The following is a 115,343-nucleotide window of genomic DNA, read 5'->3' as shown; positions in this document are numbered from 1 at the left end:
TTGATATAAAAAAAGCACCAGGAAGTTTAATTCCTTGGTGCTTCGCATTTATTTCGTTATTACATCAATGGTAACTTAAATTTCTTTGGTTGATAGTATTCGACCATCACATTTTTTCAATTAAATCAACCATTCTCATTCCATTCATCCTTTACGCTCTAATTTTACATTTTCTAAAAAACTAGTCCCGAAATTCGGCATCGTGACAGCAAAATTTTCTGCAATCGTCGCTCCAATATCTGCAAATGTTTCTCGTACTGGTAACTCACGACCACTTTCCATTCCTTTAGCGTAAACGAGAAGCGGAACGTATTCACGTGTATGATCTGTACCGGAATGAGTGGGGTCATTTCCATGATCTGCTGTAATGATGAGCAAATCGTCCTCACCCATTTTCGTTAATACTTCGTCTAATCGAACATCAAATTCTTCAAGTGCTTTTCCGTACCCAATTGGATCACGTCGATGACCAAATAACGCATCAAAATCGACAAGGTTGACAAAACTCAAACCCGTAAAATCCATCTCAAAAGTTTCCAGTAGCTTATCCATTCCATCCATATTGGAAACCGTTCTTAATGATTGGGTGACACCTTCCCCATCATAAATATCATTTATTTTCCCAATGGCAATAACATCCAAACCTTCATCCTTTAATTCATTCATAACGGTACGGCTAAACGGCTTTAAGGCATAATCATGGCGATTAGGTGTTCGTTTAAAATGACCAGGTTCACCCACAAACGGTCTTGCGATAATTCGCCCTACCATATATTTTTCATCAAGCGTTAATTCGCGGGCAATTTCGCATATTTGGTACAACTCTTTAAGCGGAACCACTCCTTCATGTGCTGCTATTTGTAACACAGAATCAGCCGACGTATAGACAATTAGTGCACCTGACTCTATATGTTCTTCACCAAGTTCAACAAGAATCTCAGTTCCACTTGCCGGTTTGTTGCCAATGATTTTTCGCCCCGTTCTCGCTTCTAATTCATCTAACAATTCAGCAGGGAAACCATCTGGGAATACTCGAAATGGAGTATCAATATACAAACCCATTATTTCCCAATGACCTGTCATCGTATCTTTACCGATTGATGCTTCTTTCATTTTTGTATAATAGGCTAATGGAGCTTCTTCCTTTTCAATTCCCTGTATTTCTTCAATATAGCTGAGACCAAGTTTCCCAATGTTTGGCATCTTCAATCCATTCATCGCTTCTGCGATATGACCAAGTGTATGCGCACCTTTATCACCAAATTCTTCTGCATCAGGTGCTTCACCAATCCCTACTGAATCCATCACAATGAGAAATATTCGTTTATATGGTAATGAAGTCGAAGTCATAACTGTCTCCTCCGTTTATTTTTATTTTTACATGATCTTTTTTAATTCCTTATTTTTAATATCAATCATCATTAACTTTAGGATACCCTTTTTTAGAAACCCTATAGTCGAATTTGCAGTATACGAAAAAAGCCACCATTTTCTTTTGGTAGCCTTTTGAAATACAAAGCAATCTCTCAGTCTATTAAGCACGTGGGTGGAACTGACTGTAAACGTCCTTCAGCCTTGTTTTAGTAACATGTGTATAAATTTGGGTTGTTGATATGTCCGCATGACCAAGCATTTCCTGTACGGCCCTTATATCTGCTCCATTTTCCAATAGATGAGTAGCAAAGGAATGTCTTAACGTGTGCGGTGTCAATTCTTTTTCAATACCTGCTTCACGAGCAAGCTTTTTTAAAATTTTCCAAAATCCTTGTCTTGTTAATTGCTTACCATGATGATTTAAAAACAAGGCATCATCGTGGTTTTTTTTTGAGACAAAAGCAGGTCGACCATTTGCTAAATACTTTTCAAGAGCAACAACTGCTGTTTTCCCAATCGGAATGATTCTTTCCTTATTCCCTTTTCCAATACAACGCACAAAACCCATCGTCACATGTACATCACCGATTTGTAATCCGATTAACTCGCTCACACGGATCCCTGTGGCATACAATAATTCCAACATAGCTTTATCGCGAATACCGTAATGATCGTTTGCATTTGGGGAATCCAATAAAGTCTCCACTTCTTCCAAATTTAAGACTTTCGGAAGTGATCGTTCTAGATGCGGTGTTTCAATATGTACAGAAGGATCATGATCTGTTGCTTTTTCACGAAGCAAAAACTGATGCAATGCCCTAATAGATGCAATATGTCTGGCCAATGTTCGCGAAGATTTCCCTTGTTCCTTCAAATGCCCTAGAAAATGGACAATATGAATACGCTGGATATCATTAAAGCTCTGCAGTTGTTCCACCTTTTGTACATATTTCATGTAACTCTTTAAATCTCTTTCATATGAAACAATCGTATTTTGCGCTAATCCTTTTTCAACAATTAAAAAATGGGTAAAATCTTTCAATTCATCTTCCATTTATTCATTACTCCCCATTTAAATAAAACAATAGTAACCGATCAAACCAGTTCGAATCATAATCATCTTCTACTGTCGTCACTTTTATAGCGGAACCCTGTGGCTCATCATAACGATGAGAGTCTATATATTCCTCATTTAACCACATAATACCATAATAAAATAGAATTGTGCATCCTGTAAACAGGATAAATACTTTCATCGTTTTTATCATCATTTTAAACCATGATCTCATCGTCTTTCCTCCGGCACACATATTTCCTTATTCATACATATGCCAAGTTGGACAGGTTTTATACATATAAAAACAAAAAACCTCCTCTATTATCTTAAAATAGAAAAGGTTTCACCATTATTTATTTTGCTCTTTGTCTTTATCCTGACAACGATAGCAAATCCCATGAAATGTAAGGCGATGATCTTTAATCTTAAATTTCCAATCACGCTCAACTAGTTCTTCCACATCATCCAACAGATCTTGCTGAATTTCATCAACCGCACCGCATTCAATACATACTAGATGATGATGAAAATGTGCTGCTCCCTCTGTTCGAAGATCATAACGAGATACACCATCTCCAAAGTTAATTTTATCTACTATTTTTAATTCTGTTAGTAATTCTAACGTTCGATAAACCGTTGCTAAACCAATCTCAGGCGACTTTTCTTTTACTAGGAGGTAAACATCTTCAGCGCTTAAGTGGTCTTCTTCATGCTCCAATAAAACACAAACGGTTGCTTCGCGTTGTGGTGTTAATTTATAGCTTGATGAATGCAACTGCTTCTTTATTCTTTCTATTCTTGTTTCCATAAAAGTCCCTCCTCGCCGCTTCCATTCTCATTATAGCAGATGAGGATATAGAATCAAACTAAAATTATTACAATCTATAATTGAAATTAATTATTATATTATATTTAATCTAAATATTTTGCTTAATAGACGGAGTTAATGACCACTTTCATTAATGATGGTGATAAATAAGCTTCAATCGCTGCTGCAAAAGCAAGAAATAAACCAGCTATAAGAAATAACACCATATATTTTCCAAGCATCGGCAAGATCGGTTCACTTATTTTTTTCATAAATTGGCGTCGAATCATCTTCAATGAAATACTTACAGCCACTGTTGCTGTTACGATAAATATAGGAATAATAATTAAATTTTGCGGAAGAACCGATACAAAGGAAAGAAGAAAACCATTCCAACCCATTTGATTAACGAGAAAGCCTACCGTAAAACCAACAACCATTCCTTTCATAAATAACAAAATTAAGATCACAGGCAACCCGATAATGGATATCCCTAAAATCCCCATCAAACCAATAAATTTGCTATTATGAAAAAAACTCTGGATCAATAAATCACTTGATGTTGCCACTTTTCCATTAGAAACTTGTCCAAAAAATTGAGATAAATAGTAAAATAAATCTTCCTTTTGGCTAAAGCTTAAACTGTTAACGACCACAGCACCGAAAATAACCCCCATTAAAAATAAGACGATCACGAATAAATAGATTGAGGAATGCTCGCGAAAATGTGTGGCTACAATGTTCTGGTACATTTTTTTCTTCATTGCTTTTCCTCCTGCCAATCAATTACTACATTGTATGAGAGGAGATTCTAATCTATGACCGATATTCTAGTAGAATTTAGTAGATTACATCATTCTTAGCTGTTTGTTCTGCCAATTTCCATAGAAAGGACTGTCCCATAAGATTGTCTGATATTCACAAAACCACCTTCATTTAGAATCATATTCAACGTGACTCAACTAGATAGTGTATTGTGATGTCTAATACCTTTTCTTCTGGACAGAACCTTCTTTCCTGCGTATCTAGATCACTCTTCCATATTTTCCAGCACCACCTGCTGAAAGCTTCAGTTTACCCGTGCGAGCTGCAACGATCCTTTCAGCCATTTTAACGGGAACAACTTCCTTTAGATGATCAAAGGATACTTCGTGTAAGATCGTCATTTCCGTACCAAAATGATCTAATAATTTTCCTCTTAACTTTGGTCCAAGTCCTGGAATGAACTCTAGTGGAATTTGATGAATATAGGGTGGACGATGTGGACTTTTTTCAGAAACCGTTGATAGCTCTGAAATACGATCCGCCACTCCTTTTACATATTTTTGATGTCCACAGCTTTCACACTTTGCTTCTTTTAGGTTGAAGGGATGTTGACATTTTTCACAGGCGGTTTGATGATATTTTCCTAGTAATGGATCTAATCCAAAGTTTGCAATAATTTCTCGACCATGTTCATGAGAAAGTGCTTTTTTCAATTCATTAAAAGTAGGCTCTTTCATCGCAATCGTTTGGTATTCACGGGCAATTTTCCCCAGTGAATGTGCATCTGAATTGGACAAAAAGGTATATGCATGTAACTCTTTAATACCATCAGCCATATATGTATCGGAGCTTAATCCAAGTTCAATTCCATCAATAGATTTAGGATCAAAAACCTCTGCTAACGAAGCTTTTACACCTTTTCCATACAAGCTTTTAAATGGAGTGAATACATGCGCAGGAATAAACAGCCCGTTTAGCTCTTTTACCTTTTGCTGTAGCTCTTTTCCACTTGCATAAATTCGCTGCGAACTAAGATGGATATTTTTTAAATAGCCAGAAAGCCAATTAGAGAAGCTTTTCAACGTATGAACATTCGAGAAGTAACAGAGTACATGAATAGGACCATGACAGCTTTCATCATAAATTTCTAATTCAGACCCTGGAATGATGGTTAATCCTCCATAGCTGAGTCCCCCGTCCTGTAATTCTACTAATTCCCCTCTTTCCATAAGCTCTTCCATTTCAATAATCACTTCTGGTGAATGGCAGTCGATAATCCCGATCATATTCAGCCCCTTTTCATCTCTTGCATGGGCAATGATATTGGAAAACGTTAATGTTTTTGATCCCGTAATTTTAACTGCTCTGCCGCTTTTCGTCCGACCGATATGAATATGAAGATCCGTATAATATTGGTTCATTTATTATTTCAACGCCTCTTGAAGTTGTAAGTACTGAACAGCAAAAACCGTTTTGGCATCACAAATTCGGTTGTCTATTGTAGCTTGGAGAGCCTCATCAAGGGTCAATTCGATGAGATTCACAAATTCATCCTCATCAAGGCCAGCCGCATTTTCCTTTTTCGATAACCCTTTTGCAACATATACATGCACAATTTCATTGGCAAACCCTGGTGAAGTGTAGAAAGAATTTAATAATTTAAGACTTTCACATTCATAACTTGTTTCTTCTTCCAATTCACGTTTAGCACACACAGCGGGATCTTCATCTTTTTCAAGCTTCCCAGCAGGAATTTCAATAATGATTTGTTCAAGCGCCTTTCGATATTGCTCCACCATGATAATTTTATTTTCATCCGTAATGGCAATGATCGCAACTGCCCCAGGATGCTTGATCAGTTCACGCTTGGCTGTTTTCCCATTGGGTAATTCGACTTCATCTACTTGAAGGCTAATGACCCTTCCACTAAAAATTTTTTCTGACGATAACGTTTTTTCTTCAAGGAGACTCATTTTTTTAAAACACTCCTGTTCTAATCCAAATTTATTTGCTTATACATTTTATCATACTCTAATTGGAGGAAAATAAAATGAAAATATATGTACATGATAAAGGGGTTACCTTATCCGGAAAGGCTTGGGAGATTAAGCAAAAGTTAAAGGAATATAGAAAAGACTATCGACTTGTTTCTGACTTGGTTAAAAATAATAAGAAGAACCTTGCTTCTCAACCTCCTAATAGATCCCTATTTATTTTTAATAAAAAGTAATCATTCATGTTTGTCTTTTCAGTGAGGACAGTTTTGGGAGAATGTCTTTTAATGGTGCCTGACACCGGTGGAATGGTATAAATAGAGTTGGAGGTGTTACAATTTGCAGAAAAGGCGATTAGGAAAATCTGATTTATTTGTTTCGGAGCTTGGTTTAGGTTGCATGTCTTTAGGAATGGAGCAAAAAAAAGCAGAAAGCATCCTTAAGTCAGCTTTAGATGAAGGAATTAATTATTTTGATACTGCTGATTTATATAACTATGGTGAAAACGAAAAAATTATCGGTACTACATTCAAACAGAATCGAGACAAGGTGATTATTGCTACAAAGGTTGGTAACCGTTGGAATGAGCAGAAGGATAGTTGGTGTTGGGATCCCTCGAAAGCCTACATAAAAGAAGCTGTCAAAGCAAGTTTAAAAAGATTGAATACAGATTATCTTGATTTGTATCAACTTCACGGTGGCACTCTTGATGATCCAATAGAAGAAACGATTGAAGCATTTGAAGAATTAAAAGAAGAAGGATTAATCCGTTATTATGGAATCTCCTCGATTCGACCAAATGTCATTCGTGAATATACGACGAAAGCTAATATTGTATCTGTTATGATGCAATACAGTATGTTGGACAGAAGGCCAGAGGAAGAAGCACTTCCCTTATTACATGAGCATAACATTAGTGTTGTCACTCGCGGCTCGCTTGCAAAGGGGCTTCTAAGTGATAAAATGCTAGCAAAGGTATCGTCATCCATTCGAGAAAAAGGCTATTTGGACTATTCCTTTTCTGAATTAACGAATGTATTAACAAAATTAAAAGCTAACTTTGACCGTCCAATGGGTGAAGTCGCTCTTCAATATAATCTCACACATCCGGCTGTTGCTTCAGTCATAGTCGGTGCTAGCTCAGTGGAACAGTTGAAAGAAAATTCACGTGCTGCTAACAGCAAAATGCTAACAGACGATGAAGTGAACCTCATCCGTTCTTGTACAAAAGAAAATCGTTTTGCTGAACACCGTTGAAAAGCACGAAGCTAGGTTTTTCTGAAATAGCTCTTTGAGGAAATTTATTTTACAAATAGAAAAGGGCAGACCTCAAGTTTGCCCTTTTTTATTTTTTAATCCCTATTCTATTATTTGAATTCTTTCCAGTTAACATCACTTTCGTTCAGAAGTTCTTCAAACGATTTATTTTTCTCTTTTAATCTACGCTCTTCACGTTTTCTTTCCTCTTCTGCTACCCGTTTTTGTTCATCTTGATTTTGCAACTCTTTTTTCTTTTCTTTTAGCTCATGAACAAGGTCAGCATTCAGAAGATCACCGAGGGTAGCTGGTTTTTCTTGTACCTTTTTGACTTGTTTGTTTTGTCTTTTTTTCATAGTAAAATCCCTCTTTTTTAAGATGATGAATCTATTATATCATTTCTTGATTGAGAAGAAACGACAAAAACTTGAGAAGTTAAAAGGGGGATTTAAAACAACAATGCTAAAAATAATAGCTAGTGGTTCCATTTGATTAAATTCTCTATTTCGTTAATACGCATCTGTTACGACTGAATCATCCACCATTAATTTTGGCTCAGTCGATTGAATAATATCTTGAACCGTAAATCCTTCCGCCACTTCGACTAACTTTAATCCCGAAGACAGAACATCAATAACTGCCCGATCGGTAATAATCCGATTGACCACTTTTTGACCAGTCAAAGGCAGACTGCATTCTTTTAAAATTTTTGCTTCTCCCTTTTTATTTGTATGCTCCATGATCACAATAATTCTTTTCGCACCATGTACAAGATCCATTGCACCACCCATACCTTTAATCATTTTCCCAGGAATCATCCAGTTAGCAAGATCCCCCGTTTCTGATACTTCCATACCGCCAAGTATTGCAAGATCAACATGACCACCCCGAATCATCGCAAAGGATTCGGCACTGTCAAAGTAAACCGCTCCTCGTATTGCTGTTACCGTCTCTTTCCCTGCGTTGATTAAATCTGCATCTACTTCTTTTTCTGTTGGATAGGGGCCAATTCCGAGAAGACCATTTTCTGATTGCAAAACTACTTGTTTATGTTCTGTGATAAAATTTGCCACTAGAGTGGGCATTCCAATCCCTAAATTCACATAGAAACCGCTTTCGATTTCTTTTTCAGCTCGTCTAGCAATTTTTTCACGTACATTGGCTTTGCCATTTGTCATATTTTTCTCCTCTCGCTCTTTCTTAAAGGCTTTGTTAAACAATACCCTTCAACCATTCTCACAAAAAGAAGCACATTATTTTTTCACAGTTAAACGTTCTATCCGTTTTTTTTGCTCACCTAAAACTATGGCCTGTACATAAATACCAGGTGTATGAATCTGATCTGCCTCTAGTTCACCTATTTCAACGATGTGTTCCACTTCAGCAATCGTTACCTTACCGGCTGCTGCCATGATTGGATTGAAATTTCGTGCTGTTTTATGATAGACAAGGTTGCCCATTTTATCTCCTTTCCATGCCCGTACAATACTAAAATCAGCTGTTAACGCTTCTTCAAGTAAATATTCTTTTCCATTAAAAGAACGAACTTCTTTCCCGTTTGAAATTTGTGTTCCAACACCCGCTGGCGTATAAAAAGCAGGAATCCCTGCTCCACCCACTCTAATTTTTTCCGCCAGTGTTCCTTGCGGTAGTAGTTCCACTTCAAGCTCACCAGCAAGCACTTGCCTTTCAAACTCTTTATTTTCTCCCACATACGAACCAATCATTTTTTTGATTTGACGATTTTTCAAAAGAAGTCCTAAACCCCAATCATCCACCCCGCAATTATTAGAGATGACCGTTAAATTTTTTGCCCCTTTTTCAACTAACGCCAAAATAAGATTTTCGGGAATCCCACATAGTCCAAACCCACCGACCATTAATGTAGAGCCGTTGTTAATATTTGAAACCGCTTCCTTAAATGACTTGCTGATTCGCTTCATTTCCTTCACCTCCGCAAAGCTTCGTCTCACAAATGCTCTTTCTCATGCATTCTATTCTTTTTTATTCATAGTAATGAAAGTAACGATCATGTTCAGTTTCTCCGTATTTATTGATGCAAAATAATGCCTTCTAAAATGAGAGTATGATGAGGAGAGAAAAAAATGACACTTCATTTACCAAAAGAAGTAACAATTATTGAAGTTGGTCCTCGCGATGGTCTGCAAAATGAAAATAACTTTATTCCTACAACAGTTAAAATAGATTTTATTAAAAAGTTAAAAAATGCAGGGATCCGTGAAATAGAGCTAACCTCCTTTGTTTCTCCAAAATGGATTCCACAAATGCGTGATGCAGTCGACATTGTTTCCTCCTGTCTCGATGCGAAAACACGAAATATCGTCCTCATTCCTAATCGAAAGGGCATGGAGCGAATGAGGAAGACTCATGCCTGTGCTATTGCAGTTTTTATCGGTGTGAGCAACACATTTAACGTGAAAAACATTAACAAAACAACAACAGATAGTATGTTAGAACTAATCCCTATCATCAAAGAGCTTAAAGAAAAAGACTATTTTGTCCGTGCCTGTATTTCAACCGCTTTTTACTGTCCGTATGAAGGGAAAATAGAGAAAGAGGATACGCTCAAGCTCTGCAAACAATTTGCCGATGCTGGTGTAGATGAATTTAGTGTAGCCGATACGATCGGAATGGCTGCCCCACATGAAAGCTATTCTTTATTCTCTAAATTAATCAAAACCTTCCCTGAAATTCTTCTCACAGCCCATTTTCATGATACACGCAAAATGGCATTAGCCAATATACTTGCAGCACTACAAGCAGGGGTTCACCGTTTTGATACGTCATCTGGCGGTCTTGGCGGATGTCCCTTCGCAAAAGGAGCAACAGGAAATGTAGCAACGGAGGATGTCGTATTCATGCTTCACCAAATGGGAATCAGTACGGGAATCAATTTAGAAAAATTAGTTCAGGCAATTGACACCGTCCAACAACACCTTTCACGCCCGACTGATACCGCCTTTTATCGTCTTCGTTCCTTCACTGTATAATTTCGAACAATCTAATCCATCTTAATAGATGTAATCAATCAGACAGGAGATGAACGTATGAGTCAGAATCGTGAAAAAGGGTATAGTCAAAAAGGAAAGCCAACAGCAGATACAGTGAAGCAAACCATTGCTGCTGAAGACCTTGAAAAAGCCATTCATCCAACAAAAAGACAAAACTCACCGCAGTAAACCGCTTTTCATAAGCGGTTTTTTTGTTTTATTACCTAGTCAATGTTAAAATATAAAAGTATGGTATCTCCAAAGCAGCTTTCAAAAAATCTGGAGGAGTGAGATGAAAAAGATAAGAAAGGTATTTCGATTTCTCTTATCGTTCCTGTTTTTTCTATCATCATTTGGCCTCTACTTTACAAACCGGATTATGTATATAAAGAAAAAAGACGATCAATCTATTCTTACTCGTGAAAAAGAAGCAGGACACTTTAATCCAAATGATTTTGATCATTTGACTAAGAGAGAAATAACGATTCCTTCCCCATTCGGATACGAATTAAAAATGATTCTTGTCGAACCTCATCAAGCTGACCACTATATTATCATTTCCCACGGCGTAACAGAAAATAAAATCAATTCCGTTAAGTACATGAACCTTTTTCTCGAAAGGGGTTTTAATGCGATTATTTACGATCATCGTCGTCACGGAGAATCGGGTGGGAAGACAACAAGCTATGGCTATTATGAAAAATTCGACTTAAAGGCAGTTGTGAACTGGTTAAAAGCAGAGAAAGGTCCCGATTTGTTGTTAGGCATTCATGGTGAGTCAATGGGGGCCGCAACGATGCTCTTATATGCAGGCATGGTGGAAGATGGTGCTGATTTCTATATTTCTGATAGTCCGTTTTCTGATTTTAAAGAGCAGCTTACTTATTTACTTCAAACGAATATGAAACTGTCACCAAGGCCTTTGCTACCTGTTGCCGACTTATTCTTACGTATGCGAGAAAAATATTCGCTTCGTGATATCTCCCCTATTTCTGTCATCCAACAGATTAAAAAGCCTATTCTATTTATTCATAGCAAGAAGGACATTTATATTTTACCCTCTATGACAGAAGCTCTATATAAAAGAAAAAGAGGGCCTAAAAAGTTATTTCTTGCTGAAAACGGGGCACATGCCCAATCATTAAACGAAAATAAAGAATCGTATGAAGCCGCTGTTGATGAATTTTTGTGGGAATTTGTTTTTAAAGAACAGAAGAGTGAATCCGATGCTTATTAGCGGAATAAATAAAAGAATGATTTTTACGTTTAACCATAGGATTGTTGGATAAAAAGAAAAGTTTCGGTCAAACTTACATTATAAAGTGTGCCTAAAAACAGAACGGTAAATTTAAACGTATCATTAGAGAGGGTGAGAAAATGAAAAAGAGCCTATTTGCCGATGGAGAAAAGGTGAAAATCAAAGAATCCGGTGAGTCTGTTACAATCTTTAAAAGTCAGTATGTAAAAAACATGAAAAGATACTCATACATTGTCAATGAACATCCAAGCACTTTTTTCTTTGAAGAGGAATTGACAAAAGAATAACCATAATTCAATATATTCCTTATTATATAGAGAATATATTGATACCATAAAGAACACATAGCTCTTAATCGCCATGTGTTCTTTACTACATTTTTGATTACTTTCGTCCTTGAAAAGAACCCATTAATCAACTTCGAGCATTTCTATTTGTGCTACATATGACTATTTTGACTGCACTTGTTTCGTTTTATCAAAGAAATTCATTCTTGGATTAAGATACTGATTCGGACTTTTTAGTTGAAAGCAATATGTAGCATCATTAAAGTCTATCGTCAGCACTTCATCAAGAAAAACTTCTTTTGATTTTTCAATGTAAATGTCCCCGTTATTTGTTTCAACTTTATAGTCATCATCTTCTAAGTCGCTTACAAGCCATAAATTCGTCACGCCACACATGATACAACCACATTCTTCTGCATCATATTTAAGCTTTAACCATCCTTCTTTTCCTCTTCTATACTGGTTTATTTTCTCCGATGCCTGGTCTGTTATTGTAATTTTCATTTATATAATAACTCCCTTTCTAGAAGTAGCATATGATGATTGTAGCATGTTCTTCAGAAACTCCCCTTTGATTGATATGCCCACAGTACAGGAGAAATCCGAGCAGAAAGATTCTACCCATTTGAATAGCCTTTTTCACTTTATTCATTTGTGGTTCTTTTAAAAGGCCACCAATTTGCTTCACCACAGTTTTTTACCATAACAGGAATAAATCCATATCATAATAACCCTTTCATAACATACCTATGATAAACATTTCAAAAGATCACTATTCACAAAAAACTAGAATCTATGCTGTTTTTGCCGAGAACTGGCTATTGTATAGATCAGCATAGAAACCATTTACCTCTAAAAGTTCTGAATGCGTTCCTTGCTCAATTACTTTTCCTTGGTCCATCACAAGAATCAAATCTGCATACTTGATCGTTGAAGGGCACGGACTCCCATAAGAAGAGTCCGTTTTATAATCTATTAAATGGAGGGATTCCTAATCAAAACTTAACTTATCTCTTTATTTCCTTTTAATTGAGCATAAATCTGTCGATAAGCAACTGCCTCTTCTACCATTCCCTTATTTTGATACATTTTACTTAGCTGCCACACAGGAGAATAATCATCCGGGTGGAGTTCCATTTCCCAGGAGAAGCATTCAATGGCTTCATCATATTGTTTAAACTCTGCATAATATTGACCTAATTCCATCATGTGGTCGGGGTCTTCTAATAAGGTTGTCATTCGATTCATTTTCCGAAAAACTTTGGAATCTGGGACAGACTTTTGAATAGGTTGAAGTTTTTCATGAACTGTTTTAAGATCATAGTTTTCAAGTAATTTACCTACAAGATGTGATAACTTTTGTTCACATTGTTGATTCTCATTTTCTTGGACTAGTTGTTGAATCAGCATACTAAAACCATCTAAATGAGATACGATAAACTCGGTATCCAAATGTTCCCACAATATATTTAGAGTGTCGTTATAAGTATTTGGAAGATCCTCAATAAAATCTAATAAATATAGTGCTGCCGTTTCATAATGCTCCTCATGAAGCATCTTATCAATCACTGTTTTTGTTTGAGATAACTCTTGAAATGGATTAATTTTTAAATAACCTAAAATTAGGATCCATTGTTCCATCGTTATAAACTGTAAGGCTATATTTGTATATTTTTCAATGGAATCAGCTTTAGAGTACTTGTCGACCTTTTCCATCCAAAGCAATAGTAACTCCAAGAAACAATCTTGCTTTTTTAATATATCTTCTAGAATTTTATGTTCATCTGGGCTCATTCGGTTTTTGAAGCAGTATAATTCAACAAAAAGAGGGTCTTTACTATACACAATAGGAAGAGGAGAGGAGTTGTAAAAGTTATCATAGGAACGAAAATCTTGTGAGTTCAAATTATCTCCTGCTAAACTTAACTCAGGAGAAAAGCCTTTTAAAATATGAGTAATTTGAAATGCCTTAAAAAATTTGCCATTTCTTCGATAGTGGAAAAAGATTTTATCTATAATCTTTATTAGCTGATCTTTTGTAAAAAATGAATCAAGAGTTGTTGCTATGTAGGCAACTTCCTGAAGAGAGTATTGATTTTGAAGCTCAGAGAAAAGCTTGTTTTTATTTGGAATAAACACATTTTCATTGGGGATGATGACCGGAAGAAATGGATGATGTGATTCTAAAACAATACCTTTGGAATATGCCTTATCAATAAACGACCCCTTTTCAACGATTTCCAACTTTTCTCCATACACAAGAGAATTTTTATAGTAAACGAGATAGTAACTTTTGTTATCAGATGTTTTTATTTCTATTATTTTAGATCGTGAGGATATAACGGCTCGTATTACCTGCCCTTTTATTATTTTCTTTTTTTCTTTGATTGATATTTCAACTGATTGTACAAGTTCTTTATTCATCACTATCTCAACCCCTTATATTAAGTATACAGTACAAAAATCATTGAAAAAAACTACTGTAACATCATTATAACATAGCTCTAAACCAGAAAGGATGTTACCTAAGAACACACTGTACTCTTCTTACGTATTTCATCATCATACACTTTTAACGTTGAAGAGACTAATGAGAAGAAATCAACTTTCTTCTCATTTAGTGTGATGACCTTTTCTTAAAGTTACTACCTGAAATATCGGAAACATTCTCTATTGCTATCAAGGCTTTTGGGTCTATTTCTTGGGCAATAGTTCGTACACCGGATAACTCTATACGACTTACAATTGTATAGATGATCTTTTTTGGCTCACCTGTATAAACACCTTCACCATGAATATAAGTGATCCCACGCCCCAAATTCTTAATTAAGGCGTCCGCAATTACTTCTGGCATATCGGAAATGATCGTCACTGATTTTAACTCTTCCAAACCTTCGACCACAATATCGATCATTTTATAAGCAATAAAATAAGTGATAACCGAGTACATGGCAGTTTCCCAACTAAAAACTAAAAGTGCTGCAAGGGTAAAAATGAATAAATTGATAATCATAACCGTTTGTCCTACTGAAACAGGACGCTTCTTACTAATAAGAAGCGCAAGAACTTCTGTACCATCTAAAGCACCACCCGTTCGAAGCACTAGACCAACACCTGTTCCTAATATGACTGCACCAATAATCGTTGCTAGAAATAAATCATCTGTAAATGGCTCGAAATGATGCAAATAAGATGTAAAGATCGATAAAACAATAACTCCATATAAAGTATGTAGTGTGAATTTCTTCCCCATTTTTCGATAACCGATGAGAAGAAAAGGTAAATTTAAAAGGACAATGAATAAACTCATTTTAAAACCAGTTAATTTCGCCCCAATTATAGAAAGTCCTATTACTCCACCATCTAAAATATCATTAGGAACTAAAAATTGTTCCAATCCAATAGCAGCAATAATAGCACCTACAGTAATCATAAGGATTTGTTTCACTTCAATTAATATACGTTTTTTCTTTGACATGACGATAAAAATCAAACCTTTCTCTATATGAACTATATTTTTTTATCATACCACTATTCCCCGAAAACTTAAGAAGAATTATCATAAAAAAGTCATTATTCTTAATAAACAAAAGAACCACCAAGCCACCGCTCAATGTTTCTTTTGTTTATTTATCCGAATGCTTTCAACTCTATACTTTCTTCAGCTTTACTCCCCTACTTTGCTCTAAGCCCACTGTTGGCGGCCCTGTTTGACTTTCTTCAAGAACAATCACTGAAAATATGACCGCTACAAGTGATACAACAGCTGATTTTGGATTAAAAAGGGCATTTTTAATCCAAAATCAGCTGTGCTCCTGCAAAGGTGGCAATCATTAAACCTGCAGCTGTTCCGCCTTGGTTAATCGATTCTAAATAAGCAGGTAATATGGGAATGATAATACCAAAGCTTCCAATAGCAATAAACATATTAACCATCAAAATAATTAACTTTTTTCGTTGTTCTGCTGACATCTAAGGTGTACCTCTTTCTTCATTGAGTTTATATATGACCGTTCCAACGACCATCTTATATACTTCTAGATTCATTACTCAATATAAAATAATTTAAAAGAAAAATATAATACCATGGTAAAAAATGACGTCAATCAGAAATATCGTTTCAACATAAAGTGTTATTGTTTAAGCACCTAAAAAGGATGAGTAAGCATTGCATAACTTTTTCCTTAATAACCGGATTCGATCAGTTCGACTGGCTGCCCTATCTACATTTCTACGTATATCTAAACCATTTTTATAATCTTCGAAATCACCTTGATAAACTAACTGAAAAAGAGGTACTTGTTGAAGGTCATGTGGTGTCACATGTGAAGGGTGCTTTGAAAGTTCAATGACATGCCCCTCCTTTAATACCGTGGATACAAACTGCGAGCAAAAAAAGGCATTCTCTCTTTTTATTTCTTTATTTAAAGCAATGGCAAATAAACCAATAAAATTGTAGCGGTAAAGGTCTTTTTTCCCTTCTATTTGTTGTATAAAATGATTCATTTTCTGAAACTGACTCTCAGAAATAGTACAGCAATAGATGGCACATTTCGCCTCTTCTAATAATCCTGTGTGAATACTTTCTTTCACAAATCCTCCTACGAACGGATTTCTTGGTCTCTTTCTTCCAAAACTGTATAGTTCTGAAAAATGGGGATCAAAAGAAAGTGATACATGATTGTAAGGTTTTTTTGTATATAATTTTATCACTCTAGTAAGGAGAGACCTTGTATCAGTAAGAATTAAATAGACTTTTCTTTCCATTGTTCATAATCACCTCAATCCATAAATATCGAGTAGAATTGAATGACTTGTCCTTGGAGCAATTAGAAAAATCATTCAATAAATAGTACTGCTTTCACTTTTAATATTAACAGTTATTTCCTAACTTTATAAGAAGCCCAAGCTTTAATTTAATATCAGACTTAAGACGTAGTCAACATCGTTTTATTACCAATTTGATTTGTATTTGTTCACAATCTTATTACACGCACCAACCATAAAGAAGACTTCTATACTTATCTGTTTTTACATGCAGTAAAACAAGCTAAAAAAATAGCCTTGCCGCACTATTATCTGTACGACAAGGCTATTCGATGTGAATCTTTTCACTTAAAAAATCATTTATATTCGTTTAATAAGCTAAAGCAAACAATCCTTTAATATGTGACAAGTACCGAACATTACTTGCTTCTTTCATTAGGGATGCCGGCAGACCTTTAAGTGGAGTCGAGTTTCCTCCAATTTCAGCAACTGCATCTTTACGACCAAGACTTGCAAGTGTCCCTGAATTGACTGGAGCAAATGCTTCAAACGATTTATCTTGTAAATATGCGTATAGATTATACCCAACAAGTTCACCCATTTGCCAAGCATTTTGAGCAGTAGGTGCATATGGACGACCACCTTCTGGAGGGAATGCAACTGCACTGTCACCTACAACAAATACATCATTATGTGATGTAGATTGAAGATATTCATTAACTGTTGCTTTACCACGATCTACCTCAAGTCCAGATTGAGCAACAATTGGTAATGCTTGCACTCCACCGGTCCAAACGAAAGTATTGGCAACAATTTTACTTCCATCTTTCAAATCAATTATATTTCCTTGAACATTGGTGACAGGAAGACCTGTTAAAAATTCAACTCCGCGTGCTTCTAAACTCGAAACAGCCCGTTCAATCAAATGATCTGGTAACACTGGAAGAACTTTTGGACCTGCTTCAACAAGTTTGAGTTTTAATTCTTTAGGATTTATTCCATAGTCTTTCGCAATCTTTGGTAGGTTATCAGCAAGCTCACCTACTAACTCCATACCCGTTAAGCCGCCGCCGCCAATTAAAATCGTAGCATCTGCTTCATTTTTTGTTTCGGCATATTTGCGAATACGACCTTCAATATGCTCATAAATTTTATTTGCGTCATCAACAGATTTTAAGACCAGGCTATTCTCTTCAAGCCCTGGGATACCGAAATAAGCTGTTTTGCTTCCTAACCCCACAACAAGGGCATCATACGTTAATGTTGTACCATCTGAAAGAGAAACTTTTTTATCGTCGACAGAAAAGCTGTCAACCGTTGCAATTTTAAGATCAATATCCTTACCTTTAAGTAGCTTTTCTAAAGGAAGAGCTATAGCTTCCTCACTAGTCGTTCCGCCTGCAAGACGGTGCAGTTCAGTAATGATTTGGTGTGTTGGATATTGGTTTACGACAGTTACATACGCTTCTGCACTATTTAAATACTTACGAACGGTTAATGCAGATAAAAGTCCACCATAACCCGCCCCTAAGATGACTATATGTTTTGACATAAATGTTTCCACCATCCTTAACTTTATATAAAAATTATTTTTGATTACTTTTTTCTGATGAAACTTCAAGATACGCATGAACAAAACGGAATAATTTTTGTGCTTGTGGATCTTTGAGCATTTTTAGCAATCCGAAAAGACCAATCACTTCAGTGCTTTCTTGTGCACGATCTTTTGCTTCAATAGCAGTGACAGCAACATTTTTGACAGTAGCTGTTACAGGTTCTGCTATTTCTTTAATTGCTCCTACTGTATCATTTTTTAATACTTCATCCGTCGCCAATGATTGAGCCATGTCATAAGACTTCGTTAAAACGTTTACCATCTCCGTAAGTTTAGGAAGTTGTTCCACTAAGTTCGTCAAAGAATCTTGAACCTCAGGTGTTAATAGCTGATCAAGTACATCCTGTTGTTCTTTTCTTCTAGACAAATTTTTTAATTCATTCTCAGATCTTTCTAGAGTCGTAGTTTCCGACATATTCGATTCTCCTTTACAATGAAATAGTAATATTTTGAATTCTTTGTGTCATTTTTCACAATCCATGCATTAAAAAAACGCAATTGTGACTAAAATCATTTACTTTTTATACCCTATGCATTAGCACTTCTATATTATACATGATTTCATAATAAATTAAATTACTTTAATAAAAGTATTCTAGTATTCTAGTTATCTAAAATTTCAAATATAAACAAATAAAAATATCCCGATAGGTAGTTTAAAATCCTATCGGAATATTCCTTGAATATTATAACATCATCTCAAAGTACGATTCAAAAAGGCCTTCGTTCGATCAAACTTAGGGTTCGTAAACAACTCGTCCGGATGACCAGATTCGACAATTTCCCCGTTATCCATAAAAATGGCTCAGCTTGCCACCTCTTTGGCAAATTCCATCTCATGTGTCACGACAATCATTGTCATATGCTCTTCAGCCAAATCCTTCATTACTTGTAGAACTTCACCGGTCAATTCTGGATCTAGTGCAGAAGTAGGTTCATCAAAAAGCAAGATATCAAGATCCATCATCAGTGCACGTGCAATTGCTACTCTTTGTTTTTGACCACCTGAGAGGTTTGCTGGATAAGCATTCGCCCGACCAGTAAGTCCAATTTTCTCCATGATCGCTGCACTTCGATGCCCAATAACTGAAGGTGATTCTTTCTTCACCATTTTGGGAGCAAGTTCTAGGTTTTCTTTAACAGTAAGATGGGGAAAAGATTGAAATGTTGGAACACCATTCCCATTTTAGCTGTTATTCTTTTGAGATCTTGCGGTTTCAAATAGACTCCATTCTTTAAAGGAACGTTCTCTCCTGATCAAGTACCGCTTTTTCAAAGACAAAGTGCAGAAATATAATTTGAGAAATATTACATTTATGGTATTATTTAACAACATTCTTTTGTTAAAATTTCATTCTACAACACAGTAAAATTGACTATTTGTCCATATAATCATTATAATTATCAGGAAACGGAGTGAAGTTTATGTTAGAAACAAAAAGAGCGTTACCTATTCTTTTTGCTGTTATGTTTCTCGTCATGGTCGGCTTCGGCATCATTATCCCTGTATTACCTTTTTATGCGGAAAATATCGGTGCTTCTCCAACACAATTAGGTTTGCTCATGGCTGTGTATTCACTGATGCAACTCCTCTTTGCACCGATGTGGGGACGAATATCTGACCGAATAGGTCGAAAGCCCGTGATCATGATTGGGATATTGGGACTTTCCCTTTCTTTCTTTTTAATGGGACTATCTTCATCGCTTTGGATGCTGTTTGTCGCTAGAATTATCGGTGGCATTTTATCTTCCGCAAATATGCCAACGGTTATGGCCTATGTAGCTGATATTACATCCCCAGAAGACCGTGGAAAAGGAATGGGCATTGTCGGTGCAGCTACTGGACTAGGATTTGTATTCGGACCTGCAATTGGAGGGGTCTTTTCAAAAATAAGTTTAAGTATGCCATTTTATATTTCTGGAGTTACCTCTCTTCTTACCTTTTTACTTGTCTGGTTTTTGTTAAAGGAATCCTTAACAAAAGAGAACAAAGGCCAACAGAATAAAGAAAAAACATCCTTATGGCATGAATTGAAAGGAACACAATCAGTTCTGTTTTTTCTACAATTGTTTATTTCCTTGTCTTTATCAGGCTTAGAAGCAACCTTCGCCTACTTTGCTGCACAAAGAGCAGGATTAGGAACTGTAGAACTCGGCTACATTTTTATGATAATGGGATTAGCTGCAGCGGTTGTCCAAGGTGGATTAGTTGGAAAGATGACGAAAAAGTTTGGTGAAGGATTTGTGATTCAAATCGGTATTGCCGTTTCGGCTCTTGGCTTCGGACTTATTCTATTAGTGAATAACTTTACAACTGCAGCCATTTATTTAACCATATTTGGAATCGGTAATGGGGTTATTCGCCCAAGCGTCTCGGCGTTATTAACGAAACGCTCTACTACTGGACATGGGAGTACAACTGGCTTACTGTCTTCCTTCGATTCACTCGGAAGAATTATCGGACCTCCACTAGGTGGTTGGCTTTTTTCCATCACCATCGGTTTACCGTATATTTCAGGGATCGTCCTATCCATTATCGCTTTTGTACTATATCGTTTCTATACAGCACAGGCGAATTCGAACAAAATACTAACTAAAGAATTATAAAAGGAGACATTACTATGACCGATTCCAATCACTCACATGAAATCGCAACACCAAAGAAAAAAATAAGTCTACAAGAAGTAATGAAAAAGCAGATGGAAAATAAAAAGACCCAAGCTTCTGCCAATCATTCAAACACTAGGATGTCTCAAACAACAAAAAAAATGAAAAGCCAACAAACGAAAAAAACAAATAATCAACGAAGAAGAACAGGTGTCTAATGAACGGACAAAATCGAAAAGACCTATCACCTGGAACCTCAGTTGATATTGTCCTAAAAGCTGATCAAAGAACAGGGAAACTGACGAGTGGAATTGTAAAAGATATTCTAACAAAATCCAGTTTCCACCCACATGGAATCAAAGTAAGACTAACAGACGGACAAGTTGGTAGAGTTCAAGCCATCAAAACGAAATAAATCATATTGAATGAGGCATGGAACTTTTTTCAAAAATTCCGTGCAAATCAAAAAGGGATAACTGCCATTAGTCATCCCTTTTTGATCATTTTTCTGCTAGCTTATTTTTTATTTAATACCTGTTTACCTACCCGCTCAAAAAGACGAGGAAATAAGGCAAAGAAAATACTACCAGCATTCATCCAACGTGGTAAATTAATTTCTCTTGTCCCTGTCAGCATCCTATCAACGACTTTGCGTGCAACAAATTCCGGTTTAAGCATATATCTTTTTACACTTTTCACATAAGTTCCGGTTTCATCAGCAAGGTTGAAAAAATTCGTCTCAATTGGACCCGTATTGACAGCCGTTACCGTAATATTCAAATCTGACAATTCCATCCTCAAACTATTGGTATAGCCAAGAACAGCATGCTTTGTGGCAGAGTAAACACTTGATTTTGGCGTCGCAATTTTCCCTGCTTGTGAGGCAATATTAATAATATGACCTCTTCTCTCTTCCCTCATTAGGGGTAAGACCATACTCGTACAAGCAATCAATCCGATCACATTTACGTCAAACATTCCTTTTACATCCTCAATAGACGCTTCATGAGCGGCATGAAAGACACCGTAACCAGCATTGTTAACAAGAACATCTATCGTTCCAAGTTCATGCATCATCTTTGAAAAAACAGTTTTTACTTCATCTGTATTTGATACATCAAGTTTATACACAAAGATGGATACCGAAAAACGTTCTTGTAAATCTTTTTGAACTTCCTCTAATACATCAATTCTTCTGGCAAGAAGAACTACATTAGCCCCTCTTTCGGCACAGAGCGTAGCAATGGAAAGACCAACCCCACTCGAAGCACCCGTGATGACCACATTTTTATTTGTTAATCTTTCTATTATCAAATTTTGTCACCTTCTATTTTGTAGCAGAATACTGATAATCCTGACCATCTTTACTACTATTAATTTCCCCCAATGACTCCAAATAATCAAGCTGGGCAATCGTTTCTGAGATGGTCAATGCCAACTCACGCTTGTATACTTTAGGAAATAGCCGACGACATATTTCAAAAGCTGTGTACGAGTCTTCAGTAAGCCACTGTTTAATTTGCATCGCTCGATCGTGCTGACGATTCAACCTCTTTTTAACAAGTGCTTGTACATCATATACTTCTTCACCATGGCCGTTATACACAATGCTGATTGGATATTCAAGCATCTTTTTTAGAGAATGATTATATTGCAACTGTGATTTTTCCCGTTCTGTTTTTCCTGGTAAAGGTGGTTCGAGTATTGGGTTCGGTGAAATATGTGCAAGAAGATGATCACCGCTAATGAATACTCCATCTTTTTCACGATAAAGCCCAATATGACTTTGGGCATGCCCAAATGTCTCAACTACCTTCCAATCCGTCAGACCAAGCGGCCTATCACCTTCGAGTAACGGACCAGTAAGAGATCGATGACAGGAAAACTTAATGGATTGCTTTATTTGCTCGATCAAGGGAAAAAACTCTGAAGGTACTCCACATTCAAGATACATTTTTTGGGAAAACTCACGATATTCTTGCAAAAAACCTTCCGTGAGATCGATCCATCTTTCATTATTCGGATGCCCATACACTTCAAGTGTTGAGGAAAATCGATCTAAAAGTCCTGAATGATCGGGATGATGATGGGTTAAAATCACCTGTTCAATATCTCGTGGTTCAAGTTTTAATTCCTTCAATTGACTATTCAGCGCTTCCCATGATTCATCCGTATTTGGACCAGTGTCCACTAAGGTTAGACAGTCACCCTTAATTAGATAAACGTTCACATTTCCAACAGGAAACGGCGTCGGCAAAATAAGTTTTGCTATTCCACTTGCCCATTCAACCATATTCTTCCCCCTTACTATTTTAATTCCCCTTTTATTAAATGAAGACGCTCCTATTAGCTTTGAATTATCCTTAGTTTACCTTGTTTTTTATCAACTGAAAAGAAATAAAAGGATGGACACATTTGTCCACCCTTTCTCATTACATTAAATGATTGAATCAATAAGTACGACAATAATCACAATCGGAATCACGTAGCGCATTAAAAAGTACCAAACTTGAAACAGAAGACGATAGCCTTTTGAATTTTGAATGAGTTCACTTTTCAAGAGACCCTTTTTCATCTTGTACGAAACAAACACGGAAATAAGTAAAGCACCAATTGGCATCAACGTATTACTAACAAGAAAGTCTGCCGCGTCAAAAATACTTTTACCAAAAATAGATACATCTGACAAGATACTAAACGATAAAGCAGACGGAACCCCAACCAAAAATATGAGGACTCCCATGATCCAAGACAGACGACTTCGTCCACCCTTTCCTTTTGACACAGCTGCTACCACAATTTCTAGTAACGAAAAAGAAGATGTAAGTGTGGCAAATAGAAATAATATCAGGAATAGGATTAAAAAGATGTTACCAAAAACCATTTGCTCAAACACTGACGGCAATACGATAAAGAGTAATCCAGGTCCTTCTGTCGGTTGAAAGCCTAATGAAAAGACAGCTGGAAAAATCGCAAGTCCAGCAAAAAGAGAAATAAATAAATTCATCCCGACAACCGAGAAAGCCGGTTGAACTAAACTTCCTTTTTTCGATAAATACGAGCTGTATGTCACCATAACAGAAACCCCAACACTCAATGAGAAAAATGATTGCCCAAGAGCATACAAAACACCTTGTGAAGTTAAACTTGAGAAATCAGGCTTCAGGAAAAAAGCAACTCCCTCCATTGCATTGTCTAGGGTAAGCGAGCGGATAATCAAAATAATAAATAAGATAAATAAAGCTGGCATCATAAACTTACTGGCCTTTTCAATCCCCTGTTGTACCCCTTTAGCAACAATCACAATCGTAATGATTAAAAAGATCGCTTGTGCAATGACAGTAAAAAGTGGATTTGAAACAGACTCGTTAAAAAGAGCTCCATAATGTTCTGTGCCCCCACTCATTTGACCAGTAAGACTATAGATAATATATTGAATAATCCAGCCACCGATCACACTGTAAAAAGATAATAAAATAAAACAGGTCGTGACCCCAAGATAACCAATCCAATGCCATCTTGTCCCAGGTGCAACTTGTTTGTAAGCAGAAATCGCTTCTTTTTGTGTACTACGCCCAATGATAAATTCTCCAAGCAATAACGGAAACCCAATTAAAAGGGAAAAAACAAGAAATAACAGAATAAATGCACCGCCACCACTTATTCCTGTAACATATGGCAGCTTCCAAATTGCTCCAAGACCAATTGCTGATCCTGCTGATGCTAAAATAAAACCAATTTTTGATGACCATTGTTCCTTCTGTTCCACCTTGACGCCTCCTGAATGTTTGATCAACTGATTTTCCAATCATGCTGTCTGACTGACTTCGTCGTAGACAAATAGCTTTTGTCATCCTCTACACTTCAATTGGTGCAAAATAAAAAAAGTCACATATTTGAAAAAGGGACGTGTAAACACGCGGTACCACCCTTTTTGAAATCATTGTGACTTTCCACTCCAATTGATAATGGAAATAACCGTTTCCTCACGCTCATATACGCAATAGAAAAAGCTCCAAGCTGAAATTCACCATTATCTTTGTATCAGCTTTCACCGACCGCTGATTCTCTGACAAACAGGGAGATATGGGTTTATGAAACACTCTTCATAGCCTATAGTATATTATAAAATGAATTATAAGTGACCAAACCTAATCAAGTCAATGATCACTTTGTGAAAATATTATATTAAAATAATATAAAACAGGTGTCAGGCACTATACTAGCGGGAAATGCTGATACTTTTGAAGTCTGCCGCTATTTCTGTTGCTGGAAATATTTTACGGGCTTCTTCCACAAGTTCTTCTGAAGCATTTCGATCATAGCGCGAACTAATGTGAGTAAGACAAAGTCTTTTCACATTTGCTTGTTTGGCAACTTCTGCAGCCTGACTTGTTGTTGAATGATAATAATTGTGCGCTAATTCTTCTTCCCCATTTGCAAATGTTGATTCATGGACGAGTAAATCCGCATCCTTTGCTAAAGTTTCAGCTGCTTCACATACCCTTGTATCACCTAAGATAGTCACAATTCTTCCCTCTTGTCGTGGACCTACAAAATGCTCGGACTCTAAAACGGTTCCGTTTTCTAAGGTAATTGATTCTCCTTCTTTAATTCTTTTATAAAGGGGTCCTGGATCGACCCCTGCCTTCTGTAACTTATCAACTAATAATGTACCAGGTCGATCTTTTTCAACAATTCGAAAACCAAATGAGGCAATCCCATGATCAAGCTGACGGGCTTCTACGATAAATTGTTCATCTTCAAATAATACTCCCTCAGACACTTCAACGATCTCCAAAGGATATTTCAAATACGTTCCACTCACTTGCAAGCTTGTTTCTACAAATACCTTTACTCCTGAAGGTCCATAAACAGTCAACTTTGACTCCCCTCCCTGAAATGAACGGCTTGCGAGCAAGCCCGGTAGGCCATACAGATGATCACCATGCAAATGGGTAATAAAGATATTCTCAATTTTTGAAGGCTTGATGGATGTATGCAAAATTTGATGCTGTGTCGCTTCACCACAGTCAAACAACCAAATCGTTCCTCGTTCTTCTAGTAACTTTAAAGCAATTGATGTCACATTTCTTAATTTTGCAGGAATGCCTGCACCTGTTCCAAGAAAAAATAACTCCACTGTCAAACTCCTTTCCGAATATACTGTTATAATAATTATAGCCAAGTTATCATGAATAAGGAATGACAGCAAAAGATTATTCATCAAACTACCCCTTCTTTTAAAAAACAAAGTATTTGCTTATTGTGACAGAAACCGATAAAATTTTAACATTATATCGACATTTTTAGATTTTTAAAGTGTAAAAAAGTAAACCCTAAATAATAAATGTCAATTCCAACGAAAAGAGGTTTTATAAATCGTGAAACAGAACGAACAACCAACAGCTTTGATCATGATTTTTGGAGCGACTGGAGATTTAGCCAATAGAAAGCTATTCCCATCGCTATATAATTTATTTAAAAAAGGAAATCTTTCTAAACAGTTTTCTGTTATCGGAGTTGCGAGAAGGGCTCTTTCAAATGATCAATTTCAAGAAAACGTAAAAAATTCAATACGATTAACAAACCCTGAGGATACAGATATTGATGAGTTTGTCTCTCACTTTTATTATCATTCACATGATGTAACAGATTCAAGTTCGTATATCACGTTAAAAAACTTAGCTAATCAATTAGATCAACATTATGAAACAAAAGGCAACCGTATATTCTATTTAGCGATGGCACCTGAATTTTTTGGAACCATTGCTATACATCTTAAGGAAGACGGTCTGACAGATGTCGAAGGATTTAAACGTCTTGTCATTGAAAAGCCATTTGGACGTAATTTACAATCTGCTAAAGAATTAAATAATCAAATAAGAACAGCCTTCACAGAAGATGAAGTCTATCGAATTGATCATTATCTTGGGAAAGAAATGGTCCAAAATATCGAAGTGATTCGATTTGCTAATGCCCTATTTGAACCACTTTGGAATAATCGCTACATATCGAATATCCAAGTTACATCTAGTGAAGTATTGGGTGTGGAAGAGCGCGGACGCTATTATGAGAATAGTGGTGCACTTCGAGATATGGTACAAAACCATATGCTACAAATGGTTGCCTTGTTAGCGATGGAACCACCTATTAAGTTGAATACGGAGGAAATCCGTTCGGAAAAGGTGAAAGTACTACGAGCCATGCGTTCGATTAAAGGAGCCAAAGTTGATGAGTATTTTGTCCGCGGTCAGTATGGATCAGGAGTCGTAAATGGACAGACAGTTCCAAACTATCGTGATGAACCAATGGTGGCCCCAGAATCTTACACCGAAACATTTGTAGCAGGAAAAATCTTAATTGATAATTTCCGTTGGGCAGGTGTCCCTTTCTATATTCGAACAGGGAAACGAATGAGAGCGAAATCCACAAAAATTGTCATTCAATTTAAAGACATTCCTATGAACCTATATTATCAAACGGAACAAACACTGAATCCAAACTTACTCGTTATTCATATTCAACCTGAGGAAGGAATTACCCTCCATTTGAATGCGAAAAAAGCGGGTCAAGGTATGAATGCTACACCGATTAAATTAAGTTTTGCCAATAAAGGAATTGATAACTTCAATACACCCGAAGCCTATGAAAAACTCTTATATGATTGCATGAATGGCGATGCAACCAACTTTACTCATTGGGATGAAGTAGCTCTATCATGGAGTTTTGTTGATAATATATCACAAGTATGGGAAAATACGAACACGATCTTCCCTAATTACAACTCTGGAACAGCAGGACCGAAGGAAAGTGACATTTTACTTGCAAGAGACGGCTTCTTCTGGTGGCCGATAAGCAACTTAGAAGTAGAAGCGGACTAAGAACAAAAACAAAACAGTATGATCATTCAATCGATAAAAACCTCTTTTCTTGAGCAAAGAGGTTTTTATCGATATTCTTATTTAACTTATTCCATCCAATTCGTATGGAAAATACCTTCACGATCCGTACGTTCATACGTATGAGCACCAAAATAATCACGTTGTGCTTGCAATAAATTCGCTGGTAGTACAGCGGTGCGATAGCTATCATAATAAGATAAGGCAGCCGAGAAACACGGAACTGGAATCCCTACTTGAACAGCATTCGCAATCGTTTCTCTTAATGAATACTGATAACTTTCAATAATTTCCTTAAAGTATGGATCGAGCAGAAGATTTTTAAGGCCTGGTTCCCGGTCATAAGCATCTTTAATTTTTTGTAAGAATTGTGCCCGAATAATACATCCTCCACGGAAAATCATCGCGATCTCTCCATATTGAAGATCCCAATTATATTCTTCAGAAGCCGCTCTCATTTGTGCAAATCCTTGAGCATACGAGCAGATTTTACTCATATATAATGCTTTACGAACCGATTCAATAAATGCTTTTTTATCCCCCGTAAATGGTTTTGTTTCTGGACCATTTAATACCTTACTCGCTGCTACACGCTCTTCCTTCATAGCTGAAATAAAGCGAGCAAAGACAGATTCGGTGATGATCGGCAGTGGAATACCGAGATCAAGCGCATTTTGACTTGTCCATTTTCCTGTTCCCTTTTGTCCGGCAGTATCCAGGATCATATCGACAAGTGGCTTACCTGTTTCATCATCCGTTTTTGTAAAAATATCCGTAGTAATTTCGATTAAATAGCTATCGAGCTCGCCTTTATTCCATTCCGCAAATACTTCATGAAGTTCCTTTGCACTCAGGCCCAGTACATTTTTCAATAAGAAATAAGCTTCACAGATAAGCTGCATATCTCCATATTCGATTCCATTATGAACCATTTTTACATAATGACCCGCTCCATCAGGACCAATATAGGTTGTACAAGGATCACCATTCACTTTTGCCGAAATGTCTTTGAAAATAGGGGCAACTAAGTCATAAGCTTCCTTTTGTCCTCCAGGCATGATAGAAGGACCCTTTAGTGCGCCTTCTTCCCCACCTGAAACACCTGTACCAATAAAATGAATACCAAGCTCACTTAGTTTTTTATTGCGTCGCTGTGTATCAACAAAATATGTATTACCGCCATCAATTAAAATATCCCCTTTATCTAAATGTGGGATAAGTTGGTCAATTGTCGCATCTGTTGGCGCACCCGCTTTTACCATCAACATAATTTTTCGTGGGCTTTCAAGCGAGTGAATAAATTCTTCGATTGAATAAGTTCCCGTAATGTTAAGCCCCTTCGCTTCGGCTAGCATTTCCTCTGTTTTTTCACTTGAACGATTATAAACAGAGACCGTGTAGCCCCTTGACTCAATATTCATTGCCAGGTTTTTGCCCATTACGGCTAATCCAATAACACCAAACTGTTGTTTTGTCATCTTTTTACTTCCCTTCTTACCTAAATTGAATCACTTTACTTTAGCAAATATCCTTAGCAGTATGCAAATATTCTATCTCCACTATTAGTTTATCAAAATAATACAAATTTAACCGATCATTTATTCTTTTGGAAAGAAATCAAGAAAGTCCTTACTAAAGCTAGTTTCGGAAATCATATTCGTTTGACTATTTGATTCTGTTGTTTTTTCTGTAGCACGATCAATAATACTTTCACCATATTTATTACGCAAATGATTAAGTGTTTCCGTTAAAGGCTCTTTTTTCGCATCCTTTTCATAAGAAAATAAATCCAATTGCTTCACTGCTTGTTTTCTTTCGATCAAGTCAGATCCAGTGACACCTAGGAGACGAACAGAGTCTCCATTCCAATTCTTTAAAAAAAGGTTCTTACTCTCCTGATAAAGCTCCTCTTTCTGACTAATGGGATTAGACAGCTTTTTACTTCTTGTAATTGTTTTTCGACTTTTATAACGTATCGTGATCCCTATAGAATTTGCTAACACCTTTTTTCGTTTCATACGAACGGCCACTTTTGCAGTTAAAGATTCCAAAACATGAAAAAGCTGTTGCTGATTTGCCACATCGCTAGGCAAAGTAGTTGAATTACCAATACTTTTAAATGCATTTGCTGCTTCAGGATCAACAGGTCTCTCATCAATACCATTGGCTCTCTCTTTTAAACGAAGACCATTGATTCCAAGAATAGCCTTCAATTGGATATCATTCGCCTCTGCTAAATCATTTATTGTAAGAATTCCCATTTGGTTCAATTTTTCAGCTGACTTTTTTCCAATGCCATGCATTTCAATCACGTCAAGTGGCCACAATACCTTTTGGACATCCCGTTTCCGCAACACCATAATCCCCAGAGGTTTTTTCATATCTGACGCCATTTTAGCAAGAAACCGATTTGGTGCGACTCCAATACTACATGGTAAATCTAGTTGATCTAGAAGTTGCTTTTGAATTTTTTTTGCTATATCAAGTGGAGAACCTAGCTCAAAGCTACCTGTTATATCCACATACCCCTCATCGATCGAAACAGGTTCGACAAGATCAGAATATTGATGCAAAACCTCAAACATACCTTGGGAAGCTACCCGATAATGTTCGAAATTCGGACTCATTACAATGAGTTGTGGACAAAGCTTTTTTGCTTCCCAAATAGGCATCGTTGTTTTTACACCAAATTTTCGTGCTTCATAGCTACAAGTGACAATGATTCCTCTCCGTTCTTTAGGATTCCCAGCAATCGCTAGCGGCTTTCCTTTTAAAGTAGGATCCAATGCCATCTCAACTGATGCATAAAAGCTATTCATATCCACATGCAAAATAACTCTACCGTTTTTAGGATACATCTCTTTCATCTACCCACATCCTAAGAAAATGATACTTCTCATAATTTTATCATTTAACCACGAAAAAGACTCGCATCACTGCGAGTCAAAAAAAATTTCATTAAATTGCAACCATACTTTTTGCCATTTCTTTTGCTGCTTCTACCGCATCTGTTTTCGCTTTTTCCATGATCTCTGGAATTTGTTTAGGGAAATGATCCAATCCCTCAGCTACAATGGTATCCATTACATCCATCCCAAGAAATGTAAGCGCCTTTCTAACGTATTGATCGCCCATTTCAAAGTCAATCATCGGTCCTGTTGAATAAATTCCACCACGCGTCTGGATATGAATCGCCTTTCTTCCAGTCAATAATCCTTTTGGACCTTCTTCCGTTGTGACAAATGTCTTTTTATGAAGAAACATATTATCCATGAAATCTTTCAGGATACCTGGTGCCCCTAAGTTCCAAATTGGAGTAACAAAAACATAATAATCAGCGGCAATAAAATGGTCGGCTAGAGCGTGCATCCTTGTAAACTTTTCTCTTTCGTCAGATGAAAGTTGATCTAACGTGTACCCCATGAAAGAAGTTTTGGCACGTGCATAGAGTAAATCTGTATCAATTCGAGTGATATTCATATCATATAAATGCAGTCTTTCAACTTCAACTTCAGGACGCTCCTTTTGGAAGGTCTCTAGAAAGACTTCGCCGATTTGCGCACCTTTCGACCTGGTCACACCTTTTTTTGGATTCGCTGTTATATAAAGAAGTTTTGACATACAAGCATCCCTTTCCATTAACAAATAGTTAGCTGTCCTAATAATAACGAAAACCTTCTTGTTCAATATTGGACAAAAAGTGACATTTATGAATCTTTTGTGTCGAATATAACTAAGCTCCTATCAAAAGCAACATTCAGACGACAAAAGACCCTCTCTAGAATCAAATCAATCTAGAGAGGATCTTTCTGAAAATTAAACGTTTTAGGCTGAAACCTTGATGCTAGTTTGCTGCCACTTCTTCAATAATGGTAACCGTCATTTCTGCTAGCTTATATAGCTCTTCTACTGGCATACGTTCATTTGTTGTATGAATTTCTTCATAGCCAACGGCTAAGTTTACAGTAGGTATACCAAATCCCGCAATCACATTAGCATCACTGCCACCGCCACTATGTAATAATTCACAACTGCGGCCAATTTTGGCTGCTGCTTTTTTCGCCACTTCAACAACATGGTCTCCATCCGCAAATTTAAAGCCTGGATACATCACGTTTACCTCAATATTTGCTTTTCCACCCATATCCTTTGCAGCACTTTCAAACGCTTCTTTCATTTTCTGAACTTGAGCTTCCATTTTTTCCGGAATAAGTGAACGAGCTTCAGCTAAAATTTCAACATGATCACAAACAATATTCGTTTGTTGTCCACCTGCGAACCGACCGATATTCGCAGTGGTTTCTTCATCAATTCTACCAAGCGGCATTCTTGAAATGGCTTTTGCAGCGATAGTAATTGCAGATACTCCTTTTTCAGGCGCCACCCCAGCATGGGCTGTTTTTCCAAGAACTGTTGCCTTAATATGTGCTTGTGTCGGTGCAGCAACAATGATATTTCCAACTTTTCCATCGCTATCAAGTGCATACCCATATTTCGCTTTCACGAGCGACCGGTCAAGTGCTTTTGCACCGACTAAGCCTGATTCTTCTCCAACCGTAATAATGAATTGAATGTCTCCATGGGGAATATTTTTTTCTTTCAATATTCGAACCGTTTCTAGCATAACAGATAACCCCGTTTTATCATCCGCACCAAGAATGGTTGTTCCATCTGTTACAACATATCCATCCTTAATCGTTGGCTTAACTCCTTTTGCAGGAATGACTGTATCCATGTGGGAGGTAAAGTAAATCGTATCTACACCGTCTTTTGTACCAGGCAGTGTACAAATGAGATTACCTGCACCATGACCTGTTATAGCAGTCGTGTCATCTTCGAACACTTCAACACCTAACGCAGTAAATTTTTGTTTTAACACCTTAGCAATTTCTGTCTCATATTTTGTTTCAGAATCAACTTGAATAAGCTCTAAAAATTCATTTAATAAACGTTCCTGATTTATCATATTCTATCAAAACCTCCAAGTCCTTCATTTCTTCCTTTTCTAGTATACCTCTACGATTATTCAGCAGCAAATTAAGAAACGTACGCTTTTTTGTCTAAGAACTCATCAACAAACTATTCAAGACAGGAAAGAAGAAAGAAATCGACTCACTCCCCGATTTCCTTTTATCCTCTACTTACTACTCATCTCTAGAGTGGCATATTTCCATGTTTTTTCTTCGGCCTTGACTCTTTTTTATTTCTAAGCATATCAAGCGCTTGAATGATCTTAATCCTTGTTTCACGCGGATCGATGACATCATCCACCATTCCTTTACTAGCCGCTACATAAGGGTTCGCAAACTTTTGTCGATATTCTTCTATTTTTTGGGCCCGCGTTTCTTCAGGATTCGAACTTCGCTGAATCTCTTTTGCAAAAATGATGTTAGCTGCACCTTGTGGACCCATTACAGCTATTTCAGAATTGGGCCATGCAAACACAAGGTCAGCACCAATCGATTTGCTATTAAGGGCTACATAAGCACCGCCATAGGCCTTTCGTAAAATCACGGTTAACTTCGGAACCGTTGCTTCTGAATACGCATACAGTATTTTCGCCCCATGACGAATAATACCTCCATGCTCTTGTTTGACCCCTGGGAAAAAGCCTGTTACATCTTCGAAGGTAATAATAGGAATTTGAAAGGAATCACAAAACCGAATAAACCTTGCTGCTTTATCCGAAGAATCGATATCCAACCCACCTGCCATAGACTTCGGTTGATTACAAATGAGACCGACCACTTCTCCTTTTACACGTGCTAAACCAATGACAATATTTTTCGCAAAGTCTTGTTGAACCTCCATAAATGAGCCCTCATCTACAACAGGGTTAAGCACTTTTCTGACATCATATGGGCGTACAGCATCAAATGGAATCACATCCGTTAATTCAGGACGATAATCGTCTACTTCATCAACTTCTGTATAGGGAGGCTTTTCTTCATTATTTTGCGGAAGATAACTTAATAGCTTTCGAACTTGTTCAATGACCTTTTCTTCCGACTCCCCCCTAAAATGCGCATTTCCACTGATAGAGTTATGGACCTTTGCCCCACCTAGGTCTTCAGATGAAATTTTTTCACCTGTCACCGTTTCAATCACTTTTGGACCTGTAATAAACATCTGACTTGTTTTTTCAACCATAAAAACAAAATCTGTAATAGCCGGTGAATAGACGGCCCCTCCAGCACAAGGTCCCATGATTACAGAAATTTGTGGAATAACACCTGAATAAATGGAATTCCGATAAAAAATTTGCCCATATCCATCAAGCGAGACAACACCTTCTTGAATCCGCGCTCCTCCAGAATCGTTTAATCCAATAAAAGGGGCACCATTTTTAGCTGCGAGATCCATTACATTAGCAATTTTCTTCGCATGCATTTCGCCAAGTGCACCGCCAAAAACAGTGAAATCCTGGGCAAACAAATAAATAGGGCGCCCATTCACCTTCCCGAAACCAGTAACAACACCATCCCCAGGACTTTTTTGCCTATCAAGTCCAAAGTCATTGCAGTTATGCTCAATAAATGGGTTAAATTCAACAAAGGTTCCACGATCCACTAAGAGTTCAATTCGCTCACGAGCAGTCAATTTCCCCTTTTCATGTTGCTTATTAATCCGTTCATCTCCCCCACCAAGCTCTACTTCTCGTTTCCGGTCGTATAAGTCATGAATTTTCTTATATATATCAATCATGTTACTGACTTCCTTTCTTTTCACACAATTCATATAGGACACTTCCGGTTGACTTCGGGTGTAGAAAAGCAATAGTTGCCCCACCAGCTCCTTTTCTTGGCTGTTCATCTATCATTCTTATTCCGTTTGTTTTCAAATCATGAATCCGTTCTTCAATTGATCCAACTCCTAATGCAACATGATGAATTCCTTGTCCTCGTTTCTCAATATATTTGGCAATTGCACTTTCGTGACTTGTTGGTTCTAAAAGTTCTAGATTTGTTTCTCCCGCTTTAATAAACGCCACCTTCACTTTTTGACTTTCCACTTCTTCAATCCCAAGTAATTCTAAGTTCAATATATCTGTATAAAAAGGCAAAGTTTCCTTCAAAGATCTTACAGCAATCCCAATATGGTCCACTTTTTTAATCAAAAACTTCCCCATCCTTTTCTAAATTAACATAATTGTTTTAATATTCTGTTTTTTATCCTAATAATCCTTCTTTTGCCTAGTAGTTGTTCAAATTTATGTTTCCTAGTAAAATAAACATAAGGCAAAAATGATTTGTATCGTTACGAAATAAAGGTAATAATGAATACTTCGCTAGAGAAGAATAGAAAAAATGATGGAGGGAAAATATTTGTCTAGAAAGAAGAACAAAACAATAAAAATAGTTGTCTATCTAATGATCTTTATCATGCTAGCTTCCACATTACTTGCTGGAGTAGCCATGTTTTTTTAATACTTGAAAAGGGAGCTGTCCAAAGTGACAGTTCCCTTTCTATTTAATGGCTCCATATCGAAGGGCTAAATCCTCAAAAGATGTAGTAGTAGAGGTAATTAAAATTTTGGTTCCTAGCGGAATGATGTGATAAAGTGATTCGATTGCTTCATTTTGTAATCGAATACAGCCTTCAGAAACATAGCGACCAATGGAAGCAGGATTATTTGTACCATGTATCCCATATATTCTCCCATCTGTTCCTTTTGCATCAAAACCGATCCATCTTGTACCAAGCGGATTTTGCGGTGCACCACCTGGAATGTTTTTCTTACGATAATATGGATTCTCAGCCTTCACCGTAATTGTGAATAATCCTTCTGGTGTTAATTCCCCCGTTTTTCCAGTTGCAGCGCTTACAACTGTCTGTACTCGATTTTCATGAATAAAAGCTACTTCATTTGTTGTTTTATTAACAATCAAAAACGGATCTCCTGGCGATGGATTTATACCAAGCGGCCAAATAGGAGAAAGTGAAAAAACAAGAAACAGTGTAGAAATCAAACGAACCATTTTGGATCACCCACCTGTTTATTTTGCTTAGTTTCCTTCTCCTAGCTCCTTTTCATGCACCACTTTTTATTTTTTTATTCCTTTGAACGATCGCTTAATAAGCAAATATTGTTCCATTTCTTTTATAAAATGGAGCAGTGCTGCTCGAATTTCAAATTCTTCCCTTGTTTTAGGAAGTTCCATATTTTCAAATATCGTATTCATCTCACGCAACCGATCTAAATAAAGATCCACCGTATTACCACTATGAATATGTTCTGCTATCTCTTCAATAAAATTTGCAATCATTTTTCCTTGCTCAACAGTATGTGAAATAGATGTCACAATCGGTAAAACTCTTTCAATAATTTCAAACTGTTTTTCTCTTATTTTAAAATATGTATAATACAATTCCTCATCGTTATGGTGCAAGAATTGATTTTCCATCACTTGAAAAGAGAGTCTTTTTGCCTCCTCAATCCATTTGAACGTTTCCGGAATTTCCTTACCATCCCAATCACTATCTCCCACACGTAAATAGTGTACAATTTCCAAAAAGATTTTTTTGAAATTAACCTCTATTTTCTGTTGGTAACCTTCAATTTCTCGATCTAGACTTGGCATGTATAAATTGGCTAATAAAGCTACACCAATTCCAATCGTAATAATGGCTAATTCATTGAAAACAAAATCAAACGTGACCTGTCCTGCTGAAAAGAAGTGAAGAATAATAACGGTACTCGAAACGATTCCTTCACTGGCTTTAAACATGACGACAGTCGGGATAAAAAACAGTAGCATCAAGCCGATCACGATGGGATGATAGGCAATGGCTTCAAAAAAAAGAATGGAATAGATAATACCAATTAAACAAGCTAAAATCCGATCCCATGAAGCACGCAACGATTTCTTTTTTGTCACTTGAATACATAGAACCGTCAATATTCCAGCAGAAACGAAATTATCAAACCCCCAATATTGAGCTAACATAATGGAAACAGCCGCCCCAACAGCTGATTTTATTGTCCGGTAACCAATGCGAAATTTCATTTTTCTTCTCCTCATCATGCAATTCACTTCATTCCTTTCTAGTTTATCATTTTCACACAGCAAAATTGAATAAAAAGAAAAGATGATCGGGTATGATCATCTTTTCTCTATTATCCTTATTCTTATAGTATTTTCTCTAAAAATTCTTTTGCCCTCTCGCTTTTTGGATTTAAAAAGAATTCTTCTGGTGAAGCATCCTCTGCTACTACTCCTCCATCTAGAAAGAGAACACGGTCAGCAACCTCTCGAGCAAATCCCATTTCATGAGTCACAATTGCCATTGTCATACCGGATTCAGCCAATGTCTTCATCACATCGAGTACTTCTTTCACCATTTCTGGATCAAGTGCAGATGTTGGCTCATCAAACAACATCACTTCCGGTTCCATAGCCAAGGCACGAGCAATCGCTACCCTCTGCTTTTGCCCCCCTGATAAACGGTTTGGATATTCAGATGCTTTTTGTGCCAGCCCTACTTTTTCCAACAGATCCAACCCTTTTTTCTCTGCCTCTTTCTTGGACATTTGTTTTACCTTCATCGGGGCATAGGTTAAATTTTCCAATACTGATTTATGAGGAAATAAATGGAAGTGTTGAAAAACCATACCCACGTTTTGTCTAATTTTCATGATGTTTGTTTTTTTATCCGTTATATCGTTTCCATTGATATAAATATGGCCATCTGTAGGCTTTTCTAATAAGTTTAAGCAGCGCAGAAAAGTAGATTTTCCTGATCCAGACGGACCAATAATTGCTACAACTTCCCCTTCTTGAATCGTAGTTGAAATCCCTTTTAAAACTTCAAGATTGCCGAAATATTTCGTTAAACCTTCTACTCTAATCACCTTTTCTCAAACTCCTTTCGACAATCTTTCCCATTAATGTTAATATCATCACCATTACATAATAAATAATTCCAGCTAACAGTAATGGTTCAATAAAACGAAATGTATTTGCCCCCACTTGATAGGCACGACGCATAATGTCCATCACACCAATTGTCGTAACAATAGCCGATTCCTTCGTCAAAGTAATAAATTCATTCATTAAGGATGGTAAAATATTTTTCAAAGCTTGCGGTAACACGATATTAAGCATCATCGGACGATATGGGATACCTAAAGCCATTGCAGCCTCACTTTGCCCTTTATCAACAGCAAGAATACCACCACGGATAATTTCGGAAATATAGGCAGTTGAATTTAAAGCAAAAGATACAATGGCAGCTGTATACGGTTCAATTTGATAACCAAACAATTGTGGAGAGCCGAAATAAATGATCATTAGCTGTAATACAAGCGGTGTTCCACGAAAGATTGATGTATATGCATCTGCTAACCAATTTAATAATTTAATCTTACTAATCTTAAATAACGACAAAATAATTCCGAATACAAACCCCAATAATCCAGCAAAGAAAGCAATTTGTAAAGTCACCCAGACACCCTTCAAAATAAAAGGAAATGACGGAAGAACGGATGTAAAATCTAAATTCATGATTAAACCAACCTCTCAAAAAAATAGTATAAATAGAGAGCTAACTAAATTCAGAATAGTAATAATTTCTCAACATAAACGTACAAAAACGTTCAGAAACGATTCCTTTCTGAACGTTTTTCTCATTCCTTTATTCGAGATAACCTTGAGCAACCGTATCTTCAATGATCGCAGCATCTAAACGTCCTGCTTGAATTTCTTGAATAAGCTCAGGAATACGATTACGATTTTCCAAAGTAAAACCGATGTCTTCTGCTAGATCATTCCCTTTTTCTTCCTGAATAGATCCCATCTGTGCTCCAACCTTTTTACCTGCTAAATCTTCCTTACTTTCTATGCCGCTGTCTTTTTTAGAAATAATGAAATGTTTTGATGTATAATAAACTTCACTAAAGTCAACACTTTCTTTTCGTTCATCTGTTGCACTCATCGCAGCCATAACAAAATCAGCTTGTCCATTTTGTAAAGCAGAAATTAAACCACCAAAATCCATATCTTGAATTTCAAGTTTATAGCCAAGCTTATCTGTGATGGCCTTTGCTATATCGATATCAAGTCCAACATAATCGCCACTATTTGCTGTATCAATGTATTCAAACGGTGCATAATCAGCAGATGTTGCCATTTTTAATACTTTTTTATCTGAATCATTGCTTGCCGTTTCATTGCTTGACCCTTCATCAGACTCCGAATCAAACCATTTTTTTATAATCGTATCCATTTCACCATTATCGATCATAGCTTTTAATTCATTATTAAACTCGTCTGTTAACTCACTGTCTTTCGGAAAGGCAATCGCATAACCACCATCAGCATCTTCAATTGTAAACCCTCCGAGATCTTGATTTCCTTCCCCATCTGAACCACAAGCTGCAAGCACACCTGCAACGAGGATACTCATTAATAATAGTGAAATAACTTTCTTCATGTTGTCTCCTCCTCTGTTTCCACTAAAATATTTCTTATATTATGATCTTTTATAGTCCATATTACTATAGTAACAATGACACTAATATTTATTCATCTAAACGAATTTTAACACATCGTTTTGAATATGCAATATAAAAAATATATTTAAATAATATTCTAAAATTCTGATTTGACCCAATAAAAAAAGAAATGTCCACTTTTTAAAAAGTAAACATTTCTTTTTTAAGATTCAAGTAAATGCCTAAGCTTAATCGATTAAACTTCTTCGCAATATTGCTCAAAAGTTTGCTGTAGCTTTGTCATAACCTCCAATGGTTGATGACCCTCAATTTCATGACGTTCAACCATCTTGATGATTTTCCCATCTTTTAAGAGAGCAAAAGATGGAGAGGAAGGTGGATATCCCGTAAAGTAAGAACGAGCTTTTTCTGTTGCTTCCTTATCTTGACCCGCAAATACAGTGACTAATTGATCTGGACGCTTATCATAATTTAGCGCATGACCTGCAGCTGGGCGAGCAATTCCTCCTGCACAACCACAAATAGAATTAATCATCACAAGGGTGGTTCCCTTTTTCGTTAAAGCCCCATCCACCTCCTCTGATGTTTTTAATTCTGTATATCCAGCGTCAACAATTTCTTGACGTGCTTGACGAACGGCATCATTCATAAACAAGTTAAAATCAATATTCATGCAACCTTCTCCTTACAAACATATTTAATTACCTTTACATCATAACAATATGCTTAAGTTAAGTACAAATGAGATGCTTCTATGAAAAATTCCGATAATATTGTTCAAATAATTCTTCAACGGCTGTTGTAACGGTTTTATTCCCTGATATCACTTCATTCTCTACTTTTGGAAGAAGTTCTTTTATAACTGGATGGAGAAAAAAAAGATTCTGGAGTTGATCAATAATCATGCTTTTCATCCATTCCTTTGTCTGTAATCGTCTTCGTTCTTCAAATACACCAGTTTGTTTTGTAGTTGTTTCAAATTCTTTTATAACCTCCCATACTTCTTTTATGCCATATTCGTGGAGGGAAGAGCATGTATAGACCTTTGTTTGCCAGCCTTTTGTTGCTGGTTGCAGAAAGTGAAGAATTTGATTGTATTCCTTTTTTGTTTTTAATGCTTGTGCTTGATTTTCTCCATCGGCTTTATTAACAAGAATCGTATCTGCAAGTTCCATAATTCCTTTTTTCATGCCTTGCAACTCGTCACCCGCCCCCGTTAAGACAAGCAACATAAAAAAATCAACCATTTCCCGAATGATCACTTCACTTTGGCCAACACCAACAGTTTCAATTAAAATCACGTCAAAACCATACGCTTCACATACTAGCATGGTTTCTCGTGTTTTCCGATGGACACCACCTAGTCTCCCACCTGATGGAGAAGGTCGGATAAACGCTCGTGGATTCCGTGCCAACTGCTCCATTCGTGTCTTATCCCCTAAAATACTACCCCCACTTATACTAGAACTTGGATCAACCGCCAAAACGGCTACTTTTAACCCTAGATGGCATAAGTAAGTTCCAAACGCTTCAATAAAAGTACTCTTCCCTGCACCTGGAACACCTGTAATCCCAATTCGAATCGCTTTTCCTGTATAGGGTAAAAGTTGCTTCAGTAGCTGCTGCGCTTGATGAAAATGATGTTCCGCATTGCTTTCAATTAATGTAATCGAGCGAGCCAATAGACTTCGATCACCATGTAAGATCCCTTCCACTAATTGCTCACTGTTTAATTCAGTTTGAACCTTTCTTTTTCGAAATGTACTGTTTTTCGTGTGATCTGTTTGTTCCCCACAGGCTTCCACTCCTTTTCTAATGCCATTTTCCAGCTCGTTTGGATTCGTCCCTTCCGACCTTTCCCCCTCCACCATCTAGGCTTTCACTTCCTCGTAGCCAAGTCTTTCATAGATCACTCGGATTACCTTCTGAGCTGAAACCGGAATGATCGTTCCTGGACCAAAAATGGCAGATACACCATTGTCATATAAGAATTGATAATCTTGTGCTGGAATGACACCGCCGATGACAATGACAATATCCTCCCGACCTAGTTTCTTCAATTCAGCAACAAGCTGCGGAAGTAATGTTTTATGACCTGCTGCAAGCGAGCTCACCCCAATCACATGCACATCATTTTCAACGGCTTGTAAAGCCGTTTCTTCTGCTGTTTGAAATAGCGGACCTATGTCCACGTCAAAACCTAAATCAGCAAAAGCAGTCGAAATGACTTTCGCCCCACGATCATGGCCATCCTGTCCCATTTTCGCAATCAGAATGCGCGGGCGTCGACCTTCATTTTCAAGAAATTCATCGGTCATTTTCTTAACCATTAGAATTTCTTCTTCATTAGAAAAAGCTGAGCTATAGACGCCACTAATCGAGCGAATGGTCGCTTTATGACGTCCAACTACTTTTTCAATTGCCGATGATATTTCTCCTAGTGTTGCCCGGGCACGCGCTGCTTGAACAGCCAATTCCAATAAATTACTTTCATTTGTTTCACAAGCCTTTTCAATCTTACCTAAGGTCTCTGTTACTTTTTCCTCATTGCGTGCTGCTTTTAATGACCGTAACTTTTGGAGTTGTTTTAAACGTACAGCCGTATTATCGATATCTAAAATGTCAATTGGTTCTTCTTTGTCTAGACGGTATTGATTAACACCCACAATCGTTTCTTCTCCTGAATCAATTTGTGCTTGTCGTCTAGCTGCCGCTTCCTCAATCCTCATCTTTGGTAGGCCTGTTTCAATTGCTTTTGCCATTCCACCGAGGTTTTCGATTTCTTCAATATGTTTCCATGCTCGCTTCATTAATTGATCAGTTAATACTTCAACATAATACGACCCACCCCACGGATCGATCACCTTTGTAATCCTCGTTTCTTCTTGTAAATAAAGCTGCGTATTCCGAGCAATCCGTGCAGAGAAGTCAGTTGGCAAAGCGATGGCTTCGTCAAGAGCATTTGTATGTAGTGACTGAGTATGCCCCATCACTGCCGCATGTGCTTCAATTAATGTTCGAGTGACATTATTAAACGGATCTTGTTCCGTCAAACTCCAGCCTGACGTTTGTGAATGGGCTCTTAAAGCGAGTGATTTACTATTTTTCGACCCAAACGACTGCATCATTTTTGCCCATATATTCCGAGCAGCCCGCATTTTTGCTACTTCCATAAAATAATTCATGCCAATCCCCCAGAAAAAAGATAGCCTTGGTGCAAATAAATCGATATCAATTCCTGCTTTTAACCCTGTTCTAACATACTCAAGTCCATCTGTAAGTGTATAAGCAAGCTCAATATCAGCTGGTGCACCCGCTTCCTGCATATGGTAGCCAGAAATACTAATGCTGTTGAACTTCGGCATGTATTTGGATGTATACTCAAAAATATCAGCAATGATCTTCATCGACATCTGTGGTGGATAAATATACGTATTACGAACCATATATTCTTTTAAAATATCATTTTGAATCGTACCCGATAGCTTCTCTTGCGTTACTCCCTGCTCTTCTGCTGTTACGATAAAGAACGCCATGATCGGCAGAACGGCACCGTTCATCGTCATTGACACAGACACTTGATCCAAAGGAATCCCCTCAAAAAGTGTTTTCATGTCAGCAATCGAGTCGATCGCCACACCTGCTTTTCCAACATCCCCAACAACCCGTGGGTGATCAGAATCATAACCCCGGTGTGTAGCCAGATCAAAGGCGACTGACAACCCCTTTTGTCCCATCGCTAAGTTTCGTCGGTAAAAGGCATTGCTCTCCTCTGCAGTTGAAAACCCCGCATACTGTCGAACCGTCCAAGGTTTATTCACATACATCGTTGGGTAGGGACCTCTTGTATAGGGGGGGAGTCCTGGCATATCGTTCATATGTTGAACATTTTCAGAATCACTCTCTGTGTACACTGCTTTCGTAAGGATCCCTTCGTTTGTTTCGAATACAAGCTCATCAATGGAACGTGAAATTTCTTCTTCCACTTTCTTTTTCCAATCCTCTTCACGACTTTGATTCACCGTGGCTAGCTTCACTTTTTTAAAATTCGGTTTGCTATTCATTTTCCTTTTCCACCCCCATTTTCTTACGTAACTTTTCATAGGGCTCTGTCAGGCGTTCCGCAACGAGTTGTTTTATACTAGTTGAAAGATCATTTGATTGGTCAGAGAATCCAATTTGGAGAGGTTCCTCTTTTACATTGATATATTTATTCGTTCCAACAATGATTTGTTTGCAGGTAAGAATGTCTGTTTGCCGTTTTACTTTTATTTCATTAATTTCCGACTGGAGCCAGCCATTATTGATCCCTTTAACAATCCCGCCCATTTCATCTATTTTAAGAAATTGAGACCATGCCTGTTCAATCAATTGATCGGTTAAAGATTCAATATACCAAGAGCCACCAGCAGGATCGACAACAGAACCTAATCTCACTTCATCTTTTAAAAGCAACTGTATATTCCGAGCAATTCGTTCTGAAAACGCAGATGTCTTTCCTTCTAATTCATTATAAGGACTCACATGTAAATACTGCACACCGCCAAGCACAGCAGCAAAAGCTTCATTAGCTGCACGCAGCAAATTCACATATGGATCATAAGCGGTTTTAGTAAACCATGAAGTGTCAGCAGAAATCACCAGTTGTCCCTGCTTTTTAACACTGACACCATAGGCCTCTGTTACTTTACTCCATAAAGCCCGAGTCGCTCGTAACTTTGCGACTTCCATAAAAAAGTGACTACCAATGGAAAAATGAACAACCATTTTTTCAAGAATATCCTCTAATTCCACTCCACGCTTTCTAAGCTGTTCTATATGGTGTACAGCAGTTGCCATGCTAATGGCCAGTTCTTGAACCACATTCGCTCCACTATTATGATAGAAGGTTGTATCTACCAAAAGCGTTTTCAGTTTAGGACATGAGACGGAAGCCGCTTGGATCGTTTCATATAAACGATCATATACAGGCTCCAAATCCTCTTTCATTCCTTGTTCTTTCGCAAAAAGGGAAACAGGATCTTTTCCAACATATCCTGTTACTTCATTACTGTTCTTCATTTGAGTAAGTGTGTGTATGATTTCTTTCTGGTAGCTTGCTCCGTTTACACTGAAGAAATAGCGATGACCATAGTCTGCTAGTAGCTGAGGTAGTTCTTTCATGATCAGTAGTGATGGGGTAAAAGTAATCGCGGTCTGACCTTTTTGAATGGATGTCTTGAGATGATTTTTACATTCTTCTATCTGATTTATATCGATCCGTTGGACAATTTTCCATGGTTCTTGTATATAGCCTAAAGTGCTACTTCCTCGGCGAAAATCGCCACTTCCAGGGAATTGAGAAATAGTATTTTCTTTTAAATCACCTTTCGTATAAAGCGGTTTTAATACAATGCCTTCATACGTATTTGTTTCTAATGATTCTACACTTCTTCCGTTTAATGATTCTTGTGCCTTTTGCTTCCAATCTTCAATAGTTTGCTTTGAAAATGAATGATTGATCATCTTTTTTAGACTCATTATACGCTGCCTATACTAGCAGCATTCCCCTCCTTTTACAGAATATTTATAATAATTATAATTTTTGAAATTATCTATTTATTATTTTATTATATATATAGGGAACAATCAATCAATTACAAGCAATCGAAACATCTTATCGTTGAAACTAGAACATGTAAAAAACCGCTGCATCCTAACTGCAGCGGTTCTATTTCAAGCATTAATAGATCGTTGTGTTTTCTTTTGATGTTTTTTCAAGGATTTCTTTGATCCTATGCAGGAACTTTCCACAAATGAACCCATCAAGTACACGATGATCAAGAGAGAGACACAGATTGATCATGTCCCTGACAGCGATCATATTATTTTCCATAACAACTGGACGTTTAATAATGGACTCGACCTGTAAAATTGCTACTTGTGGATGGTTAATAATCCCCATTGATTGAACAGAACCAATTGAACCTGTATTATTCACGGTAAACGTGCCACCTTGCAGATCTTCTACCGTTAATTTTCCATTTCGCACTTTTATCGCTAAATCATTAATTTCACGAGCAATCCCTTTAATGGTTTTTTCATCTGCATGTTTAATAATGGGAGTAAATAGTTCATCCTCTGTTGCAACAGCAATCGATAAATTTACGTCATTCTTGCGAATAATTTTATCGCCAGCCCACATCGAATTCAATTGTGGATATTCCTTCAATGCTTGGGCAACAGCTTTAACAAAAAAGGCAAAAAACGTTAAGTTATAACCTTCCTGTTTCTTAAATTTATCTTTTATCGCATGGCGATAGTCAACGAGGTTTGTTACATCCACTTCTACCATCATCCAAGCATGTGGAATTTCATTTTTACTCCTAACCATTTTATCGGCGATCGCTTTCCTTACTCCATTTATAGGAATGGCGACATCCCCTTGAACAATCGGTACATTTATAACAGATTGTGCAGTTAATTGAGCTGTATGATTCGACGCATGGACAGGCACTTGAACACTCGTTTGAACAGGATTCGTTTCTGTTTTCGCCGTCTTCTGTATTTCACCATTTTCTAAGACCCGTAAAACATCTTTTCTCGTGATCCGGCCTCCTGCACCTGTCCCTTTTACTTGATTCAAGTCAATATCGTGCTCCTGTGATAATTTTAAGACAGCAGGAGAATAGCGGATCTTTTCTTTTTTATCTATTACCAATTCCTCTTTATCTTCATCTTCTTCACTACTTTTCTCTTCAACATTAACCACTGTTTGTGTTTGTTCGACCACTTGTTCTGTTTCAATCGTACACATAACCTCACCAACAGCCAATGTTTCTCCTTCACCTGCTATTAATTCTTTAATCACCCCTGTGAAAGAGGATGGAACTTCAGCATTTACTTTATCTGTCATCACTTCAGCAAGTGGATCATATTTATTAACATGCTCCCCTACACCAATCATCCATTTGGAGATCGTTCCTTCTGTGACACTTTCACCAAGTTGCGGCATAATAATTCTTTCAGTTGCCAAAAGTCAAACCGCCTTTCCCCTTAAAATTCAGCAAGCTCACGCATTGCCTTTTCTACTTTTTCTGGATTCATCATAAAGTGTTTCTCCATTGTTGGTGCATAAGGCATCGCCGGAACATCCGGACCTGCTAATCGTTTGATAGGAGCATCCAAATCAAACAAACAATGTTCAGCAATAATGGCTGCAACTTCACCGATGATACTGCCTTCTTTATTATCCTCTGTGATAAGTAAAACCTTCCCCGTTTTCTTAGCAGCCTCGATAATGGCTTCTTGGTCAAGCGGATATACTGTTCGTAAGTCTACTATATGTGAGGAAATTCCATCACTAGCTAATTTTTCAGCCGCTTGAAGGGCGAAATGAACACAAAGCCCATAAGTGATAACAGTGATGTCATCTCCCTCCCGTTTCACATCAGCCTTTCCAATTGGTAGAACATAATCAGTGTCAGGAACTTCTCCTTTAATTAACCGGTAAGCTCGTTTATGTTCGAAAAACAAAACTGGATCTTCATCACGAACCGCTGCTTTCAGCAACCCTTTCACATCATACGGAGTTGATGGCATGACAATTTTCAATCCTGGTTGATTGGCAAAAACCGCTTCTACTGATTGGGAATGGTACAGCGCACCATGAACACCGCCTCCATAAGGAGCACGAATGACAATCGGACAACTCCAGTCATTATTCGATCGATAGCGGATTTTCGCTGCTTCTGAAATAATTTGGTTCACAGCAGGCATAATAAAATCTGCAAATTGCATTTCAGCAATCGGTCTCATCCCATACATAGCAGCACCGATTCCAACACCAGCGATAGCCGATTCAGCTAACGGCGTGTCCATAACCCTTTGTTCGCCAAATTGCTCATAAAGCCCTTGCGTTGCTTTAAAAACCCCACCCTTTTTACCAACATCCTCACCTAAAATAAATACTTTATTATCTCTTTCCATTTCTTCACGCATCGCCAATGTTATGGCATCTATATAAGAAATAATCGCCATTTTTCACTCCCCCTGTTTCTCGGCATAAACGTAGTCCATCACTTGTTCAGGGGCTGCATATGGTGCTTGTTCAGCATAATCCGTTGCCTCGTTGACAAGTAATGCCACACGATCATTCATTTCTTTTTCTTTCACATCATCCAGAATACCTACTTCTTTTAAATACGATAAAAAGGTTAAAACCCCATCCTTTGTTTTGGCTTCCACTACTTCATCTTGAGTACGATAGCTTCGATCATCGTCATCCGAGGAGTGCGGTGTCAAACGATATGAGACCGTTTCAATCAAGGTTGGTCCTTCTCCTCGTCTCCCTCTATCAGCAGCTTCCTTCACGGCTTGATAGACGGCAAGCGGGTCATTACCATCAACTGTCACACCTGGCATCCCATAACCAACCGCACGATCAGAAATGTTTTCACATGCTACCTGCTTGTCAATCGGAATAGAAATTGCATATTTATTATTTTCACACATAAAAATAACTGGAAGCTTGTGTACCGCTGCAAAATTGGCTCCTTCATGAAAATCACCTTGGTTGGATGATCCTTCTCCAAATGTCACAAAAGCAACTATATTTTCCCCTTGCATTCTAGCACCAAGGGCAATCCCTACTGCATGGGGCACTTGGGTTGTTACTGGGGAAGAACCCGTGACAATCCGATTTTTCTTTTGACCAAAATGTCCTGGCATCTGACGTCCACCTGAATTTGGGTCTTCACCCTTAGCAAACCCTGAAAGCATAAGATCTTTTGCTGTCATCCCAAATGCGAGAACAACACCTAAATCACGATAGTAAGGTAAAACATAATCATGATCTCGATCAAGAGCAAACGACGCTCCTACTTGAGCAGCTTCTTGACCTTGGCAAGATACAACAAACGGAATTTTACCAGAGCGATTTAAAAGCCACATTCGTTCATCTATTCTCCGTGCTAACAGCATCATTTCATACATCTCTAACACGTTCTTATCACTTAAACCTAATGAATGATGACGATTCTCTACCATATTATAACCTCCTAAATCTTTCTCTCAATTAAACAGATTCACTCTATAATTTGTATGTGTTTTTTATTTTTCACCCATGAATGGCCCTACCTAGCGTAACAAGTGCGGCTTCTCCCATTACCTCTGAAAGACTCGGATGAGGATGAATGGTATGGGCTATTTCCCATGGAGTGGCATCAAGAACACGTGCAAGGCCTGCCTCCGATATTAAATCTGTTACATGGGGACCAATCATATGAACACCAAGTAAATCATCGGAGTCTTCATCGACAACCATTTTGATAAACCCATCTGCTTCACCGAATACAAGAGCCTTCCCAATTGCCCGAAAAGAAAATTTTCCTGTTTTTACTTTGTAACCTTTTTCTCCTGCTTCAGCTTCTGTTAGCCCAACCTTTGCTACTTCAGGACTACTGTAAATACAAGTTGGGACATGACTATAGTCAATTGGTAAAGGATTTTTGTCTGCTATATGCTCGACCGCGACAATGCCTTCATGTGAAGCAACATGGGCAAGCTGGAGACCCCCAATCACATCACCAATTGCATAAATATGTGATTCTTTTGTTTGGTAATAGTCATTCGTCTTAATCACACCTCTCTCCTGTTGGATTTCAGTATTTTCAAGACCAATCCCTTCAATATTGGCTTGTCTTCCAACTGAAAGAAGCAACTTATCAGCTTTATATTCCTTTACTTCACCTTGTACTTCAGCTGATATAGATACTGTGTCACTCTTTTGTAGTGTATCTGATAGAACCTTTGCACCTGTTACAAGCTTTATCCCCTTTTTCTTCATTACACGTTGCATTTCCTTTGAAATGTCTACATCTTCAGTTGGAATGATTCGATTCGCATATTCCAAAACGGTTACATCAACACCAAAATCAGACAGCATAGATGCCCATTCAATCCCAATGACTCCACCCCCGACAATCAGAATGGATGTTGGCAATTGTTCCATTGTTAATGCCTCATCAGATGTCAAGACGTACTGACCATCCACTTCTATTCCTGAAAGAGTTTTTGGCCGTGAACCGGTCGCGACAATGACACTTTTCGGAATCAGCATTTCATTTTCTTCTCCATTATTCATTTCAACCGAAACGGTGCCAGGTAAAGGTGAAAAAATTGATGGACCTAAAATACGTCCCATTCCTTGATAGACATCTATTTCTCCCTTTTTCATTAAGTGTTGAACCCCTTTATAGAGCTGTTCAACAACTTTTTCTTTTCGTTCCTGTACCTTTGTAAAACTAAGAGAAACGTCACTTGCTAGTACACCAAATTCTTCACTTCGCTTTACAGTGCTATACACTTCTGCACTTCTTAATAAAGCTTTGGAAGGAATACACCCTTTATGAAGACAAGTGCCACCAAGCTTTTCTTTTTCCACAATCGCTGTTTTTAAGCCAAGCTGCGCTGCACGAATGGCCGCCACATAGCCGCCTGTTCCGCCACCGAGAATGACAATATCATATTCTTGTGCCAATCTAACCTCTCCTTTATTTAGAACCATTCTTCAAGCATTTTTACTTATTCGATGCAATATTTACAGTAGTGATACAGGGATACTCCTTTGTCTCTTCTTCCCCACGCAATACACGTAGAGCTCCTTCAGCTAAGCCGAGTAGTTCATTTTCACCAGGATGAACAAATACATCCGCAATCCAATTGATCCGATCATTTATTTCCTTAACAAAATTCTTTCCGTAAGCCAAACCACCTGTTAATATAATCGCATCTACCTTTCCAGCTAGCACAACACTTGCTGCACCAATTTCTTTTGCTATTTGGTAGGCCATTGCAGCATAAACTAACTGAGCCTGTTGATCTCCTCTTGCAATTCTTTGCTCGATTTCAAAAGCATTATTCGTACCGAGATAACCGATAAGACCACCTTTCCCAACAAGCCATTTCATCATTTCTTCTTTCGAATATTCCCCTGAAAAGCATAGATCAACTAAATCACCTACTGGAACACTACCCGCCCGTTCAGGGCAAAAAGGACCTTCACCATGCAAACCGTTGTTAACATCAACAACCTTTCCGTGTTTATGGGTTCCAATCGTAATCCCGCCACCCATATGGGCAACAATTAGATTAATTTCGTCATAATGCTGATTCAGTTCCTTTGCTACTCGATGGGCAACAGCTTTTTGATTTAGTGCATGAAAAATACTCTTTCTTTCGATCATCGGAAGACCTGATATTCTAGCGACTTCATCTAACTCATCCACGACTACTGGATCCACAATATATGCAGGTATATTGAGTCCAGATGCAATTCCATGAGCCAGAATCCCCCCTAGATTGGATGCATGCTCGCCTGAAAAACCTTCCCGTAAATCTTTCAGCATGGCTTCGTTTACTCGATATGTTCCACCTTCAATCGGACGCAATAATCCGCCACGAGCACATACAGCATCAAGTCTCGATAAGTTTATTCCTTCGTTATGTAGTGTTTGAAGAATACTATTTTTACGAATGTCATATTGATCGATAATCCTTGTATAGGATTCTGTAATTTCAATGTTATGTTTTATACTTTTTTCCCATATTGAAATTTCATTTTCAAAAATAGCTACTTTTGTACATGTAGACCCTGGATTAATAATAAGAATGCGATGTTTATTGTCGTGCAAATTCTCCACCTCCAGATGGTAGCCAGATATTTATGTTATAAGGGAGGAGACTGGTCAGGATCAGCCCCTCCTTTCTTCGTTTATCGCCTACTTAATATATGGTGACCATTTTGCAGGAATTGACTGCGCGAATTTCTGAGCTTGTGAATCCTTTCTTCTGCCATCCGATCCGCTGCAACATGGGTTGGAATGTGATCCCGCTTTGAAATCGCTAGTACTTTTTCTATATTGTTGTAAATCGTTTCTACCTTTTTCAACGCGCGCTCACTATTATAGCCATACATTTCATCTGCCACATTAATGACACCGCCAGCATTAATCACATAGTCGGGTGCATAGACAATACCCATTTCGTGAATTCGATCGCCATGTTTTGGATCCTTTAACTGATTATTTGCCGATCCTGCAATGACTTTTGCTTTGAATTGTGGAATCGTGCGATCGTTTATCGTCGCTCCCAAAGCACAAGGTGCATAAATATCACACTCTACACCATATATTTCATCCGGTTGGACCACAGTAGCACAGAATTCCTCAACAGCTCTCTGAACAGCTTCTTTGTTAATATCTGTTACGACTAGCTTTGCCCCTTCATTGTGTAAGTGATGGCAAAGAGAATAGGCAACATTTCCGATTCCTTGAATGGCTATTACTTTTCCCTCAAGTGAATCCGTTCCAAAAGCTGCTTTTGCTGCGGCCTTCATTCCTCGGTACACTCCATAAGCTGTTACTGGAGAAGGATTACCTGACGAGCCATACGCAGGAGATATCCCGGTGACAAAGTTCGTTTCTTCATGGATGATATCCATATCTTCAACAGTTGTACCAACGTCTTCCGCTGTAATATACCTGCCATTTAAACCTTGAATATAACGGCCGAATGCTCGGAATAATTCTTCACTTTTATCTTTACGTGGATCTCCCATAATGACGGTTTTACCCCCACCCAGGTTTAACCCTGCGGCTGCATTTTTATAAGTCATTCCTCTTGCTAATCGGAGTGCATCTTCTACCGCTGCTTCCTCTGACTCATATGTCCACATCCGAGTACCACCTAAGGCAGGTCCTAACGTCGTATCATGGATAGCAATAATCGCTTTTAAGCCTGATTGACGATCTTGACAAAAGACAAGTTGTTCATAATCGTATGTCTCCATATATTTAAACAATTCCATGTTAATCCTCCCAAGGATGATTATTTTTCGGCTTAGAAAAAACAAAAGCCATTCAACATGTATATTGATTCAAAGCTAAACCTGCTCTTAAGGTAACTAAGTGGAATTTTCTCTTTACACGAAATGAATGATAATTAAAAAATATGCAAGAATCATGCCAACACACGCAATACGAAAACATAACATTCTTACTAGTAATAAGTGCAAAAAATTGCACAAACAGGAAAATTATTGCATGCTATTATTTGCAATTTTATATTTCTCAAGTTTATAGTACAAATTTCTAACAGATAAACCAAGAGCCTTTGCTGTTACGGTTTTATTCCCTAGATTTCTCTTCAAAGCATCAGCAATGATTTTTTTCTCAAACTCCTCAATAAGTTCTGCCAACTTTCGGTCTGATGATGCATTCTCTGACACTGTTTCTTCCATAAGAGGTGGTTTATTTATGTCGAGTAAGTGTCCTGCATCAATGAGCGACTCATTATACTGCATAAAAATAATCGCTCTACGCAGGATATTATCCAGTTCTCGAACATTCCCTGGCCAATCATAATCCATTAGTCGGGTTAAAGCACTATCTGTTAAGCCTTCTACATTTCGTCCATATTCTTGATTTATTTTTTCTATCAAGTGATTACAAAAGAGTTTAATATCCTTTTTATGCTTTCTAAGTGCAGGAATATAGATAGGCATTTGATTTAAACGATAATATAAATCCTCTCGGAACGAACCATTTGCCATCCCTTTTTCTAAATTAACGTTTGTAGCTGCAATTACCCGAACATTCAACGAGATAGGCTTCGTCCCGCCGACCCTTGTAATTTCATTTTCTTGAAGAACCCTTAGGAGTTTCACTTGCGTATTCATCGTTAATTCACCAATTTCATCTAAAAAAATACTTCCATTGTTAGCTTCTTCAAAGAGACCCCTTCTCCCACCCCTTTTAGCTCCTGTAAAGGCTCCTTCTTCATAGCCAAACAATTCGCTCTCGAGTAAGGTTTCACTCAACGCCGCACAATTCACACGAATAAATTTATTATATTTGCGGTCACTTGCATTATGGATAGCGTGAGCAAACAATTCCTTGCCTGTTCCCGATTCACCACGTAAGAGGATGGTAGCTGGTGTTTTTGCTGCTAACTTTGCTTGATCAACCGCAATTTTCATGACTTCAGATGAACCAACAATATCCTCAAAGGAGTATTTCGCTTCAAGTGTGCGAATAATTTGCCTTGCCCGGTCCAATTCTCTATTTAAACTTTTAATTTCTGAAACGTCATGAATCACAGCAACACTGCCTTTTAACTTTCCATCTACAATAATCGGAGCACAGTTCACAATGACTTCTCTTTTGCCAGGGCCTACGCTCATTGGTACACCTCTAACAGCTCTTCGAGTCTGTAGCACCTTCATATGTACACTTTCACCTTCTGCGATGTCTGTTGTCGCAGGCATTCCAATAATTTGATCTTCCCTTAATCCTGTTATTCTTGTGTAAGCAGGATTGATCATAATGCCTCGCCCATGCTCGTCTACTACAGAAATGGCTTCATCACTAGAATGAATGATTGCTTCTAACTTCGTTTGAATTTCTTTTAAATCTGTAATTTGTTCCGCAAGGTTGAGTGCCTCTGTCATATCTTTAAAAATAGCAACCGCACCTATTAAGAGTCCATTTTCATCAATAATAGGGATTCTCGTTGAGATAATTTTTAATCCATTTTCTAACACAAGTTCCTGATTTGTCTCTACTTTTCGCGTTCGCATGACACGCGGTAACATACTTGATGGAATGACATTCGTTATATACTTTCCGATTGTTTCACTTTTACTTGTGCCCATCATTTTTTCTGCACTACTATTAAGTAGAATGACCTTCTCATCAGAATCAATCACAATCATACCATCATCTGTTGAATTAAAAATCAAATTATATTTGTATGTCTCGTTCTGAATCTTCTTTATGAGTTTTTCTTTATCTTTAAAAAGCTTTACAAGCATGTAAGCTACACTCGATGGGATCAAAACCGTTTCTTTATCAGATGTGTTTCTCAGCTCTTTAAATACTTCATACTGCCCAGTTACTTCGATAATCATATCGATTTTTTTGTCCATATAAGAACGCCAATCAGAATCAGTCTTTATTCCCAATTGACGTGCCCATTTTATCCCTGGGGCTTCTGAATTTACATCAATTACCGCTTCGATGTTTAAAACAACTGAATCTTGAACAATTTTTAAGATAGACATTCCATGCTTTCCAGCTCCAACAATCATGACTGTTTGCATATAAACGTTCCTCTCTATGCAATTTTTTTCATGAAAACTCATTCTCTTTTGAAGTTTTTTTCGTACTACTATTGTAAAGCTTATCATCTTTCTTGACAAATATTCTTAATGTTTTATCATCTTTATATACTTATTTAACAAAGGGGCCTTCCGTATGATCAGAATCATAGCACTGGTAATTTTATTAATACCTGGCGTTTTTGCTGCACTGGGTGTGAAATTGATGAGAGATATGGTGTTTGGGATCTTACAAAACCCTTTTCCCTTTCTTTGGTTACAGTTTCTTACTGGATTATTGATGTTTTTAATGGGCCTTTGGTTTGTTGCTGGATTTATTTTTCATCGGGATAAAAAAAGGAAGAAAGTACAATCTCGATTTCAGACTGAGGATGAACAAGTAGAGAATGTAGAGAATATAAAATAAAGCCGACCCCAAAAAGGTGTCAGACCCCACAATAACCGCTAAAATCAAAAGGATGATTATCTCATCTTGACCGGGATTAGTTTGTAGGGTCGTAACACCTTATAGGTTAGGCTTATTTTTTTAGGATCACATTCTGTTACCGTGTATGATCTTTAAACATTCGCTCACGTAGTCGCAGTGCTCGAATAGGATCATCTGTCATAAAGGCGGTACAGCCTAGTTTAAAAGCATGAACCATATCTTTTTCACTGTTAATAGTATATGGTCTAACGGCAACCCCTTGTTCAAGTGATTGCTTTACCACTTCATCTGTGATCGCTTTGAATTTCGGATGTATTCCTTTCGCCTGAATGGCTTCTGCATACACCCATGGCATATACATTCCTTGTCCAATGAGCGGAGCCATTTCGATCTCTGAAGCAATCCGGTAACAGTGAACAATACTATAATGATTAAAAGAAGAAAGGATGATTCGATGGGATAACTCATATTCACGAATAAGTTGAACGACTTTTTCTTCCATTCCTTGATAACGAAAAACTCCATTTTTCAATTCAATATTACAAGTTATCCGATTCGTGGTCATCCATTCTAGCACCTCTCTTAACGAGGGGATCGTTTGCTTTTTAATATTCGTTTTGACGTTGTAGCCTGCGTTCAGTCTTTTGAGTTCCTTAAAAGTTAGATCTGTCACGAACCCACTTCCATTTGTCGTACGATTCACCTTTTCATCATGAATAACGACTACTTCACCATCTTTCGATAATTGAACATCGAGTTCAATTCCATCTGCCCCTGCCTCTTCTGCCTTTCTAAAAGCCAACATCGTGTTTTCTGGATAAAGAGCCGAATAACCACGGTGGGCAAAGATTAATGTCATTGTAACCACTTCCTTTAACTGAAATGGACGAAATAGAATAAAACAGTAAACAGAAGCTATCTATTTAAACCATTTTTCTTATTTATATCATATACTTATGCAGAATTTTAGAAGATTAGAAAGAAAAAGAATATGTCTTTATAGGTTTCAAACTTATCTACTCTGTTGCTCATAGGCAAATTTAATATGGAGAAGAATAGAAAAGTGGTTCTATTGAAAAACCAAAAAACGCCTCAATGGAAACTGGTTTCTTGTAATCCCTTCGGTTTTGAGGATGATTTATAGTCTTGGATGCTTCTTTATTGAGACTACGGTATATTTAACATAAGCCACATATTGACGTATATGACCTATCTTACACGTTGAACATCTTCTGCCCCATGCTCCGCTTTCAAACAGGCTAGAAATAACTTTAAAGACTGTTCGTAAGATGATAGTGTTTTGGGTGACAAGTTTTTACTTTGACAATACAATAAAAAGTCTTCAAGGTGAAACTCTAGTTCAGATAATTTCATTTTAAGCTCCCCATTCCAACAAATACAAAACCCAATAAATCAAATGATTTATCGGGTGAGATGGTAAAAGTTTATTGGCTTAAATCCGAACAAAAAGTTGGTTTTAGAGGAATTAGTTGGCTTAACAATAACCACAAACCCCCTCCACGCCTACTCTCAAGAAGCGCGATGTTCTAAACGTAATTTATCCGCTACCATGGCGATGAATTCAGAATTCGTCGGCTTTGCTTTTGACATACTCACTGTGTAGCCAAATAAGGAAGAAATAGATTCAATATTTCCCCTGCTCCATGCTACTTCAATCGCATGGCGAATCGCACGTTCAACTCGACTAGCGGTTGTGTTGAATTTTTTTGCGATATCTGGATACAGCACTTTTGTAATTGAGCCAAGCAATTCAATATCGTTGTACACCATTGAGATGGCTTCCCGTAAATACATATATCCTTTAATATGGGCAGGAACCCCGATTTCATGAATAATACTTGTAATACTTGCATCTAAATTTTTCGGTTTTGCTGCCTCTGTCTGAGAACGGTAACCTACCGTAGATTTCCTTAACACCGAACTAGATTGACCGCTTACTTGACGAATATGACTCGCTAAATGATCCATATCAAATGGTTTTAAGATAAAATAAGATGCCCCTAAATCCACTGCTTTTTTCGTTACATCTTCCTGTCCAAAGGCAGTCAACATAATCACATTTGGCATTGGCTGTTTATTCATTTCTCTTAATTTCCCCAGCACAGCAAGCCCATCTAAATGTGGCATGATAATATCAAGGACAAGAACATCAGGACTTATGTTTTCAAGCATCTCAATGCAATCTTGACCATTATGTGCCACTCCAGCCACTTCTATATCCTCTTGAGAATCTAAGAACTCCTCCAACAGTTGAACAAGTTCACGATTATCATCTACTACACATACTTTAATTTTTTTCACTATTTGTTTCCTCCTCTTCCCTAGTTCTTCCCGTTACTACATAATATTTTATTTAACTTTGTTTAACAAAGTCTTTTTCCGACGATTTTTCAATATATCTATATTATATTCTAAAGGAGAAATTCGACAATGCAACCGAAAATCCTTTTGTTTTTTTAATTTTTCTAAATAAATCAATAAAACCATTACTTTTCTCCTGTTTTCTCCTGTTTTCGACTTTTTTCTTCTTTAGGATATATATTTATATTATATTTGTCGAATAATCTTTAAGCAAGGTACTAAGGTACAATAATTTTGATCTAACCTTCCCTAACCAAGGAAAAAGACGGGTAAATGTCCCGTCTTTTCGCATGTTTCTAAGATGCCTTTTCTTGTGACTTCTCATATATATCAATCCCTGCCTCATTTAACATCCATTCTAAGTGGACACCATAGCCCGAGGTTGGATCATTTACAAATACATGTGTGACGGCTCCAATCACTTTTCCATCTTGTATGATTGGACTTCCACTCATTCCTTGAACAATTCCACCTGTCGTACCTAGTAAATCGGGATCGGTGACTTTAATGACCATTCCCTTTGTTGCTGGGAATTTTTGCGGAATTGTGCTGACAATTTCAATATCAAACAATTTCACTTCATCATCTTCAACAACAGTTAAAATTTGTGCAGGACCTTCTTTTACTTGGTGTGATAAAGCAATTGGCAGAGCCTTATCCATAACTCCATTTTGGATACCATGTTTTAACTCACCAAAGATTCCATACGGACTGTTTCGTTTTATATTTCCAATTACTTCTTTATCTGAAGAAAAACGAGCTAATTTTTCACCTGGATTTCCATTACTTCCTTTTTCAATGGATGTTACAGTTGATCTTACGATTTGACCATCATCAACTACAATTGGCTTTTTTGTATCCATATCTGAAATAACATGCCCCAATGCACCATACTTTTTCGATTGTGGATGATAAAAAGTCATTGTACCGATTCCAGCTGCAGAATCACGAATATACAATCCAAGCTTGAAATTTTCTTCATCCTTTTCTTTTTGTGGCATTAATTCAGTTTCAACCTTCCCACTTTCCCTTGTTACAATGATTTTTAGTGGCTGATTTAATTTGCCTGACTCTTGAACAAATGGAGCTACATCTGACATTTTCTCAATTTTATTTCCGTTAATTTCAGTAATAATATCGCCAATTTGAATACCGGCTAACTCACCAGGAGATACTTTTCCTTCATTTGTTGACACTTGATGGTGTCCTACTACAAGGACTCCTACTGTATTCAACTTTACCCCAATAGATTGTCCACCTGGAATCACTTTAAAATCCTTTAATACATTTACATCAACTTTTTTGACTGGAAAACCAGCAAGTTCTAAAAACATTTCATTTTTCCCTTGTTCTTTTGCATGCAGAGACACTGACTGATGATCTTGACTAAGGGCAACAATAGAATTATCTGAAGACAACGAAGCTGATGCTTGTACAACTTTAGGCATATCGATCTGTTGTCCTTCAAAAAGAGTTATATGATTGGGAATATCAAAGTATTCCTGAATTGGTTTTACAAAACATATAGCAATTAATGAAACAAGGAGAATTCCACCAATTAGTTTTCTTAAGAAGTCTTTATTCAAAACATTCACTCTCCTCGCTTCTAGTCAAACCGTCTAAATGGCTACATCTTTAATTTTGCCTGCAAGCAGCACATTTATAACTGAACCATCAATAAAAAAACTGTACACTAAGGAAATATATCGCAGTATAAAGCGAAACTTCCTTTAAACAGGGTTTTATTTCCTTTAAAAAGCATAAAAAACCTCTGAAACCCAATAAGGCTTCAGAGGTTTTTTATGCTTTACTATTATGTGCTAAATGGAGAAGTTCTTTTGCATGTTCCTTCGTTAAATCGGTTATTTCAACACCTGAAATCATACGCCCAATTTCTCCAATTTTTTCTTCTTCGGTAAGTGGTGTAACCGTTGTTTTCGTTCGACCATCTTTCGTTGCTTTTGCAATATATAAATGAGTATCTGCCATCGCAGCCACTTGTGGTAGATGCGAGATGCAAAGGACTTGGGAATCAGATGAAACTTTATGAATTTTTTCGGCAATCGCCTGTGCAACTCTTCCACTTACACCCGTATCTACTTCATCAAATATGATGGAGGTAACTTCTTGATGCTTTGAAAAAATACTCTTTAAAGCAAGCATAATTCGAGAAAGTTCACCACCTGAAGCAATTTTGGATAATGGTTTTAATGGTTCACCAGGGTTTGTCGTTATGTAAAATTCAACCATATCTAAACCGCTTTTTGAAATAAAATTTTCTCCACTATTAAAATTCACTTCAAAGACTGTTTTTTGCATATATAGCTCTTGTAATTCACTATGAATGGCATCTGTCAGCTTTTCGGCTAATTTTTTTCGTAAATTAGTGAGCTCATTTCCTTCAATCATCAAATCCTTTTTTAATGATAATAGCTCTTTTTGCAGCTGATCGATATGTGTTTCTTTATTTTGTAGCGTTTCCAACTCTTCTTCAATTTTTGCACCATATTCTACGATCTCTGGAATTGAATGTCCGTATTTACGTTTCAACTGATTGATTTCATTCAATCGATCTTCAATCTCATTTAATCTCCCAGGATTATATTCAAGATTGTCTAACTCGGTACGTAAGGATTGGGCCACATCCTCCAATAAATAATAACTATTCGAAACCGATTCTGCTAACTCTTTATAGTTTTCGCTCAACTCAGATGCACCTTCCATTTGACCCATTGCAAGACTAATCCAATCTAGCCCCTTATGTTCACCTTGAAGAGCATTATAACTAGCTTGGATGGCCTCATAAATACGTTCAAAATTAGAAAGTTGCTTTTTTTCTTCTAACAGTATCTCATCTTCATTTATTTTTAAATTTGCCTGCTGAATTTCTGAAAGTTGAAATTGAATTAAATCAAGTCTATGGGCCATTTGTTGTTCATTTTCATTTAAACTTTTTAATTTCCGCACGGTTTGTTCGTAAGCATGATAAATTTTTCTATATTCAGCTAGTGCTGTAACGATACGACTTTTCCCATACTGATCTAAAAGAGATAAATGTCTAGACTCATCCATTAATTCTTGGTGCTCATGCTGTCCATGGATATCAACAAGTGTACCTCCAATTTCTCGTAAAGTTGAAGTTGTTACAAGCTTTCCATTTATTCGGCAGACACTTTTACCACTTTTAGAAATCTCTCGTCTGAGTACAATCATTGCATCTTCAATCTCAATACCAAATTCTTTCGCTTTTGAAAATACGGGATGACTCGGTTTTTCAAGCAGAAAAAGCCCTTCAATTTCTGCCCGAGCTTCTCCATGCCGGACAAAATCTGAAGAACCTCTTCCACCAACGAGTAAATGAATAGAATCGATAATAATGGATTTCCCCGCACCAGTTTCTCCAGTTAAAACCGTTAATCCTTTCTCAAATGAAATGGAAAGAGCTTCAATGATCGCAAAGTTTTTAACCGATAATTCACTTAGCATAACTATCCACCTCTTTTTTAAAGCAATTCAAGAAAACGATTTGAAACTATTTCTGTATCCTCTTCCGTTCGACAAATGACTAAAATTGTGTCATCCCCACTAACGGTCCCTAATATATCGTCCCAATCTAAATTATCGATTAAGGCTGCAATCGCCATCGCGTTTCCTGGTAATGTTTTCATCACGAGAAGGTGTCCTGCAGCATCGATTCGAACAAAGGCGTCCATCAAATTTCTTTTCAGCTTTTGTAACGGGTTAAATCGTTGATCAGCGGGGAGACTATATTTATATCGTCCGTCTGATAAGGGTACCTTTATTAAATGGAGTTCTTTTATATCTCGTGACACGGTTGCTTGTGTTACATTGTACCCTGCATTCTTTAATGTAGATACTAAGTCATCCTGTGTCTCTATCTCATTGTTGGCTATAATGTCACGAATCTTTATATGTCGTTGACCTTTCGTCATTTTCTCACCTCATATACCCGATACCGAACAAACTATCTCTTTCTATCTTAGCCTATATTTCCACTTTTCTCAATTAGAAGAATACTTTACCTTATTCTTCTTTTTCTTTTGTTTTTAACTCCATATGGGCAGTTTGAACGATTTCTACTGGGGTTACCGTTAAGTCGTTCATCCCTTCTTCTTTTTCCTCAGCCCAAAACAAATGAATAAGAAATTCAATATTCCCTTCTCCACCTGTAATCGGTGAGAAAGACAAATTTTTCACATCATAACCCAATTGCAGTGAATAATCGATCATCGTTTCAATGACCTTTTCATGAACTTTCGGATCTCTCACAATCCCTTTTTTTCCTACCTGCTCACGACCGGCTTCAAATTGTGGCTTAATAAGTGCTACAACATCGCTACCTGGTACTAATAAGGTTTTCAATACTGGGAGAATGAGCTTCAAGGAAATAAAGGATACGTCAATGGAAGCAAAATTCGGCATTCTACCATCTAAATCACTTGGCGTTACATAGCGAAAGTTTGTCCTTTCCATGACCACGACTCGTTCATCCTGCCTAAGCTTCCATGCTAATTGATTATACCCAACATCCAGTGCATACGACATGGATGCTCCATTTTGGAGGGCACAATCTGTAAACCCTCCTGTGGAAGCCCCTATATCCAATAAAATCTTATCTTTTATATCCACGTCAAAAACGTTTAAAGCCTTTTCTAACTTAAGACCTCCCCTACTCACATAGGGAAGTGTTTTTCCCTTTACCTTGAGCATGGAATCAGAAGGAATTTTTTCTCCAGGTTTATCTAAACGAGTTTCATTACTATAAATGATTCCAGCCATAACAGCTCGCTTTGCTTTCTCTCTTGTTTCAAACAAGCCCTGCTCTACTAATAAAACATCTACGCGTTCTTTCTTACTTTTCATTTTTCATGCCCTTTTTTGTTTTTTTATGACCATTTTATTAATTTTCTTTACCACTTCTTTTGTTGTTAAACCAATTTCTTTCCATAACTCCTTAACACTTCCGTGTTCAATAAATTGATCAGGAATCCCCATACAACTAATTTCCGTATGATGGAATCCGTTACCATGAGCAAACTCTAGAACAGCACTTCCAAAACCGCCTTGAAGAACGGCTTCTTCAATAGTCAACAGCGGAATATTTAATTGGAATAATGATGTTAGTAATGCCCGATCTAATGGTTTAATAAAACGCGCATTAATTACTTTAACCGAATTACCCTGCTTTTCTAATAGTGCTGCAGCTTCCATAGCCATCGGAATCGTCGTTCCAAATGTTAAAATGGCCGCATCATGACCCTCTTTCAATACTTCCCATGTTCCAATTGGAATTTCCTTAAGTGTCTCATCTAATGGAACACCCAGTCCATTTCCACGTGGAAAACGCATAGCGATCGGACCATCATCATATTGAGTAGCGGTGTAAACCATATGCTGGCCCTCATTTTCATCCTTTGGCGTCATAATCACCATATTAGGTAGATGTCGTAAAAAGGCAATATCGAATACACCATGATGGGTTTCTCCATCTGCACCGACAAGTCCTGCCCGATCAATTCCAATAAAGACATTTAAATTTTGACGACAAATATCATGTACAACTTGATCATATGCTCGCTGTAAAAAAGTTGAATAAATAGCCAAAAATGGTTTCATTTTTTGTGTTGCAAGTCCTGCTGCTACTGTGGCTGCATGTTGTTCAGCAATCCCTACATCGTACATTCGATTAGGAAACTCACTCGCAAAGCCTTCAAGCTTCGAACCGACAGGCATAGCAGGTGTAATCGCTACAATTCGAGCATCTTCTCTTGCTAACCTTCTCACTGTTTCGCTAACAAGCTTACTCCAAGCAGGTGGCGAGTGAACAGGTTTAACAAAATCACCTGTTTCAATTTTGTAAGGTCCAGTTCCATGCCAACTACCCGTTCGGTCACTTTCAGCGGGGTCATAGCCTTTCCCTTTTTTTGTGATGACATGAAGTAAAATAGGTCCTTCTGTTTTCTTCGCATAATTTAAATTGTCAAATAAGTCTTCATAGTTATGCCCATCAACAGGTCCTAGATAAGTAAATCCCATTTCTTCAAAAAAGACTCCTGATACCAATAAGTATTTCAAACTATCTTTAACCCGTTCTGCGGTTGAAGCCAGTTTTCCACCTACAGCAGGAATCTTCTTCAATAGCATTTCTAATTCTTCCTTTGCCCACTGATACTTGCCAGCTGTACGCAATCGACCAAGGACACTATGAAGAGCACCAACATTGGGGGCAATTGACATTTCATTATCATTTAAAATCACGATCATATTTTTCTTCTCATCGCCAATATGATTTAATGCTTCCAGTGCCATTCCACCCGTAAGTGCTCCGTCCCCGATGACAGGGAGGATAAACGATTTTTCCTTCTTTAAATCTCGGGCAATCGCCATTCCCATAGCAGCAGATAAAGAGGTTGAGCTATGACCTGTCTCCCAAACATCATGCTCACTTTCAGCCATTTTTGGGAATCCACTCAATCCTTTATATTGACGCAAGGAATCAAATTCTCTTGCCCTCCCCGTCAAAATTTTATGAACATACGATTGATGGCCAACATCCCAAATGATTTTATCATTCGGACTATCAAAGCTTTTATGAAGGGCAATGGTTAACTCAACAACTCCTAGATTTGGTCCAATGTGACCTCCTGTTACAGAAAGCTTACCAATTAAAAACTGGCGAATCTCTTTACTTAGGTTCTCCAATTCATTCATGGACAGTTCTTTTAAAAACGAGGGGTCCTTAATATCTAAAAGATCCATTCGGTTGGATCACTCACTTTCATTTCTATTTATTCACAAAATACACTCTCACATCAGTGGACGATCCATTAAGAGAATGTCTAACTGTACACCCCTAAAAGGGAAAGCATTGTCACCCTTCTAGCTATTTCAACATAACTTTAGATTACCTTATCACAATGGATTTTCCAAACGCTTTCTGTTCAGCATCCTATACATTTTCTCATGTTGAAAAAAGAACCGCTAACACATAAAGCGTGATAACGGTATCTTTATCATACATAATCTATTTTCTAGATTAAACATGATTAATAATTTCTTTTTGCAACAACGTCTGTTATGTCTTCAAGTAACTCTGTACGAGCACCTGTTTTCGTGAGATGTTGTTTAGCTAACATGATATGATTCTTAAGAGCTTCCTTTGCTTCATCAATGCCTAACAGTGCTGGGTACGTTGTTTTATGATTCCCCTCATCACTTCCAACTGGTTTACCAAGTAAACTCTCATCACCGTCCACATCAAGAAGGTCATCACGAATTTGAAAAGCCAATCCTAAATGATAGGAGAATTGTTGTAAATGTCCCATCTGTTCTTCACTGACATCAGCAATAATAGCCCCAGCCATTACACTGCAAGTTAATAATTTCCCTGTTTTATGAACATGAATATACTCTAGATCATGCAAATTTAAATCCTTCTGTTCCCCAAGCATATCCGCAACCTGCCCACCAACCATTCCTTCTGGACCCGATGATTTAGCTAACAGCTGGATTAAAGCAAGCTTGGCTTTTAATGAAACGGATGGTTCTGGTGCTTCTGCCATTAGTTGAAAGCTATAGGTTAAAAGAGCATCTCCAGCCAATATGGCATTGGCTTCACCGAACACTTTATGATTTGTTGGTTTTCCCCTTCTTAAATCATCATTATCCATGCTTGGTAAATCATCGTGAATTAATGAGTATGTATGGATCATTTCAATTGCAGCTGCTGGATATAAGCCAATGACAGGATTCTTATCAAAAGCATGAAGCGTGGCAAATAACAAAAGAGGTCTAATCCGTTTCCCTCCTGCTTCAAGAGAGTACAACATCGCCTCTTTCAGAATGGCAGGAGCTTCTAATTGATCAAGACTCACTCGAAATTGTTTTTCAAGTAAATCTTTATATTCATTTGAAAAAACATCTAGTTTTGAGCTTGCCAACATTCACTCCTCCTCTGGAATGGAAAATGTTTCTGTATGACCATCAGCTGTCAATATTTGCGTCAATTGTTCTTCCACATTTTTCAATTTATCGTGACAAAGCTTTGAATATTCCATTCCCTTTTTATAGATTGAAATGGCTTCTTCTAAAGGAACATCGCCTTCTTCAAGCCGTTCTACAATGGTTTCTAACTCTTCCATTGCTTCTTCGAAGGTTACTGTTTTTTCTTCAGACATCAGCTTCACTCCTCTTTATCCGTTACTTCACATATAATTGCTCCATCAGATAGTTTGATGCGAACTGTTTCTTTTACTTGTACTTGTTTTACACTTTTTAATAATATATCATTCTCATTATAAGCAAGACTGTAGCCTCGTTCCATTATTTTCAACGGACTGAGTGCCTCAAGCGTTGACAATCGATTTGAAAAATCAGCTTCTTTTTTTGCCAAAATGGACATCATAGCTCGAGTTAATCCCTTTGTCGATTTAGCAAAAGATTCCTTTACTTCTTGAATTTTTGCATCAGGATGGTTCCGACCTAATCTTTTTTCTACTCGCTCCAATTGTTCCATTTTTACAGAAAAAAGCTTCTGTGAACTGTTAACAAGTTGCTCTGTCTTTTTATCAAGTTGCTCTAATTTCTGCTCATAAAGTCGATGTGGATAGCGAAAAGCATAGGACTTTTCAAGTCTCCCTAACTTATTCTTTTGTAGGCTAATTTTTTCTTTCATAGCCCTTATTAAACGAGATTGCCTCGTAAAAACACGTTCTATCCACTCATCTATATGTGGAACTGCCAGTTCAGCAGCTGCTGTTGGAGTTGGTGCCCGAAGATCAGCAACAAAATCAGCAATTGTGAAATCTGTTTCATGTCCAACTGCTGAAATAATCGGTACCTCTGATTCATAAATCGCTCTTGCTACGATTTCTTCATTAAAAGCCCATAATTCTTCAATGGATCCCCCACCACGCCCGATAATTAAAGTATCAACCTGATTCTCTCTCTCGTTTGCTTGCTTGATCGCAGATACAATAGAAGGTGCTGCTTGCTCCCCTTGGACAAGAGCTGGGAAGATCAATACTTTTGCGATGGGATAACGTCTTTTAATCGTTGTGATAATATCCCGGACAGCAGCTCCTGTTGGTGAAGTGACAACTCCTACTGTATTAGGGAATTTGGATAAACTTTGTTTATCCTCCGCAGCAAATAATCCTTCACGTGTGAGTTTTTCCTTTAACTGTTCAAAGGCTAAATAAAGATCACCGATACCATCCGGTTGTATTTCTTTTACATAAATTTGATATTGTCCGCTTGGTTCATATAAAGTCACATCACCGCGCAACAAAACCTTCATTCCATTTTCAAGGGAGAATTTTATTTTCTGGTTGTAACTCGAAAACATGACGGCCAAAATTCTTGCCTTCTCATCTTTTAAAGTAAAATACATATGTCCACTTGAATGTTGCTTAAAGTTTGAAATTTCCCCTTTTACAAAAACGCCTTGTAAATGGGGATCTACATCAAATTTTCGTTTTATATATTTCGTTAAAGCATTGACCGTTAAGTAGCGTTGCTCCATCATAACAAACTCCTTAAAACGAACTCTTTCTCTATATTATTATAAAGGAAACTTCCGTCGATGGGGATTTTTCTTCCCTACAAGATTATGATTCACGGGAAGACTCTTGTAGAGTATTTTTCACATTAGAAAGGACACCGTTAATAAACTTGCTTGATTGCTCATCACCATAAATCTTTGCAATTTCAACTGCCTCGTCAATGACCACATTCACTGGTACATCATCTTGACAATATAAAAGTTCATACACAGATAATCTTAATAGATTACGATCAACATGAGCCAGACGTTCAAGTGTCCATTTTTCTAAATGTTTCGTTATATGGGCATCGATTGCTTCTATATGCTCAACCACTCCAGTTACAAGTCGATTTAAATAATGATCACTCGGATTTCCTTCAAGTACATGCTCAAGTGCATCTTCCGTTGTTGTTTGACTAATATCAATTTGAAAAATAGCCTGTAAAGCCTTTTCCCTAGCAGTTCTTCTTTTCATATTATTTAATAACTCCTTTAATAATGGCTCTTTTCGTAAACTTTGTTGCTTTTCATACGATCAATAGAAACGAAATACTCATTTTGATATTGAACACATAGGTATTGTGACGAAAAGATGCCCCGACCTCTTGATGAATACGGGTTTAGACATTCATTCGGAAAACAACAATCTATGCGAAAACAGCCTTAATAATAAATACGTAAGGTCTTCATCCTATTTGAATTTAAAATGAAACTTCCATAAGTGGGGTTTTACTGCCCGTTAAGACGTGATAAATATTATCATGTCCATTTTCACATAACACGATAATAGCATATCTCGAAAGTATTCGCACTCTCCTTCGAATTTTATTTGTGTTTATAATAGGATTGGATAAATAATGTAAATATTTCACTTACTATTCAATTCCCTTTTTTTCACAAAAAAATACCAAAGACAGTTTTGTCCTTGGTATTTAGTGTCTACATCTCTTCTTCAACCTCTGGTTCTGGATGATTGCTTTCAAATTGAATTCCAACAACATGTATATTGATTTCAAGCGTTTCTAAGGCCGTCATATCGAACAGTGCTTGACGGATATTATCTTGGATGCCTTGAGCTACATTTGGAATAGAGACGCCAAATTTCATGACACAGTACACATCCACTTTAATTCCTTCCTCTAAAAGCTCAACCTTTACTCCTTTGCCGTGATTCTTTTTCCCCAAACGCTCAACGACACCAGAAGCAAAATTCCCCCTCATTTGTGCTACACCTTCAACTTCAGATGCAGCGATTCCCGCGATTACCTCAATCACCTCAGGAGCAATTTCTACTTTACCAAGATTGTTACTACCTGCACTCATTTCTAGAATGTTGTTTTCGCTCATCTTGATATCCTCCTCTTATTTGTCTGATTTCATCACATCATATAATTCTAAAAACTTTGTATTAAACTCGCCATTGACGAATTTTTCATGATTAAGCAATTTAAGATGAAACGGAATCGTCGTATGAATGCCTTCAATCACAAATTCGCTTAATGCTCTTTTCATTCGTGAAATAGCTTCATCTCGCGTTTTTCCATATGTGATAACTTTTGCAATCATTGAATCATAATATGGTGGAATCGTATAGCCTGGATATACAGCTGAATCAACTCGAACGCCTAATCCACCCGGTGCTAAGTACATATTAATCTTCCCTGGTGAGGGCATAAAATTCTTTTCTGGATTTTCTGCATTAATACGGCACTCAATCGACCATCCTGTAAAGGTAACATCTTCTTGAATTAAACTTAGCTTTTCACCTGATGCCACATAAATTTGTTCTTTTATGAGATCCGTTCCTGTAACCATTTCGGTAACCGGGTGTTCTACTTGGATACGAGTATTCATTTCCATAAAATAAAATTTCCGACTCTGGTAATCATAGATAAATTCTACTGTTCCTGCACCCGTATAATTAACTGCTTTTGCAGCTGTTACAGCAGCATTCCCCATTTCCTCACGAATTTCTCCGTCTAAAGCTGGCGATGGGCTTTCTTCTAACAGTTTTTGCATCCTTCTTTGGATCGAGCAATCTCTTTCTCCTAGATGGATGGTATTCCCAAGGTTATCAGCTAATACTTGAATTTCAACATGACGGAAATCCTCGATATACTTCTCTATATAAACACCCGGATTTCCAAACGCCGTTAACGCTTCTTGCTGTGTAATATTGATTCCCTTTATTAACTCAGCCTCATTACGAACAACACGAATTCCTTTTCCACCGCCACCTGCTGTTGCTTTGATGATGACAGGATATTCAATCTTATTCGCCAATTCGATGGCTTCCTCAGTCGTGTTAATAATGCCCTTAGAGCCAGGAACAATCGGTACACCTGCTTCTCTCATCGTTTCACGAGCAATATCCTTTGTGCCCATTTTGGATATGGCTTCAGGAGTGGGACCTACAAAGATAATATTACAATCACGGCATAGTTCAGCAAAATCAGCATTCTCTGCCAAAAAACCATATCCTGGATGAATCGCGTCACAGCCAGTAAGATTGGCTACACTTATGATGTTCGTAAAATTTAAGTAGCTATCCTTTGAAGCTGTCGGACCGATACAATACGCTTCATCCGCTAGTTGGACATGAAGAGCTTCTTTATCAGCTTCTGAAAATACAGCTACCGATTCAATTCCAAGTTCGCGACAAGCGCGAATAATCCTTACGGCAATTTCTCCCCTGTTTGCTATCAACAGTTTCTTTATCATTCAAAAAGCAACTCCTTATTCAGGCTTAACTAGAAACAAAGGTTGACCAAATTCGACCAACTCTCCATTTTTTACAAGCACTTCTACAATTTCGCCATCCACTTCTGCTTCAATTTCATTAAATAGTTTCATGGCTTCAACAATACATACAATCGAATCCTTCTTTACTTTTGATCCTACTTTTACATAAGCATCCGTATCAGGAGAGGAAGATTCATAAAACGTTCCGACCATTGGAGAAGTAATTTTATGTAGATTAGATTCTTCTACTACTACTGTTTTTTCCGGTTCACTTACAGCTTCCGTTGCCACTGCTTGTGGGGTAGGTTGCTCAGTAACCTTTGATTTTTGAAACTCTTTTACAGCTGGTTGTTTGACAGACTGTTCAACATGAACCATTCCAACTGGATTCTTTTTCATTTTTATTTTAGAACCATCATGTTCAAAAGTAAATTCATCAATAGTTGAATGATCAATGAGTTTTATTAATTCTCTAATTTCTTGCACCTTTAACATCGTTTTAAAGCCTCCTGCACTCAAATTTATACCAGATAATAATATCATACGATAAGACCTTGTATAATTACAATAATCGTTTGTTCTATCCTCTACCATCATCGACACTACTTTTCTTTTTATACATAGAAGCAACTGTCTATACTATTGTACAACACTAGCGTCGATGAGGACATCTTTGCCTCTTCTCATAGGCGAGAAAATTTCTTTGGCAAATGGATTAATATACAGATAAAAAATTGAAAATAAGAGAGAAAAAGCTTGATGCTTTTCCTCCCTTACTTAGATGGACTCGCTATTATTTAGCCATTTGAAATTCTACTACAGCATGTAGTGGCCCTACTTCACTTCTTACCGTTTGGATAATTTTATTTGCTTCAGCCGTAGATTGTTTTTCTGCTTTAACAGTAATATTCACTTGTTCCCCATCCGCACGGACTAATACGTCCTCATAATTCATCGCTTTAATTAACGTTTCGAGTAATGCTTCTTTTTGAGCAATCTCATTTAACTCATCCATTTGTTCTTTTGCCTCACTACGTTCTTCAACTGGAAGTTCAGTGGATCCAATTGTTTTCGTTAAGTCTTCTTTCTTTTGACTACGCTCATCTTCTAACTGCATTCGAAGTGTTTCAAATGCCTCATCTCCTGCAGCATTCGTAATGATTTGAGCATCTTCATCAGCACCATTTGATACTAGATCTTCTACTGTATTCTCTTCCATTTGCTCCGTTTCCTCTTTCTCCTCAACTCCAGCTAATTCATTCTGTTGCTGCTCTGGAGATGTAAGGTAATAAACAGATAACACAACAACCAAACTTAACATTGTTAATAGCCATACCGTTTGTTTTTTTAATAACATCTATGAATCCCCCTTCGTTTTTTTCGGTAATACTGAAACTCGATGGCTTGGAACATCTAGCGATCTTGTGACAGCTTCAACAATCCATTTTTTCACTTGAATATTATCAGCCCCTTTTGCGACGACAAGAACACCACGAATAGCGGGTTTTTTCGTTTCAATGACAATGGGAACTTCCCTTTCTCCATTCTGAATAATGACGAGTTGTTCATCAGAAGAACGATCCTCTACTTTTCTTTTTCCTCCTTCGCGATCTGTTTCATCTGTCAGTTGAGTTTGAGTGCTTTTATTCTTTTCTAATACTTGTTTCTCCGTTGCATCTACATTCACAACAACCGTGACATCACTAACTCCAACAATGGTATCAAGCGCCTCCTTTAATTGAGCTTCATAGGCCTTTTCATATGCATCTATCTCATTGTTTTCGATCTTATCCTTTTGTCCAAATGTCTCAACTTCTTCTTGTTGGTCTTCACCGCTACTAAAAGCCGGTAAAACATTCGTAGACTTTTCCTCCTTCATAAATAGATTACTAATCAACATAATCACTGTTCCAAATAAAAGAACTAATACTAAATAAGGATATTTTCCCTTTTTACTTTCTCCCTGTTCTTCTTTGAAAAACTGTTTTTTAAACCATGACAGAGGTCCTTTATCTTGTTTCATTCTGTCGTCTTGTCCCCCCTTTCTATCTGTAGTTCAATTGCGTCTGCATCTACATTCCATTTTCGTGAAAGGAGTTGTGCTATTTTATCGTTATTTTCCGTTTTCGTTTTTGGTGTCAGAGGTTCCTGTGCATTAATTTCGATTGACTTTACAACTTCTACGGCTTCTGTCTCTTCATTTGGTTGTTTTAATTGAATAACTACCTTTTGTAAGTTTTCCGGGAAGGGACGTTGATCATCTTTATCTACTAATAAATCGATATCTGCAATGACTAAACCGTATTGATCCATCAACTCCTCCTCTGCGTCCTCTTTCAGCTGGACAGCCATTTGTTTTAAAATATATGCATCTTGTGAGGCTTCTATTTCACTTTTCTGCAATTCTATTAAATTTTTCATTTGATATTCATTATTTCCTTGTAATTTAGGAATAGCAGCCACTGTTTGTTCAAAATCTTGTGAGACTAATTTAAATATGGGTGTTAAAATAATCGCAATTAATAATAGACCTATGACCATTTTTGTGTATTTTTGAAATTTAGAATTAGGAAGGAGCATGTCAACCATCGTCGCAAATAGAACAAATAAAATAATATTTGTAACCCATTCTTTAATAAATTCCATCTTGCACCTCCTACCTAACCATAACCGTTAAATTTCCAGCCGCTACAATGACTGTAATACTTAAAAAAAACATCAAAGAGACAATGGAGAGTGCTGCGAATACATAAATAATACTTTGCCCAATAATATCGAGACACTTGATAATGGGACCGCCCCCTAACGGCTGCAAAATAGCTGCTGCAAACTTATAAATAAGGGCAATGACTAGTATTTTTACCGCTGGAAAGGCAACGATAATAAGCAATATGGCAACGCCAGCAATCCCAACGGTGTTTTTTAATAATACGGAAGCACTGAGTACCGTATCCGTTGCATCCGTAAACATCCTTCCAATAACTGGAATAAAGTTGCCTGTTAGAAACTTAGCTGTACGTATCGTAATGCCGTCTGTAATAGCTGCTGATGCTCCTTGAACCGAAATCACACCAAGAAATATAGTGAAAAAGAGACCAAGAAGAGCAATGCTTCCATTTCGTAGCAAATTAGCGAGTTGAGTTACTTTATATTGATCACTCATAACACTTACAATGCTTAATAAAGCAGCTAAAAATAATAGTGGCAAAACGATATATTGGATGAAAACCCCACTAATATTCATTAAAAACAGAATAACGGGGTGGAAAAAGGCAGCTGATACAAGCCCCCCGGATGCAGCAATTAAAGCGAGCAATAATGGAATTAAAGCCATAATAAAGCTGGTCATCGTATTGATCGCTTCTAAGGCATATGAAATCGCTACATGAAAACTATTCAAAGCAATAATAACAAGTACCATAAAAATGACTGCATAAGCCACTTTACTAATGGCCCCATTTTCAAATGCATTTTGTAAGGATTGTAAAAACATACTAAAAACAGTTAGCAGAACCAAGGAGCCTAGCAGCTTTCCATTAGCAATCACTTCGTGAAAGGTAAATTTTAAAGCACCTGAAAACCATTCCTTCAAAGAAAACTCTTTTTCTCCTCTGATAAAATCGTATATGCTACCTTTTTGGCTTTCAGGCAATAATCCACCATACTTATCCATAATGTCCTCCCAAAAGACTTTCAGTTCATCCATATTTAATGATTCTAGTTGGGAATCCACCATATCTTCTAATACGGTATCCTCGCTTGGATTTCCAGTTTGTGGTGAGGCTTGTACACTTGGAATAAGGAGAAAGGAGGCGACAATATACACTAGGAGAATAGTCGTCAACTTTTGTTTCAAATCTTTCACCTCTTTATTTGAAAAGCGTAAGCTACTCAATCAACAAGGCACGCAGACTAGAATCACTGCGTCCATATGCTTGTACATACTGCATTTTTCGAAATGTTATGTTTATTTTATTACGGTTGACTAATTGGGAATGAGCTGAATAATCGTTTCAATCAAAACGGTTAATATCGGAATAGCCATTGCTAATATTAATATTTTCCCACCTAACTCTATTTTGGAAGCAATCGACCCTTGTCCAGCATCTTTCGAAATTTGAGCCGCAAACTCAGCAATATAGGCAATACCAATAATCTTTAAAATCGTTTCTACATACACAAGGTTTACGTTTGCACTGATGGCCATCTTTTCAATCATAGAGATAATGGCATAAATTTGATCGACTAAAAATAAAAAGATGGCACATCCAGTAAAAATAATTAATAGAAAAGCAAAATTGGGTTTCTGTTCTTTTAAAATTAAAGCAAGGAAGGTAGCAACCAGTGCGATTCCAACTATTTGAAAAATTTCAATCGCAGAGCCCCCCTTTATCCTTGAAATAAAAAGACCGATTTAATTTTTTGAAAAAGATCATCTACGATGGATGCAACCATGAATAAAATGTAAATAAATCCAAATAAAGTCACCCACTGGGCATATTCTTTTTTACCAACTTGATCAAGGATTGTATGCAAAAAAGCAACTACAATCCCAACCCCGGCAATTTTAAAAATAATATCTACCTCTAACCCCATCTTGTTTCCCCCTCACCACTACATTAATAAAATCGTTAGTAATAACCCTGATAAGAAGCCTATACTTTTCACCATTTTTTCATATTTTAATTGCTTTTCACGCGCTTCACTTTCCTCCCTTTCTAGATGGGTTAACGTAAGCAAAATCTGTTTCTGTTGAGATATTCGATCATGGCGACCAAGCGTTTCGCCAAATTGTTTCATAATTTCAAATTCATTGTTCTTTAGTGCTGTCTTTCCCCACACATCCTTCAAGCTCTCTTCCCATGCATCTCGGACAACCGTTTCTGTTTCGGTTAGTTTGTTAGCAAATAGGGAAAAAAAATTATCTAATGGACTAGGTAGTTGCGCTGCCAACCTTCTAGCCGCCTCATGAAGAGGTGTATGACCGTACATAATTTCTGCCTCTAATGATTGAAGCGCTGTCTTTAACACGCGAAGTTGACGAGGCCGCTCAGTTAATTGTTTGGCTGCTTCGAAACCTGCCCATGTTGTCGCGAATATAATCAAAATGGCTCCGATCATTTTGATCATTTAAGTCACTCTCACTTTTGAATGTAACTCTCTGCCGGCATGATCTGTTACACAAGTAATGGTTCCAGGCCCATGGCTTCTATTTAATATGATAAAACGTTGAAAAATTTGTTCATTCAGGATTGTCTTTAAGGTAGGTCTTTTCCTAATTTCATCTAATGATTGACCATGTGTCGTCATAATGAGCTTTATTCCAGCATTTACAGCTTCCATAATGGCTTCGCTGTCTTCTTGCCTACCAATCTCATCCACTACGAGAACATCTGGACTCATAGAACGAATCATCATCATCATGCCTTCTGCTTTTGGACATGCATCCAACACATCGATTCTTGGCCCAAAAGACATTTGAGGAATTCCAGCAACACAGCCCGCAATTTCTGATCGTTCATCCACGATTCCGACTTTCGAAGCCTCAAATTGTCCTTTCTCACCTCCACTTGAAATGATACGAGCAATATCTCTCAATAAGGTTGTTTTTCCTGTTTGTGGTGGTCCAATAATCATCGTATGTAGCCAATTCCCTACATATATATCGTTAATAAGCGGATCCGCAATCCCAATTTTTTCTTTGGCAATTCGAATATTAAAGGAAGAAATATCCCGTATGGCCTTTACTTTTCCATCATCAAGGATTACTTTACCAGCCAAGCCTACACGATGGCCTCCTTCAATCGTAATATACCCACGCTTCAGTTCTTCTTCGAGCGCATATATGGAAAATTGGCTAATTTTATTTAGTAAATGAACCGCATCTTCTGGTTGAACTATATAGGATAGGAAATGCGCGTTACCTCTTATGGAAATCTCCAGAGGTCGATGAACACGTACACGAATCTCTTCTATTTTTTTTCGTTCAGTAGGAGGGATTTTCTTCATTTGATCAGAGATACTTTTAGGTAAAAAGGATAGGACTACTTCCAATTTGATTTTCCTCCTCCATTATTCAGGAATGATCGTTCATTAAAATGTATGCCTGCTTGGCCACATTATGACCTAGATTTATTTTTAAAAAGGGAGTGAATGAATACGAGGGTAGTTTGTTTTTTGAAAATGCAAAAAAGCAACAGCCTTCTGGCCATTGCTTTGGTTATTCATATTTTTTTGTTTTTACATGAGATGATATTTCTAGAGCAAGTCTACTGACTTAAGCTCTGGACACATAGCTTCCGTCAGTTGTATTAACGATCAAACGATCTCCCTGATTAACAAAGAATGGAACTTGTACAACAAGACCTGTTTCAACTGTTGCTGGTTTCGTACCACCAGAAGCAGTATCTCCTTTAATACCTGGTTCTGTTTCCGTTACTTCTAATTCAACACTATTTGGAAGCTCGATCCCAAGTGATTCTCCTTGGAATAACATAATATGGATTTCCATATTTTCTTTTAAAAACTTCAATTCATATTCAATCGCATCTGCTGATAATTCAATTTGATCATAAGATTCATTATCCATAAATACATGTTGGTCACCGTTCGCATATAAGTACTGCATTTTACGATTGTCAATTTGTGCTTTTGCTACCTTTTCTCCTGCACGGAAGGTTTTTTCTTGAACTGCTCCTGTACGTAAATTGCGAAGCTTTGAACGAACAAATGCCGCTCCTTTACCTGGTTTAACATGTTGGAAATCCATAACACGCCACAAGCCACCGTCCACTTCAATTGTTAAGCCTGTTTTAAAATCGTTAACTGAAATCATATAAGTAATCCTCCTAAAGTCATTTATAGAATAATGAGTTCTTTTGTTGAATTTGTTAAAGTTTCGTTACCTTTATTTGTGATTAAGGTATCATCTTCAATCCGTACACCACCAAGTCCAGGGATATAAATACCTGGTTCAACGGTTACCACCATACCTGGTTCGAGAACGATATCCGATTTTAGAGAAAGATTAGGACCTTCATGTACTTCTAAACCAATTCCATGTCCAGTCGAATGCCCAAAATATTCGCCATACCCTTTTTCAGTAATATAGTCTCTTGTCAAAGCATCTGCTTCTTTCCCACTCATCCCTGGTTTAATACTAGTAACACCATGTTTTTGTGCCTCATAAACAATCTCATAAATTTCTTTTAGCTTTTCATCAGGCTCCCCAACAGCTATCGTACGAGTAATATCTGAGACGTAGCCATGATAATAAGCACCGAAATCTAGAGTAACAAAATCGCCTTTTTCAATCACTTTATCTGTTGCGACACCATGGGGAAGAGCAGAACGATGACCAGAAGCAACAATTGTATCAAAAGAGGATGAAGTAGCTCCTACTTTTCTCATAAAGAACTCCAATTCATTCGAGACATCAAGCTCAGATACTCCTAGGTCAATAAATTGTAAAATATGGTTAAATGCATCATCCGCAATCTCAGCTGCTTCCTTTAATATCTTAATCTCTGATTCTGTCTTAATCAAGCGAAATTTTTCAATTATACCTGAAATAGGGACCAATTCAGCCTGAATAACTGATTCATATACTTTATAGGTTGAAAATGTCACATAATCTTGTTCGAAACCAATCTTATGAATACCATGTGCAAGAGCTAGTTTCGCAATTTCGTCAGGAATCGTTTCTTTCTGCTGAATAACTTCAAAACCTGTACATTGTTTTGACGCTTGTTCAACATAGCGAAAGTCTGTGATAAATAATGCTTTATCACGACTGATCAGCACAACACCAGCGCTTCCAGTGAAGTTGGATACATAACGACGATTATAAGCACTTGTGATTAAAATCGCATCCAATCCCTGATCTTCTAAGGCTACACGGATTTTTTCTAATTTTTCCAAGTGTTCCTCTCCTTTACCGTAACCAAAAACGTATAAAAAGGCTATTTAATAGCCTTTTTATACGTTTTTGATTATTATTTCTAACAATAAACATTTTACCATAAGGAAACTCATTCACAATATGATAAGGCTTATGTTGATTGTGTATCCTTCCCATTGCTTTGACGATTACAAATCTCATTTTCCTCATAGGAGATCGTATAACCGACAAATAAACCATATATAACATAGAAACATACCGAGGTTATAAGCGTATCCAAATTCATTTCTATAAACGGTTTAATCCCTGGAAAAATTGGATTTAATACAAAGAAAACCAGTAGAAAAAGAACAAGTCCATAAGCAATTCCAACCCACATACTGTTGAATTTTCTTAGTGTTGCATAATAAATAACTGCTGCAACAATAGAAAAAACTCCAATCATGATAATAGAAATAATGGTCCCTAGCCACCCTTTTTTCCAGTCCCCTAGTGCCCAAGGTTCTAAGATGACACGAGGCGAAATAGATGTGAGGTTAAATATGTATGCAAGATAGGCTAAACCGCTTAAAACAATACCAATAATTAAGCCTGTCAACACAACAAGGGTCATAAACGACATTGGCTTTTCCTTCAATTCTCCATTTTGCTGGTTATCTTCAGACATTGATAACACCTCCATTTCTATTATGTCCCATATCTTATAATCTTTGCATCATTTGGAATAAAATCATACCCTTCAACCATAAGATTGAATAAATGGAAAAAGAATAGAAAAAAACAACAAGATTGTAGAGATTTCATCCTTTTTGGAGTAGAATATATTATATAGGGAGATAAAAATATATTGATATTAGCCTTCCCTACCCTTTATTTAGGATTTCATACACCCTCCTCTTTTATAATAAAATTTTACTTTTTTAAAGGATTTTCTGTTATTTATTCCGAATATTCTTAGTATAGAAACAAAATATTTTAGGAAAAATTGCATATTTTTGTATTTCATTGTTAAATATTTTTAAACGAAGTTTAAAAACAATAAAAATTGCTCATCATGCTCATAGGGAGGTGGCTTTCTTGAAAAATCGGATTTTGTATTACATTATTGGCGGAATTATGATCCTTGCGGTGATTGGTTTGTTTTCACAATTATTTTCAAATCCAGCCGGTTTTTTCCAAGGAATCGCTGTCATGCTCGTGTTCAGTGCCGTTATTTTCTTTCTGGTAAGGCGCTTTACTCAACCAAGCCCAGCAAAACGTGAGCAACGAGCCTTTGTTAAAGCTGCAAAAAGATCACTCAAAAGACATAATCAGAAAGAATCTAATCAGCCAATTCGAAAGAACAAACAAAACAATTTAACTTCTATTAAAAAATTGAGGGCAAATAAAAATCAATCCAATCCTCAACTAACTGTAATTGAAGGAAAAAAAGGGAAAAAGAAAAACCGGGCCTCATTTTTTTGAGACCTGGTTTTTTTGTTGTATATAGATAATTACCCATTACATCTTAATCAAGTTCCATGTGGTTAAAAACTTTTTTGCACTATCTCTGCCCTGTTGCATAAGGAGTTGTTTCTTTTCTTCGGTTAATGTAAATTCTGTTGTTAATACTCCAGTTGAAGGAATGAACATCACATCTTTTTCATGTTTTCTTGATATATATCGTCCATCATGAGCATCCTTCATCGTTTCAAATAATGCTCCAAACAATTGAATCGCATTACCAATCTTATTTTGTGGGAGTTCCTCTTGATCATGACTTAATTTCACCCCAATAATAGGCCTTACTCTTTTGATATTATCTGCATTAAAAAGCCACATTGGAAAATTACTTAAGACAGCCCCATCTACAATTAGACTTGTATGACGATCAACTCTTAATCGTACTGGTTCAAAGAAATAAGGAAGGCTACAACTCATTCGAATAGCTCTTGCAACAGAAAAAGATGAGGGATCAATTCCGTATTGAATTAAATCATCTGGCAAGACAACTAAACGACCATTTGTAATATCAGAAGCAATAAACCTTAATTGTTTTGGTGGTAGATCGGCAAACGTTCGTATTCCTTTTTTGGCTAATTTATCAGTAATCCAGTTTTCTAGCTCATTTCCTTTATATAAACCAAGTCGCCAATACAAAAAGAACCATTTCGTTATAGTAAATGGAAGAAATGTTTTTCGTTCATCTAACAGCATTTCTAAGTCAAGTTCATCAAGCAATTGATAAATCTCTTTACTTGTATATTTAGCGGCAATTAAAGCGGCAATGATGGCTCCAGCACTTGTACCCGCGACACGCTCAAATTCAAAGCCTTGATTTTCTAGTTCTTCAAAAGCCCCAATTAAAGCAATCCCTTTAATTCCCCCACCTGAAAATACACCGTCAATTTTCATAGCAGCCACTCCCATTGATGTATTCCTTGATACATCTTTAATCAACAGAAGATGAAAATAGTACGGTGGACAATCAAAAAAAGAAAAAGGACAGAAAATTAATTTCTGTCCTTCAAGTTTAGTGACTTTCTATTACAGTCCGCATTTTAATTGGGCGTTACAGTTTGTACAAGTATTGCAACCACCCATTTCTTCAACTGTTCCTTTACGACAAACTGGACAAGTATCGCCAACTTCTGATCCAATTGTGACAGATGTCGAGCGAAGAGCATTGATGGTATCAAGTAAAACCACGTGCTGCTTCGGTTTGTCTTTTTTATGTGTATGTGTATCGTCAGAGCTATTTTCTTCTGCTTTTAACGTAAGAACCTGTGCATCACGGGAACCATCCACATAAACAGTCCCACCTTTTGCTCCTCCTTTGTATAGACGTTCATAAACGTTTTCTACTTGTTCTACACTGTAGCCTTTAGGAGCGTTAACGGTCTTACTAATCGAACTATCAATCCAGCGTTGAATGACACATTGAGTGTCAGCATGTGCTTCTGGCTCTAATTCCATCGCTGTAATAAACCAGTTTGGAAGATTATCTTGATCTACTTCAGGATGCTGCTCTAAATATTCTTGGACAATATCTGCTTTGACTTCAATAAATTTACCTAATCTTCCACTTCTGTAATAAGAAAAGGAAAAATAAGGTTCGAGACCTGTTGAGACCCCGACCATCGTCCCAGTGGATCCTGTTGGTGCAACGGTAAGTAGGTGTGAATTACGAATTCCATGTTTAAGAATGGATTCTCGAATATCTTCAGGCATTTTTTTCATATAGCCTGTTTCAATAAATGCTTGGCGAAGACGATTTGTTTCCTCAACTGTTTCACCTGTTAAGAATGGGAAACTACCTTTTTCTGTAGCGAGTTCAACAGACGTACGGTAGGCTGTTGTCGCAATGGCTTCAAATACTTCATCAACCAGTTTGTTTCCTGCTTCAGAACCATATTCTGTTTCGCAGTAAATAAGGAGATCATGCATTCCCATGACACCTAGACCTACACGACGTTCACCAAGTGCCTGCTTTTTATTTTCTTCTAGGAAGTAGGGTGTTGCATCGATGACATTATCTTGCATGCGAACGCCTACTTCAACCGTTCTTTTCAGCTTTTCAAAGTCGACTTTTTTCGTTTCTTTGTCAGCCATTTCCGCTAAATTAACTGCAGCTAAGTTACAAACAGAAAATGGTGCAAGAGGTTGTTCCAATTTGTTATCCTAAAGGCTTTTTATCCTCTAGTTCTTACAGTTCACTTTCTGTAAGTTCGGCATATCTTTTCATTGTGTTTAAACACAATGCTGCGGCCTCGTGGGTGGATTATATTCTGCTTGTAACAGCAGTTTCACCAACCTATGCTCTGCCCCTGACTAACCTTTTACAATTAGCCTTCGGTTCGGATTCCCACTCTCAGGGTTCCCGCTTCATTCCGCAGTTTTTTACGTGAGGCAAACTAAGCCACTCTACCACACGGATTTGTTGCAACGACTTTTTGACCGTATGCTGTTGCATTTGTCATTTCGTTTGCATTATCGATGAAGAAAATACCTGGCTCTGCTGAATAAGTGGCACAAATATTGATTAAATTCCAAAGCTCTTTCGCTTTGATTTTCTTGTAGGTACGTATTTTATAGCCAAGCTTCTCCCACTCGCGAACGTCTCCTACTTCATGCCATTCTTCATTATAAATTTTCATCCCTTTAGCATCATAGCTTTCTACATCAGGGAAACGCAGTTCATAATCAGCGTCTTTTTCAACAGCTTCCATGAAATCCTTCGTTAAACAAACAGAAATATTAGCTCCTGTTAGGAATTCAGAATTATGAACAGAGAAAGTTCCACCTGTTTCTAACGTTTCTTCTGCGTGCTCAATAATTTTATCGCTAAAACCGCCATACCCTGGAATATTCTTGTAATTGATGATTCCTTGGTACATCGCTTTTTCTTGTTCTGTTAAAGGAGTGAATTTTAGCTTGTCCTTAGCCAATTTCTTAATTTTTTCATCTTGCGTACTTTCAATTAAGAAACGCAGTATGCGTGGATTTTGCATTTTCGAGATAATAAATTCAATAATATCTGGATGCCAGTCTGACAACATAATCATCTGAGCCAATTGTTACGCTGGTTCGTTACTCCAACTCTCTATGTCACCATAGACGTTCAGACCATATCTTATATCCATAATGGATATCCTCGCACTTGGAAGCCACTTGGCCCCTACTCTACTCACTTCCACTTTATAGTGTGTTTTCGATGGTCGTTGAACCTTCACCCAAACGGTGCTTGGCTGCTGATCTCCCATTGTTTCATCCAACTATTTTTCAAGCATTCACGCTTACTGTTTCCAGTTACGTTGTAGCACAGTTGGCTTTAGGGGTTTCCAGCAATTCACGAGGTTTATTTATAGACGAGGCACTCAAGCTGATTTACCACGTCTCGACCCACCTTGTTCAACTAGATGCGTTAATTTGGCAATGTCGTCTAGCCATGATACGGAACCAGATGATTTGCCGTTTACGCCTTTTGCAAGCGTGTTGCGTGGTCTAAGTGTTGATCCGTTTGTTCCAACACCACCACCACGGCTCATAATCTCCATTACCTTTTTACGGTGTTCCGAAATTCCTTCTCGGGAATCTTGAACAAAAGGCATTACATAGCAGTTAAAATACGTAACATCTGTACCAGCACCTGCACCATACAATACTCGACCTGCTGGAATAAAGTTTAAATTGACTAGCTCTTGATAAAACTTTTCGAACCATTCTTGTCGTTTTTCTACCGTTTTTTCTACAGATGCTAGCCCTGTTGCATTACGTTTAGCGATCTGCTCATAATAAACTTCAAGTGGCTTTTCGATAACATCTAACGGACGCTCAATCACTCCCGTTTTTGCTTCTCCAGGATCATCAAGCGCTCCCCTGAATTCTTCATCCACCAAAACCTTTGCGAGTTTCTTTTCCCAATCAATCTCGAGAATAAATCCAAGTCCGCGAGCTGGAAATTTAGGGTCTTCTTTAATAGTAAGGACAACAAAGTCTCCTGCTGTTAAGGTAATTTTCTCAGTATCCTTGAACGTATAACGATCAAGCATAACGAGACGAGAGACACCTTTGTGTGTAGTTTTCATATCTGGGGTAATAGGGTGAACCTGAGGAAAAAGGCCAATGTCTTTGTTTAATCGTTCCCAATCCAAGTTCATTTTTTGTCCAAACACAACAGACATATATACAACTCCTTCAAATAGTTTCGATGCTAGTTCTAGTTCGTTTAGAAATCATTGAATCTCTAGTTAGACTTTGTTTCATTCAAAGTACTCTTAAAATATCATATAAAATAACCAGATTCAATATATAGTGTTATAAAAAAATAAAACAACACTATATATTGAATCAGTTTCAACTTTTCATAAATTTGTCAAACGCAAAAGAAAATAAAAATGAGAGAATACTAGAGTTTATATCTGATTTTCTCCTGAAAATGATAGATTTCGCTTTAATTCAAGACTTGCACTTCATACAGGTGAAAAGAGTAAAATGAATTCTTATCTTTCACCTATTAAGAGGGACAAGCATAAATGCTAGTCCCTCTTTATCTCATAAAATTCCAAGCGTCATTTTCATAACGATCCTTAGCAATTTTATTAACGTAATTCATTTCCGCTTCTGTTAATTGATAGGGCTCAAGATGAATATCTAAACCTTCTTCAAATCCTGTTTTAAAAGCTTGCTTTGCCTCATCTATCGAGATCGTTCGTAGACTAATATCATTGATCGCCACTGCTTTACTTGTAAATGATTTGCGCATACGGTCCTTTACACGGTCATTAGGAAACTTAAACAAACTAAAAAGCTTGTTCTCATCCAAGTCAAGCAATATCGATCCGTGTTGAAGAATAACTCCCTTTTGTCTCGTTTGTGCACTTCCAGCGACTTTTCGCCCTTCAACGACAAGCTCATACCAACTTGAAGCATCAAAACATACAGCTGATTGAGGACTCTTTAATGATGCACGATCTTCATCTGTTGTCGGAACAGAAAAATAAGCATCTAATCCAAGATTATGAAATCCTTTTAGAATCCCTTCGGAAATCACACGATAAGCTTCTGTCACCGTTTTAGGCATCTTTGAATGTTCTTCTGACACAATGACACTATAGGTGAGCTCATGCTCATGCAGAACTGCCCTTCCCCCTGTAGGACGACGGACAAAACCAAGTCCTTGCTCTTTTACTGTTGCCAAATTTATTTCTTTTTCAACTTTTTGAAAATACCCAATAGAAAGAGTTGCTGGGTTCCAACCATAAAAACGGATCACTGGGGGGATTTGACCTTGGCTATTCCATTCAAGTAATGCCTCGTCTAGCGCCATATTAAAAGATGCAGATCCATTATCTGTATCAATAAATCTCCATGTTTCTTTCTCCATATTCAGGACTCCAACCTTTCATTATTTCAACCTTTTAATTCTAACAAAATAAATCTAAAAAACAAAGAGCGTGCGATCATAAAGTTTTTTTCGTTATCTCCTTTACTATAATAATGAATGACCTATATAATATAAGTTGGCTTAAGTTAAGTGCGAAAGGAGAAAACATTTTGGATACACTATATATCCTTTTAATTTTGATTGCAGGGATTATCATTTATGCTTTATTCACATGGCTTTATCAACGGAAAGTTGTAAAGACCTTGACTGAAGAACAGTTTCGTGAAGGGTACCGAAAAGCACAACTTATCGATGTACGTGAACCAAATGAATTTGATAATGGCCATATTTTAGGTGCTAGAAATATCCCGCTTTCACAAATGAAAATGCGATTAAAGGAATTACGTCCGGACAAGCCCGTTTATTTGTACTGCCAAAGTGGAACGAGAAGCGGTCGTGCTGCTCAATTATTATATCGAAAAGGGTATAAAGACCTTTCACATCTACAAGGTGGCTTTAAAAAATGGACCGGAAAAATAAAAGCAAAAAAGTAATTAGAACAGTGTAAGCACCTTGATCAGTCTCAAGATCGTCTTGTGACCTCTAGAGGCTAGGTGTTAGATCTAGACAGTAATTGAAGTCTAGAAATCACATATATTCTTATCCTTTAAAAAAGGCTGGCTCATGATTGAGCCCAGCCTTTTTCATTTAAATCGTTACAAAGTCACTTTTTTCTTTTTGATAGCGTAAAACTGGCTTACGCGCTGCCAATGTTTCATCTAATCGACTAATAACCGTAGTATGTGGTGCTTCCTGAACGATTTCTGGATTTTCTTCTGCTTCTTTTGCAATTTGAATCATCGCATCAATAAAGCCATCAAGTGTTTCTTTTGATTCTGTCTCAGTTGGTTCCATCATAATACATTCCTCAACGTTAAGCGGGAAATAGATGGTTGGCGGATGGTAACCAAAGTCCAGTAGCCGTTTTGCAATATCAAGCGTACGAACACCCAGTTTCTTCTGGCGTTTTCCACTTAGAACAAACTCGTGTTTACAATGTCTATCAAACGGAAGCTCATAGAACGGAGCCAAGCTTCTCATCATATAATTTGCGTTTAATACAGCGTATTCTGTAACTGCCTTCAAACCATCAGGTCCCATTGAACGAATATACGTATAAGCACGTACATTAATTCCAAAGTTGCCATAATAAGGTTTCACCCGTCCGATTGATTGTGGACGATCATAGTCAAGTACAAATTGATCATCTACTTTTGCAACAACTGGCTTTGGTAAATATGAAATAAGATCAGCCTTTACTCCAACAGGACCTGAACCTGGTCCACCACCGCCATGTGGGCCTGTAAATGTTTTATGAAGATTCAAATGTACAACATCAAATCCCATATCCCCAGGACGTGCCTTCGACATAACTGCATTTAAATTAGCACCATCATAGTATAGTTTTCCGCCTGCCCCATGGACAATCTCAGCCATTTCAAGAATATTTTCTTCAAATAAACCAAGTGTATTAGGATTTGTAAGCATCAAGGCTGCCGTATCTTCGCCAACAACCCTTCTTAAATCGTCAAGATCAACAAGCCCGTGCTCATTCGATTTAACGGTTACCGTTTCAAAGCCAGCCACTACAGCGGAAGCAGGGTTTGTTCCATGAGCTGAATCCGGAACAATCACCTTTGTCCGATGAAAATCACCATTCTCCTCATGGTAAGCACGAATCATCATCAATCCAGTCCATTCCCCGTGTGCACCGGCAGCGGACTGAAGAGTTACTTCATCCATCCCCGTAATCTCAACAAGATGCTCCTGAAGATCATACATGAGCTCAAGTGCACCTTGAACGGAAGACTCATCTTGCAATGGATGTAGATGAGCAAAGCCGTTCATACGAGCAACCGACTCATTAATCTTTGGATTATATTTCATCGTACATGATCCTAATGGATAAAAACCAGTATCAAGACCATGGTTTCTATTCGATAACGCCGTGTAATGACGCATAATATCAAGCTCAGATACTTCAGGAAGATCCGCCTCTTCTTCACGAATATATCCTTCTGGAATGAGTTCGTGTAAATCAACTTCTGGAATATCAAATTCGGGAAGACTATATCCAATTCGACCAGCTGTACTCTCTTCAAAAATTAGCGATTGATCTTGTTTATACATGGTAATCCCCCAATCCTTTCACAAAAGTATCAATTTCTTCCTTCGTTCTTAATTCTGTTACCGCAATCAGCATATGGTTTGCTAGTTCTGGGTAATCACGCCCCAAGTCATAGCCACCAATGATATTTTTCAATAACAATTGTTGATTGATTTCTTTAATAGGTTTAGCTAATTTCACGACAAATTCATTAAATACTGCACCCTCAAATACAACTTCAATTCCATTTTCCTTGAGAGCTTTTTTCGCATAATTTGCCTTTTGTATGTTTGCAATCGCCATTTCCTTAACACCTTTTTTACCAAGTGCTGTCATAGAAACGGAAGCAGCTATAGCATTAAGAGCCTGATTGGAACAAATATTAGATGTCGCTTTATCACGACGAATATGCTGTTCACGTGCTTGTAAAGTTAATACGAAACCGCGACGTCCCTCTTCATCTACTGTTTGCCCCACTAGACGACCAGGTACTTTTCTCATTAGTTTATTTGTAACAGCAAAATAACCACAGTGGGGGCCACCAAACGCTGTTGGAATTCCAAATGGTTGGGCATCACCAATAACGATATCTGCACCAAATTGACCTGGAGGTGTAAGCACACCTAGAGCTAGAGGGTTGCTAGAAACAACAAATAATGATTTCTCAGCATGAGCCATTTCCTCTATTTCTTTTAACGGCTCAATTCCTCCAAAAAAGTTAGGATATTGAACAATAACAGCTGCTACATCTTGATCCATTAACTCATGCAGGGCAGCAACATCCGTAATTCCATTACTGTATGGAATTTCAACAACTTCAAGTCGCTGTCCTTTTGCATAAGTGTTTAAGACTTCCCTTGACTCGGGGTGTACAGCACTTGAAACCAATATTTTCTTACGACGAGTGTAACCTGCACTAAGCACAGCAGCTTCAGCTAATGCCGTTCCCCCATCATACATAGAAGAGTTCGCTACATCCATACCCGTTAACTCACAAATCATCGTTTGAAATTCAAATATTGCCTGCAATTCCCCTTGAGAAATTTCTGGCTGATAGGGTGTATAAGCTGTATAAAATTCTGAACGAGAAATAACATGATCTACAATAACAGGGATATAGTGGTCATAAACTCCTGCACCTAAAAATGATGTATTAGAACGCAAATCAGCATTTTTTCCTGCTAATTGTGTTAACTCTTTTAATAGAGCTGATTCAGACTTTGCTTTCTTAATATTATACTCTCCCTTAAATCTCACCTGCTCAGGAATATCACTGAACAACTCATCAACAGAAGCTGCACCAATGGTTTCTAACATAGCTTGTTTATCTGTTTCTGTCATAGGTAAATAGCGATGCTTCATTATCTTTTCCTCCCCTTCCATTACTTCGTTCTTTTATAAAAAGGTGTTTTTACTACTTTTGCTTTTAAACGTTTTCCACGAATCCCCACTTGCACCTCATGATCGATCGTAGCATGCTCAACATTCATTAAGGCAAGACCCACATTTTTCTGTAAAGTAGGAGACTGGGTACCTGTAGTCACAAACCCAATCTGTTCTTCACCAACAAAAACAGGATAACCATGACGGGGAATCCCTCTATCAATCATTTCAATCCCCATAATTTTACGTGATAAACCATTTTCCTTTTGTTCTTTTAAAGCAACTTTCCCAATAAAATCAGCTTCTTTATCTAACTTAACAGCGAATCCAATTTTAGCTTCAAGCGGGCTGATGTCTGCCGTTAACTCTTGACCATATAGAGCAAGAGTGGCTTCAAAACGTAGTGTATCACGTGCTCCTAATCCACACGGGACGACTCCATATTCTTTACCAGCATCTAAAATAGCTTTCCAGAGATCAATTGTATCCTTTTGATCACAATAAATTTCAAAACCATCTTCACCTGTGTATCCAGTACGAGAAATGAGAGTTTTCTTCCCGCTAATGGCTACACCTTTTTGAAACTGAAAAGAGCCTATATTAGATAGCTGAGTCCCCGATACTAATTTTGCAAGAACCTTTTCAGCAAGTGGTCCTTGCAAAGCAAGCTGTCCGACCTGACCTGAAATGTTTTCAAGCTGGACATCACCTTCAGAATGATCAAGTAGCCACTTATAGTCCTTCTCAATATTAGAAGCATTAACAATAAGTAAATAATCATAATTTTCTAATTTATAAATGAGTAAATCATCCACGGTACCACCATTTTCATAACACATTGCGGTGTAGATGGCAGCTCCATTTTCCAATTTACCAATATCATTTGTCATCATTTTTTGTAAATAATCTAAGCTTCCAGTTCCTTTAACAGTGATTTCTCCCATATGAGAAACATCAAATAATCCAGCTTTTGTTCGAACCGCTGTATGTTCTTCCTTAATACTTGAAAACTGGACAGGTAGATCCCAACCACCAAAATCTATTGTTTTCGCACCATGCTCCTTGTATACATCAAACAGTGGTGTCCGTTTTAAATCAGTCATCTTCTTCAAATCCCCCTTTAATTAAATCGCAATATACTTTGTTACGTCATACTAAACTAACTTGATATTGTATCAGGTTGCCATATCTTTGTTAGATTCATAAAAGATACTTCAGCTTATCTTGTTTTAACTATTATTTTTCTTAATAAAATACGACAAAAAGGACAGAGACCATCCCTTAAGTTATAGGGGGTCTCTGTCCTGATACCTGAAAGTTTACCTTTATAAAGGCTTTCCTCTTTGGCGGCTTTAAAAAGCAAGCACTCTCCAGAGCTGCGTCAAACAAGAGTTCTTTTGCCTGAGAGATTCACACATTCATGTTTGCTCCTTCGGCGCTACAGTATGTAGTCTCTCCTCTTATTATCATTCGCTTTCATATAATTTTAAAATTCGGTCATACTAATCATATTAAAAATTTATAGTAGAGTGGAAAATTCCTAAACTTTCTATATTCTATTTTATCCTACCATGTCGAATAAATTTCAGCAATATCATTGTCGAATAAATTTCAGTAATATCATTTTGAGGAGTGTTTAAAATGACGGTGCAAATTGAGTTTGATAGTTCATGGCAAGATGAATTAATCTCCCGAATGAATCATGATGGACCTTGGGGAAATTGGGAATTATATAAGTTAGCTATTGAAGTAGAAAAGCACACCGCCATTCCCGAGTTTGAGGGGTTGCTTGCACCTAACCATTTATCTCATATTACGCCACTTCCGCATCAACTAGAGGTCGCTAAACAAGTCGTCGAAAATATGAATGGAAAAGCAATCTTAGCAGATGAAGTCGGTCTTGGAAAAACAATTGAGGCAGGATTAATTCTCAAAGAATATATGATACGTGGTCTCGTCAAAAAAGTACTTATCTTAGTTCCCGCTTCCCTTGTTACACAATGGGCAACTGAATTAAATAGTAAATTCTATATTCCTGCTGTTGCCCAACGAAAAAGTTATATGTGGGAACAATGTGATGTGGTGATTTCCTCCATCGATACCGCTAAACGTTCCCCACATCGGGAAATCATATATAATCAGGACTATGATTTAATCATCATTGATGAAGCACATAAATTAAAAAATAGTAAAACGAAGAATTATGAATTCGTACAAAATTTAAAAAAGAAGTTTTGCCTGCTCTTAACTGCTACACCTATTCAAAATCGGATTAGTGAAATTTTTAATCTCGTATCCTTATTAAAACCTGGGCATCTTGGTAATGAAACAGACTTTTATAACAAATATAAAAAAGATTCTCGTTCATTAGAGGATGATGAGCACTTAAAAGAACTTGTCAACAAAGTCATGATCCGAAATCGCCGTGCAGACACTGGGATCGAGTGGACAAAACGAATGGTTCAAACCATCCCAATTGAATTTTCTCAAAAGGAACAAGAACTTTATAAATCTATATGCGCACTCGGTAGTAAAGGTGACATAGTCAATAAAAGGAAATTTTCAATGATAACCTTACAAAGAGAAGCCTGTAGTAGTAGGGAAGCAGTATATTACACGTTAAAAAATATGCTACAAAAGGAAGAAAGTCCTTCTCAGGCTTATCAACAACAGATTCAACAATTGATATCCAAATTGGAGGCTGTACAATCCAATTCGAAAGCGGAGAAGGCACTGGAGTTAATCAAACAAATCGATGACAAAGTGATTATTTTTACTGAATACCGAGCAACCCAGATGTACTTACAATGGTTCCTCAAACAACATGGTATAACCTCCGTCCCATTTCGAGGTGGTTTTAAAAGAGGAAAAAAGGATTGGATGAGAGAACTATTCAAAAATAACGCCAAAGTTTTAATTGCAACTGAGGCAGGTGGACAAGGAATCAACCTACAGTTTTGTCATCATATTATAAATTTTGATCTTCCATGGAACCCGATGAGACTTGAGCAGAGAATTGGAAGAATCCATCGCCTTGGCCAAGAAAAGGATGTTCATATTTATAACTTCGCGATAAAAGGGACAGTAGAGGAACATGTGTTGAAGTTGTTATATGAAAAAATCAACTTGTTTGAAAAGGTAATTGGAGAACTTGACGACATTTTAATGAAATTAGAATTTGGGAATGTAGAAGATCATTTAATTGATATATTTAATTATTCATCCTCTGAAGGAGAAATGAAAATTAAAATGGACAACCTTACGTCAATGATTCAATTTGCTGAAGAAATAGGAGGTGAAAGTCAACATGCAGCAACAGGAAATTCATAAATTTTTAGAGCGTTATTTTCTATCCAACAACTGTGAAATCATGGAAAATCAAGCAGGTTATATGAACGTGCAATTAACGATTGACCTAGATAAAGAGTTAATGAATCGTCCTTTTTACTGGCATTATCTTGAAAAAACTGGGGGAGTACCAAATCCAATGAGCCTTACCCTTATTTCCGATCCAGGTCGAACCCCGGACAATATAACAGGTGAATCCATACACTTTGGATCACCTCGCCTTCATCAAATTTTTCAATCAACTAAAAAACTAGCAAGCTTTATTCGTTTATATGAAAATTCGGATACTCTCAGTCAAGAGCAACATATCCCGTTAAAACCATGGCTCGGCATGAATGTCAAAATATCGTATCAATGTGATCGAAAGAAAGATGTATTTCGTTCAGTTGGTCTACAATTAATTAACGGACAAATGGTTGAACACTTTCATGATCAACTATTAGAACTGGACTTAACTCCAAAAATACCGGACTATTCATTTACACTTTCACCTTTAATTATGCCTAAAAGTGGCTTATTACGAATTGAAAATTATTTAAAAACCAAAATTGAAAAGGAAGATCATACATGGGCAGATGAGGCTAGAAAGAGATGGAGTAAAGATTTGAATTTACTTGAGCACTTTTATCGTGACAGTGATGAAAAAAGTGAAAGTTATGAAGTCGAGAAAGAAGCATTAAAAGATCAATATGAACCAAAAATTAACATTTCTATTATTAATGGTGGTTTATTTTATCTGCGTAATTAAATAGATCAAACCGTTATTTCATTCCATAATAAAGTAGGGCCTGTTCCAAAAGCAAAGGTGTCAGACACCACAATACACTATCTAGTATCAATAGATTGAACATGATTCTAGATAAATGCAATTTTGTGGATGTCAGACACCTTATGGGATAGCCCCTATTTATGTCCTTTTTTCTCCCTCATTTTCAACATCAGCACATACGGGATAATCCCAAACCATCTGTACAGAAAAGTAGCTTTGGTATCTTTCTTTTCTTGTCGAACCTTTTTACGTTCTTCTTTCGGTTGGTCAATATATTGAACAACCGTCTGCGTTATATATTTTACATAATCATTTGTCTTCATCCAAACACCTTCTCTCAGAAAAAAACAATTCTTCTAAGAGTAAGTATGTCCTGATCACTCGTTTTTCAAACCATACTAAATCGGGAATTTTTCATTTTAAACTTAGTTTTTCTCTACCCATTTAATTACTTTTTGTAGGTCTGTATCATAATAAGCTAATCCACTTATGTCAATTTGATCTATACCTGTTTTAAGATTAATGTTGATTTCCCAAAGTTGAGTTGTGAGCTCTATAATGACATAATCCGCGTGTCCGTCATTGAACTCAATAGAACCTTGTTCTTTTTTCTCGCCATCTGTTGCTAAAGTCGTTTCAATTATTCTTACGGAATTCAATAAATAATAATCTTGCTTTAAAATCATTTCCGTTTCTGTTAACATTCGACTTTCCATTATATATTGTTCAATATAGATCATTATCATAGTGGAAAAAATAATTAACAGACATAATGTTAATGGATAAGTGAAACCGCTTTGGTTACGGAGCATAGAGACTCTCCTCATCTAGAATCGTTCGAATAATATACGCTTCATTTTGATCAAAATGATCCAATACCGAAATCCGTACCCCATTAACCACTTCTTCAAATGTGACTGTTTTAATATTTTGCAGGGTAATCTCATGTCCCTTTAAGTTCACCCTTCTGCGAATATTGGAACCATATCTTTCATAGATAATTGATTGGCCATCTTTTACTAAAGTGAGCCTGTTACCTACGACACTTACTTTATCACTCATCCGAATTTCCTTTTTCGTTTGCCCAATAAATACTGCCCATTCCATCTTCTGTAGGCGTTCTTCCACAAAACCCTCTTGATATAGCAATCGTAAACAGAGAGGAAAAAAGGAAACAATCATGAGAAAGATGGAAAAGGCACAAATCATCTCAACAAATGTAAAACCTTTATTATTGAACGGTTTCATAATAGTCAACCTTATATCCGAATACATCTTCATAACTGATCACTACCTCCGTTTTCCCGTCTACTGCTGCCTCCTGCCAAACGATTTCATATTGCTTATTCCCTCGTGTGATGATGGTATCCTCTCTATCTGAATTTTCAACAACGATCGTTTGTAAATATTCATATAAAATATGAAGTGCATCTGATCGCTCTTGAAGTTGGATGGACTGTTTATTTAACTGAATAAACATCGGAACAAGAATACAAGCAATTAACATCCACCCTGAAAGACTCAATAGTAGCTCAGCCATGTAAAATCCATTATTCTTTAACCACATAAAATCTCCCCACTCCAATTTGAAAAGTAATTTTATAACGCTGCCCACCAACGATAAAATACACGGTTCCAAATCGATTCATTCCGCCACTCGGTGTAAAATCAAAATTTATACTGGATGTTCCCAATGTACCATTCTCAACTGTAACCATGTCCGAAATGTCACGATCAACGATATATTTACTTGATAATTTCTCTTTTACAAAATAACGATTTTCCTTTGGAAGAATATATACGACGAGACTTTTTTGTTGGGAGATGGCATATTGCTGGGAATATAAAAGGTCTGCTTTGAATTGCGAATAGAAACGTTCTTTTTCAAATAACAAATATTGGGGACGAAGAAGAATAGCGGAAACCGAAACGATTACAAGAAAAACACTAAAAACCAACAACATTTCGATTAATGTAAAACCTGATTGATTTTTCATCATTCACCTATGTCTACGAGAGTCACAATGCCGTCAGCAGAAATCAAGATCGATTTACCTGCTGGACATTCTGTTTCACCATTAAGTAGGTAGTCTCCAGCTACAAGATCATCAACTGTTGGTATTTGATGATGCTCCATTTCATATGCTTGAACTTGCCCTTGCACCATTTTTTCGTAAGCCTCACATCCCTTTTCATTAATGCTTGAATTATGTTTTGTTACGTTGGGTACTGTAATCATTAGTAAAACAGATATGACAAGAAGTACAATCATCATCTCAATTAGTGTAAATCCTTTTTCATTTTTTAACATCGGTATAAAACCCCCTTCGAAACCTTGATTTAAATTCCATCTAATAAGTGAAACATAGGCAATAATACAGCCAAATACATCGAAACAATCAAAAAACCGATAAATATATAGATAATGGGTTGTATCTTTTTCATTAAACTGTCTGTTTTTTCTTCGAGAAAGCGTAAACATTGTGTAGCAAAAAACATTAGTTCCTGAGATAACTTTCCATTATCCTGCCCATGCTTCACAATGCTCGCTAAATCTCGCTCAAAGAAAGGATACTTTCTACATATATCCTCCAACTTTTCACCTGTTATTAATATTTTTCTTATTTCCCTTCCAAGTTGTTGATAAAAAGGTTGCTCTTTATTCCGTTCAAACATGGTAAGTGCCTCATTAACAGACAGTCCCCCTTCAAGCAAATAACTGAGTTGAATGGAAAAATAATGTGTGTAAAACAAGCGAAGAAAGCCTGATAGTATCGGGATTCTCATCAACTTTATTTTCTGTTCGATAGGGAGGTTTTTTTTGAATTTAAGAAAGTAATACAGCAAGAAAAGGATGGTAAGAACGAAAAGGAAGAATAAAAGATAGGGAAAAACATCACCAAAAAAGTAAATAACCGTTGTGAAAAAATTCGCTTCAATATTCATCGAAGAAAATAACGTAGAAAAACGTGGTAGCAAATACTTTTGAACAAAAATAAATAAAAGGATGGTCGTAAGTATAAGAAAAATTGGATAAGAAAATAGTCTTTTTAATTTAGCAAAGTCTTTTGCTCTTTTTTGCATCATTTTACTACTTTCAAGAAAGGCTATAGCCAATCCTCCATGCTGTTCAGCAAAAAAAACATAACCAATCGAGTATTCATCAAACGCTAGTTTTTGTAGGATTAAATAAAGTGGATAACCTTCCTTCAAATCATAAAGACATTCTTTCATCTCTACTCTACGATTTTTTGGAAGATGGTACATCATAGATTCCAACGCTTCAGCAAGTGGATACCCCCTTGATAAAAGCTCTCCTGCCATTTTAAAGAAGCTAGCTTGTTCTTCAAGAGACCATTTATGACGTCTCATTGGTAAATACCCACCGCTCATATTCACTGTCTTTAATAAAACCTAGTGCAATACCTTTGCGGATTTCCTCTCGCAATGTGTGATAAGAAAATTCATTTTTCTCTCCTCTAGCCTCTTGTAAAGCCAATGTCAACGCCCTTCCAGATAACATTTCAAATACGCTAGCTCTTTTTGCCCTTTCATACCTACAATATACAGGTGAACAATCTCCTGAACAATAAGGACAGGTTAATTCAACAAGTCTCTGTGCCGTAATGGCAACAAGCGTTTGTTCAATCTCTTGCCAATTCACACCAAACTCAATAAGCCGATAAATAGCACCTTTGGCATCTTTTGTATGCATGGTTGTTAAGACTAAATGACCTGTGAGAGCAGCTCTTACAGCAATTTTGGCTGTTTCAGCATCACGAATCTCTCCAACCATTATGATATCTGGATCGTGCCGAAGGATTGCTTTTAATCCTGTTGTATAGGTAACACCGGCCTTTTCATTCACTTGCACTTGTAATACAAGTTCATTTTCTTTTTCAATTGGATCTTCTAGTGTGATCACATTGCGATTATACATATGTGAGGTTTCATTTAATAGAGCATACAAAGTGGAGGTTTTCCCACTTCCAGTCGGCCCTGTTAGAATAATAAGTCCATGTGAATGTTTTAATAGGGCTAGTAGTTTACGAGTCATAGCAGGATAGAGAGAAATTTGAAAAAAGGGAATATTTTCTTGTTGAGGGAGAAGTCGAATCACTAAACTTTCATTTTGACTAGTTGGGAGAGTGGATAAACGAAGTCCTACCATTTGTCCGTCCATCATATACGAACAAGCGCCACTTTGAGGACGTCTTCTTTCACCAATATCCATTGATGCAATAAATTTAAAGTGGGAAATTAAACGATCACATTCTTCTTTTGGGAGAATAATTTTTGGCACTAACCTGTTCGAAATTCGAAGTTGTACGAGGGTATCGTCTCTCCGTGGGATAATGTGGACATCTGTTGCGTGACTTCTCATCGCTTCTGTAATGATTCTGTCGGCAAGTCTTTCAATTACGCTCAATGCTAATAACACCGCCTTTCTTTTCTTATAAAAGCTCTGTTAGCGGTTACTACCTGAAAAATTAAAAATGAAACGTAGGAAGCTCCCTTCTTATTTCTTCAACAAATAACCTGTTGAATGCAGATCCTGTAAGATTTACAAACATCAACATGATTGTATAACAAAGCCTTTATAAATAATAAAATTCGCCTTCTTTTTTTTGTTTCCTTCTAAAAACAAAAAAATATTACATAAAATCAAACCCTTCTTCACAAATTATTCATAATATCACCCGAATTATTTACTGATTTATCAAAAAATACACTCATCAATTGTGAACATTTTATAAACTTATAGTGAATACAGTGTTAACCTATTACAACAGTATTATAATGGTATAAAGTATAGCTTTCTGAGGTGAACTTCTATGGAACAAACGCTTAAAATAACCAATGTTTTATCTGACCCCACTCGTTATTATATTTATCAATATATAACAAGTAGACATCAAGATGTAACAGTACAAGAAATTGCTGATCAATTTAGTATCCATCCTAACGTTGCTCGTCTTCACTTAACAAAACTTGAAGATGTAAACATGCTTATTTCTGAAACAAAAAAAACTGGAAAAGGTGGTAGACCAAGTCGACTTTATCGTCTATCAAATGATGTAATTCAATTACATTTCCCATACCGGGACTACCAACTATTATCAAGAATCGCTATCCAAACAATGGCTTCGCTTGGAGAACCTGGGCAAAAGGCACTCTACGAAACCGGAAAAAAATTTGGAACTGAATTAATTGATCAAGAAATGGCAAGAAGCATGCAATCAGTTGATCAGTTAACATTTGATCAAAAACTTCATATTATTAAAAATGCTTCGACTCTAGCAGGCCTTTCTCCAGAATTTCAAGCAAACGAAGACAAAACAAAAGTACACTTTCAAATTTTTAATTGTCCATTTAAAGAAATTGCTGAAGAGCATATGGAGAGTATCTGTCAAATGCACGCCCAATTTCTAAAAGGAATGTTTGAAGCACTATTTGCCGAGATTGAATTAGTCGAAGGAGATAATTTGATAAATGGCTGTGAGGCGTGTACATATAAAGCCTCTATCATTGGTTAATTTATAATGTAAACTTATTTATATGAACAGTAAAAAAGCAATTGGTGATTCTCACTGATTGCTTTTTATATTCCTAGTATTTTGAACTAATTAAATATAAAGAGTTATTTACTTTTTCAGAATACTTCATTATAATAGGTGATGAAACGCACAGTACAAAGGGGGGGATACAGTTGGAACGAATGTATCGAGTATTAGGGTTTTGGACGGGTATTTTTGCAGTCATGTTTTATATAGGAGATATGTATACAACGTCCTTAATTTTCTTCGGTCAAACAGGGTTCTTTCTGCTTCTCAGCTATTTAAAACTAACAGAACGTATGTATATTTACATTTTTGGAGCATACTTAACAGTTTTTTTCGTCGGTTTTACATACTGGACAACATTTATGATGATTCCAGGATCTGGCGGTCACTAGTAAGCTCGAAATAAAAAAGCGATTGATTTTTCATCGCTTTTTTATTTTGTAAACCGTTTCATTCAAGCCGACTACGTTTTTCTTTGTCTAGCTTCGTCGGCTAGGGGCTCGAGGTCTTAAGCTTGTCGCCCCTGGCCAAGCCGACTACGCTTTTCTTGTACCAATACTTGAAAGGCGGTGCTAATTCCTGATGGCATGATGAGACTCCGAATGGCTCGATTTCGTTTGTTCACTTCTGAGAAAGGATTAGGATCATTATGGCTCTCCAATTCATCTAAAATCCCAATGGAAAGAAGAAATTCATCTTGACGCCATTTTCCAACCTTACGGAAATGATACTTTTCCCCGATATTTTCAAGTGCATCCCAATGGATATGACTAGTCAAATCCATTTCGCCTGGATTCATTAGCACATTATTTATCAGTCTATGCTGATAATATCCCCTTAAGCTACCGTCTCTTCTTATAGGTTCTTTCCATTCATCATTGGTGTATCCATAATCAACCGTTACAATCATGCCTTCTGTAAGAACCTCATCTATTTGCAGGATAATCTCTTCCATATTTAGCGGAATTTCGATACGTTGTCCCTCAGCAATCATTACTTTATGTTGTGCGATGAAAGCATATATTTCTTCATTTCTAAGAGGTACCTCTGTTTCGGTCAATTGATCCCTTTCACTCGACACCATGATTTCAAACAGTTGTCCCTGCTGCTTTTTAACAACATGAACGGGCAGCGCATCAAAAAGTTCATTTGAAAAAAACAAACCGTTAAACTCTCTCAACTCAGCTAAATCCTCAATTTGGTGAACCTTCCACTTTTCCTCAAATAGTTCTTTTTGCTGTTTGATGTGATAAGGACTTTTTTCAAGAATGAAATAATTGATTTCTGGATTTCCAGAACCATACCACTCCTCCAAAAAAGCTTTTGCAAATCGGCCGTTTCCGGCGCCCATTTCACAAACCTGCGGGGAATAGGATTGTATTTTAACCTGACCTGCATACCATCTAGCAAATGTTCTACCAAAGATGTCTGCCATGTTACTTGACGTAATATAGTCACCATTACGTCCGATCTTTTCCCCTTCCCGCATATAATAACCAAGCTTCGGATGATAGAGAACAAGGTTCATATATTCAGCATACGAAATCATTTTTTCTGGTTTATCGTTTAGATAATTAATTAGAAAATTCTGCATAATAACTCCTAAATATTAGTTAACACTATTGACATAGTGTTATATATATTATATTATTTAGTTAGTAGATTAACAACAAATCTCCCATTACTAGAATTTGAATATCCCCCAGAAAAACCCTTCTCAGTTGAGAAGGGTTTTTCATTGCATTTAGACTTTCTTTTTAAAGGCCATGAAGAAAAGGATTTGAAGCCATTTCTTTTCCAATTGTTGTTACTGGGCCATGACCACAGAGTACGACTGTTTCTTCTGGTAATCTTAGTAATTTTTCATGAATGCTTTTCATCAGATCTTCATGGTTTGACCCTGGTAAATCTGTACGGCCAATACTACCATTAAACAAAGCATCACCAGAAAGTACAATCCCATCATCTTCAAAGTATAATGATACACTTCCTGGCGAATGTCCAGGCGTTTCAAATACTTGGAACGTAAATGAACCCATTGTTAGTTCTTGCTCCCCACTTATCGTTGTATCTGCCTCACGTACTTGTACTTTCCCAAATTTCATAAAATCAGAACAATTAAGCTCTGACGATGTAAGCCAGTCCTTTTCATTTACATGTACGCAAGCTTGAACCTTATATTCTTCCCTTATGCTATCAACAGCCCCAATATGATCAAAATGGGCATGTGTAAGCATAATTCCAACTGGCTTTAAATCCCTTTCACGAAGAAAATTAATTAATTTTTCTCCTTCTCCACCCGGATCTACAATTAAACAAGATGAATCTTCCTTCGTAAGTATGTAACAATTCGTTTGAACCGGTCCTAGCGGTATTTGTGTCCATTCCATAATTACTTCCTCCTATATTCAATAATATAACGTTATTTTACACTATAAAGACGTACATGCCGAATTATTTGCCAAAACTATCGATATACTATTTAGAAAAGTCGCATTTTTCAACTCGACAAACATTCAGAAAAATTATAAAATAGTATAAGTAAGTTTACATTTGTATTACATATGTTTATGTTGCAAAATAACACGCTTATTTTATTATCATTCTTGTGCAAGAACATTAGACAAAGGGGGTCTATCTAATGGGTACAGTGATCATTTTTGCGTTAGTAGCAATTCTTGCTGCTTTTGGCTCAGTTCATTCATTAAAAAACAAAAATTTTTTAGGCGCACTTTTTGCAGTTGGAAGCTTCTTCATATTTGGTTGGTTTTCCGTCATGACTTTACTTAACAGTGGTTTTCCTGCCATTCACTAAAAATAGGACAATAAAAAGCACCCGTAACGGTGCTTTTTTCTTGTCTATCCTGCTTTATTCCTCAAGAAGATGATTCACTCTCTCAACTTTTTCTTCCATTTTACGCTCTTTATCACGACGATCATCAATTCTAATATTTGTACAAACTCTAACAAGACCCTTTTCAAAAGGAACTTCGTGCATCGCCTGTATCACTTCAAACAATACGGGCAAATCACCTTCAATGATCGTATTCATTGGTGTTAACTGAAAACGTATTTCCCCTTTCTCTTCATACTTTTTTAAAACCCTGTGAATATCTGCCACATATGTACTAACACTTGCTGTTTTTGTTCCAACAGGAATAACGGTTACATCTACAATTGCCATTTTTACCCACCATTCTTTCTTATTCATTTAAATTAAGAAACTAACTGAGTTATTTTTTTGTTTTCTAAATCAATTAGTTTTTCAAAGTAGTAGCCATATAAACAAAGATTTCCATCTGATGAACAACTGATCGGTTCATTTTCTAATCCTTCCATGATTAGCTGTTTATTTGTATCTTTACTCCCTAATTCATATGTAAAAAGCTGAAAACCTTTATTATACATACCAATCTCATCATTATGCAATGGTTGGAAGGAAATAAACATATTTGATCGCTCAATAAAATCATAATAAGGGACAAGCCAATCTGAAAAAAGGGATAATTTTGGCATAGAAAAATGACCAGCGGGATTAAGGTTACTTTCATAAAAGCGATAAACCGCATCATTCCTATCGTCTTGCCCACTCGTTATCGTTATGAACATACGATTAAATGTACCTACTTGAAAAATGTCGGGGAAAAGCTCTTTCTCCTTACCACTTATCAAATCCTTCATGACTAGATTAGCCCATAATGAACTCTCTTCTTGATTCCTATCTATAAAAATAAGATCATTTTCATCTATCCAATAAGCAAATGGATTCGATAATTCTATTTCAGACATGGTTTGATCATTTATCGATATTTCAAATGTTCGATCCTGCCAATCCTCTGTAAAGGTTGAAATAAGAACCTTTTCTTCATTATAAGGGTTCCATTCAACTGCGACATCAAAAGCGTCAATATTCTCAGAAAAAACAATTTTACCCTCTTCATTAACAATCGTAATAAAGCAGTTCAATGTTGTAGTGGAGGAACGAATTAACAGATAATTTCCTGCATCGCTAATATGAATAGAATCGATCATAGTATCCATTTCTGCAAGCAGTTTACTCGTACCTTCAATCAAATTATAAACATACACATTCGATCCATTCTGCATGTTTGTTGAATAAACAACGGCTTGTTCGCTTAACCATCCATGGACCTTTTCGAAATCTCCTTCTTCCATTGGAATAGGTACATTCTCTTTGACATCAACCAACGAAATGAAAGAATCGACCGATTCTGTTGCTTGATTTTGATTTAATTGAGTCTGAGAACTAGACGCCCCCTTTTTCTCACATCCAATCATTAGCAGTGTGGGAATCAATAATAACCACAAAAAAAAAGCCTTACTTTTCATTACCCTATCCACACCGCCCTATTATACTTAACTTTGTTAAAATTCCACAAAATCTCCATATCATCATATAGGTAAGATGATCACCTATAAATAGATCTATCATTCAAACAATACGGAGGTATTTTATCATTTATCAAAAAGTATCTTCTTTATAAATAGATACGTACAAGGGCAGAAAATGGTTTCACTTTTTTCACTATAAATACAAAATTCAAATATTAACTTCGTACAAAAAAATCCTTCTCCTTCATATTCTTTCTACATATACAAGCTTGCAAGAAAAATCCCTAGTGCCTCCTCATAGATTTCATCAAACTGTGACAATGGAAGCGGATTAACCCCTGAGCCCAATTCAATCGTAAAGCCTGGTTTACGAAACTCTTGGATAAACCAATCTTTATAGCCTGCATGGCTATCAATCGATTGAACAGCCTTATAACCACTTACCCGTTCAAACTCTGTCGCTAATACTTGTGCTTCAGGAGGTTCTAACCCTTCATATCCCCAATAAAATTCTTCTCCTTGCGTATGGAAAGCCAGCAAGCGATCGAAACGATTGTTCCCAGCTAAAGAAGCCATAGCTTTTGCTTCTGGTTCTGTTAATGGTGCATCTCCTGGATAATCTCTTGGTGCCGGAGACTTTGGTTCCTTTCTTTCCTTTTCAATCTCCCACTTAGCAGGGAATTGATTATTTAAATCAACTCCTCGAATATTTGCCTTCCATCCACTAAAATTTGTACTTCCATCATTTATACGGATCACTTCATCCCTTAAAGTAGCTGGTGGTCCATTAAGTACTAAATCTACTCCATCTGGATTGACCATTGGTACAATGGATAAATCTACCGACTGATACAAAGGCATCGTAGTAAGTCCTCGAATCGGTTGACTATTGGTTAATGATAATAAAAAAGCATTAAGATACGACATCAAAATGGGAGTGGTGATCCATTCATTCCCATGAAAAGACCCATTTAAATGAACCTTTTTAGATCCTTTTCCGAGCCGAATTTCTTGGATAACCTTTCCCTCTACACTTCTTCCAATCGTTCTCACCTGAACAAAAGGGAATTGATTTTTTAATGTTTGAATATCTCTTGTCAATTGGGTAGAGTCATATTTTACATTTTTATTAATACTAGTAGTTATGACTCGCCTTGGAATTTGAATTGTTTGACCAACCATAAGCCTGCTGGGGTTTATAGTTTGATTTAAGAGAAGTAATGCATCGACAGAAAGGTTACGACCTGACGCAAGTTTCCAAAAAGAATCACCACTTTTTACCGTATATGATTGTGATAAAAATCCAGGGATTTGAATCTCCTGACCAACACTTAGTTGTGTAGCAGTAAGCCCTGAATTGGAATCAGTAATTAAATTCAAAGGAATCATAAATAAACGGCTATAATACCATAGTGTATCACCTGAACGCACATTGACCTTCACTATCTTCTCCCCCTTTCCATCACATCATACATATGTTAAGAGACAAGAAATCATACCAACCTTCTAGACGAATGAAAAAAGACCTGAACTTTGCAGGTCTTTTTTCATTTACTCTCATGACTATCTTCTATCTGTTCTCCATAAAACCTTAACAAATCACCGTAAATGATACTATCTGAATACTCGAGTTCTTTTTTTGTTTTTTCTATATAAGGTTCACAGACATTTAATTCAGCAGTTGGTTCACCGGTTGCTTTATCGTAGCAAATCTCACGAGTGTAGATATGATCCTTCGTGATAAAGCTACCATCACGTAATACCGTAAAATCCATTGTATCTTGCGAAAATAAATCTCTTCCAAATTCAATATCCTCTTTTGTATCCACACCCAATAGATGAAGAATTGTTGGTTTAATATCAATTTGTCCAGATACAGTCGAAATCGTTTCTCCAGTTTGTCCCGGAATGTGAATAATAAATGGAACGCGTTGAAGCTGTGTACTTACAAACGGAGTCACCTCTTCACCAAGGTACTCACTCATTGCTTTGTTATGATTTTCAGAAATACCATAATGATCACCATAAAGAATAATGATTGAATCTTCGTATAATCCTTCATCTTTCAAACTTTGAATAAAGTTCTTTAATACCTCGTCTTGATAACGAACTGTCGGAAAATAGTTGTTCAGTGTTTTACTACTCGATGTATATGGTTGAATATATGAATCCTCTTCTCCTAATTCAAACGGAAAATGATTGGTTAATGTAATGAACTTTGTGTAAAATGGCTTAGGCATTTCTTTTAAATATTGGATAGATTGTTGAAAGAACTCTTCATCTTTTAGCCCCCAACCAATCGAGTTCTCTTCATTCACCTCATAATCCGATAATGAATAGAAACGCTGGTAACCAATTGAATCATACATAATATCTCGATTCCAAAAGCTTTTATTGTTCGCATGTAAGGATGCCGTAAAATAACCATTTTCATTCAAAATCTCGGGCGTTGCACGATACTCATTGCCTGAATGCGTGAAAAAAACGGCACCACGACTTAGGGGATAAAGTGAGTTTTCTACGATGAATTCTGAGTCAGATGTTTTTCCTTGCCCTGTCTGATGATAAAAATGATCGAAATAATAACTTTCCTTAATAAATTCATTTAAAAATGGTGTAATAACTTCTCCATTAACTGTACGATTAATGACAAAACTTTGAGTGGACTCTAGAGAAATGAGAATGACATTTTTCTCTTTCGCAATCCCAAACATTTCATCACTAGGTTCTTTATAATTAACACGATTATAGTTCTCAATATCTACTAGTTCTCCTCCATCCGCTAACGCTCGTTGGGCAGATGATTTGGACTGCAAAAATACATCATATATATGATAGTTATATGTACCGATATTCTTGACAAGCATCTCTCGATCGAACGTTCTTGTTAATAACTCAGGACGCTCAGCCTCGGCCCACCCAAGATTAAAAAAGGCTATTGCAATCGCCAATAACATGAATACTCGACGCTCAACCTTAGAATATTGACGAAAAGAAATGAATTTCGGTTTTGATTTCAATAGGAAAAACAAAAAAATAAAGTCAGAAAAATACCACAAGTCGGACCAATTCAATAGTTGATTCACACTACTTCCCAAATCACTCATATTACTCGTTTGAAATAAAACGGGTAACGTCAAGAAGTCATTAAAGAAACGATAGAATACAACATTTGCAAATAAAACGCTAGAAATTATAAAACTAGAAAATACAATATAATGTCTTTGATTATTCTCTTTTAAAAACATGCTAAATCCAAAAATAAACATAAGAAAACTTAACGGATTGATAAACAGAATAAACTCTTGCCTCCAGTTTTCAATCTTTATTTCAAAACTAGTTTTATAAGCAATATATGTCTTTAGCCAAAGCAATACTATTGCAAGCACAACAAGAGAAATCTTTGACCCATGAATCGTTCGCATTATGTACCTAACCTCCCTAGCATATAAATAGATATGGATAACTAGATATGGTCATTTTCGGGTTTTTCTCTCGATAAAATAAACATACATTAATCCTTTTTTACAAAAAATCAAACCCTACTAAAAAAGGAATTATAGAATATCCTAGTGACAGTTCCAGCTATCCACACACATTAAGACGTCTACTATGTAAAAAAAGTTTCATATAAATGATTAGATCATAACAAAGAAACTGAACGATAAGATGTCTGGCACCTTATCGTTCAGTTTCTTTGTTATTCATGTATTCATTACTTTTTATCATCCATGCAGCTCCTATGACACCCGCATCATTCCCTAATTTTGCTAAGACAAGTTCTGTTGAGTTAGCTATATTAGGAAAGGAAAACTTTTTAAAATGAACACTCAACGGATTAAGGAGAATCTCTCCAGCTTTTGATACTCCACCACCAAGAACAATTTTATCAGGATTTAATGTATTAGCAATATTAGCTAGAGCAAAACCAAGGTAAAAAGAAACTTCTACTGTGACTTCCACTGCTATTTTTTCACCGTCTCTTGCTAAATCAAACACATCTTTAGCTGTTATTTTACCCTTTTCTTTATACAAAAGAGATAGCCTATTTGAACGACCATCCGGTTCTTTCTTCACTCGTTCCGTAGCCAGTCTAACGATTCCAGTTGCAGACGCAATCGTTTCTAAACAACCCGATTTCCCACAATTGCATCGTGCCCCTCCATCTGGTATTGACGTAATATGTCCAATTTCTCCTGCAGCACCCCGAATCCCCTGAACATTTTTTCCATTCGTTATAACACCACCGCCAACTCCTGTCCCAAGTGTGACACACACGAGATCACTTGCCCCATTACCTGCACCTTTCCACATTTCACCAAGAGCTGCACAATTTGCATCATTATTAATCTCAACAAGAAGACCTGTGTGCTGTTCAAGCAGTTCTCTTAATGGATAATAATCATACCAACTTAAATTGGGTGTATGTTCAATCATACCTGTATTAAGATTAGCAGGACCAGGTGCACCAACACCCAGTCCCTTCACATGACTTTTTGTTATTTTATATTTTTTAAATTTTTGTTCAATTGATTTAGCAATATTTACTGTAATATTTTTACCTTCATTTTCGTTATCAGTTGGAATTTCCCATTTTTCAATTATTTCACCATTATCGTTCAAGAGAGCCATTTTCGTCGTCGTTCCCCCAATATCAACGCCAATTAACCATTTTCCAGACAAGATAAGCACCTCAAAATGACGATTTATTTTTCTCTTTTAGTAACTGAATTTCATGCCGGAGCAATAAAACAGCGGTCTGATAATCACGAGTATCCATTAATTGAGATCGATAAAGTTCATGAACTTCCGATTCCATTAATTCGAGATCTGCAATACGATCTCCAATATAAATAATGGTACCAAACTTTTTTAAATATTGCTGTATATCATAAATTGACTTCATTTTCATTATCCTCATCTATTTTATTTTAAATCAGTATAATCCAAAAGAACGAACTGCTCAAGATAAGGTAGCTAGGATTCTAAGATGCAGATTCCAAGTCCGTAATTTCTCTTACTAATTTTTGATAGTCGGCATTCGAAGGTTGCTTTTCGGACGCCTCCATTGCATACCCTTTCGCTTGCACATAATTTCCCTCACTTAAATAAATAAGCGCCAAATTATAAAAGGCTTCATGAAAATTAGACTCCATTTCAATAACTTCGTGTAAATGTGCTTTTGCCTCTTCCTTCTTACCTGTTTTTATTTCTGTAAAAGATAAAAGAAAAAGAGAATTCACCGTACCTTCATGAGAACTTAAAAATTCATTTAACATCACATTGGCTTTATCATAATCCTCATTTTCAACATATTCCTGAGCTAATATAAGAGCTGATTGCTCATTTATCAACTCTCCAGAATGAGCAAAACTATATTGAAAAAGAACATAAATGAGCACTAAACTAAAAAGAAACGTCGAAAGCTGTACAAAGACTCTTTTTTTCTTAGGAAAATGAACGATTGCTGCTGCAAGGAATCCACCAATTAAACCGCCAATATGTCCTGCATTATCGATACCAGAAATGGAAAACCCAAATACTAAATTAATCCCAATCACGATGAGAATATTTAATCCCATTGTTCGAAAAAACAGCTTAGGAAATACTGTACCAAAATACAACAATGCACCAAAACAACCAAATATAGCTCCACTTGCACCTGCAGAAATATTAGGGCTAAATAGAAGACTACCTAACGAACCACTAAATCCAGCAAATAGATAAATAAACAGAAAGCGACTATTCCCAAAGAGCCGCTCAACCATTGGGCCAAGGTAATATAACGCTAAAGTATTCATTACTAAATGCAATAGTCCAATATGGAGTACAATGGGAGTCCAAAGCCGCCACCACTCACCTTCTAAAATAAGTGAGTTTACTTTAGCACCAAATTCAATTAATACTGAAGAGTGTGTACTACCGCCAGCTGCTTCCATTAGAAAAAAAATGATTAATTGAATAGCGATAAAGATATAAGTATAAAAGGGTTTTCCATTTTCGAATAAATCCTTTTCTGATTTCACTTTTTTGCTGGCTGAAGATAAGGTTGCTTGTTTTTCTCGTTCAACGTCACTCTCATCATATTCGTCTTTCCAGTCAATCGAGATCGAGCTCCCCATAACCGTTTCTATATTTTTGACTCCATTTTGGCGATCACATATAACCGAAGTTAACTTTGTTTTTTCACCATTAGGATGTAATAATGGTTTCTCTACCCGAAATTGATAATCATCAACAGGGGGATAAGGGGTTACATATATATTTATGACATTTATGAATCTTTTCCTTAGCTGCTTACGGATACTTTCTCCATTCGTTAATGTCATTTGAATATCACGTTGCATCCAATTACTCCAATCAAGATTATGTAAGAGGATACGAATGACCTGTGCTTCTTTATTTTCCATTTTTTCGAGCCAAAGTTCTTTTTGACTTTTTGACAATTGTACGATTCGATATTCATGTTTACTCACGAAATAATGTGCTAGTTTCCAAAACAGAAATTCCTCTCGAAAACTCAAATTCCCCCCTACTTTCTGTATAGGCTTACTTATTTTATTTTTACTATAGGCAATTTCCGCTCATTCGTAAAGGAATTGCCACTATATATCAAAATAAAAAGACCCAAATCGGGTCTTGGATATCTTTCTTACTCACTCTTATATTGGCTTTGTGTTTTGTGAAAATACAGATCCCAGCATACGACTTCTAATAGCGGGAATATTCATGAGTAAACCAACAAAAAATCGCCGAATAATCGTATTTCCAAGAATCACATTTAGAACACGAAACCGTTTTTGAAATAAATAATAGCCACCAACACCAATTAAAAAGATCGATAGTATTCTTGACATCAACATCCCTCCTTATAATAGTTTGGGATAAAACACTTCCATTTATCCTATGAATAGAGAAGAAAAATGAATTCATTCATCTCTCCAGTATGAATAAAACAAAAAGGGATCAAATACAATCCCTTTGACAAAACCGTTTATTCAAAAACAGATGTCACAAATTTTTTCAAAACAGAAACAGAGTGATCAAACTGTTGTTTTTCGTCATTTGTTAATTCAAGTTCCACTACTCCACGAATTCCATTTCGATTCACGACTGCTGGCACACCCACATAAATATCCTTTTGTCCATATTCACCGCTTAAATAAGCAGAAACGGTTAACACTGAATTTTCATTTTGTAGAATAGCTTTCGTTAATCGAACTAACCCCATTGCAATCCCATAGAAGGTAGCGCCCTTCTTTTCAATAATATGATAGGCAGCATCTCGAACGTTTATAAAGAGTTTGTCTAAGTCTTCTTGTTTATACTTTTTATCATAAGCCACCCATTCAGAAATCGGTCGATTCGCAATATCCGCATGACTCCAGACTGGCAATTCCGTATCCCCGTGTTCACCAATAATATAAGCATGAACGTTTCTTGTATCAATATCAAAGTACTCTCCCAGTGAAAATCGGAAACGTGCTGTATCAAGAATCGTTCCTGATCCTATAACCCGTTCTTTCGGTAATCCGGAATATTTCCAAACCGCATATGTTAAGATATCAACTGGGTTAGTTGCAACTAAGAAAATTCCATCAAATCCACTTTCCATAATTTGATCAACAATCCCTTTAAAAATCCTTGCGTTTTTTTCAACAAGATCCAACCGAGTTTCTCCAGGTTTTTGGGCAGCGCCTGCACAAATGACAATTAGATCCGCATCCTTACAGTCAGAATAATCACCAAACCAAATCCTCATGGATGATGGAGCGAAAGCCATTCCATGATTTAAATCCATGGCATCTCCTTCAGATTTCTCTTTATTTAAATCAATCAAAACGAGCTCTTCTGTAATCCCTTGATTAAGTAAAGCAAAGGCATAGCTTGAACCTACAGCACCTGTACCAATTAAAACAACCCGATTAACACGATCTTTCATCGCTGTTTCACCTACCGTTTCTTTTCATATAGTATTTTCACCATTCACATTAATTAATTCATTCATAATTTATCACAATACGCTTAATACTATTTGTGAATCAATTCACAATATTATTATACACTATTTTTCCAAAAACGTTTACTCCTTTTTAACATGAAATCGTTATCATTGTTACAAAATAGTAAACGATTAATTCATCATTAACATTCCCATTACTAGAGCAAAAAAAACAGAAAGGAAATTAACTGTATCATTATTTAAAAGGCGAAATCCTTTGATTAATTTCGTTTTCATACCGCAATGGGTTTGCTTTTCTGTTATAATTCCACAATTTAAACATTGATAACTTGCTTGGACAAACGCGCCAAGGATCGTATCAACCAAATTACCCAAAAAGCCAAAAATCAGAATAAAATAAAATTCAATGATAGTTAAATCAAAAAGAAAAAAGGATGCTATCGCGATTAGAAATGAACCAACGCCCGCAGCAAAAGTTCCTAGTAGACTTATCGCACCAGATGTTCCTCGTTCAGACCGTTTGAATGTTTTGACATTGACGGGCCTTCCTTTGCTCATGGAACCAATTTCGGATGCCCATGTATCTGAATTTGCAGCAGCAAGACATATGCAGAATCCAATTAACCAAACAGAATCACCTGTCAAGTAGTATAAAGCGCTTGCCACTGCTGCAAGCCCACCATTTGCTAATACTTGTTGCCAATCACGTTGTGACCCTTTAACCAGTAATTCCTCTGCTTTTCTTTTCTTCGCACTCTTTATCTTCGACCATAGGCTTGAACTTGTAAAAAACAGACCAAGGATCATTAATCCTTCCATACCTAAACCTAATACAACAAGAAAGCCAACCACAAAAGCTGTGATGGCTCCAGAAATCGTTAATAATTTAAAATAATAACCCAAGGTCACTGTTGCTGTAATAAAGAAAAGGATAACCACTACATTTGACATGGAGCTGAAAATCTTCCTTCATTTGTAATGATTTTTGCAACAGGAAGATCATGTACTTCCTTTGGGAGATCAGTAACCATTTGCTCCTGAAAAGCTAGTGATACAGTATTCCCACTATATTTTTTCAGAAATCGATCGTAATATCCGCCTCCCACACCGAGTCTAAATCCATTCTTATCAAAGCCTAATCCAGGAACGATCATAAGATCAATTTCAGCAGGATCCACTTTCTTCGTTTTCGCTTCAATCGGCTCAAGTAAACCAAAATAGACAGATTCGAGTTGATCAAAACGATCTAATACACGAAAATCCATCTGTCTCTCTTTAGGCAAGCATTTTGGAGTCACGATCCTTTTCCCTTCATCCCAGGCCTTACGAATAATTTGATATGTATCAACTTCAGGAGAATTCGAAATCGTAATTCCGATTGTATGTGCAGAGATCCACAATGGATCTTTGTAAAGAGTTTGGGCAATTGTATAAGAGTGGTGTTCATATAATGCCTTTGGAATAGAACGCAGTCGTTCTTTTATTTCTTTCCGCAACCTTTGCTTTTCATTCATTTAAATAGTCCTTTCTTTGATAAAATGAACCTTCCATCAGTCGAGCAATATTTTTGTTCATGTGGATAAAATCTACTGATCTACAGATTTTTTTATACTATAAAAAACAAAAAAAGCAGCAGGAAAGTCCTGCTGCTTATTTTGTTTCACGATGTGCAGTTGTACGCTTTTCTCTTGGGCAATATTTCTTCAGCTCAAGACGATCTGGATTATTCCGTTTATTCTTTTTTGAAATATAGTTACGGTCTCCGCACTCTGTGCACGCCAACGTAATATTTACACGCATGTCATTTCCCTCCAAAATATGTTCAAGCTAGTTCGCTCATACGACTTTTCTATAATATCACTTTTCATAAGGAAATGCTAGTCTGTTTTTAAATTATTAAACGGGGTTATAGTTTTCCATTTATCTTTACTTCCTCGAATACTCTTTTGGTTTCTTCAGCAACTCGATTCCAACTAAAAAGACTTTCAACTATCCTTTTTCCATTTTCACCAACTTGCTTTGCTAAGTTAGGATCGTTCAATAATCGCATAATTTGTTCAATTAAGCTATCCGTACTTCCCGGTATCATAAGCAAACCTGTTTTTAAATGTTGAACAATTCCTTTTAACCCACCTGTGTTAGAAACAATCGTCGGTTTATTCGCTTTCATGGATTCTAAAGCAACAATTCCAAATGGCTCATATAAACTAGGAAAAACAGTAATATCACAATGTTCAAATAATTTATTTCGTTGGTTATCGTCAACAAATCCGATAAAAAATACAGTGTCTGTTAGTTGTAACTCATCTACTTTACGACGATATTCATCGAGCATCGGTCCTTTTCCAGCAATTAGGAAATAAATATTCGAACCTTTCTTTTTCAAAATAGCAGCCGTTTCAATAAGGGTGTCAAAGCCTTTTTCCTTCACAATTCTACCGATTGAAAAGATCATTTTACGGCTAGGATCAATGGGGATACCATTTAATACTCCTTCCTGCCCAACAACTATTTCAGATTCACTATCAATGCCATTTGGAATAGTAATCACCTTCTCAATAGGAGGATTGAATAGTTGCTGTATTTCTTGTTTCATATAATCACTACAAACAATAATTTGATCGGATTGTTCAACAAGCTTTCTTTCCTTTTCGTGAATAAAGCTTTGCATTTCCGTATAAATGCCATTATTGCGTCCAAATTCAGTTGCATGAATGGTCGTAACTAAAGGAATAGCCAATCTATTTTTTAACACAGAAGCTGCTGCTCCCACAAGCCAATCATGCGCATGAATACAGTCAAATTGATATGTATGCGCTAAAGTCTCTGCTTTTTCGGAAAGTGCTATATTCAATCCGCCAATCCATATCAAAAAGTCTTTTTCATTTTCATTTAATGGATTTACACGGTGAACAAATACACCCTCCGACCTTTCATAAACAGGCAATTGCTCTTGACGAGCGGTTATTACATGAATCTCATAGCCCATCTTGCTTAAACTCTTTGTTAAACCATATACGTGGCGAGATAGCCCTCCCACAATATGTGGTGGAAACTCCCATGTTAAAACAAGAATTTTTCGTTTACCTCTCATGTCTACTATTTCCTCTTCAGCAGTTGGGAATTTTAGAGGGTTTAGTAAGGTCCATTCAGTCTCTCTTTTTGTTACACTTTCTTCATTACCGTCTTCTATTAAATAGAAATATAGACTTTGAAAATAGTCTATATAGCTTTTTGCATAATGTTGAATGCCCTGATAATAGGACAAAAAACTCGTGGAAAGCATCATCCATTCTCTCGTCATTTGTTTATATACTCTAGTTTCTTCCATTGTAAAATGAAGAAAGGAAAGAAATGTCTCAGTAAATGAAAATAGTTTTTCTTCTTCACGCTCACTATAATAATCTAGAAATGAAACATCGCCAAAAACCATATATTGTAAAAAAGGAGCATTCATTATACATCGTCCCTTTTCAACATTTTTTCATAATAACTATATGTACTAACATGTTCAACCCAATTCGGAACCGAATTTTTCTTTTTAGAAAAAGGATCACTATCTTTTTTAAAATTGCCTGCTTGTTTTACATCTGTTCTAGGGATATGAACCACGTTCGACCGAAGTAATGGAAAAAATTTATGATCTGACAATTCAACGCCAAGTTCTGTCATATAGCAACGGTTGGGTTGTAATTCATTTAGGAGAGAAATACCTTGTTTTTCACTTAGTTCTACTTCCTGTACTTGATGGGCATTGCTTCCATCAAAGAGAATATTTGTTACATCATAAACTCTCAATACTTGTTGATAGCTTGTGAACGGTTTATCAAAATAGCTAGATACAAGATCCTTTTTCACATCTAGAAGTCTCCAATAAACAAATAGTTTATTTTTGTCTATGATCCATGCTGTAAGATGCTCTGTCGGTACCAAAATTCGTTTCTTCCAAAAGCGAGTACAAATCTTCATTTTGTTCGAGTGGCTTGCGGTTTCCTCTGTAGCGATTGCTACTTTTTCACTTTCTTTATGCTTTTTCCATTGATATTGTACTTTTCCGACAGTTGAGTCTAACTCTTCAGCAATTTTGCGAAAAGAAAGCCCTTTTCTGCGGAGCTTCTTAATTTCATCTATCATGGCGCACCTCTTTCCGAAAATAACACTATATTTTAAATGATCAGAATATAAAATTTATTGATTAACCCTATCGTATCATGGATTGGAAGAGCCTACAATAAACGGATTTTGTCGGATTCTGCAAAGACAAACCATTTCCTATGATAAATTATTTCCCTACTCAATGTAGTATACAAAAGATCTTTTTCTACAAACACTCTCATTCTTCTATTGCTGATCTAATGGGCCACTCATTAGAATTAATTTGAAAACATCGAACTTTGTCAAAAATAGTGGTAAAATGAGTTTTGATTCTTGTATTTAATGAGGTGATCTAATGGGAACAATTTTAATCAGCCTATTCATATTTTCGATTTTACTTTTCCTTACTTCTTTTTTTCTCAAAGATCCTTATAAGGAAATTCGTGAAGAAATTGACCAACTTTCTATGCAACAGCTTCAGGAATTGTATCAAATTAAGAAGAAATTAAAGGTATTAGAGGAAGAACTACTTATTAATGATATTGAACTATCTCCACCACTTTCACAAATGGGATCTTCAGATAAAAAGATCGTTCATGACATTATTAAAAATCAAGTTTGGTCATTAGCACAGCAAGGTACACCGATTGAGCAAATTGCTAAGCTGTCATCCTTACCCGTTCAGGATGTGCAAGGAATCCTAATGGAGTTTTCATTTAGAGGCGAGAAGTATGAATAAACGGAATGTGAGGTCATTTGCGATTGGTGTCTTTCTTTCTATATTCCTAATTGGATTGTTTTATTTTTTTCAGAACGATACAAAACAGGACGAAGATGATCTAGAGGAGGCAAGAGCCTTTTTAGAGGAAAATGGCTATATTATTTTAGAAGACTCTGAATACAGTACATTGCAGGAAAAAGCAACGATTCCAAAGGATATACCTACACAGGAACAAGTAGAAGAAAAAGTGGAGGAACCAAATAAAAGTAACCAAGAAGACGATGTAGACGATGATCAATCTGCTCATATGATTATTAATTATCAACTAGAAATTGTTAGCGGAATGACATCAAACGAAATTGCAAAGATACTGACACAGAACCATATTGTACAAGATGAAACTTCTTTTGCCAATTTTTTAATTAATCATGGTTATCATACAGATATTCAACTTGGTTCATTTCCACTGACGAATCAAATGAGTTTTGAACAGATCGCTAATATGATTACAAAAAGATAAGGAGCAGCATATCAGCTGCTCCTTATCTTTTTTATTTGTTATTCTATTCGTTAAGATCATAGTGCTTCCCTTTTACTAAGTAAAAAACGTATTCGGCAATATTTGTAACATGGTCTGCAGCCCTTTCCAAGAAACGACAAATAAAAAGCATTTGTGTGATTTGAGGAAGGTTATCAGATTTTTCATTATTTAATTTGAACAATTCCTTAATCGTCTCACCATATAAAGAATCTACTTGGTCATCCATTTCAGCAACTTTTTTGGC

120 protein-coding genes, 5 pseudogenes, 1 riboswitch and 1 other annotated feature (1 of these 127 only partly in view) are annotated in these 115,343 nt (G+C 36.8%); of the genes and pseudogenes, 21 read left to right on the top strand and 104 right to left on the bottom strand.

The annotated features are described in order from the left end of the window. Positions 1-144: 144 nt before the first annotated feature. The 7 genes from deoB to JMM81_RS02295 all read right to left on the bottom strand — a co-directional run bounded on the left by deoB (position 145) and on the right by JMM81_RS02295 (position 5,977). Positions 145-1,350 carry a phosphopentomutase gene (gene deoB / locus JMM81_RS02325; protein WP_256239885.1) on the bottom strand — a complete coding sequence of 402 codons (1,206 nt, stop codon included), beginning with the start codon at positions 1,348-1,350 and terminating at the stop codon, positions 145-147. 184 nt (positions 1,351-1,534) lie between these two features. Further along, entirely contained in the window at positions 1,535-2,428 is an 894-nt protein-coding gene (gene xerD, locus JMM81_RS02320) for a site-specific tyrosine recombinase XerD (protein WP_256239884.1), read from the bottom strand. Positions 2,429-2,435: 7 nt separating this feature from the next. Continuing rightward, entirely contained in the window at positions 2,436-2,663 is a 228-nt protein-coding gene (locus JMM81_RS02315; protein ID WP_256239883.1) for a YqzK family protein, read from the bottom strand. Positions 2,664-2,780: 117 nt separating this feature from the next. Further along, entirely contained in the window at positions 2,781-3,239 is a 459-nt protein-coding gene (fur, locus tag JMM81_RS02310) for a ferric iron uptake transcriptional regulator (RefSeq protein WP_256239882.1), read from the bottom strand. 122 nt (positions 3,240-3,361) lie between these two features. Next, complete coding sequence (gene spoIIM / locus JMM81_RS02305; protein ID WP_256239881.1) at positions 3,362-4,003, bottom strand: stage II sporulation protein M; 642 nt, start codon at positions 4,001-4,003, stop codon at positions 3,362-3,364. 261 nt (positions 4,004-4,264) lie between these two features. Then, the gene (locus JMM81_RS02300) at positions 4,265-5,425 is read right to left on the bottom strand and encodes an endonuclease Q family protein (protein ID WP_256239880.1); all 1,161 of its coding nucleotides are present in this window, start codon (positions 5,423-5,425) and stop codon (positions 4,265-4,267) included. Between the two features lie 3 nt (positions 5,426-5,428). Continuing rightward, complete coding sequence (locus JMM81_RS02295) at positions 5,429-5,977, bottom strand: NUDIX hydrolase (RefSeq protein ID WP_256239879.1); 549 nt, start codon at positions 5,975-5,977, stop codon at positions 5,429-5,431. 77 nt (positions 5,978-6,054) lie between these two features. Here JMM81_RS02295 and mciZ point away from each other — a divergent pair, with 77 nt between their 5' ends. Both mciZ and JMM81_RS02285 read left to right on the top strand, forming a co-directional pair. Further along, positions 6,055-6,234 (top strand): Z-ring formation inhibitor MciZ, encoded by a 180-nt coding sequence (gene mciZ, locus JMM81_RS02290; protein WP_256239878.1) that lies wholly within the window; start codon positions 6,055-6,057, stop codon positions 6,232-6,234. Between the two features lie 103 nt (positions 6,235-6,337). Then, the gene (locus tag JMM81_RS02285) at positions 6,338-7,255 is read left to right on the top strand and encodes an aldo/keto reductase (protein WP_256239877.1); all 918 of its coding nucleotides are present in this window, start codon (positions 6,338-6,340) and stop codon (positions 7,253-7,255) included. A 110-nt stretch (positions 7,256-7,365) separates the two neighbouring features. Here the strand turns inward: JMM81_RS02285 and JMM81_RS02280 are convergent, their stop codons facing one another. The 3 genes from JMM81_RS02280 to JMM81_RS02270 form a co-directional block, all read right to left on the bottom strand. Next, entirely contained in the window at positions 7,366-7,611 is a 246-nt protein-coding gene (locus tag JMM81_RS02280) for a YqkE family protein (RefSeq protein ID WP_256239876.1), read from the bottom strand. A gap of 153 nt (positions 7,612-7,764) precedes the next feature. Next, the gene (locus JMM81_RS02275; RefSeq protein WP_256239875.1) at positions 7,765-8,433 is read right to left on the bottom strand and encodes a 3-oxoacid CoA-transferase subunit B; all 669 of its coding nucleotides are present in this window, start codon (positions 8,431-8,433) and stop codon (positions 7,765-7,767) included. A gap of 75 nt (positions 8,434-8,508) precedes the next feature. Then, positions 8,509-9,198, bottom strand: coding sequence for a CoA transferase subunit A (locus JMM81_RS02270; RefSeq protein ID WP_256239874.1), 690 nt, complete (start codon positions 9,196-9,198; stop codon positions 8,509-8,511). 162 nt (positions 9,199-9,360) lie between these two features. On the opposite strand from JMM81_RS02270, the gene JMM81_RS02265 reads away from it, so the two are divergent. The 4 genes from JMM81_RS02265 to JMM81_RS02250 all read left to right on the top strand — a co-directional run bounded on the left by JMM81_RS02265 (position 9,361) and on the right by JMM81_RS02250 (position 11,811). Then, positions 9,361-10,266, top strand: coding sequence for a hydroxymethylglutaryl-CoA lyase (locus JMM81_RS02265; RefSeq protein WP_256239873.1), 906 nt, complete (start codon positions 9,361-9,363; stop codon positions 10,264-10,266). Positions 10,267-10,323: 57 nt separating this feature from the next. After that, entirely contained in the window at positions 10,324-10,455 is a 132-nt protein-coding gene (locus tag JMM81_RS02260; protein ID WP_256239872.1) for a hypothetical protein, read from the top strand. A 112-nt stretch (positions 10,456-10,567) separates the two neighbouring features. Continuing rightward, entirely contained in the window at positions 10,568-11,503 is a 936-nt protein-coding gene (locus JMM81_RS02255; protein ID WP_256240296.1) for an alpha/beta hydrolase, read from the top strand. 140 nt (positions 11,504-11,643) lie between these two features. Beyond that, on the top strand, positions 11,644-11,811 hold the full coding sequence (locus tag JMM81_RS02250) for a hypothetical protein (RefSeq protein ID WP_256239871.1): 168 nt from the start codon (positions 11,644-11,646) through the stop codon (positions 11,809-11,811). Between the two features lie 162 nt (positions 11,812-11,973). On the opposite strand, the gene JMM81_RS02245 is transcribed toward JMM81_RS02250, so the two are convergent. The 8 genes and pseudogenes from JMM81_RS02245 to JMM81_RS02210 form a co-directional block, all read right to left on the bottom strand. Further along, positions 11,974-12,315: an iron-sulfur cluster biosynthesis family protein gene (locus JMM81_RS02245; RefSeq protein ID WP_256239870.1), complete on the bottom strand. Its 342-nt coding sequence runs from the start codon at positions 12,313-12,315 to the stop codon at positions 11,974-11,976. A 498-nt stretch (positions 12,316-12,813) separates the two neighbouring features. Then, positions 12,814-14,238: a tetratricopeptide repeat protein gene (locus JMM81_RS02240; RefSeq protein ID WP_256239869.1), complete on the bottom strand. Its 1,425-nt coding sequence runs from the start codon at positions 14,236-14,238 to the stop codon at positions 12,814-12,816. Positions 14,239-14,428: 190 nt separating this feature from the next. Then, positions 14,429-15,289 (bottom strand): YitT family protein, encoded by an 861-nt coding sequence (locus JMM81_RS02235; RefSeq protein WP_256239868.1) that lies wholly within the window; start codon positions 15,287-15,289, stop codon positions 14,429-14,431. 323 nt (positions 15,290-15,612) lie between these two features. Continuing rightward, positions 15,613-15,783 (bottom strand): annotated as a pseudogene (locus JMM81_RS02230) (MFS transporter); the annotation flags it as partial. Positions 15,784-15,951: 168 nt separating this feature from the next. After that, positions 15,952-16,404 carry a hypothetical protein gene (locus JMM81_RS02225; RefSeq protein WP_256239867.1) on the bottom strand — a complete coding sequence of 151 codons (453 nt, stop codon included), beginning with the start codon at positions 16,402-16,404 and terminating at the stop codon, positions 15,952-15,954. Positions 16,405-16,948: 544 nt separating this feature from the next. Beyond that, positions 16,949-18,130 (bottom strand): NAD(P)/FAD-dependent oxidoreductase, encoded by a 1,182-nt coding sequence (locus tag JMM81_RS02220; protein ID WP_256239866.1) that lies wholly within the window; start codon positions 18,128-18,130, stop codon positions 16,949-16,951. A 34-nt stretch (positions 18,131-18,164) separates the two neighbouring features. Then, positions 18,165-18,608: a helical membrane plugin domain-containing protein gene (locus JMM81_RS02215; RefSeq protein WP_256239865.1), complete on the bottom strand. Its 444-nt coding sequence runs from the start codon at positions 18,606-18,608 to the stop codon at positions 18,165-18,167. Between the two features lie 279 nt (positions 18,609-18,887). Then, positions 18,888-19,432, bottom strand: a pseudogene (locus tag JMM81_RS02210) (amino acid ABC transporter ATP-binding protein); the annotation flags it as partial. Positions 19,433-19,618: 186 nt separating this feature from the next. On the opposite strand from JMM81_RS02210, the gene JMM81_RS02205 reads away from it, so the two are divergent. From JMM81_RS02205 to JMM81_RS02195, 3 genes are read left to right on the top strand one after another with little or no spacing between them, the layout of a single operon-like run. Next, positions 19,619-20,800 carry an MFS transporter gene (locus JMM81_RS02205; RefSeq protein ID WP_256239864.1) on the top strand — a complete coding sequence of 394 codons (1,182 nt, stop codon included), beginning with the start codon at positions 19,619-19,621 and terminating at the stop codon, positions 20,798-20,800. Positions 20,801-20,814: 14 nt separating this feature from the next. Further along, entirely contained in the window at positions 20,815-21,018 is a 204-nt protein-coding gene (locus JMM81_RS02200; protein ID WP_256239863.1) for a hypothetical protein, read from the top strand. Beyond that, the gene (locus JMM81_RS02195; protein WP_256239862.1) at positions 21,018-21,215 is read left to right on the top strand and encodes a YwbE family protein; all 198 of its coding nucleotides are present in this window, start codon (positions 21,018-21,020) and stop codon (positions 21,213-21,215) included. Before JMM81_RS02200 ends, JMM81_RS02195 begins: the two co-directional genes overlap by 1 nt. A 101-nt stretch (positions 21,216-21,316) precedes the next feature. Here JMM81_RS02195 and JMM81_RS02190 read toward each other — a convergent pair whose 3' ends face one another. From JMM81_RS02190 to rnz, 4 genes are all read right to left on the bottom strand, one after another. After that, entirely contained in the window at positions 21,317-22,111 is a 795-nt protein-coding gene (locus JMM81_RS02190) for an SDR family NAD(P)-dependent oxidoreductase (RefSeq protein ID WP_256240295.1), read from the bottom strand. A gap of 16 nt (positions 22,112-22,127) precedes the next feature. Continuing rightward, positions 22,128-23,093: an MBL fold metallo-hydrolase gene (locus JMM81_RS02185; RefSeq protein WP_256239861.1), complete on the bottom strand. Its 966-nt coding sequence runs from the start codon at positions 23,091-23,093 to the stop codon at positions 22,128-22,130. A 144-nt stretch (positions 23,094-23,237) separates the two neighbouring features. Continuing rightward, entirely contained in the window at positions 23,238-24,569 is a 1,332-nt protein-coding gene (locus JMM81_RS02180; protein ID WP_256239860.1) for a sodium-dependent transporter, read from the bottom strand. A gap of 131 nt (positions 24,570-24,700) precedes the next feature. Beyond that, positions 24,701-24,919: a binding site (T-box leader), on the bottom strand. Between the two features lie 103 nt (positions 24,920-25,022). Further along, the gene (rnz, locus tag JMM81_RS02175; RefSeq protein WP_256239859.1) at positions 25,023-25,943 is read right to left on the bottom strand and encodes a ribonuclease Z; all 921 of its coding nucleotides are present in this window, start codon (positions 25,941-25,943) and stop codon (positions 25,023-25,025) included. Positions 25,944-26,184: 241 nt separating this feature from the next. Between rnz and zwf the strand changes: the two genes are divergently transcribed. Further along, positions 26,185-27,684, top strand: coding sequence for a glucose-6-phosphate dehydrogenase (gene zwf / locus JMM81_RS02170; protein WP_256239858.1), 1,500 nt, complete (start codon positions 26,185-26,187; stop codon positions 27,682-27,684). Between the two features lie 86 nt (positions 27,685-27,770). On the opposite strand, the gene gndA is transcribed toward zwf, so the two are convergent. The 6 genes from gndA to mce form a co-directional block, all read right to left on the bottom strand. After that, positions 27,771-29,180 carry an NADP-dependent phosphogluconate dehydrogenase gene (gene gndA / locus JMM81_RS02165; protein WP_256239857.1) on the bottom strand — a complete coding sequence of 470 codons (1,410 nt, stop codon included), beginning with the start codon at positions 29,178-29,180 and terminating at the stop codon, positions 27,771-27,773. A 120-nt stretch (positions 29,181-29,300) separates the two neighbouring features. Next, positions 29,301-30,569: a DNA polymerase IV gene (locus JMM81_RS02160; protein ID WP_256239856.1), complete on the bottom strand. Its 1,269-nt coding sequence runs from the start codon at positions 30,567-30,569 to the stop codon at positions 29,301-29,303. Positions 30,570-30,660: 91 nt separating this feature from the next. Beyond that, entirely contained in the window at positions 30,661-31,323 is a 663-nt protein-coding gene (locus tag JMM81_RS02155; protein ID WP_256239855.1) for an FMN-dependent NADH-azoreductase, read from the bottom strand. A 223-nt stretch (positions 31,324-31,546) separates the two neighbouring features. After that, positions 31,547-32,668 carry a tripeptidase T gene (locus tag JMM81_RS02150; protein WP_256239854.1) on the bottom strand — a complete coding sequence of 374 codons (1,122 nt, stop codon included), beginning with the start codon at positions 32,666-32,668 and terminating at the stop codon, positions 31,547-31,549. Between the two features lie 188 nt (positions 32,669-32,856). Continuing rightward, positions 32,857-34,407 carry an acyl-CoA carboxylase subunit beta gene (locus tag JMM81_RS02145; protein WP_256239853.1) on the bottom strand — a complete coding sequence of 517 codons (1,551 nt, stop codon included), beginning with the start codon at positions 34,405-34,407 and terminating at the stop codon, positions 32,857-32,859. A 1-nt stretch (position 34,408) separates the two neighbouring features. After that, positions 34,409-34,819 carry a methylmalonyl-CoA epimerase gene (mce, locus tag JMM81_RS02140; protein WP_256239852.1) on the bottom strand — a complete coding sequence of 137 codons (411 nt, stop codon included), beginning with the start codon at positions 34,817-34,819 and terminating at the stop codon, positions 34,409-34,411. A gap of 208 nt (positions 34,820-35,027) precedes the next feature. Here mce and prli42 point away from each other — a divergent pair, with 208 nt between their 5' ends. Continuing rightward, a complete protein-coding gene (gene prli42, locus JMM81_RS02135; RefSeq protein ID WP_256239851.1) occupies positions 35,028-35,129 on the top strand; it encodes a stressosome-associated protein Prli42 in 102 nt (33 codons plus the stop codon). A gap of 39 nt (positions 35,130-35,168) precedes the next feature. Here prli42 and JMM81_RS02130 read toward each other — a convergent pair whose 3' ends face one another. The 16 genes from JMM81_RS02130 to JMM81_RS02050 all read right to left on the bottom strand — a co-directional run bounded on the left by JMM81_RS02130 (position 35,169) and on the right by JMM81_RS02050 (position 54,296). Further along, the gene (locus JMM81_RS02130) at positions 35,169-35,681 is read right to left on the bottom strand and encodes a L,D-transpeptidase (RefSeq protein ID WP_256239850.1); all 513 of its coding nucleotides are present in this window, start codon (positions 35,679-35,681) and stop codon (positions 35,169-35,171) included. Positions 35,682-35,747: 66 nt separating this feature from the next. Next, the gene (locus JMM81_RS02125) at positions 35,748-36,710 is read right to left on the bottom strand and encodes an aromatic acid exporter family protein (protein WP_256239849.1); all 963 of its coding nucleotides are present in this window, start codon (positions 36,708-36,710) and stop codon (positions 35,748-35,750) included. A 122-nt stretch (positions 36,711-36,832) separates the two neighbouring features. Continuing rightward, a complete protein-coding gene (locus JMM81_RS02120) occupies positions 36,833-37,555 on the bottom strand; it encodes an amino acid ABC transporter ATP-binding protein (RefSeq protein WP_256239848.1) in 723 nt (240 codons plus the stop codon). Beyond that, on the bottom strand, positions 37,548-38,207 hold the full coding sequence (locus JMM81_RS02115; protein WP_256239847.1) for an amino acid ABC transporter permease: 660 nt from the start codon (positions 38,205-38,207) through the stop codon (positions 37,548-37,550). Before JMM81_RS02115 ends, JMM81_RS02120 begins: the two co-directional genes overlap by 8 nt. Positions 38,208-38,337: 130 nt before the next feature. Next, the gene (locus tag JMM81_RS22985) at positions 38,338-39,135 is read right to left on the bottom strand and encodes a transporter substrate-binding domain-containing protein (protein ID WP_375162341.1); all 798 of its coding nucleotides are present in this window, start codon (positions 39,133-39,135) and stop codon (positions 38,338-38,340) included. Positions 39,136-39,392: 257 nt separating this feature from the next. Beyond that, on the bottom strand, positions 39,393-39,830 hold the full coding sequence (locus tag JMM81_RS02100; protein ID WP_256239846.1) for a BrxA/BrxB family bacilliredoxin: 438 nt from the start codon (positions 39,828-39,830) through the stop codon (positions 39,393-39,395). Between the two features lie 79 nt (positions 39,831-39,909). After that, positions 39,910-41,028, bottom strand: a complete 1,119-nt coding sequence (gene meaB / locus JMM81_RS02095; RefSeq protein WP_256239845.1) for a methylmalonyl Co-A mutase-associated GTPase MeaB — start codon at positions 41,026-41,028, stop codon at positions 39,910-39,912. Continuing rightward, on the bottom strand, positions 41,029-43,221 hold the full coding sequence (gene scpA, locus JMM81_RS02090) for a methylmalonyl-CoA mutase (RefSeq protein ID WP_256239844.1): 2,193 nt from the start codon (positions 43,219-43,221) through the stop codon (positions 41,029-41,031). Further along, positions 43,214-44,677, bottom strand: coding sequence for a methylmalonyl-CoA mutase family protein (locus tag JMM81_RS02085; RefSeq protein ID WP_256239843.1), 1,464 nt, complete (start codon positions 44,675-44,677; stop codon positions 43,214-43,216). The genes scpA and JMM81_RS02085 overlap by 8 nt, the downstream gene beginning before the upstream one ends. Before the next feature lie 202 nt (positions 44,678-44,879). Continuing rightward, the gene (locus JMM81_RS02080; RefSeq protein ID WP_256239842.1) at positions 44,880-46,172 is read right to left on the bottom strand and encodes a dihydrolipoamide acetyltransferase family protein; all 1,293 of its coding nucleotides are present in this window, start codon (positions 46,170-46,172) and stop codon (positions 44,880-44,882) included. Between the two features lie 20 nt (positions 46,173-46,192). Beyond that, entirely contained in the window at positions 46,193-47,176 is a 984-nt protein-coding gene (locus JMM81_RS02075; protein WP_256239841.1) for an alpha-ketoacid dehydrogenase subunit beta, read from the bottom strand. A gap of 3 nt (positions 47,177-47,179) precedes the next feature. Further along, on the bottom strand, positions 47,180-48,184 hold the full coding sequence (locus tag JMM81_RS02070; RefSeq protein ID WP_256239840.1) for a thiamine pyrophosphate-dependent dehydrogenase E1 component subunit alpha: 1,005 nt from the start codon (positions 48,182-48,184) through the stop codon (positions 47,180-47,182). Positions 48,185-48,254: 70 nt separating this feature from the next. Next, entirely contained in the window at positions 48,255-49,676 is a 1,422-nt protein-coding gene (gene lpdA / locus JMM81_RS02065; protein ID WP_256239839.1) for a dihydrolipoyl dehydrogenase, read from the bottom strand. A gap of 40 nt (positions 49,677-49,716) precedes the next feature. Next, positions 49,717-50,829 (bottom strand): butyrate kinase, encoded by a 1,113-nt coding sequence (buk, locus tag JMM81_RS02060; protein WP_256239838.1) that lies wholly within the window; start codon positions 50,827-50,829, stop codon positions 49,717-49,719. 80 nt (positions 50,830-50,909) lie between these two features. Next, a complete protein-coding gene (gene bcd, locus JMM81_RS02055; protein ID WP_256239837.1) occupies positions 50,910-52,004 on the bottom strand; it encodes a branched-chain amino acid dehydrogenase in 1,095 nt (364 codons plus the stop codon). A 228-nt stretch (positions 52,005-52,232) separates the two neighbouring features. After that, complete coding sequence (locus JMM81_RS02050; protein ID WP_256239836.1) at positions 52,233-54,296, bottom strand: sigma-54 interaction domain-containing protein; 2,064 nt, start codon at positions 54,294-54,296, stop codon at positions 52,233-52,235. Between the two features lie 154 nt (positions 54,297-54,450). Here JMM81_RS02050 and JMM81_RS02045 point away from each other — a divergent pair, with 154 nt between their 5' ends. Beyond that, the gene (locus JMM81_RS02045) at positions 54,451-54,720 is read left to right on the top strand and encodes a DUF2627 domain-containing protein (RefSeq protein ID WP_256239835.1); all 270 of its coding nucleotides are present in this window, start codon (positions 54,451-54,453) and stop codon (positions 54,718-54,720) included. Between the two features lie 136 nt (positions 54,721-54,856). Here the strand turns inward: JMM81_RS02045 and JMM81_RS02040 are convergent, their stop codons facing one another. The 26 genes from JMM81_RS02040 to JMM81_RS01915 all read right to left on the bottom strand — a co-directional run bounded on the left by JMM81_RS02040 (position 54,857) and on the right by JMM81_RS01915 (position 77,997). Further along, positions 54,857-55,600: a glycerophosphodiester phosphodiesterase gene (locus tag JMM81_RS02040; RefSeq protein WP_256239834.1), complete on the bottom strand. Its 744-nt coding sequence runs from the start codon at positions 55,598-55,600 to the stop codon at positions 54,857-54,859. Positions 55,601-55,950: 350 nt separating this feature from the next. Continuing rightward, positions 55,951-56,115: a site-specific integrase gene (locus JMM81_RS02035; protein WP_256239833.1), complete on the bottom strand. Its 165-nt coding sequence runs from the start codon at positions 56,113-56,115 to the stop codon at positions 55,951-55,953. Positions 56,116-56,271: 156 nt separating this feature from the next. Then, on the bottom strand, positions 56,272-57,063 hold the full coding sequence (gene spo0A, locus JMM81_RS02030; protein ID WP_256239832.1) for a sporulation transcription factor Spo0A: 792 nt from the start codon (positions 57,061-57,063) through the stop codon (positions 56,272-56,274). Positions 57,064-57,419: 356 nt separating this feature from the next. Beyond that, entirely contained in the window at positions 57,420-58,709 is a 1,290-nt protein-coding gene (gene spoIVB, locus JMM81_RS02025) for a SpoIVB peptidase (RefSeq protein WP_256239831.1), read from the bottom strand. Between the two features lie 214 nt (positions 58,710-58,923). Continuing rightward, a complete protein-coding gene (gene recN / locus JMM81_RS02020) occupies positions 58,924-60,609 on the bottom strand; it encodes a DNA repair protein RecN (protein WP_256239830.1) in 1,686 nt (561 codons plus the stop codon). A gap of 17 nt (positions 60,610-60,626) precedes the next feature. After that, complete coding sequence (gene ahrC / locus JMM81_RS02015; protein ID WP_256239829.1) at positions 60,627-61,076, bottom strand: transcriptional regulator AhrC/ArgR; 450 nt, start codon at positions 61,074-61,076, stop codon at positions 60,627-60,629. A gap of 91 nt (positions 61,077-61,167) precedes the next feature. Further along, positions 61,168-62,007: a TlyA family RNA methyltransferase gene (locus tag JMM81_RS02010; protein ID WP_256239828.1), complete on the bottom strand. Its 840-nt coding sequence runs from the start codon at positions 62,005-62,007 to the stop codon at positions 61,168-61,170. 3 nt (positions 62,008-62,010) lie between these two features. Beyond that, complete coding sequence (gene dxs / locus JMM81_RS02005) at positions 62,011-63,903, bottom strand: 1-deoxy-D-xylulose-5-phosphate synthase (protein WP_256239827.1); 1,893 nt, start codon at positions 63,901-63,903, stop codon at positions 62,011-62,013. Between the two features lie 287 nt (positions 63,904-64,190). Continuing rightward, complete coding sequence (locus tag JMM81_RS02000; protein WP_256239826.1) at positions 64,191-65,087, bottom strand: polyprenyl synthetase family protein; 897 nt, start codon at positions 65,085-65,087, stop codon at positions 64,191-64,193. After that, positions 65,088-65,321, bottom strand: coding sequence for an exodeoxyribonuclease VII small subunit (gene xseB / locus JMM81_RS01995; RefSeq protein WP_256239825.1), 234 nt, complete (start codon positions 65,319-65,321; stop codon positions 65,088-65,090). 5 nt (positions 65,322-65,326) lie between these two features. Continuing rightward, on the bottom strand, positions 65,327-66,670 hold the full coding sequence (gene xseA, locus JMM81_RS01990) for an exodeoxyribonuclease VII large subunit (protein WP_305367670.1): 1,344 nt from the start codon (positions 66,668-66,670) through the stop codon (positions 65,327-65,329). An 82-nt stretch (positions 66,671-66,752) separates the two neighbouring features. After that, the gene (gene nusB, locus JMM81_RS01985) at positions 66,753-67,163 is read right to left on the bottom strand and encodes a transcription antitermination factor NusB (protein ID WP_256239824.1); all 411 of its coding nucleotides are present in this window, start codon (positions 67,161-67,163) and stop codon (positions 66,753-66,755) included. Between the two features lie 464 nt (positions 67,164-67,627). Beyond that, positions 67,628-68,035 carry an Asp23/Gls24 family envelope stress response protein gene (locus JMM81_RS01980; RefSeq protein WP_256239823.1) on the bottom strand — a complete coding sequence of 136 codons (408 nt, stop codon included), beginning with the start codon at positions 68,033-68,035 and terminating at the stop codon, positions 67,628-67,630. A gap of 15 nt (positions 68,036-68,050) precedes the next feature. Continuing rightward, positions 68,051-69,409, bottom strand: a complete 1,359-nt coding sequence (gene accC, locus JMM81_RS01975) for an acetyl-CoA carboxylase biotin carboxylase subunit (protein WP_256239822.1) — start codon at positions 69,407-69,409, stop codon at positions 68,051-68,053. A 15-nt stretch (positions 69,410-69,424) separates the two neighbouring features. Then, complete coding sequence (accB, locus tag JMM81_RS01970) at positions 69,425-69,925, bottom strand: acetyl-CoA carboxylase biotin carboxyl carrier protein (RefSeq protein WP_256239821.1); 501 nt, start codon at positions 69,923-69,925, stop codon at positions 69,425-69,427. Between the two features lie 298 nt (positions 69,926-70,223). Next, positions 70,224-70,787, bottom strand: a complete 564-nt coding sequence (locus tag JMM81_RS01965) for a SpoIIIAH-like family protein (RefSeq protein ID WP_256239820.1) — start codon at positions 70,785-70,787, stop codon at positions 70,224-70,226. Then, positions 70,788-71,453 carry a stage III sporulation protein AG gene (gene spoIIIAG, locus JMM81_RS01960; RefSeq protein WP_256239819.1) on the bottom strand — a complete coding sequence of 222 codons (666 nt, stop codon included), beginning with the start codon at positions 71,451-71,453 and terminating at the stop codon, positions 70,788-70,790. Continuing rightward, a complete protein-coding gene (spoIIIAF, locus tag JMM81_RS01955; RefSeq protein ID WP_256239818.1) occupies positions 71,450-72,076 on the bottom strand; it encodes a stage III sporulation protein AF in 627 nt (208 codons plus the stop codon). The genes spoIIIAG and spoIIIAF overlap by 4 nt, the downstream gene beginning before the upstream one ends. Positions 72,077-72,086: 10 nt before the next feature. Then, a complete protein-coding gene (spoIIIAE, locus tag JMM81_RS01950; protein WP_256239817.1) occupies positions 72,087-73,286 on the bottom strand; it encodes a stage III sporulation protein AE in 1,200 nt (399 codons plus the stop codon). A gap of 129 nt (positions 73,287-73,415) precedes the next feature. Next, positions 73,416-73,805 (bottom strand): stage III sporulation protein AD, encoded by a 390-nt coding sequence (gene spoIIIAD / locus JMM81_RS01945; protein ID WP_256240293.1) that lies wholly within the window; start codon positions 73,803-73,805, stop codon positions 73,416-73,418. Between the two features lie 14 nt (positions 73,806-73,819). Then, positions 73,820-74,026, bottom strand: coding sequence for a stage III sporulation protein AC (gene spoIIIAC, locus JMM81_RS01940; RefSeq protein WP_009794945.1), 207 nt, complete (start codon positions 74,024-74,026; stop codon positions 73,820-73,822). A gap of 18 nt (positions 74,027-74,044) precedes the next feature. After that, entirely contained in the window at positions 74,045-74,560 is a 516-nt protein-coding gene (gene spoIIIAB, locus JMM81_RS01935; RefSeq protein ID WP_256239816.1) for a stage III sporulation protein SpoIIIAB, read from the bottom strand. Next, complete coding sequence (spoIIIAA, locus tag JMM81_RS01930) at positions 74,561-75,484, bottom strand: stage III sporulation protein AA (RefSeq protein ID WP_256239815.1); 924 nt, start codon at positions 75,482-75,484, stop codon at positions 74,561-74,563. Between the two features lie 223 nt (positions 75,485-75,707). Beyond that, complete coding sequence (gene efp / locus JMM81_RS01925) at positions 75,708-76,265, bottom strand: elongation factor P (protein WP_256239814.1); 558 nt, start codon at positions 76,263-76,265, stop codon at positions 75,708-75,710. A 23-nt stretch (positions 76,266-76,288) separates the two neighbouring features. Further along, positions 76,289-77,350, bottom strand: coding sequence for a M24 family metallopeptidase (locus JMM81_RS01920; RefSeq protein WP_256239813.1), 1,062 nt, complete (start codon positions 77,348-77,350; stop codon positions 76,289-76,291). A 131-nt stretch (positions 77,351-77,481) separates the two neighbouring features. Further along, the gene (locus JMM81_RS01915; protein ID WP_256239812.1) at positions 77,482-77,997 is read right to left on the bottom strand and encodes a YqhR family membrane protein; all 516 of its coding nucleotides are present in this window, start codon (positions 77,995-77,997) and stop codon (positions 77,482-77,484) included. A gap of 401 nt (positions 77,998-78,398) precedes the next feature. Here JMM81_RS01915 and JMM81_RS01910 point away from each other — a divergent pair, with 401 nt between their 5' ends. Continuing rightward, on the top strand, positions 78,399-78,794 hold the full coding sequence (locus JMM81_RS01910; RefSeq protein ID WP_309143468.1) for an SA1362 family protein: 396 nt from the start codon (positions 78,399-78,401) through the stop codon (positions 78,792-78,794). Between the two features lie 36 nt (positions 78,795-78,830). Here JMM81_RS01910 and JMM81_RS01905 read toward each other — a convergent pair whose 3' ends face one another. From JMM81_RS01905 to JMM81_RS01880, 6 genes and pseudogenes are all read right to left on the bottom strand, one after another. Beyond that, complete coding sequence (locus tag JMM81_RS01905) at positions 78,831-79,724, bottom strand: patatin-like phospholipase family protein (RefSeq protein ID WP_256239810.1); 894 nt, start codon at positions 79,722-79,724, stop codon at positions 78,831-78,833. A 132-nt stretch (positions 79,725-79,856) separates the two neighbouring features. Beyond that, a pseudogene (locus tag JMM81_RS01900) lies at positions 79,857-80,978 on the bottom strand (vitamin B12-dependent ribonucleotide reductase); the annotation flags it as partial. A gap of 260 nt (positions 80,979-81,238) precedes the next feature. Then, positions 81,239-81,883 (bottom strand): annotated as a pseudogene (locus JMM81_RS01895) (vitamin B12-dependent ribonucleotide reductase); the annotation flags it as partial. A gap of 3 nt (positions 81,884-81,886) precedes the next feature. Continuing rightward, on the bottom strand, positions 81,887-82,072 hold the full coding sequence (locus tag JMM81_RS01890; protein ID WP_256239809.1) for a hypothetical protein: 186 nt from the start codon (positions 82,070-82,072) through the stop codon (positions 81,887-81,889). A gap of 126 nt (positions 82,073-82,198) precedes the next feature. Then, positions 82,199-82,993 (bottom strand): annotated as a pseudogene (locus JMM81_RS01885) (ribonucleotide reductase N-terminal alpha domain-containing protein); the annotation flags it as partial. Positions 82,994-83,358: 365 nt separating this feature from the next. Continuing rightward, on the bottom strand, positions 83,359-84,195 hold the full coding sequence (locus tag JMM81_RS01880) for a lipoate--protein ligase family protein (protein ID WP_256239808.1): 837 nt from the start codon (positions 84,193-84,195) through the stop codon (positions 83,359-83,361). A 170-nt stretch (positions 84,196-84,365) separates the two neighbouring features. Between JMM81_RS01880 and JMM81_RS01875 the strand changes: the two genes are divergently transcribed. Next, positions 84,366-84,749: a rhodanese-like domain-containing protein gene (locus JMM81_RS01875; RefSeq protein WP_256239807.1), complete on the top strand. Its 384-nt coding sequence runs from the start codon at positions 84,366-84,368 to the stop codon at positions 84,747-84,749. A gap of 154 nt (positions 84,750-84,903) precedes the next feature. Here the strand turns inward: JMM81_RS01875 and gcvPB are convergent, their stop codons facing one another. From gcvPB to gcvT, 3 genes are read right to left on the bottom strand one after another with little or no spacing between them, the layout of a single operon-like run. Then, positions 84,904-86,385 carry an aminomethyl-transferring glycine dehydrogenase subunit GcvPB gene (gene gcvPB, locus JMM81_RS01870; protein ID WP_256239806.1) on the bottom strand — a complete coding sequence of 494 codons (1,482 nt, stop codon included), beginning with the start codon at positions 86,383-86,385 and terminating at the stop codon, positions 84,904-84,906. Continuing rightward, positions 86,378-87,724 (bottom strand): aminomethyl-transferring glycine dehydrogenase subunit GcvPA, encoded by a 1,347-nt coding sequence (gene gcvPA / locus JMM81_RS01865; RefSeq protein WP_256239805.1) that lies wholly within the window; start codon positions 87,722-87,724, stop codon positions 86,378-86,380. Before gcvPA ends, gcvPB begins: the two co-directional genes overlap by 8 nt. Positions 87,725-87,744: 20 nt before the next feature. Beyond that, positions 87,745-88,848: a glycine cleavage system aminomethyltransferase GcvT gene (gene gcvT, locus JMM81_RS01860; protein WP_256239804.1), complete on the bottom strand. Its 1,104-nt coding sequence runs from the start codon at positions 88,846-88,848 to the stop codon at positions 87,745-87,747. Positions 88,849-89,124: 276 nt separating this feature from the next. Beyond that, a riboswitch (glycine riboswitch) is annotated at positions 89,125-89,215 on the bottom strand. Positions 89,216-89,386: 171 nt separating this feature from the next. On the opposite strand from gcvT, the gene JMM81_RS01855 reads away from it, so the two are divergent. Beyond that, positions 89,387-91,075, top strand: coding sequence for a DEAD/DEAH box helicase (locus tag JMM81_RS01855; protein WP_256239803.1), 1,689 nt, complete (start codon positions 89,387-89,389; stop codon positions 91,073-91,075). Then, entirely contained in the window at positions 91,053-91,841 is a 789-nt protein-coding gene (locus JMM81_RS01850) for a YqhG family protein (RefSeq protein ID WP_256239802.1), read from the top strand. The genes JMM81_RS01855 and JMM81_RS01850 overlap by 23 nt, the downstream gene beginning before the upstream one ends. Before the next feature lie 155 nt (positions 91,842-91,996). On the opposite strand, the gene JMM81_RS01845 is transcribed toward JMM81_RS01850, so the two are convergent. The 8 genes from JMM81_RS01845 to comGA form a co-directional block, all read right to left on the bottom strand. Beyond that, on the bottom strand, positions 91,997-92,185 hold the full coding sequence (locus JMM81_RS01845; RefSeq protein WP_256239801.1) for a YqzE family protein: 189 nt from the start codon (positions 92,183-92,185) through the stop codon (positions 91,997-91,999). A 102-nt stretch (positions 92,186-92,287) separates the two neighbouring features. Next, positions 92,288-92,674 carry a competence type IV pilus minor pilin ComGG gene (gene comGG / locus JMM81_RS01840; RefSeq protein ID WP_256239800.1) on the bottom strand — a complete coding sequence of 129 codons (387 nt, stop codon included), beginning with the start codon at positions 92,672-92,674 and terminating at the stop codon, positions 92,288-92,290. Beyond that, positions 92,664-93,110 carry a competence type IV pilus minor pilin ComGF gene (comGF, locus tag JMM81_RS01835; protein WP_256239799.1) on the bottom strand — a complete coding sequence of 149 codons (447 nt, stop codon included), beginning with the start codon at positions 93,108-93,110 and terminating at the stop codon, positions 92,664-92,666. The genes comGG and comGF overlap by 11 nt, the downstream gene beginning before the upstream one ends. Then, positions 93,094-93,429 (bottom strand): hypothetical protein, encoded by a 336-nt coding sequence (locus JMM81_RS01830; protein ID WP_256239798.1) that lies wholly within the window; start codon positions 93,427-93,429, stop codon positions 93,094-93,096. The genes comGF and JMM81_RS01830 overlap by 17 nt, the downstream gene beginning before the upstream one ends. Continuing rightward, positions 93,413-93,862, bottom strand: coding sequence for a competence type IV pilus minor pilin ComGD (gene comGD, locus JMM81_RS01825; RefSeq protein WP_256239797.1), 450 nt, complete (start codon positions 93,860-93,862; stop codon positions 93,413-93,415). The genes JMM81_RS01830 and comGD overlap by 17 nt, the downstream gene beginning before the upstream one ends. Then, positions 93,859-94,173, bottom strand: a complete 315-nt coding sequence (comGC, locus tag JMM81_RS01820) for a competence type IV pilus major pilin ComGC (RefSeq protein WP_256239796.1) — start codon at positions 94,171-94,173, stop codon at positions 93,859-93,861. The genes comGD and comGC overlap by 4 nt, the downstream gene beginning before the upstream one ends. Positions 94,174-94,202: 29 nt before the next feature. Further along, positions 94,203-95,234 (bottom strand): competence type IV pilus assembly protein ComGB, encoded by a 1,032-nt coding sequence (gene comGB / locus JMM81_RS01815; RefSeq protein WP_256239795.1) that lies wholly within the window; start codon positions 95,232-95,234, stop codon positions 94,203-94,205. Continuing rightward, positions 95,221-96,291, bottom strand: coding sequence for a competence type IV pilus ATPase ComGA (gene comGA, locus JMM81_RS01810; protein WP_256239794.1), 1,071 nt, complete (start codon positions 96,289-96,291; stop codon positions 95,221-95,223). The genes comGB and comGA overlap by 14 nt, the downstream gene beginning before the upstream one ends. Positions 96,292-96,697: 406 nt before the next feature. Here comGA and JMM81_RS01805 point away from each other — a divergent pair, with 406 nt between their 5' ends. After that, positions 96,698-97,399 (top strand): helix-turn-helix transcriptional regulator, encoded by a 702-nt coding sequence (locus JMM81_RS01805; RefSeq protein ID WP_256239793.1) that lies wholly within the window; start codon positions 96,698-96,700, stop codon positions 97,397-97,399. A gap of 173 nt (positions 97,400-97,572) precedes the next feature. Then, positions 97,573-97,818: a DUF2626 domain-containing protein gene (locus JMM81_RS01800; RefSeq protein ID WP_256239792.1), complete on the top strand. Its 246-nt coding sequence runs from the start codon at positions 97,573-97,575 to the stop codon at positions 97,816-97,818. Positions 97,819-97,934: 116 nt separating this feature from the next. Here the strand turns inward: JMM81_RS01800 and JMM81_RS01795 are convergent, their stop codons facing one another. Continuing rightward, a complete protein-coding gene (locus tag JMM81_RS01795; protein ID WP_256239791.1) occupies positions 97,935-99,020 on the bottom strand; it encodes a class I SAM-dependent methyltransferase in 1,086 nt (361 codons plus the stop codon). 163 nt (positions 99,021-99,183) lie between these two features. Continuing rightward, positions 99,184-99,816 carry an MBL fold metallo-hydrolase gene (locus JMM81_RS01790; RefSeq protein ID WP_256239790.1) on the bottom strand — a complete coding sequence of 211 codons (633 nt, stop codon included), beginning with the start codon at positions 99,814-99,816 and terminating at the stop codon, positions 99,184-99,186. Between the two features lie 251 nt (positions 99,817-100,067). Here JMM81_RS01790 and JMM81_RS01785 point away from each other — a divergent pair, with 251 nt between their 5' ends. Then, complete coding sequence (locus JMM81_RS01785; RefSeq protein WP_256239789.1) at positions 100,068-100,241, top strand: DUF2759 domain-containing protein; 174 nt, start codon at positions 100,068-100,070, stop codon at positions 100,239-100,241. A 54-nt stretch (positions 100,242-100,295) separates the two neighbouring features. Here JMM81_RS01785 and JMM81_RS01780 read toward each other — a convergent pair whose 3' ends face one another. The 14 genes from JMM81_RS01780 to JMM81_RS01715 form a co-directional block, all read right to left on the bottom strand. Continuing rightward, positions 100,296-100,610, bottom strand: coding sequence for an MTH1187 family thiamine-binding protein (locus tag JMM81_RS01780; protein WP_256239788.1), 315 nt, complete (start codon positions 100,608-100,610; stop codon positions 100,296-100,298). A gap of 32 nt (positions 100,611-100,642) precedes the next feature. Then, positions 100,643-101,776 carry a YqgU-like beta propeller domain-containing protein gene (locus JMM81_RS01775; protein WP_256239787.1) on the bottom strand — a complete coding sequence of 378 codons (1,134 nt, stop codon included), beginning with the start codon at positions 101,774-101,776 and terminating at the stop codon, positions 100,643-100,645. Positions 101,777-102,034: 258 nt separating this feature from the next. Further along, on the bottom strand, positions 102,035-103,222 hold the full coding sequence (locus JMM81_RS01770; RefSeq protein ID WP_256239786.1) for a M14 family metallopeptidase: 1,188 nt from the start codon (positions 103,220-103,222) through the stop codon (positions 102,035-102,037). A 104-nt stretch (positions 103,223-103,326) separates the two neighbouring features. After that, complete coding sequence (locus JMM81_RS01765; protein WP_256239785.1) at positions 103,327-105,204, bottom strand: LTA synthase family protein; 1,878 nt, start codon at positions 105,202-105,204, stop codon at positions 103,327-103,329. Between the two features lie 256 nt (positions 105,205-105,460). Continuing rightward, entirely contained in the window at positions 105,461-106,462 is a 1,002-nt protein-coding gene (locus JMM81_RS01760) for an ROK family glucokinase (protein ID WP_256239784.1), read from the bottom strand. Between the two features lie 10 nt (positions 106,463-106,472). Next, positions 106,473-106,685 (bottom strand): YqgQ family protein, encoded by a 213-nt coding sequence (locus JMM81_RS01755; RefSeq protein WP_256239783.1) that lies wholly within the window; start codon positions 106,683-106,685, stop codon positions 106,473-106,475. Between the two features lie 79 nt (positions 106,686-106,764). Beyond that, positions 106,765-108,303, bottom strand: coding sequence for a rhomboid family intramembrane serine protease (locus JMM81_RS01750; RefSeq protein ID WP_256239782.1), 1,539 nt, complete (start codon positions 108,301-108,303; stop codon positions 106,765-106,767). A 138-nt stretch (positions 108,304-108,441) separates the two neighbouring features. After that, a complete protein-coding gene (locus JMM81_RS01745; protein WP_256239781.1) occupies positions 108,442-108,636 on the bottom strand; it encodes a hypothetical protein in 195 nt (64 codons plus the stop codon). 137 nt (positions 108,637-108,773) lie between these two features. Beyond that, positions 108,774-109,721, bottom strand: coding sequence for an L-lactate dehydrogenase (locus JMM81_RS01740; protein WP_256239780.1), 948 nt, complete (start codon positions 109,719-109,721; stop codon positions 108,774-108,776). Positions 109,722-109,913: 192 nt separating this feature from the next. After that, complete coding sequence (locus tag JMM81_RS01735; RefSeq protein WP_256239779.1) at positions 109,914-110,693, bottom strand: DUF92 domain-containing protein; 780 nt, start codon at positions 110,691-110,693, stop codon at positions 109,914-109,916. Further along, on the bottom strand, positions 110,681-111,256 hold the full coding sequence (locus JMM81_RS01730) for a 5-formyltetrahydrofolate cyclo-ligase (RefSeq protein WP_256239778.1): 576 nt from the start codon (positions 111,254-111,256) through the stop codon (positions 110,681-110,683). Before JMM81_RS01730 ends, JMM81_RS01735 begins: the two co-directional genes overlap by 13 nt. A 136-nt stretch (positions 111,257-111,392) precedes the next feature. Further along, a complete protein-coding gene (gene rpmG / locus JMM81_RS01725) occupies positions 111,393-111,542 on the bottom strand; it encodes a 50S ribosomal protein L33 (protein ID WP_071395755.1) in 150 nt (49 codons plus the stop codon). A 106-nt stretch (positions 111,543-111,648) separates the two neighbouring features. Further along, positions 111,649-113,199 carry a glycosyltransferase family 4 protein gene (locus tag JMM81_RS01720; RefSeq protein WP_256239777.1) on the bottom strand — a complete coding sequence of 517 codons (1,551 nt, stop codon included), beginning with the start codon at positions 113,197-113,199 and terminating at the stop codon, positions 111,649-111,651. Next, positions 113,199-113,876, bottom strand: coding sequence for a DUF4912 domain-containing protein (locus JMM81_RS01715; protein ID WP_256239776.1), 678 nt, complete (start codon positions 113,874-113,876; stop codon positions 113,199-113,201). Before JMM81_RS01715 ends, JMM81_RS01720 begins: the two co-directional genes overlap by 1 nt. A gap of 316 nt (positions 113,877-114,192) precedes the next feature. Here JMM81_RS01715 and JMM81_RS01710 point away from each other — a divergent pair, with 316 nt between their 5' ends. Further along, entirely contained in the window at positions 114,193-114,576 is a 384-nt protein-coding gene (locus tag JMM81_RS01710) for a hypothetical protein (protein WP_256239775.1), read from the top strand. Continuing rightward, a complete protein-coding gene (locus JMM81_RS01705) occupies positions 114,569-115,078 on the top strand; it encodes an aminodeoxychorismate lyase (protein ID WP_256239774.1) in 510 nt (169 codons plus the stop codon). Before JMM81_RS01710 ends, JMM81_RS01705 begins: the two co-directional genes overlap by 8 nt. A 43-nt stretch (positions 115,079-115,121) precedes the next feature. On the opposite strand, the gene phoU is transcribed toward JMM81_RS01705, so the two are convergent. Next, on the bottom strand, positions 115,122-115,343 hold the 3' end of the coding sequence (gene phoU / locus JMM81_RS01700; protein WP_256239773.1) for a phosphate signaling complex protein PhoU. Its footprint extends 438 nt past the window's final position; 222 of the gene's 660 nt are visible here — the last part of the coding sequence; its start codon lies beyond the right edge, outside the window — the gene reads right to left on this strand; it ends in the stop codon at positions 115,122-115,124.

The organism is Bacillus sp. V3B (assembly GCF_024494465.1).
Classification (GTDB): Bacteria; Bacillota; Bacilli; order Bacillales; family Cytobacillaceae; genus Bacillus_BD.
This window is presented reverse-complemented; position numbering and strand designations above follow the sequence as displayed.

Excerpts from the sequence above, each read along its gene's own strand:
- JMM81_RS02000 (WP_256239826.1), bottom strand. The coding sequence starts at position 65,087 with ATGTTGGCAAGCTCAAAACTAGATGTTTTTTCAAATGAATATAAAGAT.
- JMM81_RS01980 (WP_256239823.1), bottom strand. The coding sequence starts at position 68,035 with ATGAGCGAAAACAACATTCTAGAAATGAGTGCAGGTAGTAACAATCTT.
- JMM81_RS01785 (WP_256239789.1), top strand. The coding sequence starts at position 100,068 with ATGGGTACAGTGATCATTTTTGCGTTAGTAGCAATTCTTGCTGCTTTT.
- gndA (WP_256239857.1), bottom strand. The coding sequence starts at position 29,180 with ATGACAAAACAACAGTTTGGTGTTATTGGATTAGCCGTAATGGGCAAA.
- JMM81_RS01795 (WP_256239791.1), bottom strand. The coding sequence starts at position 99,020 with ATGCAGAATTTTCTAATTAATTATCTAAACGATAAACCAGAAAAAATG.
- JMM81_RS02160 (WP_256239856.1), bottom strand. The coding sequence starts at position 30,569 with ATGAAAGAGATGTATCCTAAAAACGGTAGAGTTATTTTGCATGTGGAT.
- JMM81_RS02300 (WP_256239880.1), bottom strand. The coding sequence starts at position 5,425 with ATGAACCAATATTATACGGATCTTCATATTCATATCGGTCGGACGAAA.
- xerD (WP_256239884.1), bottom strand. The coding sequence starts at position 2,428 with ATGGAAGATGAATTGAAAGATTTTACCCATTTTTTAATTGTTGAAAAA.
- JMM81_RS02260 (WP_256239872.1), top strand. The coding sequence starts at position 10,324 with ATGAGTCAGAATCGTGAAAAAGGGTATAGTCAAAAAGGAAAGCCAACA.
- JMM81_RS02295 (WP_256239879.1), bottom strand. The coding sequence starts at position 5,977 with ATGAGTCTCCTTGAAGAAAAAACGTTATCGTCAGAAAAAATTTTTAGT.
- spoIIIAB (WP_256239816.1), bottom strand. The coding sequence starts at position 74,560 with ATGATCAAAATGATCGGAGCCATTTTGATTATATTCGCGACAACATGG.
- JMM81_RS02070 (WP_256239840.1), bottom strand. The coding sequence starts at position 48,184 with ATGGTAGAGAATCGTCATCATTCATTAGGTTTAAGTGATAAGAACGTG.
- JMM81_RS02275 (WP_256239875.1), bottom strand. The coding sequence starts at position 8,433 with ATGACAAATGGCAAAGCCAATGTACGTGAAAAAATTGCTAGACGAGCT.
- JMM81_RS22985 (WP_375162341.1), bottom strand. The coding sequence starts at position 39,135 with ATGAAGAAAGTTATTTCACTATTATTAATGAGTATCCTCGTTGCAGGT.
- spoIIIAG (WP_256239819.1), bottom strand. The coding sequence starts at position 71,453 with ATGAAACAAGATAAAGGACCTCTGTCATGGTTTAAAAAACAGTTTTTC.
- JMM81_RS01745 (WP_256239781.1), bottom strand. The coding sequence starts at position 108,636 with ATGTCAAGAATACTATCGATCTTTTTAATTGGTGTTGGTGGCTATTAT.
- gcvPB (WP_256239806.1), bottom strand. The coding sequence starts at position 86,385 with ATGTATAAACAAGATCAATCGCTAATTTTTGAAGAGAGTACAGCTGGT.
- JMM81_RS01855 (WP_256239803.1), top strand. The coding sequence starts at position 89,387 with ATGACGGTGCAAATTGAGTTTGATAGTTCATGGCAAGATGAATTAATC.
- JMM81_RS01775 (WP_256239787.1), bottom strand. The coding sequence starts at position 101,776 with ATGAAAAGTAAGGCTTTTTTTTTGTGGTTATTATTGATTCCCACACTG.
- JMM81_RS01765 (WP_256239785.1), bottom strand. The coding sequence starts at position 105,204 with ATGCGAACGATTCATGGGTCAAAGATTTCTCTTGTTGTGCTTGCAATA.
- JMM81_RS02075 (WP_256239841.1), bottom strand. The coding sequence starts at position 47,176 with ATGGCGATTATTTCTTATATAGATGCCATAACATTGGCGATGCGTGAA.
- comGF (WP_256239799.1), bottom strand. The coding sequence starts at position 93,110 with ATGAAACCGTTCAATAATAAAGGTTTTACATTTGTTGAGATGATTTGT.
- JMM81_RS01735 (WP_256239779.1), bottom strand. The coding sequence starts at position 110,693 with ATGTCAAATGTAGTGGTTATCCTTTTCTTTATTACAGCAACAGTGACC.
- JMM81_RS02220 (WP_256239866.1), bottom strand. The coding sequence starts at position 18,130 with ATGTCAAAACATATAGTCATCTTAGGGGCGGGTTATGGTGGACTTTTA.
- JMM81_RS02205 (WP_256239864.1), top strand. The coding sequence starts at position 19,619 with ATGTTAGAAACAAAAAGAGCGTTACCTATTCTTTTTGCTGTTATGTTT.
- JMM81_RS02315 (WP_256239883.1), bottom strand. The coding sequence starts at position 2,663 with ATGAGATCATGGTTTAAAATGATGATAAAAACGATGAAAGTATTTATC.
- JMM81_RS02035 (WP_256239833.1), bottom strand. The coding sequence starts at position 56,115 with ATGAAATTATCTGAACTAGAGTTTCACCTTGAAGACTTTTTATTGTAT.
- JMM81_RS01915 (WP_256239812.1), bottom strand. The coding sequence starts at position 77,997 with ATGTCTGAAGATAACCAGCAAAATGGAGAATTGAAGGAAAAGCCAATG.
- gcvPA (WP_256239805.1), bottom strand. The coding sequence starts at position 87,724 with ATGAAGCATCGCTATTTACCTATGACAGAAACAGATAAACAAGCTATG.
- JMM81_RS01850 (WP_256239802.1), top strand. The coding sequence starts at position 91,053 with ATGCAGCAACAGGAAATTCATAAATTTTTAGAGCGTTATTTTCTATCC.
- meaB (WP_256239845.1), bottom strand. The coding sequence starts at position 41,028 with ATGGTGGAGGGGGAAAGGTCGGAAGGGACGAATCCAAACGAGCTGGAA.
- JMM81_RS01755 (WP_256239783.1), bottom strand. The coding sequence starts at position 106,685 with ATGAAGTCAATTTATGATATACAGCAATATTTAAAAAAGTTTGGTACC.
- JMM81_RS02145 (WP_256239853.1), bottom strand. The coding sequence starts at position 34,407 with ATGATTGATATATATAAGAAAATTCATGACTTATACGACCGGAAACGA.
- JMM81_RS01830 (WP_256239798.1), bottom strand. The coding sequence starts at position 93,429 with ATGTGGTTAAAGAATAATGGATTTTACATGGCTGAGCTACTATTGAGT.
- JMM81_RS02100 (WP_256239846.1), bottom strand. The coding sequence starts at position 39,830 with ATGAATATTGATTTTAACTTGTTTATGAATGATGCCGTTCGTCAAGCA.
- JMM81_RS02155 (WP_256239855.1), bottom strand. The coding sequence starts at position 31,323 with ATGTCAAAACTTCTTTATATAACAGCGAATCCAAAAAAAGGTGTGACC.
- comGD (WP_256239797.1), bottom strand. The coding sequence starts at position 93,862 with ATGATGAAAAATCAATCAGGTTTTACATTAATCGAAATGTTGTTGGTT.
- JMM81_RS01715 (WP_256239776.1), bottom strand. The coding sequence starts at position 113,876 with ATGATAGATGAAATTAAGAAGCTCCGCAGAAAAGGGCTTTCTTTTCGC.
- JMM81_RS02125 (WP_256239849.1), bottom strand. The coding sequence starts at position 36,710 with ATGAAATTTCGCATTGGTTACCGGACAATAAAATCAGCTGTTGGGGCG.
- JMM81_RS02215 (WP_256239865.1), bottom strand. The coding sequence starts at position 18,608 with ATGTCGGAAACTACGACTCTAGAAAGATCTGAGAATGAATTAAAAAAT.
- JMM81_RS01740 (WP_256239780.1), bottom strand. The coding sequence starts at position 109,721 with ATGAAAGATCGTGTTAATCGGGTTGTTTTAATTGGTACAGGTGCTGTA.
- JMM81_RS01710 (WP_256239775.1), top strand. The coding sequence starts at position 114,193 with ATGGGAACAATTTTAATCAGCCTATTCATATTTTCGATTTTACTTTTC.
- scpA (WP_256239844.1), bottom strand. The coding sequence starts at position 43,221 with ATGAATAGCAAACCGAATTTTAAAAAAGTGAAGCTAGCCACGGTGAAT.
- JMM81_RS02195 (WP_256239862.1), top strand. The coding sequence starts at position 21,018 with ATGAACGGACAAAATCGAAAAGACCTATCACCTGGAACCTCAGTTGAT.
- JMM81_RS02270 (WP_256239874.1), bottom strand. The coding sequence starts at position 9,198 with ATGAAGCGAATCAGCAAGTCATTTAAGGAAGCGGTTTCAAATATTAAC.
- JMM81_RS01905 (WP_256239810.1), bottom strand. The coding sequence starts at position 79,724 with ATGAAAATTGACGGTGTATTTTCAGGTGGGGGAATTAAAGGGATTGCT.
- efp (WP_256239814.1), bottom strand. The coding sequence starts at position 76,265 with ATGATTTCAGTTAACGATTTTAAAACAGGCTTAACAATTGAAGTGGAC.
- JMM81_RS01805 (WP_256239793.1), top strand. The coding sequence starts at position 96,698 with ATGGAACAAACGCTTAAAATAACCAATGTTTTATCTGACCCCACTCGT.
- JMM81_RS02185 (WP_256239861.1), bottom strand. The coding sequence starts at position 23,093 with ATGGTTGAATGGGCAAGTGGAATAGCAAAACTTATTTTGCCGACGCCG.
- JMM81_RS02200 (WP_256239863.1), top strand. The coding sequence starts at position 20,815 with ATGACCGATTCCAATCACTCACATGAAATCGCAACACCAAAGAAAAAA.
- JMM81_RS02235 (WP_256239868.1), bottom strand. The coding sequence starts at position 15,289 with ATGTCAAAGAAAAAACGTATATTAATTGAAGTGAAACAAATCCTTATG.
- JMM81_RS02115 (WP_256239847.1), bottom strand. The coding sequence starts at position 38,207 with ATGAATTTAGATTTTACATCCGTTCTTCCGTCATTTCCTTTTATTTTG.
- comGG (WP_256239800.1), bottom strand. The coding sequence starts at position 92,674 with ATGCTCCGTAACCAAAGCGGTTTCACTTATCCATTAACATTATGTCTG.
- deoB (WP_256239885.1), bottom strand. The coding sequence starts at position 1,350 with ATGACTTCGACTTCATTACCATATAAACGAATATTTCTCATTGTGATG.
- JMM81_RS02040 (WP_256239834.1), bottom strand. The coding sequence starts at position 55,600 with ATGACATTAATCTTTGCCCACCGTGGTTATTCGGCTCTTTATCCAGAA.
- fur (WP_256239882.1), bottom strand. The coding sequence starts at position 3,239 with ATGGAAACAAGAATAGAAAGAATAAAGAAGCAGTTGCATTCATCAAGC.
- JMM81_RS02045 (WP_256239835.1), top strand. The coding sequence starts at position 54,451 with ATGATCAGAATCATAGCACTGGTAATTTTATTAATACCTGGCGTTTTT.
- xseB (WP_256239825.1), bottom strand. The coding sequence starts at position 65,321 with ATGTCTGAAGAAAAAACAGTAACCTTCGAAGAAGCAATGGAAGAGTTA.
- JMM81_RS01880 (WP_256239808.1), bottom strand. The coding sequence starts at position 84,195 with ATGGAGAAAGAAACATGGAGATTTATTGATACAGATAATGGATCTGCA.
- JMM81_RS01890 (WP_256239809.1), bottom strand. The coding sequence starts at position 82,072 with ATGGGAGATCAGCAGCCAAGCACCGTTTGGGTGAAGGTTCAACGACCA.
- JMM81_RS01720 (WP_256239777.1), bottom strand. The coding sequence starts at position 113,199 with ATGAATGCTCCTTTTTTACAATATATGGTTTTTGGCGATGTTTCATTT.
- gcvT (WP_256239804.1), bottom strand. The coding sequence starts at position 88,848 with ATGACTGATTTAAAACGGACACCACTGTTTGATGTATACAAGGAGCAT.
- comGB (WP_256239795.1), bottom strand. The coding sequence starts at position 95,234 with ATGAGACGTCATAAATGGTCTCTTGAAGAACAAGCTAGCTTCTTTAAA.
- mciZ (WP_256239878.1), top strand. The coding sequence starts at position 6,055 with ATGAAAATATATGTACATGATAAAGGGGTTACCTTATCCGGAAAGGCT.
- accC (WP_256239822.1), bottom strand. The coding sequence starts at position 69,409 with ATGATAAAGAAACTGTTGATAGCAAACAGGGGAGAAATTGCCGTAAGG.
- ahrC (WP_256239829.1), bottom strand. The coding sequence starts at position 61,076 with ATGACGAAAGGTCAACGACATATAAAGATTCGTGACATTATAGCCAAC.
- JMM81_RS02150 (WP_256239854.1), bottom strand. The coding sequence starts at position 32,668 with ATGATAAATCAGGAACGTTTATTAAATGAATTTTTAGAGCTTATTCAA.
- dxs (WP_256239827.1), bottom strand. The coding sequence starts at position 63,903 with ATGGATCTTTTAGATATTAAGGACCCCTCGTTTTTAAAAGAACTGTCC.
- spoIIM (WP_256239881.1), bottom strand. The coding sequence starts at position 4,003 with ATGAAGAAAAAAATGTACCAGAACATTGTAGCCACACATTTTCGCGAG.
- recN (WP_256239830.1), bottom strand. The coding sequence starts at position 60,609 with ATGCTAAGTGAATTATCGGTTAAAAACTTTGCGATCATTGAAGCTCTT.
- JMM81_RS01780 (WP_256239788.1), bottom strand. The coding sequence starts at position 100,610 with ATGGCAATTGTAGATGTAACCGTTATTCCTGTTGGAACAAAAACAGCA.
- JMM81_RS01705 (WP_256239774.1), top strand. The coding sequence starts at position 114,569 with ATGAATAAACGGAATGTGAGGTCATTTGCGATTGGTGTCTTTCTTTCT.
- JMM81_RS01790 (WP_256239790.1), bottom strand. The coding sequence starts at position 99,816 with ATGGAATGGACACAAATACCGCTAGGACCGGTTCAAACGAATTGTTAC.
- JMM81_RS01845 (WP_256239801.1), bottom strand. The coding sequence starts at position 92,185 with ATGAAGACAAATGATTATGTAAAATATATAACGCAGACGGTTGTTCAA.
- xseA (WP_305367670.1), bottom strand. The coding sequence starts at position 66,670 with ATGATGGAGCAACGCTACTTAACGGTCAATGCTTTAACGAAATATATA.
- JMM81_RS02265 (WP_256239873.1), top strand. The coding sequence starts at position 9,361 with ATGACACTTCATTTACCAAAAGAAGTAACAATTATTGAAGTTGGTCCT.
- rpmG (WP_071395755.1), bottom strand. The coding sequence starts at position 111,542 with ATGCGTGTAAATATTACGTTGGCGTGCACAGAGTGCGGAGACCGTAAC.
- JMM81_RS01730 (WP_256239778.1), bottom strand. The coding sequence starts at position 111,256 with ATGAATGAAAAGCAAAGGTTGCGGAAAGAAATAAAAGAACGACTGCGT.
- bcd (WP_256239837.1), bottom strand. The coding sequence starts at position 52,004 with ATGGAATTGTTTAAATATATGGAGACATACGATTATGAACAACTTGTC.
- JMM81_RS02085 (WP_256239843.1), bottom strand. The coding sequence starts at position 44,677 with ATGAGTCTAAAAAAGATGATCAATCATTCATTTTCAAAGCAAACTATT.
- JMM81_RS02280 (WP_256239876.1), bottom strand. The coding sequence starts at position 7,611 with ATGAAAAAAAGACAAAACAAACAAGTCAAAAAGGTACAAGAAAAACCA.
- JMM81_RS02050 (WP_256239836.1), bottom strand. The coding sequence starts at position 54,296 with ATGCAAACAGTCATGATTGTTGGAGCTGGAAAGCATGGAATGTCTATC.
- nusB (WP_256239824.1), bottom strand. The coding sequence starts at position 67,163 with ATGAAAAGAAGAACTGCTAGGGAAAAGGCTTTACAGGCTATTTTTCAA.
- JMM81_RS02250 (WP_256239871.1), top strand. The coding sequence starts at position 11,644 with ATGAAAAAGAGCCTATTTGCCGATGGAGAAAAGGTGAAAATCAAAGAA.
- JMM81_RS02130 (WP_256239850.1), bottom strand. The coding sequence starts at position 35,681 with ATGGTTCGTTTGATTTCTACACTGTTTCTTGTTTTTTCACTTTCTCCT.
- spoIIIAC (WP_009794945.1), bottom strand. The coding sequence starts at position 74,026 with ATGGGGTTAGAGGTAGATATTATTTTTAAAATTGCCGGGGTTGGGATT.
- JMM81_RS02245 (WP_256239870.1), bottom strand. The coding sequence starts at position 12,315 with ATGAAAATTACAATAACAGACCAGGCATCGGAGAAAATAAACCAGTAT.
- accB (WP_256239821.1), bottom strand. The coding sequence starts at position 69,925 with ATGTTAAAGGTGCAAGAAATTAGAGAATTAATAAAACTCATTGATCAT.
- spoIIIAF (WP_256239818.1), bottom strand. The coding sequence starts at position 72,076 with ATGGAATTTATTAAAGAATGGGTTACAAATATTATTTTATTTGTTCTA.
- JMM81_RS01965 (WP_256239820.1), bottom strand. The coding sequence starts at position 70,787 with ATGTTATTAAAAAAACAAACGGTATGGCTATTAACAATGTTAAGTTTG.
- JMM81_RS02010 (WP_256239828.1), bottom strand. The coding sequence starts at position 62,007 with ATGAAAAGTAAGAAAGAACGCGTAGATGTTTTATTAGTAGAGCAGGGC.
- comGC (WP_256239796.1), bottom strand. The coding sequence starts at position 94,173 with ATGTTAAAAAATGAAAAAGGATTTACACTAATTGAGATGATGATTGTA.